Origin of the sequence: Actinokineospora xionganensis (assembly GCF_014323725.1) — a bacterium.
GTDB lineage: Bacteria > Actinomycetota > Actinomycetes > Mycobacteriales > Pseudonocardiaceae > Actinokineospora > Actinokineospora xionganensis.
On the sequence record NZ_JABVED010000021.1, the window covers coordinates 1 to 90,256 of the forward strand.

Sequence of the window (90,256 nt, forward strand, 5' to 3'; positions counted from 1 at the left end):
AACCGGCGCCACGAGGTGTTGTCGCCCTCACGCTCACCCGCCAACAGGAACGTGGTCTCCGACCACCCGTTCGCCGCAGCCGTGTCGATCGCCGACTTCGCTGACAGGTCCATCCCGCCGGGATTGCCCGGGCACCACTTCCAGTGCTTCGTCGCGTTCCCCGACGACAGCGAGCCCCCGCTCGCCCCAGGCTGGTTGTTCCACGTGGTGTTGCCGTCCACCCAGCCAGCCAGGTACAGGTGCGTCGGGGTCGCACCAGAGCAGTGGTACGAGTGGATCGTCTCCACGTGCAGCTGGGCGGACTTGATGACCTTGCCCGCCAGCGCTGCCGTGTGCATCCGCAGGTAGGTGCGGGAGATGAAGCAGNGCTGGGCGGACTTGATGACCTTGCCCGCCAGCGCTGCCGTGTGCATCCGCAGGTAGGTGCGGGAGATGAAGCAGTCGCCCTCGCAGACGTAGCCCGCTTTCAGGTCACCGAGGTCGCCGTCGGTCTTGTCGAAGTTGGCGGCGTTCGGCCAGTGTGACTGCACCACGACGTGGTGGGCCTTGGAGCACGAGTTGCACCTGTGCGACGGGTCGATGAAGACGGGGTAGGTGGTGGCCGCGTCGGCGAGGAAGGTCTGGTCGGGAGTCACGGTGATCGCCGCGTCCGAGACCTCCAGGCCGAGCGCCGCCAGGCTCGCGCCCTCGTTCGGGCCCGCCGCGCCGGGGATCGGGGTGCCCGCGGAGTCCCACATGGCCCGGGCATCCTGGGCGATCACCTCGTCGCCAGCGGCGTTCTTGGCCGCGCCGCGCCGATGGTTGCCGAACGTGATCCGCTTGAGCTTCGGGTTGCGCGCCGCCTCAGGGGTCTTCACGACCAGCAGTTGCTGGTACCCGAGAACGTCCGCGGTGACCGTCAGGTCGACACCGGGGAACACCTCGCGGTATGTCGCGGTCGGACCGTCCAGGACGGGTTCGGGGAGGTCGCCGAGCCAGTCCATGCCCGCCTCGGCGCCCTTGGCGCCCATGCGGACCAGCGGGGTCCGCTTGCCGCCGGAGAATGTCAGGTCGACGGTCGTCGCCCGTGGGCCCACAGTGCCGTCAGGACGGCGCTCGAGAGTCGTGTCGACGTCGACCCACTGGTTGGCGCGTTTCACCCGCACCGGTCGCACGTGCTGCTTCCACGTGAAGGTGCCGTCCGGGTTCGCCCGGACCTCGGTGTTCTCGTCCGTGCCGTCCAGCACCCGAATCGACTTCCCACCGGCACGGGCGGCCACGACGGCCTCGGCCTCGGTGCGCAGCTCGTCCTGGACGGCAGCGGGAGAGGCAGCGGCCATAGCGGGTGCCGGAACGAAGACGACGGAGAGAGCAAGACCGGTGACGACGACCGCCGCTCTCGCCCGTCCCACGGTTTTTCGGCATGCCAAATATAGCGACATCAGGCGGCCCCCAGGACACCTAACGCGGATTGAATATCCGCTGGTTGAGCAAACGGATCGAACAGTTCCCTACCAGCTGGCGGTAAGCAATGAACCAAATAGCCCAGTGACGGTCAGTGATCGAAATCCTGGAGAAACCCCAGGGGATGTGACGGTCAGTAGCTCGATGATCTAGGAGACACCTGTCACGTGCGTTGGCAGCGTGAGCAGAAGAAGGACGACCGGTTCATGAACGGCTCCCGCGCGATCGCCTTGCCGCAGCGGGGCAGGGCAGGCCCTCCTGGCCGTACGCGGCGAGGGAGGCAGATCTTCAGGTATTAGCCGACCTGCCAGGTGAAAGCACCGAGTGCGTTCATCGATGCCGACCTCGATGGTCACACCCGGGGGCCGTAGCTACTGGCCCCGCACCGGCCCGCACCGGCCGTCGTGTGTGGGTTCCTCGTGAAGGAACCCACACAGCACAGCAGATCACCTCGAGCTATTCGGCAAAACCTCGAGTGGGCTCGAACATGTGTTGATCGAATTCGGGCTCCGAAAGGATTTCTGAATGTAGAGGCTGCAACTCATCCCGGTGCGCGGTTCAACGGAATCAGTTCCGACGCCCCAGTTGAGCGCGAAGACATCTTCGAGCGCCATCGACTGGTGGGGAGAACGGCTCAACCAATTCTTCGGCGCACTGACCGACCCTGCGACGTTCACCGACACCAGCGGCGTATATGTCCCGGTCAAGCATATCCAGGGCATCACCAGCGCAGAACAAGTATTCAGACGAATCACCTCAATACAGGTCGCCCACCGTGACATCGCCCCGCGCAGAGCCCTGTTCTTCTCAGCGCTGGATGCCCTCGAACGTTTGACAGCGCGAAACATCGAGACACATTGCTCACTGGCTTTTGCCACGAAACCTTGGACCGACTCAGGTCCATAATCCCGCCCTCCGCCGCCGAAATCCTCCTTCCCGGCGCCGAACGGGCAGTCGCCGCCCTTCGGCAGGCGCAGAATGGGTTCTATCTCCTGCGCCAATCGGTATGATCGAGATAGAAAATCCTGGACGAGAGGGGTATCATCGACCGGCTAACCCCTGAAAGAGGCGTGACCGCCTATATCAAGATGTTGCGCAGACGCGACGCACGAATTCGGCTCGAACAAACAGGGTCGAGCTCCGCTCGTGAACACCCTCCTCGCGCACCACACGGGCGAACTGCCACATGACCTCGCGTTACTGGGATACCTCTACCTCCTCGACCGTCCTCACCCAGCCCGACATGGTGCGAGGTGCGCTCTACCGCCAGGGACGCGCCTGACCCACCCCCGACTTTCCGAGGCTCAGCCAACCGCGACAACAACATCAGCGCACTGCTCGACCAAGCACTCAACGATGGGCGCTCGAAGCCATACGACTTGAGCTTCCGTCTTGGAACACAGTCGACGCGTGGCTTCCGTACGACGGGGTCTCGCCGCCACTTCGAGCCGAGAGCTCCTGCCCGCCGTGTCATGATTCATGCCATGAGCACCACCGAAATGGGGGCTACGGCAGGCCGTTATGGAGACGACCAGTGAGACATCTGCGCTGGTAGAGGACCCATGTCTCCGGAGGCGGCGCAGGTTCGAATCCTGCCGGGGGCACCAGCCCTTAACAGCCAAGAAAGCCCTTGATCAGCTGATACACGGTCGAGGGGCTTTCTCGCGTGTCCAGCCGCGCCCCAGGTCCACGCGACGGCCGCCCAGGCCCACTCCACTGTGGACAGGGTCCGCTCAGGGCGTAGACGCAGCCGGGTGGTTCCATTCCGGCCTCGAAAGGACGACAACGGCCGGGTCCGTACTATCCTGCCCCCTGGTCGGGGGACCCACTTCTTTCGCAACGACATCACTGGGGGATAGCGTGCGCACTTTTCGTGGCGCAGCCTGCGCTACCGCACTTCTCATAGCGGCGACATCGCTGATCGGCGTGGCCCCGGCCGCCGCCGCTGGTGGGCCGCCCGCCGCACCGCACACGGCCCTCACCGTGCACTTCGAGGGCTGGGGCTACATCGACGGGAACTTCTCCTACGAGCCGTCGCGCAACACGGTCAACGTCCTTCAGCAGACTGCCAACGGGTACGCGTTCCAGATGCAGGCGTCCCGGGACAGCCACACCAACTGGCACAGCATCGACCTGTCGCCCGCGAAGGGCATCCGATTCACCGCGGGCGAGTCCTATTCCACGGTCACGCACTGGGAGCCGCAGGACTCGGTGACCGTGCTCAACATCCGCGGCGACGGACAGAGCTGTAGTGGAACGGGCACGCTCAAGGTCTTGGAGGCCGTCTACGACGACGCCACCGGCAACTTCACCGCGTTCGCCGCCACCTACTCGGCGAAGTGCTCAGGCGTGAACCAGGTCGCCACCGGCGAGATCAGGTTCCAGTCGTCCCTCGACTACCGCGCCGCGGACAGCTGGGACCCCTACCGGGTGCGGTTCGGTTCGCAGGCGGTGGGCCTGACCGGGTCGCCGCTGAAGGTCACCGTCGAGGCCAACGGCACCCTTCCCACCACCTTCGGCGCGGCCTCGCTCTCGGGCAGCAGCCCTGGATCCTTCGCGATCGCGTCGAACACCTGCTCGGGGAACGTCCTTTCCTACGGCCAGAAGTGCGAACTCACCTTCACGGCGACGGCTCCCGCGGTCGGGGACCACAACGCGCTGCTGACTCTGGTTGAGGACTCCGTCGGCGGCAAGATCACCCGCTTGCTCGACGTCACCGGCTACGTCGATGACCGAGGGACCTACTACCCCCTCTCGCCCCACCGTGTCCTGGACACCCGAAACGGCACCAACGCTCCGGTGGCGAGGGTGGCCGGGGGCCAGGAACTCCGCCTGCAGTTGCCGAGCCATGTGGCGGCCGCGGGGTCGACCGTCGTCATCAACGTGACGGTCGCCGACGCGCTCGCCTCCGGGCACATCTCCATCTACCCCACCGGCGTGCCGCGTCCGACCGTGTCGTCGCTCAACTACAAGCATGGGTGGACCGGCGCCAACTCGGTCACGGTGAAGCTCGGCGCGGACGGCGCGATCAACCTGTACAACAGCGGCGGGTCCGTCCATCTCATCGCCGATCTGAACGGGTACTACGCGAAGGACCGCACCTGCTGCAACAGCTACACGGGCGGTCAGTACCACCCGCTGGCCAATCCCGGTCGGCTTGTGGACACCCGTGAGTGGGGCGTGGGCCGGGTCCCGGCCGACTACTACATCAAGGCGATCGCGTCGTGGGGCGCCACGATCAACCCGAAGATCCGCGCGTTCGCGGTCAACATCACCGCCACCGACCCCGTCACCTCCGGCTATCTCAGCGCCTGGAGCGGATACAACGGCACCGCGCCGAGCACGTCCACGTTGAACTACACCCGGGGCGCCACGGTGTCGAACTTCGCGGTCGTGCCCACGATGCCGTGTGAAGACTGCGGCAGCCTCACGGGTGCGCCGTCGATCGCGGTGTACACCAACAACGACAGCCACATCATCGTGGACATCGTCGGCGTCTACGACGATGGTTCCCTGCCCGACGGGCTGCGGTTCGACCCCGTCGTGCCGACCCGGATCGCCGACACCCGGATCGGTCAGGGCTGGCCCGCGGCACTCGGCGCGGCCGCAACGGCGACAGTCGTCACGCCGGACACCATCGCCGGGCCGGACACCCGGGCGCTGGCCACGAACGTCACCGCGGTCCAGCCGACCGCCTCGACGTACCTGACGGTGTGGCCCGCGGGTGAGGACGGCGTGAGCAGGCCCGGCACGTCCAATCTGAACCCGGCCGCGGGATCGATCGTGCCCAACGCCGTGCAGACCATGGTCGGCCCCGGAAACGGGTTCCACGTCTACAACAACGCGGGATCGACCAACTTCCTGGTGGACGTCGTCGGCACCTTCTACCGGTACCCGCAGAGCAAGCCGGTGGGACCGTCGGTGCAGTCGGCGGAGTCCGCGCGTGACCTGGGGACCCCGAAGGCGGAACCGATGATCCGGTTCCACCGCGCCTGACGCACTGCCCCACGAAACGCCGCACACGCGATCTGCGTGTGCGGCGTCGCGTGCGGACGCCGATTCCGCGAAGTCAGTCGGCGATCAACACCCGGCGGGAGCGGAAGCCGGTGCCGCGTTCCTGTTGGCGGCGCACCAGCCAGCGTCCCGGGGCTATGCCGGTGCCGCCGTGTTCGGGGTGGATGAGGTAGGCCGGGGCGGTGTTCTCGACTATCGCGATGCCAAGGCCGAGGGGGTCGCGGACCTCGGCGGTGTAGCGGCACGCGCCCGGGTCGGCCGCGAGGGTGTGCGGGTTGTTGCCCGCGACGCCCCGAACCAGTTCCACACCGCCCGCGGGGACCGGGTTCCACCGCGCCCAGGTTTGGGCCGTGACTGTGGTGAGCAGATCCAGAGGGATGACGATCAGGTCGCCTTGGGCTTGGAGGCCGTCGATCACCGCGACGGTGATCTCCCGTTCCAAGTGGTCCAGGACGTCGAGGCTGGTGCGGTCGAGAAGTTCTGCGAGCTTCATGTGATCACCTATGGGGTTCAGGTCCGGCGCTGGAGCCGGGCGTACTGGGGGCCGGTGAGGCCGTAGGACCAGGCCGCGGCGTCGATGGGGTCGTCGAACCAGGGCGGCACGCGCAGGCCGTACTTGCGGCGGGTGCCGTCGCGCTCAAGGGATCCGTTGATGGCCAGGAGCAGGCGGGTCTGCGGGCCCCACTGGTAGGGCAGGTCGTAGAGGCGTAGTTCGCAGCCGGGGTTGCCGGGGTCGTCGGCCCGCCGCACAAGAGCCAGGCCCGCCTGTTCGATGAAGGTTCCCCAGCCGAGCCGTTCGATGGCGCAGCGGCGGACTTCGATGTTGGTCTCCACGGCGATGCGGTCCGCCGTGGGGGCTTCGATAACCCAGGCGGGCACTCGGGTTCCGTGCCAGGCATGGACTTTCTCGCCGTCCCGGAAGGTGACGGCGGCACCGTCCGGGCAGTGCAGCCGCAGCTCGGGTTCGGTGTGGACGGACGACGGGCGGTCCGCGATCACACAGACGTCCTCGCGAGGCCACCACCAGCCACAGGACCGGCCGAGGGTGGCCCAAAGCTCCAGTTGCGCGGTGTCCCGCCCGAAGTCCACACCCCCGACCCGGCGATGCGCTTCGTAGTGGGCGATCCAGTGGGCGTCGTGCTGGCCCCACCACAGCAGGCCCAGTCGCTCCGGCAGCGTCGCGCGGATCAGGCCCGAAACAGAGCCTCGGACCACACCGCGCAGGTTGTCGTGCACTTCCCTCGACAGGACGAGCCGCAAGGAGGTCCCGGGACGCAGCATCGCGACCGGGTCCTGCACGGGTGGTCGGAACCACTCCCGATTGTCGCCGACGCGCTGGTCCAGCCGTTTCCGCATCGACGCGACCAGTGTCGCCAACCTGTTCTCCAACGGCTGCGGACCGTCGAAGGCCAACGACTGCGCTGCTCTGGGGAGGAGCCGGGTCGCGGCGGCGGGTGAACCCACCCACACGAACTCTGGTGGTGCGTGGCCGAGCAGCGTGTACAGGCCGGAGATCGCGTGCTCAGCGGCGCCGCGATCCGCGGGGGCGGTGGACAGCGCGTGGTCGAGCCACTCGGTTCGGAGATCGACTATCCGCTGCCAGAGCTCGACGGCCCGGTCGGGATTGTCCGGAACACGGCGGTACCGCCGCCGTGTGCGGGCGCTCAAAGCGCCAGGGCGAACACGCCCTTTCGTTCAGTCATGCCGGCGATGGTCGCAGCCCGAGCCTCCGACGCGCAAGCCTCAAACCGCGCCGAAGCCGGGGGGACGACTCCGGCATCAGTCAGTCGGCGACCGGCGCAGGAGCAGGTAGCAACGGTTGCTGGCGTGTTCGTGACCGTGCGGCGCCCGGTCGAGCCGGGCGACGACGGTCAGCCCCGCCGCGGCGAGGGCATCGGTCTCCGCGGCGGGGTCGAGGAAGTGGAAGGTGAGGTCCACGTCATGGCCCCACCAGGCGTCGAGGTGTCGCGCGCCGCCGGTGGGCAGGTCGGCGTCGCTGGTGTGGAAGGCGATCAGGGCGTGGCCGCCTGGGCTCAGGACCCGCGCGAACTCGGCGTAGGCCGCGGCGCGGTGGTCGGTGTCGAGATGGATGACGGCGTAGAGGCAGATGAGGCCGTTCAGCGCGTGCGACCGGATGGGGAGCGCGATCAGGTCGGCGGCGGACGCCGGGATGCCCGACTTCGCGGCGGCGGCGCACATCGCGGGTGAGAGATCCATGCCGACGACGGGGACACCGCGGCCCGCGAGGTAGGCGGCGACATGCGCCGGGCCGCAGCCGAGGTCGGCGACAGGACCACCCGCCACCTCCGCGAAGGCGTCGAGCAGGGCGCGGTCGAGCGGCTTGTGCCGCAACTCGTCACCCAGTTCGGCGGCGTACCGCTCGGCGACGAGGTCGTAGCTGCGGCGGGTGCGCGCGGCATCACTCATGTGGACCAACCTAGGCGTTAGATTGGGCCGTTCCGGAACCCGCGTCTGGTGAGGTGTGGACACTGCCCAGCGAGTTGACCAGTTACATCGGCAGGCGGCGCGAAGGCGCGCGGGCCCGGCAGTTGTTGGCCGCGGGCAGGCTGCTCACGCTGACCGGCCCCGGCGGTGTCGGCAAGACCCGGTTGGCGAGCCGGGTCATGCGGGACTCGGCCCGCCACTTTCGCGACGGTGTGGTGTTCGTCGGGCTCGCTGAGCTGCGCGACCCCGCGCTGGTGGCGAACCTGGTCGCCGATCGGCTGGGGCTGGGTGACCGGTCCACCCGGCTGGTGCTGTCGACCGTCGTCGAGCACCTGCGGGAACGCTCGCTGCTGCTCGTGCTGGACAACTGCGAGCACTTGGTCGACGGCTGCGCGGACTTCGTCCGCGAGGTGCTGACCCAGTGCCCGGACGTCGCCGTGCTGACCACAAGCAGGCAGTCGCTGGGCATCGCGGGCGAGCGGCTGTTCACCGTGCCCCCGCTGCCCGTGCCCGACGACACCGGGCCGTGTGTGCCGGAGGAGTTGGCGCGCTACGACAGTGTGTCGCTTTTCGTCGACCGGGCCGTGGCGGTGTGGCCGACGTTCGCGTTGACGACGGAGAACTGCGCGGACGTGGTTTTGTTGTGCCGCAGGCTGGAGGGGCTGCCGCTGGCGATCGAGTTGGCGGCGGCGCGGATTCGGTCGCTGTCGCCGGGGCAGATCGCCGAGCGGCTGGGCAGGCGGCTGCCGCTGCTGACCGCCGGGCCGCGGACGGCGCCCCAGCGGCAGCAGACGTTGCGCGCCACAATCGACTGGAGCCACGAGCTCTGCACCGAGGACGAGCAGGCCCTGTGGGCCCGCGCGTCGGTGTTCGCCGGGTCGTTCGACGTGTCCGCGGCCGAGTCCGTCTGCGCGGGCGCGGGCGTGGACAGCGCCGACGTGCTCGATCTCGTCGACGCGCTGTTGGACAAGTCCGTGCTGGTGCGCGACGCGACGGACGCCGACGCGCGCTACCGGATGCTGGAGACCTTGCGCGAGTACGGCCAAGAGCGGCTGGCCGAGTCCGGCGAGCGGGCCCGGGTCGCGCGACTGCACCGCGACTGGTTCGACCGGCTGACCGCCACCGCCGACGACGAGTGGGCGAGCCCCAACCAGCTCACGTGGGTCGCGCGGTTGAAGGACGACCACGCCAACCTGCGGGCCGCCCTGGACTGGTGCCTCACCGAACCCGGCGAAGCCGACGTGGCGCTGCGCATGGCGGCGCGGCTCGACGAGTACTGGAGCCTGCGCGGGTTCATCACCGAGGCGCGGATGTGGCTGGACCGGGCCCTGGCGGCGACGCCCGAGGACCACCCCGACCGACCGTTCGCCCTGGGTGTGGCCGCGCTGCACGCGCTGTGGCAGTCCGATATGGACACTGCCGCCGGACGGCTGACCGAAGCCGAGAAGCTGTACGGCGAAGACAAGTTCCTGGTGACCTATCTGGGATACGTGCGCAGCCTGGAGGCGCTGATCTCGCTGGACTTGCGCACCGCCGAACTCGCCACCGCCGCCACCACCGGCTTCCGCGAACTGGGTGCGGTCCGCCGGGAACTGCACCCGCTGTTCATCCAAGGCGTCGCCGTCGCCTACGGCGGTGACATCGAAGGCGCCCGTGCCGCGCTCGACCGGATGATCGACCTCTGCGAGTCACACGGCGAGAAATACCATCGAGCCATGGCGATGTTCGGCGTGACCATGGTGGAAGTCGACTTCGGAGACGTGGACCGAGCGGCCGAAGCGGCACGGAGAGGGCTGTTGGCCGACGTGGCCATGGAAAACTCGTTCGGCGAGGCGTTCCACGTGGAGAGCATGGCCTGGGTCGCCGACCGCCAGGGCGACCACACCCGAGCCGCCACCCTCTTCGGCGCGGCGGCACCGCTGTGGACGGACATGGGAACGGCCCCGGAAGTCGCCGTGTCGATGCCCCACCTGGTGCATCGCAACAACTCCCGGAAAGCTTTGGGCGACGCGGCTTTCGAGCACGCCCACGCGACGGGCCGGGCGATGACCGCGGCCGAGCGACGGCAGTACGCCCTGGGCGGCGAGCCGATCGAGCCCAACGAACCGGACAATCCGTTGACGCAGCGGGAAGCGGAGATCGCGGAGCTGGTGGCGGAGGGGATGACAAATGCGGACATCGCGGCGCGACTCGTCATCGCCCGGCGGACGGCGGACACACATGTCGGGAACATTTTGACGAAGCTCGGGTTCTCGAGCCGGGCACAGATCGCCGCTTGGACCGTGCGCAGGCGGCGCTGATAGTTGCCGAGTTGTCGACAGGCAGTTGTGCGTAGACCTGTGCCTCAGGCCCGGAAGCCTGCAACGATGTCGCCCGGTGGACCGGCGGGGCCGTAGAGGCCGCCGATCGCGGTGTCCGCGCCCGCCTCGGTCCACCACTGGGCCTGTTCCGGGTCGCGGACGCCGACGACGGTGACAGCGGCGCCCGCCTGGTGGACCGCGCCCAGCAGGGTGCTGACGACCGTCGATCCGACCCCGGAGAGCCGGTCGGTGAGCCTGCGGGCCACCCGCACGCCGGTCACGGGCAGCGATTCGACGGCGGACAGGTCGTCCGGGCTCAGGCCGAAATCGTCGAGCGTCATGCCCAGGCCCATGTCCGCCAGCACCGTCAGGTTGTCGAGAGCCTCCGCGATCCCCACCGCGGCTATGGGCATGCCGAGGGTCAGCCGGTCCGGGGGCAGGCCGGTCTCCTCGAGCACCCGGACCACCCTGGACACCAGGTCCGCGTCGGTGGACTGGTGCGCCGTGAGGCCGAGGGTCAACGGCAGGTCGACCGCGTTCCCCTTGTGCCACCAGTACGCCTGGCCGCACGCCACGCGCAGCAGCCATTCGCCCAGGGGCAGGATGAAGCCGGTCTGCTCGGCCAGCTCGGCGCACCGGTCGTGGTGCAGCGGGGTCTGTCCCGGGCGGTCCCAGCGCAGGGTCGCGGTGACCGCGGCGGTCCGACCGTCGGCCAGGTGTGCCACCGGCTGGTACCGGACGCCGAACTGGCCCTGCTCCCACGCCCCCGGCATGGTGACCGCGAGGGCATGGGAGCCGCGGTCGGCGGCGTCCTGGTCGGGGTGGTAGAGCTCCCACTGGCCGCGCCGCCCGGCCTTGGCCCGGCGCAGCGCCAAGTCCGCGGCCCGTAGCGGTTCCGCGGGGTCGAGGTCGCGCGATGGGCGGTGCACGACGCCGATGCTCGCCGACAGCGCCAGGCCATGACCGTCCACAAAGGCCGGTTTGGTGAGTTCGGTGTTGATCCGCGACACGATCGCGGCGACATCCGAGGTGGTGGCCGAGTTCTCCAGCAGGATGCCGAACTCGTCGCCGTCGAAGCGGGCGACCATGGCGTTCTCCCCCGCCATGACGGCGTTGAGCCGCTGCCCGACGTGCACCAGCAGCTGTTCGCCCGCGGATCTGCCGAGCCCGCCGCAGACCATCGCGAAGCCGTCGAGGTCCAGGTGGAACAGGGTGATGCCGTGCGCCGGGTCGGCCCGTCGCAAGGCGCTTTCGACGCGGGTGCCGAAGAACTGGCGGTTGGGCAGGCCGGTGAGCGGGTCGTGCAGCGACTGCCGGTGCAGTTCGTGGCGCAGCAGCATCAGCTCGGTACCGTCCTCGACCACGGCGACGACCTGGCTGGTGCGGCCGTCGAGCCCGCGCAGCAGCGAGGCGGCCAGTGAGATCCGGGCGACGTCGCCGTCCTTGCGCAGCAGCCGCTGCGACTGGCGGACCCGTTCCCGCGTGCCGTCGAGCAGCGAGCGCATCCCCGCGCGCAGCGACCGGACGGAGTCCGGATGCACCAGGTCGTAGAGCCCGACACCGGTGAGCTGGGCCGGGGAGTAACCGAGGATCTCGGCCATCGCGGCATTGGCCCGGACAAGCCTGCCGTCCAGCCCGATGATCATGATTCCGCTCGCCGAGGACGTCGCCACCTCGTCGAACCGGGCCTCGCTCGCCCGCAGACTCCACTGGGCGTCCTGGATCGCCTTGAGCAGCGAACGCTGCATGCTCTCCTGCTGGTCGAGCACCGCGCGCTGGTTGGCCGAGACGAAACCGCAGGCCAGCGTGCCCAGCACGACGGTGATCCGCTCCGCGAACCGGTCGACGGGCTGGAACTCGGACAGCGCGAGCAGTCCCTTGCCGAGGACCTCGAGGGTGCAGCGCAGACCTTGCTCGCCGACGTTGCCGAGCGACACCAGGCGCTCGCCCAAGGCCTCGATCGGGGCGGCGACAAACGACTTGGCGTGCACCGAGGCGCAGAGCACGCCGAGTTGCTCGCCGAGTTCGGCGTCGAGCTCGTCGCCGGACAGCGGGACGAACACAGCGCTGCTGAGCAGGTAGGCCCACTTGCGCGCGAGCACCGTCCGACCACGGTCGGGAGAAGACGGCGCGATATCCGATCGCTGTCTTGGGTTCGACATTTCCGGCACCCTGCTGTCAGGTCAGATTCGCGGCAGTCTACTGAGGCATGCCGAGGTATGCATACGATTCCGGCTTCCCCGCGATCATGCGTACACGAACGGCGGAACCCGTTCCGCGCGATGACGCTCCGTGCGGCGACCCAGTATTCGTCGTAAACCTGCCAACCCGGACTTCCCCATCCATCCATTCTGCTTATGACTCCTTCTTATGTGTTCCCAAATGGATAGACACGTAATGTTCGATCGTGCCCGGAAGGAGAATTCCCACGATTCGGCGCGTCGCCGCCCTGGTGGGGCGGTCGGCGGAACTGGCCGAAGTCGCGCTCACCGTCCGGAGACCCCCCTCGGTCGTGCTTATCGAGGGCGAAGCAGGAGTGGGCAAGACCCGGCTGGTGCGGGAGTTGCTCAGGGGCATCGCCCCCGAGGGACGCGCGGTGCTTTTCGGCACCTGCCAACCGATGCGGGCGCCGCTGCCGTACGGACCCGTGGTCGACATCCTCCGTGACACCCGGACCCTCCTCGAAGGCGTCGCCGCGACGCTGAGCCCGTTGGCGGGCGCGCTGCGTCCGCTGCTGCCCGAGTTGGCGCCGCTGCTGCCGCCCGAGCCCTCACGCGGCGACGTGGCCACCGAGCGACACCAGGTCTTCCGCGCGGTCCGCGAGGTGCTGGCCGCCTTCGGGCCCACGCTGCTGGTCGTCGAGGACGTGCACTGGGCCGACGAGGGCACCCAGGACCTGCTCCGGTTCCTCACCTGCCCGCCGACGCCGAACCTCTCGGTGGTCCTCACCTACCGCCGGGAGAGCCACCCGACCCAGCACGGGACGCTGCTGCCCGGCGGGGCGCACGTGCTTCTGGCCGAGGGCCGAAACACCCTGGTGCGGCTGCGGCCGCTGCAACCCGGGCACGTCGGACAGCTCGCCGCCGACCTGCTGGGCACCGAACGGGTTCCCGACGACTTCGCCCGGGAACTGCACCGGCGGACCGCGGGTATCCCGTTCGTGGTCGAGGAACTGCTGCGCGAGGTCCGCGAGGGCGGGCTGGTGCCGCGGCCGAGGGCGCTCGACGAGGTCGACATCCCGATCCTGCTGCGCGACACCCTGGCCGACCGGCTCGCCCGCCTCGGGCCTGCCGTCACCACCGTCGTCCAAGCCGCCGCGGTGCTCGACACCGCCGCCACGGAAGCCGATCTGGCCGCGGTCGCGGGTCTCACCGACGACGGCGTCGAGGCCGCGCTGACCCACGCGCTGGACGGCGCCGTGCTGCACGAGGTCGGCGCCGAACGCTACGCCCTGCGCCATCCGCTGGCGACCCAGGCGGTGTACGTGTCGATCCCGGGCCCGCTGCGCCGCCGCATGCACGCGCGGGCCGCCGACCTGCTCGCCGCCGCCCCGGGATCGGGGGTCGTCCGGCTCGCCCACCACCACCGGCAGGCCGGTGACCTGGCCAACTGGGTGCGCCGGACCCTCGCCGCGGTCGACCACGCCACCCAGGTCGGCGACACCGCCCTCGCCCTGCAGGTGCTCGAGGCCGCGCTCGCCGACGACGCGCTGCCCGTGCGGGACCGCAACACCCTGGCGGTACGGCTGAGCCGGGTCGTGATCAACGGGATCGCGGGCAACAGCACGGTCGAGCGGCTGCGCAGCGTGCTGCGGGAGGAGACGCTCGGCCCCCGCGCGCGGGGGGAGGTCCGACTCAACCTGGGCTTGCTGCTGATGAACCAGGTCGGCCGGGTCGAGGACGCCCAGGGCGAGATCGAGATGGCCCTGCACGACCTGGACAGCCAACCCGCCCTGGCCGCCCGTGGTTACGCGGCGCTCACCCTGCCGTTCACGGGGACCAGGCCGGTGCGCGACCACCTGCGCTGGCTGGCCGAGGCACTGCGGATCGCGGACTCGACCCCGATCGACGACGAGCGGCTCATGGCCGTGCGGTCCAACGAGGTGACCGTGCTCGCGCAACTCGGCGATCCCGCCGCGTGGACCGCGGCCGGGCGACTGCCCCGGCCCGGCCGCTCGGTCAAGATCCGCAGGCAGCTCGCCCGCGCGCACATCAATCTCGCCGACGCCGCCGCGTGGCTCGGCCACCACGACCGCGCCCGGGAGTCGCTGGTCACCGGCCGCGAGTTGCTTTCCGAGACCGACGTGCCGTTCCTGTCGATGCTCGCCACCGGAACCGAGTTGCGGCTGGACTCGGCGGCAGGCCGGTGGACGAGCCTGGAGCAGGACGGAGCGCAACTCATCGACCAGGCCGGGGACATGGCCTATCTGGCCGCCGACGCCTGGCTGGCCCTGGGGTGGCTGGCCATCGCCCGCGGCGACCGCGACACCGCGATCCGACACCTCGACCACGCACATGCCGCCGCGCTCGAAAACGCGCCCATCTGCGCGGCGATCGCGGCGGGCCGGGTCACGTTGGCCCTGACCCGCGGCGACGTGGCCGCGGCGGCGGTAGGGGTGGAGCGGGCGCTGGCCGCCATCCGGCACAAGGGCAACTGGCTGTGGGCCGCGGACCTGCTCCCGCCCGCCACCCGCGCCCTGCTGCGGACTGGACGGGCAGGCGACGCCGCGGCCATCGTCACCGAGTTCGACCAAGGAATCGAGGGCCGCGACGCGCCACTGGCCTGCGCCGCGCTCGATCTGTGCCGGGGGCTGCTCGCCACCGGGGACGAGGCGGTGGACCGCTTCACCCGCGCCGCCAAGCAATACCACGCGCTGCCGCAGCCGCATACGGCCGCTGTGGCGTACGAACTCGCGGGCAACACGGCGGTCGACCTCGGCGACATCCAGGCCGCGCTGCCGCTGCTCGACGCCGCCGCGTCCGCCTTCACCGAGCTGGGCCTGACCAAGGACGCCGCCCGCTGCGTCCGGCTGAGCCGCCGGTTCCGCCAGGGCGCCCCGCGCGGGCGCAAGAGCTACGGCGGCAACCTCTCGCCCCGCGAACGCGAAGTCGTGGACCTGGTCGCGGCGGGCAAGACCAACCGCCAGGTCGCGGAAGCGCTTTTCCTTTCGACCCGGACGGTGGAGAAACACGTCGGCCAGGCGATGCGAAAGCTCGGTCTGAGTTCGCGGGCCGAGTTCACGGGAATGCCGCTCTCCGATCCCGAGGAATAGGAGAACGGCGGCGGGTGGGGCTCACGGAGGTCCCGTGAGCCCCACCCGCGGTCACGCCTCGACCAGCACCGGGTCGGCGGCCGCGCGCTTCGCCCCGCGCAGGGTGACCGCCGCGACCACAGCCCCGGCCAGCGCGACGACCGCGGCGCCGGTGAAGGCGGCCGAGTAGCCGTCGGTCAGCGCCGCGACGTCGCCGAGCGCGTCCGCGCCGTTGGAGTCCGCCACGGCCGTCATCGCGGCCAGGCCGAGCGCCGAGCCGATCTGGTAGGTCGTGTTGACCACGCCCGAGGCGAGGCCGCCCTCCTGCGGCGCCACACCGGTGATCGCGGAGATGGTCGCCGGGATGAAGACCAGCGCCATGCCGACCGCGGCGACCAATGAGCCGGGCAGGACGTCGGCGGCGAAGCTGCCGTCCGGGTCGGCGGTGGCGAGCATCCCGAGCCCCGCCGCCAGCACGGCCAGGCCGGTGACGATCAGCCGCTTGGTGCCGAACCGGCCGATCAGCCTGCCGGTGACCGTGGTCATCAGCAGCATCATGAGCGCGGTCATCGGGACCAGCGCGGCTCCGCTGGCGAAGGAGTCGAACCCGAGGACCTGCTGCACGTAGAGGTTGAGGAAGTACCACATCGGGATCCAGGCCGCGCCGAGCAGCAGCATCGAGAAGTTGGCCGCGGCGAGGTCGGGCGTGCGCCAGACCTTCAACGGCATCAACGGGTTGCGGACCGAGCGCTGGATCACGACGAAGCCGATCAGCAGCGCTGCCGCCGCGCCGAGCTGGGCCAGCGTGGCCGCCGAGGTCCAGCCGCGGGCCGGGGCCTGGACGATCGCGTAGACCGCCAGTGCCAATCCGCCGGTGACCGCGATGGCACCGCCCACGTCCAGACCGCCGCGGCGGCCGGGGACGGCCGGGAGCAGGCGCGGGATCAGGGCGAGGGTGAGCAGGCCGATCGGGATGTAGATGACGAACACCCACGGCCAGCTCAGCCACTCGGTGATGACGCCGCCGAGGAACACGCCCGCGGTGCCGCCCGCCGGAGCCGCGGCGCCGTAGAACGCCATGGCCTTGGGCAGTTCCCTGGGCTGCCCGGCGAACAGGACCATCAGCAGCGTCATCGCCGCGGGGGCGATGAGCGCCGCGCCGACGCCCTGGACGGCCCGACCGAGAACCTCCGTGCCCGCGTCGTTCGCCGCGGCGGCGACCACCGAGCCTGCGGTGAGGACGGCCCAACCCGCGGCGAAGACCCGCCGGGCGCCCCAGATATCGGATAGCCGGCCGCCGAGCAGGAGTAGACCGCCGAGGGCCACGGCGTAGGCGTTGAAGACCCATTGCAGGCCGGTGGCGCTGAAGCCGAGATCGCGCTGCATCTCGGGCAGGGCCACGGCGATGATCGAGGTATCCATGATGACCATGAACTGCGCGGTGGCGAGCACGGCCAGTGCCCACCAGCGGCGGGGGTCGGGACTCATTTCGGTTCCTTTCTCCTGATACCCCCAGGGGGTATCGACTGATCGGAACGTAGCATACGGGTGGAGGGTATGGAAGGGGGGTGAAAAAAGCGACACCGCACCCTTTGATGGGGTGCGGTGTCGCTCGGGGATCGCCGTTTGGACGCGGCTTTGACGTGCCGGACTTGCGAGTGAAGGCCGGTGGCGTCGGGGTGGGGGTTGGCGGATCGGGCAGACAGGGCTGGCAGGGGCGCCCGATCTGCCCGGCCCGCGTGAGCGGCCCGGCTACCCGACCTGTCGACCTGGCCCGGCTACCCGGGCCGCCCGACCTACCTCGTGCTCGACCGGAATCGGCGTAGCCGCAGGCTGTTCGCGACCACGAAGGCCGAGCTCACCGCCATCGCCGCGCCCGCCAGCATCGGGTTCAACAGTCCTGCCGCCGCCAGGGGCAGTGCCGCCACGTTGTAGGCGAAGGCCCAGAACAGGTTGCCCTTGATCGTCGCCAAAGTGCTGCGGGACAGGCGGATCGCGTCCGCCGCTGCCCGTAGGTCGCCTCGGACCAAGGTCAGGTCCGCGGCCTCGATGGCCACGTCCGTTCCCGTTCCCATGGCCAGGCCCAGGTCGGCTCTGGCCAGCGCCGCGGCGTCGTTCACGCCGTCGCCGACCATGGCGACGACCTTGCCTTCCTTCTGCAGCCGGGCGACCACGTCGACCTTGTCCTGCGGGAGGACCTCGGCGATGACCTCGTCGATGCCGACCTCGCGGGCGACGGACTCGGCCACGGCCGCGTTGTCGCCGGTCAGCAGCACCGGGGTCAGGCCCAGGCCACGCAGCATGCCGATGGCGTCCGCCGAGGTCGGCTTGACCGTGTCCGCCACCACGAGCACGGCCCGGGGCGCACCGTCCCAGGCGACCGCGACGGCGGTTCTGCCTTGCGCTTCGGCCGCCGCCTTCGCCTCGGCGAGGTCCGCGGGCAGCTCCAGGCTCCACGCCCGCAGCAGCTCGGTGCGGCCGACGAGGACGGCGTGGCCGTCGACGACGCCGTTCACGCCGAGGCCCTCGGTCGCGCTGAAGTCCTCGACCGCGGGCAGGTCGCCCAACTCCTGGGCGGCAACCGCGATGGCTTGCGCGATCGGGTGTTCCGACGCGTGCTCCACAGCGCCCGCCAGCCGCAGCGCCTCGTTCCGGTCGACGCCCTCGGCGGTATGGACGTCCACAAGGGACATCCGGCCGGTGGTCACCGTGCCCGTCTTGTCGAGCACGATCGTGTCGATCCGGCGCGTGGACTCCAGGACCTCGGGGCCCTTGATCAGGATCCCGAGCTGCGCTCCCCGGCCCGTGCCCACCAGCAGCGCGGTCGGCGTCGCCAGGCCCAAGGCGCACGGGCAGGCGATGATCAGCACGGCGACCGCGGCGGTGAAGGCCGCCGTGGCGCCCACCCCGGCGCCGAGCCAGAAGAACAGCGTGCCCAGCGCGAGGGCGATCACGATCGGGACGAACACGCCGGACACCCGGTCGGCGAGCCGCTGGACCGCGGCCTTGCCGGTCTGCGCGTCCTCGACGAGCTTCGCCATCTGCGCCAGCTGCGTGTCCGAGCCGACCCTGGTGGCCCGCACGAGCAGCCTGCCGCCCGCGTTCACCGTCGCCCCGACCACCGCGTCGCCCGGGCCGACCTCCACCGGCACGGATTCACCGGTGAGCATCGCGGCGTCCACAGCGGACTTGCCGTCCTCGATGACGCCGTCGGTGGCGATCTTCTCCCCCGGCCGCACGACGAACCGGTCGCCCACGGCCAGCTGCTCGATCGGGACCCGGACCTCCACACCCTCACGCAGGACGGCGACGTCCTTCGCGCCCAGTTCCAGCAGGGCGCGCAGAGCTGATCCCGCGCGGCGCTTGGCCCTGGCCTCGAAATAGCGACCGGCGAGGATGAACGTGGTGACGCCCGCCGCGACCTCGAGGTAGATGCTCGCTTCCCCGCCCATGCGGCGGATGGTGAGCTCGAACGGGTGGGTCATGCCTGGCACGCCCGCCGAGCCGAACAGCAACGCGTACAGCGACCAGCCGAACGCGGCAAGGGTGCCCATCGAGATCAGGGTGTCCATGGTCGCCGCGCCGTGCCGCAGGTTCGCCCACGCCGCCTGGTGGAAGGGCCACGCCGCCCACACCACGACCGGCGCGGCCAACATCAGCGAGATCCACTGCCAGTAGGTGAACTGCAGCGCCGGGACCATCGCCATCGCGATGACCGGCACCGACAGCCCGACCGCGCCGATCAGCCGCTGCCGCAACGGATCCGCCTGCGGCGGCGCGTCGGCCTCGGGTTCCGTCCGCGGCACGGTCGCGGTGTATCCCGCGGCCTCGACCTGGGCGACGAGCTCGGCCGGGTCGATCCCTTCCGGGTAGACGACCTTCGCCTTCTCCGTCGCGTAGTTGACCGTGGCGGTGACGCCGTCGAGCTTGTTGAGCCTGCGCTCGATCCGGTTGGCGCACGAGGCACACGTCATGCCGCCGATGGCGAGTTCGATCTCGGCCGGGCGGGCCGTGACGACGTTCGTGGTCATGCCTTCTCCTCCTCGCGCGTCAGTTGTGGCCATGACCGGGCGCTTCGTCCGAAGTGGACGGAGCGGCGGGCTCAGCGGGCTTGGTGGTCGGCGACTTGTCCGCAGTGGACACGGTGAACTCGGCCGTGCGCACCTTGCCCTCGTGCTGGAAGTCGAGGAACAGCCGGTACGTCGCCGTGGTCGGCACCTCGGCGAAGAACACGACCTCCGGTCCCGGCTGGGTCTTGCCGTCGCCGGGCGCGCCCTCCGGGTGCACGTGCAGGTACGCGAGGTCGCCTTCACGGAGCGCGACGAGGTGCCCGTACGCGCCGAGATACGGCCGCAGGTCGGTGACCGGCTTGCCGTCCCTGGACACCGACAGGGTCACCTTGGAGGACGAGCCCGCCACCAGGTCACCGGCGAGGCGCACCTCGTAACCATCCACTGTGGCCACCCGCGACTCCGAGTGCGTGACCGGCTCGACGGCGCCGGGCACCGCGAGGTCCACGCCGAGGGTCATCCCCTCACCGCCGGTCGGCGCGAAGTCGGCGAACGCCCGGTAGCTGCCCGGCTTGGCCAGGTTCAGCCGGACCGTCCACGTCCCGTCGGGCGCCATCTCCGGGTGGACGTGCTGGAAGCCCGAGGTGTCGCGGCGCACCACGATGAGGTGCAGGCGCTTCTCGTGCTCGAGGTCGAAGGCGGTGACCGGCTGTCCGCCGGTTTTGGTGATCCGGAAGGAGAACGGCTGGTCGGGGCCCGCGGGGAGCGTCGCTTGGGTGGGCGTGAAGGTGTATCCGCCCCTGGACGACGACAGGCCCTCGGGCAGGTCGTTCGGCGTGCTCTCCGGGACAGTGTCGCCGTGGGTCTCCCCGTGCGCGTCGGCCCGCGCGGCGGGCTCGGCGGAGAAGGGACCGACAGCCGTGCCGACCGCCCAGGCGCCGGTGGCGACCAGGACGAGCGCCACACCGTAGGCGGTGAGCTTCGCTGGAGTCTTCATGTCTCTGCTTTCTGACTTGCCGCCGATCTAGGCGGTCAGTTCGTAACCGGCTTCCTCGACTGCCGCGCGCACCTCGGCTTCGGCGAGGTCGCGGTCGCTCTCCACGGTGACCGCACCGGTCGGCAGGTCGACCTTGACCGACGTGACACCGTCGATGCGGCCGACTTCGTCCCGGACGGACTGGACACAGTGGCCACAGGTCATCCCGGTCACGGTGTAGGTGGTGGACTCGGACATCGGGGCACTCTCCTTCGGTTGAACTGGTCGCAACCATACCCCCAGGGGGTATCAAAAACAAGGTTGCCGTCTTCGAATCACGGTGTTAGGTTACCGATACCCCCCAAGGGTATGCACAACTAGCTCAGGAGGCACCAGGTGTCCAGCGAAGAACCTCAGCACGCGGGTACCCACGACCACAGCGCCATGGACCACGGCGCGATGGGCCACGACCACAGCACCATGGGCCACGGCCCCGTGTCCTGGCGGATGGCCGCGTCGGCCACGCTGCACTGCCTCACCGGCTGCGCCATCGGCGAGGTGCTCGGCATGGTCATCGGCACCGCTCTGGGCTGGGGAAACGTGGCCACCATTGTGCTGGCCGTCACGCTCGCCTTCTTCTTCGGCTACGCGCTGACCATGCGCGGCGTGCTCCGGGCGGGCGTCGACTTCAAGCAGGCCGTCAAGGTCGCGCTGGCCGCCGACACCCTGTCCATCGCCGTGATGGAGATCGTCGACAACGGCATCATGCTGGCCGTGCCGGGCGCCATGGAGGCAGGCCTGAGCAGCTTCCTGTTCTGGGGCGCGCTCGCGTTCGCCCTGGGCGTGGCGTTCGTCGTCACCTGGCCGATCAACCGGTGGATGATCGGCCGCGGCATGGGCCACGCTGTGGTCCACGCCTACCACTGAGCCCGCTCAGGTGACGGTGATGACCCCGGTGTACATCCCCATCGAGCACGAGTACTCGACGGTGCCGGGTTCGAGAACACCGAGGTCGATCCGGGTCTCACCGTTCACCGGCAGCGTCTCCTCGATGCCGCGCGAGGGCACCACCAGCGCCCGCACACACCCCTTGGCGTTGTGCGTGCGCACCAGCAGGGTTGTCGGCACACCCGCCCGCGCGGCGACGTTGGGCGGGCGGTACGCGCCCGTGACGGCGATGATCTCGACGACCTGGGCGCCGTCGCTGACAGTGGCCGCGGACTGGTCGACTTCGGCACTCATCAGCCTGCTCGCGGCCAGCGGTGAACCGGCCAGCTCCAGACCGCCGTTGACCGTGTAGAGGCCGGTCAGCAGCAGTACGACGCCGGTCGCGATGGCAAGCCTTCCACGCCAGGCAGTGGCGGCCTTGCGGGCGGCGTAGCCCAGGACGGCGAACAGCGGGCCGGTGCCGAGCACGAAGACCGCCATCGTCGCCGCGCCCGCCAGGGCCGAACCGGACGCCAGGGCCAGCGCCTCGACCGAGAGCGTCACCCCGCACGGGATGACCACGGTGGCGAACCCGAGGATGGCGGGCGCGAACGCCGCCTGTGAGCGCGACTGGTTGCGGACCATCCGCATCCACGGCAGCGGCGGCATGATCACGATCCGCCGGAACCCGGGCACCCCGAGTTGGGCGAGCCCGAACACGATGATCAACGCCCCGGCGACGAACTGCAACGCGGTCCGGGCGCCGAGGGAGAGCTGGACGGCGCCGCCGACCGCGCCGAGCAGCGCGCCGAGCAGGGTGTGGGAGAGCAGTTTGCCCGCCATGAAGCCGCCGACGGGGATGAGGTCGTCACCGAGACGGGCCAGCGCGGTCTGGCCGGCGGGTGCGGGTGTCCCACCGTCGGACCGCTGACGACCGGCCGAAGCCGCGCCGCCGGACCGTCGGCGGCCCGCCGGTACCGCGTCGTCGGGCCGCTGCCGGGCGACCAGGCCCGCGAGCAGGCCGCCCTGCACGGCGGCGCAGGAGATCCCGCCTGCCAGCAGGCCGGTGAGGAGTACAGCGAAAAGATCCACGGAATTGCCTTTCGGAGTGCGTGCGAAGTGGAGGTCGGTGGCCCGAAACGGCGTCTCGGACAGAACTCTCCTACGTACGCAGCACGCAGAGGCGGACCGGATCAGGACTCGGCCAAACCAGACTCGCGATCGAGGCGGGGAGCCTTTTCACCGGCGCACGAACCTCGACGGCACGAGGTTGCCCGAGCCGCACCAGCGCCAGCAGAACAGCCACCGCCACGCAGACACAGAGCGCGATGAGCCCACTCGACCCGGACTCCGCGGGTGAACCGGGGCGCGCGGCCTGATCAACCATTGGCTGGAACGCCATTCCGGCGGCGCCGCCGTGGTGACCGGTCTGATCGCCGGGCATTCGCATCGCCACCACAGCGGTGCCGCCGCGGTGGGTGATCTGATCGGCGACTGGCTGGTGTCCTGCGCGAGCATCGCTGCCGTGGTGCGTCCTGTGACCGTCGACGGCCGCCGTCGCGACGGGGCTGGTTGTCTCGGCGGCGGCGGTGCAGTGCGCGCCCAGGGTTGCCACCGCCGCGAAGAGGAGCGCGACCGCCAGCCCGGCGAGGGACGCTCGCCGGGGTCGGTTGATCCTCGCCTCGGACACCCCGCCAGGGTACGGGCGGCCGGGTCAGGGCGGTATCGCGCACCTTTCCCACTTGGTTCCCGAAGCGCGGGGAGTGGTGATCGGGGATGATTCGGGCAATCGTCGCTGACAGCACTGTCCGGAAAGCGGACATGAGCCAACTCGGGATGGTCCTCGCCGCGATCGCCCTCGCCACCGCCCTGCGGGGGGCACTCCGCACGAACCCGCGGGCCCCCACAGGGCGACCTCCGACTCGCGGAGCACGCACAACGAGCAGGACGTCGCCTTCGCCACCGACATGATCGCCCACCCCGGCCAGGCGATCGAGATGGCGAAGCTGGTGCCGTCGCGGTCGACCGAGCCGAAGATGCTGGATCCGGCGGGCAGCGTCGAGCAGGCGCAGGGTCCGGAGATCGAGAAGATGCGGGAGTGGTCGGACGAGCGGGGCGCGCCCACCGCCACATGGCCGAGGTGGAACCGGAGAGGGGCCGCAGCGACGCCGCCAGGGCGCCTGCCCAGCAGATCATCGACGGCCAGCGCGCCGAGATGACCCAGACGCGGGAACTGCTCCAGGCGTGATTGCGCCGCCGAGACGTGGGTAACCAAGACCGGTCACCTATGGAAGGACTCGGTCATGACAGTCGCGGCCCAGATGCTCCAGACCTATCCCAAGGACCTCGGCGGGCTCGACCCGGAGAAACTCGCCACCTGCGTCGAAGCGTGCTTCGAGTGCGCGGCGGCGTGCACGGCCTGCGCGGACGCCTGCCTCAGCGAGGACATGGTCGCGGAGCTGACGACCTGCGTGCGCGTCAACCAGGACTGCGCCGACCTGTGTGAGACCACCGGGCGTGTGCTGTCCCGGCACACCGGCTACGACCCCGACCTGACCCGCTGCGTCCTGCTCGCCTGCGCCGTCGCCTGCAAGGCCTGCGCCACCGAGTGCGAGTCGCACGCGCGGGCCCACGAACACTGCCGGGTCTGCGCGGAGGCGTGCAGGCGTTGCGAACAAGCCTGCCGGGCTCTGCTCGACGACCTCGGCGGCGTCTCCTAGGGCACCGCTCGACGCGCGCGGCCGAACCCCGTCACCCCTCGGGGCTTGAACACCGCGAGCACCGTGGCCACGAGCAGCACCAGCAGCGCCAGCACCGAGTGCAGCACGTGGGTGGGATCGCGCAGGGCTCCGACGTCGCGCGCGGTCGGCGCGAGGTCGGCGAAGTGGCCGATCGACCTGGTGTACAGCAGAAGCAGGGTGGTCGCGACCAGGTTGAGCACCAGTTTGAACAGCACCCAGTAGTGCCGCACCAGCCCCCACGGCCCGCCAAGGGCGGAGATCACGCCCGTGAGCAGCGAGCCCAGGCTCAGCGGCACCACGGCCGCCCACATCACCAGTTCCATCAGCGGGTACGCACCGCGCACCAGGGCGACGTCCTCGCTTCGAAGGGCCGCGGCGGCTAGCACCAGATACGCCCCGACCGCGCCCAGCCAGCCCACCGAGGCCACGACGTGCAGGGTGAGTGCGAACTTCCGCGTGCGCGGGCCCATCCCGACAGTCATGCGAGCACCGCCGCGGCGGAGAGGTGTCTGCCCGGTCCGTGGACGCCGCCGAGGGCGCCCGTCGCCATGAGGACCACCAGCAGGGCGATGAGAGCGCCCACCGCGATGAGCGAGATCTTCACCCAGCGCGGGACGCCAGGCCGAGAGTCGTGTGCCATGTCTCCAGTTTTACGAGACACTATGTCGCTGTCAAGTCATGTTGTATCCACTTCGGCGAAACGTATGCTGGCCAGGTGCCGAAACTGTGGAGCGACACGATCGAGGAGCACCGCCGCACGGTGCGCGACGCGACGCTGGACACCACGGCCGCGCTGGTGGCCCGACATGGCCTGGCGGGCGTGACGATGTCGCGGGTCGCCAAGGAGACCGGAATCGGTCGGGCCACGCTGTACAAGTACTTCCCGAGCGTCGAAGCGATCGTGCACGCCTGGCACGAGCGGCAGGTCGGCGATCACTTGGCACACCTTGCGGCCATCCGCGACCGGGCGGGCGACGACCCGGGCACAAAGCTCGCCGCGGTCCTCGACGCCTACGCCGTGATCAACCACCACCGGTCGCCGCACGGGCGTCAGCCCCACGGCGCCGAATTCGCCCAGGTCCTGCACGCGGGCGCGCGGGTCGCGGACGCCCACGCCCAGTTGCGCACCATGATCGCCGACCTGCTGCGCGCCGCCGCGGCGAGCGGGGACGTGCGCGACGACGTCTCCCCCGACGAACTGGCGGTTTTCTGCCTGCACGCCCTCGACGCCGCGACCGAGGCGCCCGCCCAGGCGGCGGTCCGCAGACTGGTCGGGATCACGCTCGACGCGCTGCGACCGCGCTGACCCCTATTCTCGGTATAGCGGGAATTGATACCCACGTCGCTATAGGGGCTGCCCCCGATCCCTCCAGCAGGATGGTCGTCGGGCGCGCGCGGCGCCGACTCCTCGACCTGCTTGGAGACGATGTGATCAGCAAGGTGTTGGCCGGGGCCGTCGTGATCGCGGCACTGGTGGCGGGCGCGCCCCTGGCGGCCGCGGAAGAACGACGTGACTGCTACGACCCGACCGTCCAGTTGACCGTCGAGGAGAACCGGCTGGCCCGCCCCGTCCCGCAGGACATCTTGCGCCGCAGCGGTTTCGACCGGTACGCGAGCACCTTCAGCGCCGCGCTGTGCGCGCTGCCGGGCGCGCGGGCGGCGACGACGCTGGCCTCGGCGACCGGCAAGACGCTGTGGGCCGCCGCCGTGGCCAGGGCGCAGTCCCCCGTGCCGACCGACGGCCTCTCTGTCACCGACGACCGCCCGCTCTACTGGGCGAGGCTGAGTTTCACCAGCCTGCTGCGCCAGTGGACACCGACCGACGGGCTGGACGCCCGGGAGCGGGCAGCGCTGATCCTGACGTTCGACCGCGCCTCCCGCGGGCAGGACTCGATGCGACTGCCCACGGGCGACGGGGTCCGCCGGATCGTGGTCAGCGGCTTCGACCCGTTCATCCTCGACGCCGACATCCGGCGCAGCAACCCGTCCGGCGCCGCCGCGCTGGCCATGGACGGCCTGATCGTGCGCACGCCGAACGGTCCCGCGCGGATCGAGACGGCGATCTTCCCGGTGCTGTGGCGGCCGTTCGAGCAGGGCACGGTGGAGGACACGTTCCTGCCGCACCTGCGGGAGGGCCGCGCCCGGGCGGACATGTTCGTGACCGTGAGCCAGGGCAGGCCGGGCCGGTTCGACGTGGAGGGCCACAACGGCCGTTGGCGGGGCGGGTTCCCGGACAACGACAACATCTCCTACACCGGTGTCGTCCCGATCCCCGCGCACGTCCCGACCGTGACGCCCGCGCCCGAGTTCGTGCCGAGCACGCTACCCGCCGCCGAGATGGTCGCGGCGCCGCCCGGGCGGTTCCCGGTGCACGCCAACCCGAGCGTGACCGAGATCCCGGCGGGCGCGACGGCCCCGGTGTTCCAGCCGAACGGCCCGACCCCGGGCTCGGTCGCGCGGGCGGGCGGCGGCGGCAACTACCTGTCCAACGAGATCGCGTACCGCACGACCCTGCTGCGCGACGCCTTGGGCGCGCCGATGCCGGGCGGGCACCTGCACACGCCGGTCCTGCTGTTCGGGCCCGGGAACACCACCGAGATCAGCGACCCGGTGTTCGAGCAGAACCGGCTGGACATCATCGACCAGACCCAAGCCCTCGTGATCGCCGCGGCGGGGACCCTCAGCTGAGGGTGGCCTTGGCGATCGCGCCCGGCTCGCGGTCCACAGCGGACACTAGGACGCCGTCTGGGCGCAGGATGCCGGATCGGCCCGCGGCGTGGTCGAAGCCGCCGCCGGTCGATCCGGCGAACGAGGCCACGGCCACCCAGACGCGGTGCTCGACAGCGATGGCTTCGGCGCGCGCGGCGACCTTCGCGGTGGCATCCACGGTTTCCAGGATGGAGGCCACGTAGCCGTCGATGCCCAGCGCGGCGGTGTCGACGGCGTGCCTCGGGGTGTTCAGGTCCTTGCAGATCGCGAGACCGAGCCGGTGGCCGTCGACCTCGACGACCGCGGGCTGGTCACCCGGCGCGAAGTAGGTGGGTTCCGCGCCGCCCAACCACATCTTGCGGTAGGCGACACGGACGCCGGTCTCGTCGACGGCCAGGGTGGCGATGTGCGCGGCGCCGCCGTCACCCTGGACTGGCGCTCCCACGAGGGCCAGCGAACCGGAGCGGGCGCAGGCTTCGACGATCGGTGCGAGCCGGGGGTCGTCGGCGGTGATCGCCGGGGCGTCCAACTCGTATCCGGTCAGGGAGAGTTCGGGGAAGACAACGACCCTCGCGCCCGCCGCGGCCACGGTGGCCGCGTGGATGGCGGCGTTGGCTTCGACGTCGTAGGGCACGCAGCGCGGTTGGGCCACGGCGATGGACAGCGACTTCGGCATGTGGTCTCCCCTACGGCTCGAACCGGAATGGCGCCTCGGCGCAACCCGCGCACACCCCACTCACCCTCTCATGATCGCTTGATTCACCGACGGAAAACGGGATACTGCCCGACATGGGCGGACGCGTGGCGCGACTCGTGGTGATCTCGGCTCTGCTCCTCGGGGGATGCTCGTCGCCCGCGAGGGCGAAGACTGTGGTGTTCACCAAGGTCGACCTGCCCGCCGCACCGGTCGTGCTCGCCGCGGACGGCGACGCGCTGGTCATCGGGGTGCGCCGGGATGGGCAGGCGACCAAACCCGGCCTGCTGCGCCGGGCGGCGGATGGCGCGGTCACCGAGATTCCCGTGCGCGGAGTCAGCCCGTACGGCCTGCTGGCGACCTGGAAGTCGATCGACGTCGACGCGGGCCGGATCGTGGCGGTCGGCGGCGAACGCGGTGGCGCGCACGGCAACGTGCGATGGAGCGTGTGGGACGGGTCCGCGTCCGGGGTCGTGGAGAAGCCCCAGGGTTTCAGCACGTTCGGCGGCTACGGCGCGGGTGACCTGACCGCGGCGGTGATCACGCCGGTCGGACCGGCGCTGGTCGGCTCGTGGAACAGCGAGCAAGTCGGGCTCGACGTCGCGACGTGGACCGCCGACGGCGACACCTGGACGCGGCGGAGTTCGGCCGGGACGGCACTGGAGAGCACCCAGGCCGCGCTCGGCTTCCCGATGGCGGCTTCCGCGCTGGACCAAGGTGTTCTGGTGGCGGGCTGGCAACTCGCCGACGACCGGCTGACGCCGGTGGTGTGGCGCTCGGCATCGGGTGTCGTTGGGTGGACGAAGACCGCGCTGCCCGACACCGGAACCACGGCGAGCGCGATCTCCTTGGCGTGTCAGGCAAGCACGTGCGCGGCTGCGGGCCAGGTCGACGGAAAGCTCGCGGTCTGGCGGTTCATCGATGGGACCTGGACCCGACTTCCGGGCGCACCGCCGATCCCGGTCAGCGACAAAGACCCACTGGCCGCGCCGGTGGAGATCGAACTACGGGTGGTTCAGGTGCTGTCCGAGGACGGTCAGGTCAAGATCGCCCGGGCGGACGGCCGGGACTGGACCCTGCTGGCCGCGGAAGGTCCGACCGGCACGGTGACCGCGGCGACGACCGTCGGCGACGCCCTGTTCGTGTTGGCGGGCCCCGACGCCGAGCACCAGAGCCTGTGGCGGGTAGACGGCGCGAAGATCACCGACTAACCGTCCGAATTTCGCCCATTGCCGCCGAATTCATTCCGACATTCGTCCTACGCTATTCGGTCCATCAGTGGATGCTATAGCCAATTGATATGACCGAAACGTCGGCACGTATTCAATTCGTGATAACCGACTCATGCGTTCTCGCCTACGTTGCGGCTTCAACCTATCCCCACCGAAGTCACCACAGGAGGACGCGTGCGTCGCAGAATGGTCGTCGCGATCGCGGCGGTCGCGGGAATCAGCTTCTTACCGGGGGTGTCGGCGAACGCGGCTCCCGCGCCCGCCGCCGCACCGCAGGGGGGCGTCGAGAACGCACCCGACGAGCTGGTCTCGCCCGCCGAGAACAAGCGCAGGCAGATGCGCCAGGACGGACTCTCCAAGGTCCTCAAGGGCGAAGCCAAGGCCGAGAAGCGCGGCGCCAGCACCGTCGTGAAGCTCAGCGACGGGTCCGGGGCGCGGACCGCCAACGCCACGCCCGCCCAGTACGTCGAGCTGGCCCGGGAGAAGACCGACAAGATCTTCGTCGTGCTCGCCGAATTCGGCGACGAGCGGCACCCCGATTTCCCCGACCGCGACACCGACCCGGCCACCCCGGGTCCCGCGCGGTTCGACGGTCCCCGGCACAACGAGATCGCCCAGCCCAACCGGGCCGTGGACAACAAGACGATCTGGCAGCCTAACTACGGCCGTGAGCACTACCAGGACCTGTACTTCTCCGACGCCCCCGGCGTCGAATCGGTGAAGACGTTCTACGAGCGGCAGTCCTCGGGCCGCTACTCGGTCGAGGGCACCGTCACCGACTGGGTCAAGGTCAAGTACAACGAGGCCCGCTACGGCCGGTCCAACGGATTCCCGTGCGGCGGCCGGATCTGCGGCAACAGCTGGAACCTGGTCTCCGACGCGGTGACCCAGTGGGTCGCCGACCGCCAGGCCGCGGGCGCGACCACCGAGCAGATCCGCACCGAGCTCGCCGAATTCGACACGTGGGACCGCTACGACCACGACCACGACGGCGACTTCAACGAGCGCGACGGCTACATCGACCACTTCCAGATCGTGCACGCGGGCGGCGATCAGTCCGACGCGGATCCCGCCCAGGGCGAGGACGCGATCTGGGCGCACCGCTGGTACGCCTTCTTCAGCACCACCGCCGGTCCCGCGGGCAACCCGCTGGGCGGCGCGCAGATCGGTGACACCGACCTGTGGGTCGGCGACTACACGATGCAGCCGGAGAACGGCGGCCTCGGCGTGTTCGCGCACGAGTACGGCCACGACCTCGGCCTGCCGGACCACTACGACACGGTCGGACCCGGTGGCGGCAAGGAGAACGGCATCAACTGGTGGTCACTGATGGGACAGAGCCGCGTCTCCGCGGGCGACGAGCCCATCGGCCTGCGCGCCAATGACCTCTCGGCGTGGGACAAGCTGCAGTTGGGCTGGCTCGACTACGAGACCGTCGTGGCGGGGCAGGACACCAAACTCAAGCTCGGCCCGCACGCGTACAACACCGCTGCCGCTCAGGGTCTGGTCGTCGTGCTGCCGGACAAGGAGAAGACCACCCTGCTGGGCACCCCCACCGATGGCGCCAACATGTGGTGGAGCGAGCGCGGCGACAACCTGTCGAACACGCTGACCCGCACGGTCGACCTGACCGGCAAGTCGGCCGCCGAGCTCAAGCTCAAGGCGCTCTACGACATCGAGGACTGCGACTGCGACTTCCTCTACGTCGAGGGATCGGTCGACGGCGGCGCCACCTGGACGGCCCTCGACGGCGTGGCCGACGGCAAGCCGTTCACCCGCAGCGCGGTGGGCCAGCCCGCCATCACCAACGTCACCGGCGGACGCTGGGTCGACGTGTCGGTGCCGCTGGACTCGCTGGCGGGCAAGACCGCGCAGCTGCGGTTCCGCTACCAGACCGACGGCGGCCTGATCATGGACGGCTTCCGCGCCGACCAGATCTCCATCACCGCGGACGGCGCGCCGATCTTCAACGACGGCGCGGAAGCAGGCGACAACGGGTGGACCGCGAAAGGTTTCCGGATCACCACCGGCAAGGAATCGAAGTTCTACGACAACTTCTACATCGCGAGCTACCGGGCGTACACCTCGTACGACCGCTACCTGCAGGTCGGCCCGTACGACTACGGCCACCCGGACAAGCCCGACTGGGCGACCCGGTTCCCGTACCAGAACGGTCTGCTCGTGTCCTACTGGGACACTTCGCAGGTGGACAACAACACCAGCGCCCACCCCGGTGAGGGCCTGATGTTGGTCGTCGACGCCAACCCCGACCCGATCTACAACCTGCAGGGCACCGCGTGGCGCCCGCGGGTGGCGGGGTACGACGCGCCGTTCTCGCTGCAGAAGTCGGACTCGTTCACCCTGTACGCGCAGGGCAAGCCGAGCTACGTGCGTGGCAAGTCGGCCCAGCCACTGTTCGACGACCGGCGCCCGTTCTGGTCGCCGCGGCAGCCGACGGCGGGCGTCAAGCTGCCCGCGGTGGGTGTGGGGATTCGGGTGCTTTCGCAGCAGGACAGCACGATGACTGTCCGCGTGTTCCCGACGAAGTAGGTTTGATTCTCTTCAGCCGGGGTCCGCTTTCGAGCGGACCCCGGTTTCGTTTGCGACCCTCGGGCTTATCCACAGCCTGGCCGGCTATCCACAGATCGCTCGGCGCACCCCTTCGTGGACCCATGCCCCGGTAGACTGGAAAAGGTCGGGCACATGGAACGCGTAGATCAACGACGCTGCTCAGCGACGAGGTCGCTCACCAGACCATCAGCTCGAACCGGGATCGGAGCCGAACGCTTCCGACGCTTCGCCTGCCGCACTCGCCGCTCGGCGACGAACTGCTCCGGCTTGGTCGGGGCACCGGCAGGCATGGCCCGGGCAACCTCCTGACCGCGTTTGGGTGTCAACGTGCCGCCGCTCCGCACCGCAGCCAGGTATCTACTCAGCCGGGCCGTCAACGACCTCACCCTCATACCCGCCTCCCGAAAGCCACACCCAAATCTAGTGGCCCGTCCAGGAGCCAACGAGCAGGATGTCGCTCGCCGGAACGCAAGTCAGTCGGGCAGCAGAGGCACCGAAATGCCCGGGTCGCGGCCCAGCAGGACCGCCCGCGTCACCGCCACCGAGCCGAAGCGGTCGCGTAACCCGTCGATGGTCACGTCCAGTTCCGAAGTGTCCGAGGCCTCGAACGAGAACGCGAGTTGCACCGCGCTGTCCTTGCTCAGGTTGGCCAGGGTCAGGCCGACCAGAGTGATGCCCTGGTCGTGGATCAAGGGCATCGCGGTACGCAGGAGGGTTCTCGCCGCCGCCATGATCTGGGCGGTGTCGTCCGTGGCCTGGGCGAGGGTGTGGGAGCGGGTGGCTCGGGTGTAGTCGTCGAATCTGAGGCGGAGGGTGACTGTTCGGCAGACGCGCCTGCCGTCGCGTAGGCGTTTGGCCAGGCGATCGGCTATGGCGACGACTGTGGCGTCGAGGTCTGCGTGGGTCCTCGGCTTTCGACCCAGCGCGCGTTGGGAACCGATGGAGCGGCGGCGGACGCCCACCCGGATGCGGCGGGGGTCGCGGTTGTGGGCCAGGGCGTGCAGGTGTCTGCCGGAGGCGCGGCCGAGCATGGACATCAGGGCCGACTCCGACAAATCGGCCACCTCGCCGACCGTGGTCAGGCCCAGTTCGTGCAGCTTGCGGGCGGTCACCTTGCCCACGCCCCACAGCCGCTCGACCGGCAGCGGGTGCAGGAACGCCAACTCACCCTCCGGCTCGACGACGAGCAGGCCGTCCGGCTTGGCCACCGCGCTCGCCACCTTCGCGAGGAACTTGGTTCGGGCGACGCCGACGGTGATCGGGAGGCCGACCCGGCGCATGACCTCGGCGCGCAGCCGGGTGGCTATCTCGGTGGGGGTGCCCGCGATGCGCCAGAGGCCTGCGACGTCGAGGAAGGCCTCGTCGATGGAGATGCCCTCGACCAGCGGCGTCGTGTCCCGGAAGACCTCGAACACCGCCTTGCTGGCCTCGGAGTACGCCGACATCCGGGGCGCGACGACCACCGCCCGAGGGCAGAGCCGACGCGCCTCCCCGCCGCCCATGGCGGTGCGGACGCCGAAGGCCTTCGCCTCGTAGCTGGCCGCCAGCACCACCCCGCCGCCGACGATCACCGGCCGCCCGCGCAGCCACGGCTTGTCACGCTGCTCGACCGACGCGTAGAACGCGTCCAGGTCGGCATGCAGGGTCGTCGCGCGGCTCGACACGAACATATGTTCGCATGCCGGGCCGACAATCTCGAATAGATCACAGTCCACACACACCTATTGCCGATAGGTTGGTGCGGTGTCATTCCCCGAATCCTCATCCGGGCGCCGGGCGACGCCGACGTTCCCGCCCCGCCCCCTCGATGACTCACGCACCCCTTCGCTGATCCTGAGCGCACTGCCCGACGTGCTGCCGGAGTCGCTGCGCCGCGAGGAGGAACCGCCGCCACCGCCCCGCCGCACCGGCCCGAGCCGCGCCACGCTCGTCAAGGCGGCTGCCGCCGTCGTCATCGTCGCGGCCCTGGTCGGCCTGGGTGTCTGGGCGCTGACCGACAGCGAGCCCGCACCGCCCGCACCGGTCGCCCAGCACGAGTTCACCTTCACCCGCGCCGCCCAGCCACCCGCCGCCGTCCTCGACAGCGACTGCGCGGACCACGCCTACGGGCAGACCAAGCGCTTCCTGGCCACGACCGTCTGCCAGCAGCTGACCCGCGCCCTGTTCACCACGACCCTGAGTGACGGTCGCGTGGCCTACAGCTCCGTCGCGGTCGTGCGCATGCGGTCCGAGGCCGACGCGGCGGCCCTGTTCGAGCTGGTGCGCAAGGACAACACCGGCAGCGTCGTCGACATCGTGCGCGACCGGGTCGCCACGGCCCCCGGGCTCGACCGCTTGAGCAGGGGCGGGTTCGCCGCGGCCAAGCACGAACGCGACGTGGTGATCGTCGAGACCGACACCGCGACGAAGGACCCGGACCCCGAGGCGCACCGCAACGAGATGAAGCGGGTCAGCAGGGACGCGCTGCGGCTTGGCCGCGATCTGAAGTAGACACTCGCCGATTCGGCATTCACGGAGAACTTCCTGCTCAGGCCCGGCGATACGGTTCGTTTCAGTGTGCCGTCGCAACGCTGAGAAGGAGGCTGTCGCAGCCATGAGCATCTCCGAAATCGCGCATCCGAGCGATCAGGCAGACCGGGTTCCGCTGTCGTTCAACCAAGAGTTCCTCTGCAACTTCGACGACGGCACCGACAACGGCCCGTTCGGCTCCGCCTACAACATCGTCACCGGCTGGCGGCTGACCGGCGCGGTGGACGTGGAGACACTGCGGGCGGCCCTGGGCGACCTGGTGGCCCGGCACGAGACGTTGCGGACGCTGATCGTCAACGAGGGCGAGGTGCGCTACCAGCGCATCGATCCGCCCAGCGTCCCGGATCTGACCGTGCTCGACCTCAGCGATGTCGCCCCCGAAGACCGCGAGCGGCGCGTCGAGCAAATGCTCTGCGACGGCGAGGCAGGCAAGCACACCGCGCGTGAGCTGCCGCTGATCCGTGCGGTCCTGGGCAAGTTCACCGAGACCGACTCGGCGCTGGTGTTCAGCGCCCACCACAGCGCGGTCGACGAGTGGTCGCTGCAGCTGATCATGCGCGACGTCGCCGCCTTCTACATCGCCCGCAAGACCGGCCAGGAGCCCGACCTGCCGGAGATGGCGCAGTACCGCGAGTTCTCGGCGAAGGAACTGGCCAAAGCGGACTCCCCCGCGGTCGACGCCGCCCGCGCTTACTGGCGCACGAAGCTAGCGGGCGCCCGGCTGACGCCCACGCCGCTGGACATCCCGCGGTCCGAGGGGCTGCCGAAGATCACCTCGTGGCACCGGTTCCTGATCGAGAAGGAGCTGACCGCGCCGGTGGCCACGCTCGCGCGGGAGCTGCGGTGCACGCCCTTCATGGTGCTGCTGGCGGCGTACAAGGTCATGCTGCACAAGGCTTCCGGGTCGACCGACATCACCGTGGCGACGTTCACGGCGGGCCGCAGCGACGCCCGGTTCCACCACACCGTGGGCTCGTTCTTCAACTTCGTGCCGCTGCGCACGGATCTCGCCGGCTGCGCGAACTTCCGTGAGGTGGTCAAGCGGACCCGCGCCACCTGCCTTGAGGCGTACAAGCACGACATCCCGTTCGGACAGATCATGGCCGAGGCACCGGAGCTGATGGCGTCGGTCATGACCAACACCGACGCGGGCACGGCGTTCCAGGTCATCGGCTCGCCCTTCGTCGCCGACACCACCACCGGTGAACTGCGGTACAGCGCTTTCCGGCGTCGGGTGATGTCGCAGGAGGTCGGCGGCGACATCCCGGACGGCGCCCTGCTGCAGCTCGGCGTGGCCCCCGAGGGCGACCTCGTCGGCACCCTCGGCTTCAACAGCAACCTGCTGCGCGAGAGCACCATGCTCGCGATGCTCGACGACCTGCGCACGGTGCTCGCCGACCACGTGGCGAAGCCGGACGCGGCGCTCTAGCGACAGACGAGATCGGGGGCGACTTCACTGAAGTCGCCCCCGATTTCCGTTGTCCGGTCAGTGTTCGTCGACCACGCCGAACTCCAGCTTGGTCAGCTCGCGCTTGGCGATCGTGGTCAGGAAGATCGAGATACCCGCGTGGCTGTGCTGCATCGACAGGTCACGCCACACCCGCTCGATCCGCTGGCCCTGGCGGACCGCGCTGGAACCCGCGGTGGGGAACAGGTACTTCTGCACCGCGTCCCAGCACAGGCGCACGACCTCGCGGCAGATCACCGCGATCCGCAGCTCCTGCTCGACGGTGAAGGCCTCCGGGCCCTGCTCGCACAGCTCGCGCCAGGTCTGGATCGACTGGTGGAAAGCGGCTTCCGCGGTGGCGATCATGCCGGTGGCCTCGCCGTACCAGAACTGGAAGTCCTCGTTCTCCGCGCGGCCGACGATCGGCGGGAACATGGTGGTGCGGCTGCGCATCAGGTCGCCGTACGCGTCGAGGGCGCCCTGCGCCATGCCGACGGCGAGCACCGCGTCCTCGAGCACCATGAAGCTCAGCGGACCGCCGCCGTACTCGGGGTTCGCGTGCAGCCTGCGGCCCGGCGTGCCCTCGGTGACGTTGACCTGACTCATGTGCGTGGCGATCGTCTGGTAGTCGGCGACGAACGCGTTCTCCATGACGATGCTGTGCGAGCCGCTGCCCTTGAGGCCGAGCTGGCCGCCCCAGTCGTCGAGCCGGGTCCACTGCGAGCTGTCGACGATGAACATCATCGGCTCCGGCGGCTCGCCCTCGGCGCGCGAAACCAAGGTGTGGCCGACGAAGTGGGAGGCGTACGGGATGCCCGAGCAGTAGCTCCACGTGCCGGTGAGCAGCCAGCCGCCTTCGGTGCGGACCGCGTCGCCGGACGGCATGACCGTGGCGGGAGCGATGAACTCGCCGCCCGCGAAAGCCTCCTCCTGCACGCGCTCCTCGAACAACGTCCCCACCACGTGCGCGTGCGCGGCGCCGAGGCAGTACATCCAGCCGGTCGACGGGCACGCGCGGGTGAGGATCTGCACGACCCGCATGAAGGTGTCGATGCCGAAGTCGTAGCCGCCGAAGCGGCGCGGCACCAGGATTCGGTAGAAACCGGCGTCCCGGAACGCTTCGTGGGTGTCCTCGGCGTAGAAGGTGCGCTGCTCGGTCTCCGCCTGCCGGTCGACGAGCGTCGCGGCGATGGCGTGTGCGCGCGCGATGACCTCGGCGGGGGTCAGGTCCGGCTCGGGTGGACCGGCGAAGATGGGCTCGGCAATGTTCGTGGTCAGTGTCATCGCTGCGCAGATCCTTTACCTCGGAGGGATGGCGCCGCTCGTCCGCCCCATATTTCGGCCGCCCAAGCAGCCTCACACAGGCCCGCGGGCGGTCGCCTCTCCCTCGATGCGAAGTTGCGGGCAGGACCGCATTTTGGAAGGTGCGCGCAAACGCTTGAACCACAAGGCTTTAGGCGGATGCGCCGACCCGCGGGCCCACCGTGGCGGCGCCCTCCACCATGCAGTCCGACCAGACCGAATGCATTCAGAAAGGACAGTTCGATGACTGATTCCTCGACGGGCGAACTGACCATCACCCGCCTGCTCGACGCCACCCCGGAGCAGGCCTTCGCGGCGTGGACCGAGGCCGAGCGCTTCTCCCAGTGGTGGGGTGGCCCTGGCTTCACCGCGCCCGTGGCCGACGTCGCGCTCGACCCGAAGGTCGGCGGCGAGTGGAAGGCCACCATCGTCGCCGACGAGGACGGCTCGAAGTACCCGTTCCAGGGCAACTACGAGGTCGTCGACGCGCCGAACAAGCTGGTGTTCACGCTGCTGGACAACAACCACCCGGACGCGGCGCCGGAGTCGATGACCGTCACCTTCACCCCGGCGGGCGAGAAGACCGAGATGGTCGTGCACCAGGACAGCAACCTGGACGCGGAGACCCTGGAGAAGGCCAAGGAGGGCTGGGGCGGGTTCTTCGACGGCCTGGCGACCTACTTGGCCAAGGCCTGAGTGGCTTAGGTCCCCACGCGGCCACGCGCGGGGACGTCGCGGGTGTGTCGGGTGATCTGCGGAGCCGCGGTCCCACTGTCCGTTGAGGACAGTTGGGACCGCGGCTCCACTGCTTTTCGGGAAAAGTTCCCGAGCCTGGGATGAAAGTGACGAAGACCGCACTCGCGAAGATGTCGCCCCGCACGGTCGGGCGAATCATTGTCCCGGTCGGACCAGTCGAGCCAGGTCAGAGGAGATCAACCGTGACACAGGAAATGGAAAGGATCGCTCCGGCGCTGCCGACGGACACGGCAGGCGAGCGACCGGGGCGGACGATTCCGCGTGCGCCGTGGATGATCCCGATGGCGTTGCTGGTCATCGGATTCCTCATCTACCAGTTACCTCCCTGGGCTGCGCTGGACCCGACGCGGTCGCGTATCCCGCTGCAGAACCCGGCGCACTACTGGCTGATCGTCGGGCACGTGTTCACCGGGACGATCTCGCTGGTGACAGGTGTCTTGCAGGTGTGGCCGCGGTTGCGGATCACCCGGCCGAAGGCACACCGGTGGATCGGGCGGGCGTACGTGTTCCTTGGGGCGGTGCCGTCCGGAATTCTCGCGCTCGTGATGCTGCCGGTGGCGTACCCGGTCGGGAAGATCGGCGTTGCCATGTCGGCATCGTTGTGGACCGGCGCGGCGATCTTGGGCTGGGTCAAGCTGCGGCAGCGGCGGTATGCGGCGCACCGGCAGCTGATGCTCTACAGCATCGCGATCATGTGGGGGCAGGTGATCTGGGGGTTCATGATCGGGATGCCGTTCGTGCTCGGGTGGATCCCTGGTCAGATCAACTTCGCGTTGGTGATCGAGGCGGCCCGATGGGTCGGGTGGACCGGCAACATCGTGCTTCTGGGTTGGTGGCTCAACCGGACTCGTGGGCGTCGGATCGGTGGACTCGCGGGCGTCAAGGCCTGATTGTCCGGAGTGGAGTCGCGCTCGGCATGGTCGCCGGGCGCGACTTCGTCGTCCACTCCTGAGCAGGTCGTGCGGAGCGCCTCAGACCGGCCTGCCCGCCTTGAGGTCCCAACCCGCTACCGCTGTCCCGTCGTCGTAGTTGATGACGATCTTCGAGAAGCTCAATTCGACTTGTTCCTTGGACGTGCCCGTGTCGCCGGCCTGATACGACGACACGATCACGTCGGACAGTGTGATGACCAGGAAGTCGCTCGTCTCGCCCTCGATCGTGCGCCGCGCGCTGAAAGTGACTTGCTTGATCACCTGTCCGCTCGCCGCGGCCTGCATCAACGGTGGGCCTGCCTTCCCAGTGCTCGCCGAGGCCAAGGCCAGATTGGCGAACACGGGTTTGCCCGCGGCCGAGCCGTTGGTGGCGCCGTTCGACACGCCCCACTTCATCGAGGAGAATTCGATCTCGTCCTCGTGCCCGTCTCGAACCGAGGAACCCTCGATGCCGTCCACCTTCAGGAAGAAATCCCCCGAGTCCTGGGTGGCGACCATCCCCGCGAGCGTCGCGAAATCGACACCGGTTGTCTGCTGTGTAGCGGGCGCCGCCGGCTCAAGCCCGACCGCGATCACGGCCATGATGGCGACAAGCGCGGCAACGGGCTTCGCCCTCAGCCGTGGTGTCGAGCGGAGCACACTCCCTGCGCTGGTCATGGTGGAGCCTTCCGTCAACGTTGCCCGAGGCGAGGTGCCTCGGCTATGGCGTCGACCGAACGGACCAGGTTGTTACGGCGGTTTCCCGCCGCGGTACCGGCAAATGGATGCGGTGTCGACATTCGTTTACCGAACGTGACCAGGACGCGCCGTTGCGTCAGAGAGGCACGTTCGGCTTCGTTGTCGACAAGGGCGACGGTGGCCTTGTACACGTTCGTCGCCTCCGTCAGCAGCAGATACGCGCGGCTTGCCGTCTCGCACTACTCGGCGGGCAACACGTAGTGCAGTTGATACCGATCCGCACTCAACACCATGTCGTTGACTTCAACCGGATATCCGCCGTCCGCGATCGCGACCCGGGTGATCGTCAGCACTGGAATGCCGGACGTCAGCTGGAGGCTTGAGCGCTCCTGCGGCGTGGGCTGACGAGCGCTCACCAACTCCTCGAAGTGTCCGAGCCGGTGACCGGCTTCTTCCAGCCGTGCATAGACCCCGCCCTCCCCGGTGTCCACTTCCTCGATGGCCGTCTGCCGCCTGCAGTGTTGACGAGTGCGGCGACGTCGCCGGCCAGTTTGCGGCGGTCGGACTCGCTGTTGCCGTAGTGGTCGCGCTTGTAGTCGAGATCGAACGATTCTTTGGTGCTTGAGGCGACCAGCGCCTCCAGGTGTTCGGCTACCAGTTGGTCCAGCGTGACGCCGAACAAGGTTTCCAAACGGCGTGATCGAAGGTTGACCATCACCCCATTGTGAGGCGCGGCGAGACTGGCCCTCGCCTGCTACACGGGTGAGATCTCCGGCCAGACCCATGAAACACACTCGACCCCCGGCGCTGCCGGGGGTCGAGGGACTAGCGCGGGTCGTCGCGCGTCCGTTGTGATCGCGCGGGACAGAATGCGATCAGGTCAGGTGGTCGAACTCGCCACCCTTCGCGCCGGAGAGCATGGCGGCAATCTCGTTCTCGGTGAACTGGAGGATCGCGCTGTGAGCGCCGAGTTTGCTGTCGCGGACGCCGATGACGCGGCCGACCTTGGTGAACTCGACGCAGCTCTGGTTGGGCTGACTCGCGGTGGCCTTCTGCCAGGTGGCTGCGGCGAACGCCTCGGCGGGCAGGTAGTCGTGTAGGGCCATGAGCGGTTCCTTCCGGTGGTGCTAGCTGTAGTGGTCCGCCACTTTCCCGATGAACTCAACGGAGTCCTGCGGGCCCAGTGCGGCGGCTTGGAGGTAGCCCCAGAGCTGTTCGTAAGCCTCGACGCGGTCGTGGTCGTCGAGGTAGCGCGCGTCGTCGTACTGCTCGACGTAGACGAAGTTGAGCGGGTTGGCGATACCCGGGCCGGGGACGTGGATGAGGCAGAAGTCGAGGGAGGCGTAGAGGATCGGGTCGTTGCCGCCGAATGGCAGGACCTGGATCTGGACGTTCGGATAGTCGGCGATCTCGATCAACCGGTGCATCTGGTCGCGCATTACCGCAGCGCCGCCATAACCGCGGCGCAGGTACGATTCGGACAAGGCGAAGCTGACGGTGGGTGGAGCGGGGGCCTCGCGGGTGAGAATCGACTGTCGGTAGCGCAGCGCCTGGATCTCGCCGTCGACATCGGTCTTGCCGTGGAACGGGGTGGGCGCGTCGTGCAGAGCCCGCCGGTATGCCTCGGTCTGGAGCAGGCCGGGAATGATCTCAGACTGCACCTGACGCAGGCGGCCGGCGTGGTGTTCGAGGTCGACCAGCAGCCGGAAGGATTCTCGGAACAGGTCCCGGTAGCTGGTCCAGTCGCCCTTCTGACCGAGGTTGCGGGCCAGGTCGAGCATGACCTCGATCAGCTCGGGGCTGGCGCCGTAGAGCTCGCCGAGCAGTTTCGTGTCACCGACGGAGATCTTCGACTGGCCGAGCATGATGCGGTTGATCTTCGAGGGCTGACAGCCGAGATGCCGCGCGGCCTCGGCGTCCTTGATGCCCGAGCTGGTCTTGAGTCGGGTGAGCTCGTTGAGCAGCATCAACAGCGGAACGGTGTGCGCGATCGCCATCGGCAGGCCGCCTCCATCAACAAGGCCTGGTCACACACGGTGAGACAGAAACTCACCCGTTAGAACCAAGCGGAAATAGGAACTCCTACGTTAGCTTCATCCTACGGAACGCAGAAGCCATTGTAGGAGCCACCATGTTGGGGTCAGAGGTTAGCGCAGCGTATCTCGGCTCAACCGGTCACGCGGACGGTTGGAGTCAGGCCGCCGGCCTGTTCGGGCTGACCCTCATCGGCGTACTCGTCCTGTGTGGCGTGGTGACCTGGGTTCTGCACCTGGTTGAGGAACGCCGCCTTGCCCGCTGCCGCCGCGCCGGCCTCGCGGTCGAGTGGGTGACGATCCGGGCCCGCCGCGCGGTGCTGGACTTCCAGCCCGCCACCCCGCACACGGTCGGCGCTTCTGCTCAATCCCCTGGTGATCCGATCTCGGCCCCCGACGCGGGTCGGGTCACCGGGCTCCATTCGCGCCGTCGTCGCACTGTCGCGGTACTGCGCGAGGACGCGGCGACTGCCCGCACAGCGTGATCTCGCGCTGTGTTCCCGATGCGCGCACATCCCCAGGTGGCCAGATCCGAAGCCGTCCATCGCGGCCGTGGCCACCGTGCGCGCCGCCCGCCCGCACGACCGAGGCGACTCCCAGTGCCGCCAGGTCGTGCGGGCCGGGCCGAACACCGAAGAGAGGACAGGGACAGATGGCCACGACGCAGGCCGCGTACCCCACCGACTACACCCCTGATCGGCACACCGCGCTGCACCTGGTCAACACCGGTCAGATCGTCGCGACCGAGGCGATCCTGCGCCGCCCCGACGGCCGCGACCTCGATCCGGGCGTGTTCGCCGCGCTGATGCGACTGGCCAGGGCCGGCTACGTCGAGGCCCGGCTGCCCCAGACCGGGAATCCCGCCGCCGTGCGGGACTGGCCGGCGCGGCTGACCGTGGCGGGCATCCAGATGCTCACCCGGTTCGCCAGGCCCACGGCCGGTTCCCGCAGTCGAGCGAGCCAAGCCGCGCGGTGGCGAGCACGGTGCCCCGTGCCTGACGAGGGGAGCGAGGATGGCCACCACTCCGGTGCTGCGGTGGGGCACCAACAGTCCCGGTGGTCTCTTCTACGCCGGTCGCGTCCACGCCGTGTCACCCCACGGTCCTCCGCAGGCGATCTGCGGGCTGCCGGTCGGCGAAGTGTGGTCGCACCGGCCGCCTGCTCCCGAACTCCTGTGCCCGGACTGCTGTGTCGCGGTGATCTCCGCGCTGTTTCCTACGTCCCCGCCACCGCCGCAGCCGATCGCCTGTCCTCCGGGGGCATGGCTGCCTCCCAGGCCGAGGTGACTGTTTTCCTTCCCGTCCAAGGATAACTCCCGATCGAGACGCCCACGGTTCCAGTTCCTCGCACCACTGCCGCTTTGCTGGTCCCCGGAGAGCCACCCACCACTCTGGTCAGCGACCCCGGCGATCCCGACTTCCTTCTGCGCGTTCTGCGCGGGCTGCGGAGCCTGTGATGATCGTGATCATCCTGGCTGCGGGTGGCGCTGCTGCGCCCGTCACGACTTCCGGCCCCGGTGTGCGCGCCGCGGGCCGGTTGGAAGAGATCGACGAGAACCGACGAAAGGACAATTGTGATCAACACGCTGGACGACTTCGACCTCGACGTCGCCATCTCCACCGACCTGGGCACCGGCGACCAGGCGGCTGCGGCGGCGGCGTGCAGGACCGACGACGGCTGCGCGGCGACGTGCGCGTCGTCGTGCGTCAGCAACGTCTGATCTGACCCTTGTCGCCGGGACCGGGTACGGCACCCGGTCCCGGCGGCCACTTCACGCTCAACCCGTTGACGGGAGAACCCTGTGCACACCGGAAGTTCGCCGCTCTATCGGCACGGCGGCGCGGCACTGCTGCGGGCGGCGGCGGCCCCGCTCGATGGGCTGGGCGGTGACTGGCCCGACCCGACTGAGCCCCTGTCCTGCCGTGCGTGGCTGGCCCGCGTGTGGCGGCGGCCGGAGTTCGTCGAGGCGGTGCGGGTGGCCAGCCCTGGGCTGGTCGAGCGGGTGAACGGCTTGGATTCGTTGTCCGACAAGCAGATCCTGCGGGCGTGCATGTCTGTGCTCCGGTACGCGCTGCGCGCCTCGAGCAGGCACACGCCGTTCGGGATGTTCGCCGGGGTCGCCCCGGCTGCCGTCGCCACCGGCGCCAAGGTGCGTTGGGGTGCGGGGCACCGGCCGGTCGCCCGGGTGGACGCCCAGTGGCTCGCCAAGGTGATCGACGGGTTGGAGCGCGACGCCGCGCTGCTGACACGGCTGGAAGTCGTGTTCGGCACTCTGGCGATGGTGCGTGGTCCGCGGATGGAAGCCCCGGCCGGGAACAGCACGGTCAGCGTCCGGCACACCCGCGCGGTCGCGGCTGTGCATGCGGCCGCCGCGACCCCGACCCGCTTCGCCGACCTGGCCACGGCGCTGGCCGAGACGTTCCCGGCGGCCGACCCGGCGGCGGTCGCCGCGATGCTCACCGAGTTGGTGCGCCAGCGGTTCCTGATCACCAGCCTGCGTGCTCCGCTGACCGTCACCGACCCGCTCGGGCACCTGCTCGATCGTCTTCACGAGGCCGGAGCGGCCGACCTCGCCGAGATCGCGCCCATCGTCGGGGAGCTGCGAGCGGTGGAGACGAACCTGTTCCGCCACAACCACCCCGCCACCAGCGCCCCGGAGCGCACCGGCATCCGCGCCGACTTGGCCGACCGGATGCGGGCACTGGCGGACGGTGCGCGGACCCCGCTGGCCGTGGACCTACGCCTGGACTGCGACGTGCGGGTCCCCGATCACGTCGCGCGGGAGATGGAGGCTGCGGCCACCGCGATGGCCCGGCTCAGCGGGCAACCGACCGGCGAGCCCGCCTGGCGGGACTTCCACAGCGCGTTCTACGACCGGTACGGCATGGGAACGCTTGTCCCGGTCGCCGACGTCGTCGACCCGGACACCGGGATCGGCTACCCGGCCGGGTATCCCGGCAGCGTGCTCCCGGCCCGCACCGGCACCGTTTCGGAGCGGGACCACGCGCTGCTGGCGTTGGCGTGGGCCGCGCTGGCCGACGGCAGTGATGAGGTCGTGCTGGACGACGACGTCATCACCTCGGTCGCCGTGGGCGACCGGGTTGCTGGTGAGCCGCGTTTCGCGCCGCACGTGGAGATCGCCGCCCGCATCCACGCCACCAGTGCCGACGCGCTCGATCGCGGCGACTGCCTGCTGACCGTGGCACCGGCGCGCGGGTTCGGCACGTTCACGTCGCGGTTCACGACGATCACCCCAGGATCCCGGCTGCACGAGGTGTACGCGGCCGTGCCCACCAGTGTGGACGGTGCGCTGCCAGTGCAGCTGTCGTTCCCACCCGCCTACCCACATGCCGAGAACATCTGCCGCGTCCCCGCCTACCTGCCGCACGTGCTTTCCCTCGGCGAACACCAGGGCCCCGACGAGTCGGTGATCCCGCTGGAGGACTTGGCGGTCACCGCGACCCGCGACGGGCTGCGCCTGGTCAGCCTGTCGCGGCAGCGGGTCGTGGAACCGCAGGCGTTCCACGGGCTGGCGTTGACCAAGCAGACACCGCCGCTGGCCCGGTTCCTGATCCACCTCGCGCGCGGCCTGGGCGCCTCCTGGCACCGGTTCGACTGGGGACCAGCCGCGCAGCGGCTGCCCTACCTGCCCCGGGTGCGCTACCGGCGCTCAATCCTGGCCCCGGCCCGCTGGCGACTCACCTCCGCCTATCTGCCCGCCGACGCTGATCTCGGCGAGTTCGCGGCGGCGCTGCAGAAATGGCGCGCACGCTCGCGCTGCCCGGCCGTGGTCGAGCTCGTCGACGCCGACCGCACCCTGCGCCTGGACCTCGATGTCCCCGCTCACGTCGCGATCCTGCGTGCCCACCTCGCGCGCAACGACGACGCCACCCTCACCGAGGCCGTCGCCGACCCAGCCGAGTACGGCTGGATCGGCGGGCACGCCCACGAGATCGTTCTCCCGCTGGTCAGCACCCAGGCGCCCGCGCCCGCTCCCGCTCCGTCGGCGGTGTCCCGGCCGCCGCTGACCAGTCACGGCCGACTGCCCGCTGCGCCAGGCACGAACTGGCTCAACGCGAAACTGCACACCCACCCGCAACGACTCGACGAACTCATCACCGAGCACGTGCCGCGCCTGCTGGCCGGGCTGGACAACCCGGCCTGGTGGTTCATCCGCTACCGCAGCGCCACCGAGACCGACCACCTGCGGCTACGACTGCCCACCCCTGACACCGAGACCTACGCGGCCACGCTGCTCGCCGTCGGCGCATGGGCCGACCAGCTCCGAACCGAGAAGGTGATCGGGCGGCTGGTGATCGACACCTACTACCCCGAGGTCGGCCGCTACGGGCACGGCCAGGCGCTGGCCGCGGCGGAGGCGGCGTTCGTCGCCGACTCGGCCGCCGTCACCACGCAGCTGCGGCGCCTGCCCGAACCGGTGCTGGCCCGCGATGCGCTGGTGGCGCTGAACATGGCCGCCACTGTCGCGGGCCTGCTCGGCGACACGGCCGCCGCGATGCGGTGGCTGACCGCTCGCCCCGCGCCGCCCGGCCCGGCTACCGACCGGGCGGTCCTGGCACAGCTCACCACCCTGCTCGACGACGCCACTACCGTGCCCGCCGGGTGGGATGGGGATCTCGCCGCGACCTGGCAGGCCAGGGCCGCCGCGCTGGACACGTGTCGCCACCACCTGGCCACCAGCACGGACCTCGATGTCGCGGCGGAGGCGTTGCTGCACATGCACCACAACCGGGCGATCGGTATCGACCGCGACCGGGAGAACAGGTGCAGACGGCTGGCTCGTCACGCCGCGCTTGCTTGGATCGCCCGCCACCGGGAGGAAGGATGACCGCCGCCGAGCCGAGCCCGCCGGGTGACTCACTCGGCGACGGCGCCGCCGGGATGGCGCTACTGCCCTTCGAGCGGGCCCGCACCGATGACCCGGCCGCCGTGGCGGTCGCCCACCAGTGGGCCAAGCGGATGACCACCGGCACCGTGGCCGCGCATCCTGACCTCGCCAGCCTGTTCCGGGGTGCACCGGCGGTCGCGTTCGCTTTGCACACCAGCGGGCAGCCCGCCTACGCCCGCGCCCTGGACTCGCTCGACGAGCACATCGTCACGCTGACCCGTTACCGCCTGCAGGCCGCGCACGACCGCATCGACGAGGGCCGGTTGCCCGCGGTGCGCGAGTTCGACCTGATCAGCGGTCTGACCGGGATCGGCGCCTACTTGCTGCACCGCGACCGCCACTCTCAACTGCTGCGCGAGGTGCTGGCCTACCTGGTGCGGCTCACCGAACCGGTCCAGGTGGACGGCGACACGCTGCCGGGCTGGTGGTCGGCCGCCCCACCCGCCGACCGGCCCGCCGAGGACTGGCCCGGCGGGCACGGCAACCTCGGACTCGCGCACGGCGCGGCCGGGCCGCTTGCCCTGTTGGCCACCGCGATGCGCCACGGCACCACCGTGCCCGGTCAGGAGGCGGCGATGGCCACGATCGGGCAATGGTTCGACCGCTGCCGGGTCGGTGCCGGGCGGGCCGCGTGGTGGCCGGGCAGGATCACCCTGGCCGAGCAGCGAACCGGCGTGATCACCCAGGACGGCCCGCAACGTCCGTCGTGGTGTTACGGCACGCCAGGGCAGGCCCGCGCACAGCAGCTCGCCGCCCTTGCGCTCGGCGACCTGCAACGACGACAGCAGGCGGAGGACGCGTTCGCCGGGTGCGTCACCGACGACCGGCAACTCGTGCTGCTGCGGGACAACTCGCTGTGCCACGGCTTCGCCGGGCTCGTCCTCGCCGCTTGGCGCGCCGCCGCCGACGCCGCCCCCGGAAATGAACTCGCCGTCGTCGTGCCGCGCCTGCGCACCCGCCTGGAGCAGCGGCTGCACATCGAGGGCTCGCCCGACAGCGGCGGGCTGCTCGAGGGCGAAGCCGGGACGCGCCTGGCCGGACACACCGTCGACACCGACCAGCCGGAGGCGACCCAGTGGGACCTGTGCCTGCTGCTGTCCGGCTGACCCGCTCCACCCCAGACCTGCACAATCACAATCACAACCGGAAGGAACCGATGAACACCACCACCGACAGCGCACCGGAGACGCTGCGGGACACCATGGTCGACACCGTCAAGAAGGGCGGGTACGCCCGCACCAGCGCGGTCGAGGCCGCGATGCGCGCCGTCCCGCGCCACCAGTTCGTGCCCGAGGCCACCCTCACCGATGCCTACGCCGACATCGCCGTCATCACCAAACGCGCTGCCGACGGCTCCGCCCTGAGCTGCGCGTCGGTGCCCACCGTCGTGGCGATGATGCTCGACCAACTCGACGTCCGCACCGGCCACAACATCCTGGAGATCGGCGCGGGCACCGGCTACAACGCCGCACTCCTCGCCGCCCTCACCGGACCGAATGGACAGGTCACCACCGTCGACATCGACCAGGAGGTCACCGCCGGAGCACGCCGCGGCCTCGACACCACAGGCAACCAGGACGTCGAGGTCATCACCCGGGACGGAGCGCTCGGCGCACCGGAGAACGGCCCCTACGACCGGATCATCGTCACCGTCGGCGCCTGGGACCTGCCCGCCGCCTGGCGCGAACAACTCGCCCCCGGCGGTCGACTCGTCGTGCCGCTGCGCTGGCGCGGACAGACCCGCAGCGTCGCGTTCGTCCGCGACGGCGACCGCCTCATCTCCGACCGCACCGACCTGTGCGGGTTCGTCCCCATGATCGGACAGGAAGGCGAACAGACCGGCACCATCGACACCGGCGGGCTGGTCAGCCTGTACTTCGATGTCGACCAAGGCATCGACCCCGCCGCCCTGCGCGGTGTGCTGGATCAGCCCAAGTCGACCGTCTGGTCCGACGTCACGGTCGGGCCCGCCGATTCGTTCGACGGGGTATGGCTGAACCTGACCGCCACCGACCCGGGGACCTGCCGCATCGCCGCCGAAGACGAGGCGATCAGCACCGGCTTGTGCACCCCGGTGTTCCAGTGGCGGACCGCGGCGATCACCGACGGCGCCAGCCTGGCCTACCTGACCTACCGCCGCGTCGACGGCCCCGACCGGCGTTCCGAACTCGGCGCGATCGGCCACGGCCCCGCCGGGCAGCAACTCGCCGAACGACTGTGTGCGCAGGTCACCGTGTGGGACCGCGACCGCGACCACCAGCCCCACATCGACGCCTACCCCGCCGGAGCCCCGGTCACAGTGCCGTCGGCCGGGGTGGTCATCGACAAGCAGGACACGCGCCTCGTCCTGTCGCTCTGAACTACTCGCCGCGCCGCTTCGTGACCCGGTCGGCCGCACGCCGGTGGACCGGGTCGCGGGCCCCTCTGCCCGGTCTCGCCGTGTCCTGCTCGACGTCCTCGGGTGGCAGGGCACTCCGACAGATCAAACCTATCTCTACATATCTGGAGATGGCTTCCATGCGAAGCCTGAGTCGAGTCACACCAGCGACGCTGGACGTGCTGACGGTGTGTTGGTGCAGGCCCCGCAAGACGCGCACGGTTTCTCGATCGCCAAGGAGACCAAGGGACCGACGGGCAGCGTGTATCCGATCCTTGCGCGCTTGGAGGCTGCCGGTTGGGTGGAAAGCCGTTGAGAGACCGAGCATCCCGCCGAAGGTCGGCCCCGGCGACGGATCTATCGCCTGACCCGCTCGGATGGGCTGCGTGCGGCCCGCACGCGATCCCACCCCGCATGTGGTGAGGTTTCGCGCCTTCACGGGTAGTCCACATCGGACCTCGCGCTTCCGCGCCGGGCCACGCCCGGCATCCGGCGGGTGTACGGCAGGCCATAGACCAGACCGTCAGCCGACGGTCAACTGACTTCCGCGAGGCGTTGGGTCAGGAAGGCGCGTTCGGCTTCGTTTTCCGCCAAGGCGATGGCGGCCTTGTACGCGTTCGCCGCCTCTTCCTTGCGGTCCAGTCTGCGGAGGAGGTCTGCCTTGGTTGCCGGGAGGTAGCGGTAGCCCTCCAGCCTGCCGTCGCTTTCCAGTTCCTCGATCTCGGTCAGTCCCGCTTCCGGGCCGAACACCATCGTCAGGGCGATCGCGCGGTTGAGGGCGACCACCGGGGATGGCCACACCCTCAGCAGCGCGTCGTACAGGGTGATGATTTGGGGCCAGTCGGTGTCTTCGTACTTCTTCGCCGTGGCGTGCAGGGCGGCGATTGCTGCCTGTAGGGCGAATCTACCCGGGTTGCCGCCTCGCAGGGCGTCGAGGACCAGGCGGTGGCCCTCCTCGATTGCTTCCTGGTCCCAGGCTGTGCGGTCCTGTTCCTCCAGCAGGAGCAGGCGGCCTTCCGCGTCCGTTCGGGTTTCGCGGCGGGCGTGGGTGACCAACAGCAGAGCCAGCAGGCCCCAGACCTCGCGTTCGTCGGGCATCAGGTCGCGCAGCATTCTGGTGAGGTCCAGAGCTCGTTGGACCAGGTCCGCGCGGACCAGTTGGTCGCCTGACGGCGCTGTGTATCCGGTGGTGAAGAGTAGGTGGATGACCGTCAGGACCGCGTCCAGCCGATCGGGGAGTTCCTCGGCGGCGGGGACGCGGTAGGCGATACGGGCGGCGGAGATCTTCTTCTTGGCCCTCGTGACCCGTGCGGCCATGGTGGCTTCGGAGACCAGGAAGGCCTGGGCGATGTCGGCCGTGCTCACACCGCACACCAGGCGCAGGGTGAGCGCGATCTGGGCCTCACCCGACAGCGCCGGGTGACAGCAGGTGAAGATCAACCGGAGACGGTCGTCGGGTATGACGTCTCCGGTCGACTCAGCGGAATAGTTCATGTCGGCCTCGTCCGGTTCCACGAGCAGGGGAAGCTTCGAGCGGAACACGTTCTGCCGGCGCAGCGCATCCAGGGCGGTGCGTTTGGCGACGGTGGTCAGCCAGGCGCCGGGGTTGTTGGGTATGCCGTCGCGCTCCCAGACCTGCAGTGCGGTGGCGTAGGCCTCCTGCACGCATTCCTCGGCCAGGTCCATGTCTCGGGCGACGCGCGCCGTCGCGGCGAGCACGAATGCCCACTCGCGACGGTGCGTGTCGGCCACCGCGCGCTCGATCGGGGTCATGCGGCGGAGATTACCGGCTTGGTCGCGGTGACGATTGGGCTCCGCTGACACGCTGACGCAGTCAGTCGTGGCAGTGGGGCCCAATCGTCACCTGAGAGCGACCGAGCCCGCGTCCCCGGAGGGGCGCCGACTATTCCGCGGGCGGCTCGAAGATCGGCCGAACCTCGACGCCGCCGCCGGGCGAGGTCGGGACCAGCTTGGCGATCTCCAGGGCCTCGTCCAAGTCCTTGGCCTCCAGCAGGAAGAAGCCGGCCAGCACCTCCTTGGACTCGATGAACGGGCCGTCGGTGATGGCGCCGCCGCGCAGCGAGGTGGCCGTGGTGCTCGGCTGCAGGGCCTGCGGGTAGAGGATCTGGGTGCCGCGCTTCTCGATCTCCTTGTTGAAGACCTCGTGCGCCGCCAGCTCGGCCTCGGTGATGTCCATCGGGTCGGCGGGTGCGGGCGAGTAGAGCAGGATCGCGTACTGAGCCATGTCGGGCTCCCCTTCTTGATTTCTTGTTCTCATACAGACGACGAACGGGCCGGGCGGAAATCGACAACTTCCCCACCCGAATTCATACCCGATTCGCATGGACGGCACGCGCGCCGATGGCCGGCTCCGCGAGCGGAGTCGGCCATCGGCGGGAACGTGCGATAGATCAGTGTGCTTCTTCCGCGACCGGCGCGAGGTCACCGTCGGCTGGGGCCTGAGCGGCCCCGAACGGCAACACGTGCTTGAGCTTGACCGCCACGACGACGGCCATGGTGGCCAGCAGCACCGCGCCGATGGTGGCCACGGTCTGCACACCGTCGGTGAAGGCGTCCCGCGCCGGTGAGAGCAGCGCGTCGGCCTCACCCGGGGACAGCTTGGCGGCCTCCACGGTGGCGCCTGCCAGGCTGTCCTTGGCGATGTCGGCGGTCTCCGCGTTCAGCCCGCCGGGCAGTGAGTCGGACACGTTGGCCCGGTAGACAGCCGTGCCGATGGTGCCCAGGACCGCCAGGCCCAGGGTGCCGCCGAACTCGTTGGCCATCTGCGCCAGCGAGCCCGCCGAGCCCATCTTCTCCGGCGGCGCGGAGGTGACGACCAGGTTGGTGCCCAGGCCCGCCATCGGAGCGCCGCAGAAGGCGATGATCGCGAAGCCCACGACCAGCGCGGTGGTGCCGGAGTCGGCGCTGATCTGGGTCATCCAGACCAGGGTGATGGCCGCGCCGAGCAGACCGGCCGAGATGACGTACGCCGGACGGAACTTGTTGGCCAGCTTCGGGCCGACCGCGAAGCCGATGGCGCCACCGGCCATGCCGGGGACCATCGCCAGACCGGCTTCGAGCGTCGACATGCCCTGCACCAGCTGGAAGTACAGCATCATCAGCAGCATGATCCCGCCGCCGGTCATGCTGTAGGACAGCTGCCCGGCCAGCGACGTGCCGATGGTGTTGTTCTTGAACAGGCTCAGGTCCAGCAGCGGGTCGCTGATGGTGCGCTGCCTGCGCAGGAACGCCCAGCCCGCGACCACACCGACGACGACCGCGACGACCGCGACGGCGGAGAAGCCGTCCCGGGCCAGCGACTTGATGCCGTAGATGATCGGGAAGAGCGCGGCCAGCGAGAGCGCGACGCTGATGAGGTCGGGCTTGCCGGGCTGGCCGTTGCGGAACTCGGGCAGGAACTTCGGCCCCAGGACCAGCGCGGCGATGACGAACGGCACGCCCAGCAGGAACACCGAGCCCCACCACCACTGCGTCAGCATGGCGCCGCCGATGACCGGGCCGAACAGCGCGCCCATGGTGAACACGCTGCCCCAGATGCCGAACGCGGCGGCCTGCTGCTTCGGGTCCTGGAACATGGTGCCGATGAGCGAGAGCGTCGATGGGCCGAGGGTGGCGCCCGCGATGCCCAGCAGCGCGCGGGCCGCGATCAGGACCTCGGGACTCCAGGCGTAGGCGCAGAGCAGCGAGGCCACGGCGAACGCGGAGCAGCCGATCATCAGCAGCTTGCGGCGGCCGATGCGGTCGCCCAGGGTGCCCATCGTGACCAGGAAGCCTGCAAGCATGAACCCGTAGACGTCCATGGTCCACAGCTGTTCCATGCCGGTCGCGCCGAGATCCGACGAGAGATTCGGCAGCGCCAGCATCAGGACGAACAGGTCGATGGCCATGACGAAGGTCGGCAGCGCGAGCACCGCCAGCCCCAACCACTCCCGTCGCCCCGCCTTGGCAGGGGCAGTGTTGGCAGTCACTGTCTTTTCCTCTCGTGTTGTCGTCCTACGCACCTACGACGAACGAGCCACCGCGAAATCGACAGCGCCTCGACCGAGCGTTTTCGCGACGTCGGTGTCACCTATGGCAGATACATTGTTTCGTCGGCGTCCTGCGTACAGCCAGTGCCTCGCGCACGGCTCTGACATGCGTTTCGCATACGCCCTCGCTGGTCAGCCCCGGCGTTCGGCGGTGAGGAAGACGAACGTCCCCTCGTCCGACGACTCCTCCACTATGGACAGACCGGCCTCGGCGAACCACGTGTGCAGCTCGTCGAGTTCGAAGAGCAGGTGGCCCTCCGGACGGCTCGGGAAGTACTGGCACTCCTGGAAGTGCCGGGCGACCTTATCGTCGGACCACTTGAAGGTCATCATCGTCAGGCTTCCGCCCGGCTTGAGCACGCGGCCCATCTCGAGGATCGCCTCGCGCGCGTCGTCGGGGAACGCCTGCAGCGCGTTCCAGCAGTTGACCGCGCCGAGGCTGCCGTCACTGAACGGGAGGTTCAACGCGGACGCCTTCACCGCGGGCACCTCCGGCAGCGCGCCGCGCAGCACGTTGAGCATCGGCAGCGCCATGTCCAGGGCGATGAGCCGGTCGGCGCCGACGGCCTTGGCGACGATCTTGGTCCAGCGGCCCGCGCCCGCGGCGAGGTCGAGGACCGGGCCGTCGACCGGGCGCACGTGCGAGGCGATGTAGGAGTCCTCGTCGGTCGGGCTGATCTGGTCGCCCCAGTTGGAGCCCGCGATGCGCAGGTACGCCGGGCGCAGGACCGCCTCGTAGTACAGGCCCATGCTCGGCATCTCGGCGAGCTTCTGCAGCAGGTCGTTGGTGGCGTCGTCGGCTTCCTGGTCCTCCCGCACACCGGCGGAGAGGTCGAGGATGCCGTTGGCGATGGCGAAACCGGTGGCGCACTTGGGGCAGCGCACACCGTTGTCGGAGAACTCCAGGCCGCCGTGGCAGGTCGGGCAGCGCAGCGACTCGACGTGCTTGGCGAAGACCGCGGTTGACTGGCCGGTCGGCTCGGGCAGGATCGCGTCCTCCGGCGACATCGCGGTCGCGAGGGTGGACGCGGGCTTGTTGTTCGCCACCGACCAGTACGCGCGGGCCCCGGTGTAGCCGAGCACGGTGAGCGTGTCGTTGTTCCAATTGGACTCGATCTGTTCCGCGGTCAGGCTCTTGATCCAGCCCGCGGTGAAGTCCTTCTCGTTCTCGTCGAGCACCCACACCGACGGCGACGGCCACACACGGCCGAGGTCGGGTTTCGCCGGGTCGAGCTGGGCGAGCGCCCGCTCGAGCCGGGTCTGGTCGTCGGCGTCGAGGTTCAGCGGCGCGACGGCGGCGAGGACGGCCTCGCGGTCGGCCGGGAAGTGCGAGAGCAGGTACAGGAAGGCCAGCGTCAGCGGCTCGCCCTTCGCCCCGGTGCCGGCCAGGTCGAGGTAGCGGCCCAGGCCCGCGTGCACGGCGGTGAAGACGTCGGCGTCGCCGGTCTCGGCCAGCAGTCCCAGCAGAATCGCGAGGTAGCCCTGACGGTCGGTGTCGACCAGGTCGAGGTGCTCGACCAGCACGGGCGTACCCTGCCGGGCCAGATCCGTTGCCGCGCCGCCGTTCCACAACCCGCCGACCAGTCGCCGGTACTCCGACTCCAGACGATCAGGTGCGGCGTTCGCGAAAGACTTGACCAGTTCCGCGACGGTCGAATGGATCGTGGAGTCACTCATCTTCGCGTGTCCTTTCACCCAGTGTGTCGCCGTAAACGATGCTCGCAGCGACAGCCCGCCGCGGTCGTCCTCTCACGTGCGAAGTGGTGTGTCTGCCGACCTTGACCCGCTCTCGACCGGCCTATACCGGGTCAATGCCGACAGACACACCACTACCCCCGGTACGACTTGCGCGCGGAGACGATGACGTAGCCGATCTGGTCCTTGCGCGGGGCGTAGAAACCGGTGTTCTTCTTGGAGAACTCGGTGATCGCGCCCTCGCCGAACTTCGCCGCGACCTCGGTGCGCCGGGTCATCGCCGCTTCGAGGTACTTGGTCTTCATGCCGAAAACCCTTGGGCCGCACTGGGTGTACTCCTCGACGGCGAAACCGGCGGCGGTGCTCAGCGCCAGCCACTCGTCGAGGGTCGGCAGCGTGCCGAGCTTCAGCGTGGTCATGAACTTCGCCAGCCGCTCGGGGTCCTCGTGCGAGCGGAGGCTGAAGTCGGAGAAGGTGACGCGCCCGCCGGGGCGCAGGACACGGTGGAACTCGCGCAGCACGACCTCCAGGTCGGGCGCGTTCTGCAGCGACTCCAACGCGAGGATGGCGTCGAACGTGTTATCCGGATAGGACAGTGACATGAAGTCGCCGTACTCGAACTTGACCGCGTCCGCCACGCCCGCCGCCGCGGCGCGCTCGTTGGCCTTGTCGACCTCGAACCCGCTGACCGTGACCCCGGTGACCCGCGCGCCGTACTCTTTGTTGACGAAGATCGCCGTCTCGCCGGGCCCGCAGCCCGCGTCCAGCACGTGCTCGCCGGGGCGCAAGCCCAAAGTGGCCGTGACCTTCTGGCTGATCCGGTGCAGGGCCTCGGTCAGCGGCGCGTTGTCTTCCCGGTCGTACCAGTACCACATGTGCAGCTGCCCCTCGCGGATCTCGTCCTCGATGGGCGCGCGTTCGTCGTAGTGCCGTCCGATGTCGGCCGAGTCGATGATGCTCATGCTGTCCGGGGCTCCGTTCGGGTCACGCGGTAGCTGAGATGGGTCACGCCGTCACCCGGCACCACCCGGCTGATCTCCAGTCCGACCTGCTCGGGCGCGTCACCGAAGAGCCGCACACCGCCGCCGAGCACCACCGGGACCATGTGCAGACGGACCTCGTCGAGCAGGCCCGCGGCGAGGTACTGCCTGCCGACGTCGGCGCCGCCCATGACGTAGACGTCCTTGTCCCCCGCCACCGCCCGCGCCTGGGCGAGCGCGCTCTCGATCCCGTCGGTGACGAACGTGAAGACGCCCGGATCCTCGCGCTCAGGAGCCTTATGGGTCAGCACGAACACGGGCACCTCGCCCAGCGGGCCGGTCCCCCACCCGTTCGGGCCTTCGGAGTTGTCGTAGGTGCGCCTGCCCGCGATCACCGCGCCGGTCTCGGTGAACAGCGCGCCGAGCACCGCGTCGCCGCGCGGACCGGAGGCGGAAACCCAGTCGTGCAGGCACTCCCCGTCCGGACCCAGCGGGAACTCCTGGTCGTCGCCGGGCGCGGTGATGTATCCGTCCAAGGACACCGTGATGTCGAAGACGACGATTCCCATGCCACACATCGTGTTCGCCCGACGGACGAGCCCACATCTCCGCGCGTGCTCAGTAGCCCGGCCGACGGCAACCGGGAAGATGCGACGGCGGTGACCTGCGGGGAACGATGGATCGCGACGTGACCCGCGTTATCCGGCGTGCGGTCCCACGAGGAGGAGACCGAATGACGAGCAAGATCGACATCGACGTCTGGGTAGCCGACCTGAACTTCCCCGGGTGGATGGACCGCTGGCACGCGCAGGCCGCCGAGTTCAGCCGGATCCATCCCGAGTACCGGGTCAACGTCCGGGGCATGAACTTCTTCTCCTTCCCCGAAGACGTGGCCAAGGAGGTCGCGGAAGGTCGCAGGCCCGCGCTCGCCGAGTACTACTTCTACGCCAACCAGGTGGCCCGCGACGCCGTGGCGCCCGACGGAAGTCCACTGTGGACGTCGGTCACGAAGGCGGTCGGCGACCGCACCGAGTTCCTCGGCGAGCCGGTCATGCTCGACGACCTGCACCCGGCGTTCCGCGACTACTACACCGTCGGCGGCGACATGGACTCGCTGCCGTCGGTCGGCACGACGAGCCTGCTGTTCGCCAACCGCGAGCTGCTTGAGAAGGCCGGGGTGTCGGAGCTGCCGAGGACCTGGGACGACGTGACCTCGGTGTGCGAGGCGGTCTCCCGCGTCCAGGACGGCCCGTCGCACGCGATCACGTGGTCGAACCACGGCACGTTCGTGCAGCAGGCGCTGGCCACTCAGGGCGGCTTCCTCACCGACAACCGCAACGGCCGCGACGCCCGCGCCACCACGATGGACCTGGCGTCGAAGGAGATGATGACCTGGGTCGAGTGGTGGAACGGCCTGCACAAGGCGGGCCACTACCTCTACACCGGCGGGTACCCGGACTGGGCGGGCACGCTGCAGGCCTACCGCGACGCGCACGTGGCGATCCGGATCTCCTCGTCCAACGACGTCAACTACATGGCGCACGCGGCCAAGCTCGGCGGCTTCACCATGGACGTCGATGTGTTCCCGCACAACGACAACTCCCCCTACGTCGGCAACGCAGTCGCGGGCACGTCGATGTGGCTGGGCAACAACCTCGACGAGGACGTCCAGGAGGGCGCGCTCGCGTTCCTGATGTGGATGCACAACCCGGTCAACGTCGCCCAGCGGCACAAGGACAACAGCTTCGCCCCGATCACCAAGGCGTCCTACGACCTGCTCAAGGACGAGGGCTGGTTCGAGCAGCACCCGTACCACGCGCTGACCTACGACCACCTGCTCGCCTTCCCGGCCTCCACCGGCAAGTCGGGCATCCCGCTCTCGGAGGGCGCGGTGTTCGGCGACTTCGCCGGCGTGCAGGACGTGATGGTGCACGCGATGGGCGACGTCCTCGCCCGCGGCGCGGACCCGTTCGACCGGTTCACCCAGGCCACTGGCGAGGCGCAGAAGCTGCTCGACGCCTACAACCACTGGGCGCTGAACACCCCGCGCAAGGCCGCTGACATCCCGGGCAGCAGCCACCGCGTCGAGTTCTGGAACGACGTCGCCCCCTACACCGCTCAGGACATGGAGAACGTGGTCCCGCTGAACGGCTGATCCACCCGGTTCACCGCACCCTCAAGCAGAGACGAACGTCAAGGAGATATCCGTGAGCGACGCTACAAAAACTCGCGCGGTGGTATTGGGCGGAAGTATCGCCGGCCTGTTCGCGGCCAGGGTCCTGGCCGACGCCTACGACGAGGTCCAGATCGTCGACCGGGACACGCTGATCGATGTCGCGGGCCCGCGCCGCAGCTGCCCGCAGGGCAAGCACATCAACGGCCTGCTCGCCCGCGGCCAGCAGGTCATGGAGGAGTTCTACCCGGGCATCACCAACGAGATCTTCGCCGACGGCGTGCCGACCGGCGACCTCTGCGGCAACGTGCGCTGGTACTTCAACGGCGTCCGCATCCAGCAGCAGGAAGCGGGCCTGACCTGCGTCTCGGCCAGCAGGCCGATGCTGGAGAAGCACATCCGCCGGCGCACCGCGGCGCTGCCGAACGTCGTTTTCGTGGAGCAGCACGACATCCTCGGCCTGGCCACCACGCCGGACAAGAGCAAGGTGACCGGCGCGCGCGTGCAGGCCCGCGGCCAGAAGCGCGAGAAGGTCATCGACGCCGACCTGGTGATCGACGCGACCGGCCGCGGCTCCCGCACGCCGATCTGGTTGCAGGAACTCGGTTATGGGCTGGTCGAGGAGGAGAGCAAGAAGGTCGGCCTGGGCTACGTCACCCAGCACTACCGCCTCAAGTCCGACCCGTACCACGGCGACCTGTCGATCAACCCGGTCGCCAACGCCACCCTTCCCCGCGGCGCCATCTTCACCAAGACCGACGGCGGACGGGTCGAGCTGACCGCGTACGGCATTCTCGGCGACCACCCGCCCACCGACCAGCAGGGCTTCTACGACTTCGTCAAGACGCTCGCCGCGCCGGAGATCCACGAGGCGCTCATGCACGCCGAGCCGCTCGACGAGCCGGTGGCCTTCCGGTTCCCGACCACGCTGCGCCGCCACTACGAGAAGCTCGACCGCTTCCCGGACGGCCTGCTGGTCGTCGGCGACGCGGTGACCTGCTTCAACCCGGTGTACGCGCAGGGCATGACGGTCTCGGCGCTCTCGGCCCTGACCATCCGCAACCACCTGCACAGCGGCGCCGCGCCGCAGCCGATGCAGTACTTCCAGGACCTGTCGAAGAACGTGATCGACCCGCCGTGGGAGATGACCAACACCGTCGACCTCAGCTTCCCCGGGGTCGAGGGCGAGCGGCCGCTGCAGATGCGGTTCGCGCAGAAGTTCCTCAAGCTCGTGCAGTACGCGGCGACGAAGGACAAGGCCATCGCCGCGCAGTACATGCGGGCCGCGGGCCTGATCGACGGACCCGAGAAGATGCAGCGCCCCGGCTTCATGCTCAAGGTGCTGCTGAAGGGGATCTTCGGCCCGGCGAAGAAGACCCCGGCGCCGCCGCTGGTGCCGATCGCGGGCGGCCACGTCGAGACCTGGTCGGAATACCGCAACGCCGCGTAAGCACTGGGCTGTTTGGGAATCGCCTCTTCTCGGTTCGCCGGGAAGGGGCGATTTTCCTTTGCCGGACAAGGAAATCCTGCGCACTACACGAGATGCGACCCGGTGTGACCGGGCCGGACGATAGAGCGGTGAGTCCACCCGCGTCCGATGTGCCCAGCCCCCACGGTTTCGACAAAGCCACGAGTTCCGCGGTCCAGAACGGTTTATGGTTCCTGGAGAAGGTGGATTCGGAATCGGCGGCGTCGACCGTGTGTCTGGCATACCAGGTGACGGGGGAACTGGATCTGGACGCGTTGCGGGCCGCGTGGCAGGCCGTCCTCGCCCGACACCCGATGCTGCGCACCACGTTCACCGAGCGCGCGGGCGTGCCGGTGCCGGTGGTGGCCGCCGAGGGCGCGCCGCTGGTGCTCGCCGATTTCGTCGACGAGCCCGAGGCCGTGGCGGACTGGGCGCGCGAGCAGGCCGCCGCGCCGCTGCGGATGTCCGAGGGACTCGCCCGGCTGGCGGTGGCGAAGTTCGGCGAGTGGGACCACGCGGTCGTCCTGTGTCTGCACCGGGCCGCGGCCGACGACGAGTCGGTGTCGATCGTGCTGACCGACCTGTCGGAGGCGTACACCGGCGCCAAGCTGGGCACCCCGCCCGACACGCAAGCGCTTTCGCCCAGCTACGCGGAGTTCGCTCGGGACGAGGACGAGCGCGCCGAGGACCCCGCGTTCGCCGAACGCCTGCGCTGGTGGACCGCGACCGTCACCCCGGCCCCGACCGCCGCCACGCTGCCGGTCGACCGGGCACGTCCGGCCGGGCGGTCCACGGCGGGCGACGTCCTGCGGTTCGAATGGGGCCCGGAGGTGACCCGGCCGCTGGGCGAGCTGGCCCGCGCGGCGGGCACGACACCGTTCGCCGTGCTGCTGGCCGCTTTCCAGGCCCTGCTCGGCCGCTACGGCAACGACGAGCGGATCGCCGTGGGCTGCCCGGTGTCGGTGCGCCCGCGCCCGGAGTTCGACGGCGTGGTCGGCGCGTTCGAGCACCCCTTGGTGTTCACCGCCGACCTGTCGGGGCGACCGACGCTGCGGACCGTGGTCGAGCGGGTGGCGCGGCTGAGCGCCGAGGCGCTGCAGCGCGCCGACGTGCCGTTCGCCGACGTGGTGGCGGCCACCAAGGCCGAGCGCGCCCCGCGGCGGATCCCCCTGTGCGACACCATGTTCGTCTTCCACGACCAGGCCAGGGCGGATCTGGTATTCGACGGCGCGACGGTGGCCCCGCGCGTCGTGGAGAACGGCTCGGCCGTCACCGACGTGACCCTGGACCTGCGGCTGGTGAACGCGAACCTGCTGGGAGCGATGGAGTTCCGGTCGTCCATGTTCGACCGCGCGGGCGCCGAGCGACTGCTCAGCCAGTTCCAGATGCTGCTCACCGCCGGGCTGCGCGACCCCGACCGGCCCATCGCCGACCTGGCCCTCGACGGCGCGGACCGGATCGCGAACGCCGTGCGCGACGCCGACCAGATCACCGCCGCCGCGCCGGCCGCGCGCACCGCGAACGAGCTGTTCCACTCCCAGGCGCAGCTGCGCCCCGAGCAGATCGCGCTGTCGGCCGGAAACCAGGTCACCACCTACCGCGAACTCGAACGGCTCGCCGCGGTCATCACGGCGGCACTGGTGTCCGACGAGCTCATCGGGGGCAGGCCGGTGGTCGTGCGGATGCCCGCGGGCAGGCTCCAGGTGGCCGCCGTGATCGCCGTGCTCGACGCGGGCGCGCACGTGGCGTGCCTCGGCGAGGGGGACACGGGTGAGCGCGGGAAGTCCGTCCTGACCGAACTGCAGCCCGCGTGCCTGATCGTCGACGGCGACCCGGCGCAGGACGAGCTGGCCCAGTGGTACCTCAACGAACTGGGCGGCACGGTGCTCGACGCGGCGCTGCTCGAACCGGACTCGGCCCCGCGGCCGCACGTGCCGAGTGTGCGCAACGCGCGGGCCTACGTCACCTACACGTCGGGGTCGACCGGGCAGCCCAAGGGCATCCCGCAGACCCACGCCACCCTCGCCCAGTTCGTCACCTGGTTCTCCGGTGAGTTCGCCGTCCGGCCGGGGTCGCGGATGGCGCAGTGGGCCGCGCCCGGCTACGACGCGGCGCTGATGGAGATCTTCGCCGGGCTGGTCGCCGGGGCGACGCTGTGCCTGGTGCCCGACCGGATCCGGGCCAACCCGGAGAAAATCGTCGACTGGCTCATCGAGCAGCGGGTCACCCTGTTCCAGACCGTGCCCAGCTTCGCCCGGCAGGTGCTCGGCGTGGTGAACACCCGTGGAGTGGCGGCACAGCTGGCCGCGCTGGACCACGTGCTGCTGGCGGGCGAGGCGCTGCCCGCGGACCTGGCGAACGGCCTGCGCGCCGCCCTGCCGTCGACCCGGCTGGTCAACCTGTACGGGCCGACGGAGTCGATCCTGGCCACCTGGCACGAGGTCGCGGGCGAGCTGAACGGCACGTCGCCGATCGGGCGGTCCATCCCCGGCAGGCAGGTCCTCGTGCTCGACGACGAAGGCAGGCCGTGCCCCGACGGGGTCACCGGGAACCTCGTCATCCGCAGCCCGTACCTGACCGAGGGTTACCTGGGCGCCGAGGACCGCTCGGCGTTCGAGCCGGTGACCGACCTCGCCGCGTACGGCATCGACGGCTCCCACTGCTACCGGACCGGCGACATGGGCGCCCGGCGCCGCGACGGCGTCCTGGAGTTCCGCGGTCGCAAGGACTTCCAGATCAAGTTCAACGGAATGCGGATCGAGCTCAGCGACATCGAGTCGGCGCTCTCGGCGCACGAGTCGGTGGCAGACTGCGCGGTCATCGCGGTCACGACGTCGGACGGGCTGGTGAGCAGGCTGGTCGGCTACGTCGTGCCGCGCCGCACCGAGTCCGGCGACGCGGTCGGGTCGGCGAGCGTCTGGCGCGCGGCGCTGCGCACCCGGTTCGGCAAGGCCATGCCGCCGGTGTCGTTCCAGACGATGATCGGCCTGCCGCGCGGCATCGGCGGCAAGGTGGACCGGCGCAGGCTGCCCGATCCCGCCGCCGCGCCTAGCCGGGCCGCCGCCACCCCCAAGACGCCCGTGGAGACCGCTGTCGCCGAGCTGTGGGCCGGGCTTCCCGGTGTCCGGCCGCCCGGCGCCGACGAGTCGTTCTTCGCCGCGGGCGGCCGGTCATTGCAAGTCCTCGTGCTGCTCGACCAGGTCCGCGAGCGGTTCGACGTCGAGGTATCGCTACACGATTTCCTAGCCGCACCAACGGTGACCGGACTATCCACAGTGGTCGAATCGCACACAGTTTCCCTGACAGCCGCAACTGGAACCAGACGGGGTGAAGAACGTGACTCTGCTTGACACCAACCTGTCCGTTGACTTCGACGGCGAGAACGTCGAGATCCTGGACATCCGCCGCATCGCCGAGGACGGTGCTCCGTGCAAGGTCGCCCCGGCCGCGCTGACCCGGGCCGCGGCCAGCAGGCAGCAGTTCGAGGAGACCGTCCGGGCAGGCGTCCCCGTCTACGGTGTCACGACCGGTTACGGCGAGATGATCTACATGCTCGTCGGCACGGCCAAGGAAGTCGAGCTGCAGACCAACCTGGTGCGCAGCCACAGCGCGGGCGTCGGCCCGATCTTCGCCGAGGACGAGGCGCGGGCGATCGTGGCCGCCCGCCTCAACGCGCTGTCCAAGGGCTACTCCGCTGTCCGCCCCGAACTGCTGGAGCGGCTGGCGCTGTACTTGAACCTGGGCATCACCCCGGCCATCCCGGAGATCGGCTCGCTGGGCGCCAGCGGCGACCTCGGGCCGCTGGCCCACATCGCCTCCACGATCATCGGTGAGGGCTACGTCCTGAAGAACGGCCGCCGCACCGAGACCGCCACCGTGCTGCGCGAGCACGGCATCGAGCCGCTGGAGCTGCGGTTCAAGGAAGGCCTCGCGCTGATCAACGGCACATCGGCCATGACCGGCCTTGGCTGCCTGGTCGTGAGCCGGGCCATGGAGCAGGTCAAGCAGGCCGAGATCGTCACCGCGCTGGTCGTGGAGACCCTGCTCGGCTCGACCAGCCCGTTCCAGGCCGAGGGCCACGACATCGCCCGCCCGCACCAGGGGCAGATCGACACCGCGTTCAACATGCGCAACCTGCTCGACGGCAGCGCGCTGGCGGTCTCGCACCACGAGCTGCGCACCCAGGCCGCGGCCCAGTCCAGCGGCGACGTGTCCCGGACCGACGTCTACATCCAGAAGGCCTACACCCTGCGCGCGATCCCGCAGGTCGTCGGCGCGGTCCGCGACACCCTGTACTACGCGACCAAGACGATCGACATCGAGCTCAACTCGTCGAACGACAACCCGCTGTTCTTCGAGGGCAAGGAGGTGTTCCACGGCGCGAACTTCCACGGCCAGCCGGTCGCGTTCGCCATGGACTACGCCACCATCGCCCTCACCCAGCTGGGCGTGTTCTCCGAGCGGCGCACCAACCGGCTGCTCAACCGCTACCTGTCGGGGCTGCCGGAGTTCCTGGTCTCCACCGGCGAGCCGGGCCTCAACAGCGGCTTCGCGGGCGCGCAGTACCCGGCCACCGCGCTGGTCGCCGAGAACCGGACCATCGGCCCGGCCAGCATCCAGAGTGTCCCGTCCAACGGTGACAACCAGGACGTCGTGTCGATGGGCCTGATCGCGGCCCGCAACGCGCGCCGGGTGCTGTCGAACAACAACTACATCCTGGCCGTCGAGTTCCTCGCCGCCGCCCAGGCCGTGGACGTCTCGGGCCGCTACGACGGCCTCAGCCCCGCGGGCAAGGCGGCGTACAACCAGATCCGGTCGCTGGTGCCGACCCTGGAGCACGACCGCTACATGTCCGACGACATCGAGGCGGTCGCCGGAGCCCTGTCCCGCGGCGAGTTCCTCGAAGCCGCCCGCGATGTCGAACTGCGCTAGGAGGTACTCGATGAGCACTATCTGTCAACAGGTCGAAGCGATCTGGAACGACGTGCTGAATGTCCGAAGTGGACAGGAAGAGGCGACGTTCTTCGAACTGGGCGGCGAGTCGATCTCGGCGGTCCGCCTGGTCTCGCGGATCGAGGACGAGCTGGAAATCCTGATCGACGTCGGTGACATCTTCGAGGACGACCCGACCCTGTCCGCGCTCATCAGCACGGTCACGGCCAAGGCCGCGGAGACGTCGGCGGCCTGAGTTTGAGGGTGGCCCGCGGGCTGTTCGCCTGCGGGCCACCCTCATGCGGGTTGGAACAGTTCGATCAGGTTGCCCGCGGGGTCGGTGAGCAGGATCTGGCGCCCACCCGGCCCGGAGACCACGTCGCTCAGGAAGGACAGCCCAGCCTCGCGGAGGCGCGCGATCTCGGCGTCCAGGTCGTCGACGATGAGGTGGATGCGGTTGCGGCCCGGGCTGGCGGCGATGTCCGCGGGAGTGGCGCGGGCCCCGGAACTGGCGGCGCCGGAGAGCAGCAGCCGCAGCGGACCGCGGGTCACGTCGGCGAAGGCGGGCGCGGCACTGGTGTTCACAGTGAAGCCGAGGTGGGTGGTGTAGAAGTCGATGGCCGCCTGCACGTCGTCGACGAGGTAGCGAACACTCGCGAACGGTCGGACTCGGTCGTACCGCCAAGCGTAGATTCCCGCACCACCTCGCGCGACCCACGGCCCCGGCGGCGCTGACCAGCGATTTAGAGTCCACACGGCCAACTGGAAGCCGGAGATCGATGCGCATTAGGCAGTCGGTTCGGCCGGTGGTCCGACTGCCCGTTGATAGCGAATCCGCTATCATCGACCTCATGGTCGCGAGCGGACAAGAAAGTCGACCCGCGCCCCGGGCCACGGCCGCGGAACTCGTGGCCACGGCGCGCGGCAGGCGCGGGATGTCTCAGCGGGAGCTCGCGCAGGCCGCGGGCGTTCCGCAGTCGACCGTGTCGAAGATCGAATCCGGTCAGCGGCAACCGTCGGTCGCGATGCTGGAACGGCTCCTGGAGGCAACGGGCTTCAGCCTCCAGACCCGGCTCACGAACACAATTCGGCCCTCGCTCTTGCTGAACAGGTACAGCGACGAGGTCACGAAGGTCTTCACCCGCTTCCCGCTCGCCCAAGTCTGGGTTTTCGGATCGGTCGCCCGCGGTGATGACCGCCCCGACTCCGATCTCGACTTGTTGGTCGAACTCAAACCGGGAGCCTCCTTCGTCGACATCATCGGCCTCGACGAGGAACTGGCGGCGGTGTTGGGTTGCGCCGTCGACATCGTGACCACTGCGGAGCTGGAATCCAACGACCTGTTCCGCCGAGGCGTGAACCGTCATCGACGCCAACTCATCGGCGCCGCGTGAGATGAACGAGCGCACAGCGGAACAGCTGTTGTACCTCGACGCGACGTTGGCCGAGATGACCCAACTGGCCTCCCGCGGCCGTCCCGCCTACGACGCCGACATCGCCGTCGCACGGGCCTGCCAATACAACGTCGTCCGCTTGGCCGCCGACCTCGAGCGTCTCGGCGACGCATGGCTCACGTCGCACCCGGCAGTGCCGTGGCGGCTGATCAAAGGCATGCGCAACCGCATCGCCCACAACTACTGGACGGTCGACGACGACATCGTCTGGGCCGTCGTCAGCGAGCACGCGACACAACTCCACCAAGTGCTCGCCTCGGAGATAACCACCGCACGGTCCGCACTCCAGGTCGGAGGCGACCCAGCCTGAATGGTCCGGGTCCGTGCGGGAGCAAGGCCCGGTTATGGCACCCACGGTAAGCCTGTATCCAGGTACTGGATGCGACCATCAACCCATGCCACCACTCCTCGACCCCGTAGTCGCGCCCGGCAGCATGGGCAGGCTGACCCAGCCGGTCCTGCGAGCCGACGACCTCACCCTCCGCCCGTGGCAGCCCGCCGACGCGCCTGCCGTCGCCGCCGCCTACGCCGAGCCCGGTATCCAGCGGTGGCACACCCGGTCCATGACTGGCGACGAGGCCCTCACCTGGATCCACCACTGGCCAGACCGTTGGAAGCAGGAGACCGGCGCGGGCTGGGCGGTGACCGAAGGCGCCGGGCTGATCGGGCAGATGAGCCTGCGCAAGCTGAACTTCACCGACGGCCTGGTGGAGGTCTCCTACTGGGTGCTGCCGCAGGCCCGCGGCCGACAGGTGGCCGCCAGGGCACTGACCGCGCTGACCAACTGGGTCTTCGACGACGCCGGCTTCCACCGGGTCGAGGTGCGCCACTCCGCCGCCAACCCGCCGTCATGCAGGGTCGCGGAGAAAGCGGGTTTCCCGTTGGAGGGCGTGCTGCGCAGGCAGGCACTGCACACCGACGGCTGGCACGACATGCACCTGCACGCCCGCGTCAAAGAGTGAACTCAATGAACGCAACCTCCACGGCAGCCCAGGGGCGTGTCTAGCGTCACACCGAGCGCGACGCCGCGCACCGAGGAGGACTTCATGTACGCAACCTCGCTGGTCACCGCCCTCCTCATGGGGTTGACGCCTATCCCGGCAGGGCTGCCGACGGTCGCCTGCCCGGCCGAGTTACCGGCGAACACCACTTGCCACGGCGGCCAAGACGACAACGGCGCGTTCTACTCCATGGCCATCCCCCAGAACTGGAACGGGACGCTGGTCCTGCACGCCCACGGTGGGCCGGACCTGGGCGCACCCACGCAGGGCCGCAGCGTCGGCGACCTCACCCGCTGGTCGGTGATGGTGAGCGAGGGCTACGCCTGGGCGGGCTCGTCCTACCGCCGCGGGGGCTACGGGACCCGGATGGCGGTGCGGGACACCGAAAACGTGCGGCAGCTGTTCACCCGCGCGTTCGGTGAGCCGGACGTGACGATCCTGCACGGGCAGTCCTGGGGCGGCAACATCGCCGCCAAGGCGGCCGAGCTGCACGACTACGACGGTGTCCTGCTCACCAACGGCGTGCTGGCGGGCGGCTCCCGCGGCTACGACTACCGGGTCGACCTCCGAGTCGTCTACCAGCACTACTGCGCCAACCATCCCCGGCCGAGCGAGCCGCAGTATCCACTGTGGACCGGTCTGCGCAAGGACTCGACGATGACCGGCAGCGGCCTGCGGGCCCGTCTGCAGGAGTGCACCGGCATCGAGTCGCCGCCCGAGCAGCGCTCACCGCTGCAGCAGCGCAACTTGTCGGACATCCTGGCCGTGACCAAGTTGCCGCAGCGGACGCTGTCGTCCCACCTCAGCTTCGCGACGTTCACCTTCCGCGACATCGTGCACAACCGCCTGGGCGGCCGAAACCCCTTCACCAACCTGGGCGTCCAGTACTCCGGCTCGCACGACGACGCGGCCCTCAACCGAGGAGTCGAGCGCTTCCACGCCGACCCGTCCGCTCTCCGGGATCTGTCCTACGACAGTGACCTGACCGGCCGGGTCACCGAACCGGTGCTGACCATGCACGCGGCCAACGACCCGACAGCGTTCGTGGAACACGAATCGGCGTACCGGGCGAGCGTCGCCGGAAACAACCTGGTGCAGACCGTCACCACGGAAAGCGAACACAGCGCCCTGAGCGATTCCGGGTACGCGAGCGCGATCTCCGCACTGTCCACTTGGGTGCGCACCGGGCAGAAGCCGACTCCTGCGAGCATCGCCGAGTCCTGCCCGGCCTTCGACCGCACCTACGGCACCGGCTGCTTCTTCGACCCGACATTCACGCCAGGCAGCTACGACTCCCGGGTCAACCCGCGCCCGGGCGGCACGCGCTGGCCCGCCCTGACCTGGTCCCAGGCCGAGGCGTGGAGCCGCGTCCCAGGTGTCGGCATCCGGCCATGACAGCCGGCTGAGCCCCAACCCGGGCGAACGGGTTGGGGCTCAGCCGAAAGCTCAGATCAGGCGGCCTTCTGCGTCTTCACGCCTTCGACCGCGTCGCGCGGGCTGTTCTGGTACGCCGCGAGCTTCCACTGGCCGTCCTGCTTGACGACGATCCAGGCCGCCCGAATGGCCGCCTTGTCGGCGACCTCCGACTCGCCCGGGTCCAGCACGCCACCGGCGGACAGCAGGATCGCCGCGTCCCGGCCCAGCGGACGCATGTCGATCGGCTTGCCCGTGACCTGGGTTCCCTTGTACACGTCGGCGAACGCGACGGTCATGTACTTCTGGATCTCCTCGCGGCCCTTCTTGTACAGGCCCGGCAGCACCATGGTTCCGTCGTCGGTGAACACGCTCGCGAACGCCTCCGCATCGGCGTAAGCCCACGACGCGATGACCTTCTGGGTCAGCGACGCGATGGCGACCTTGTCGGCGTCGGTCAGATCAGTGCTCATGCTCTTTCCCTTTCCGGCAAGCGCTAGATGTAGAGGGTGTTGGGCTCAAGACCGCACAGCACCCGGCCGTACAGCTCGAAGTTGGTGTTCGGGTGCATCAGGGCGTGCAGGTTGACCGCCTGGATGTCCCGGGAGATCCGCTGGATCGGGACGTCGGTGTAGATCGACGAGCCGCCGCTCGCGGTGGCCAGGATGTCGACGGCCTCCTTGGTCAGCTTGATGACCGCACCCATGTCCGCCCGCGCCTGGGCGCGCTCCTCGAGCTTCCACTCGACCCCGGTGGACGTCTTCGAGTCGACCAGGCCCGCCAGGCGGTGGGCGTGGAACTCGGCCTGGTCGATCTTCAGCGTGGCCTCGGCGACCTGGTGGTGCGTGATCGGCGCCTCGCGCTGGCTCTCGTAGGCGGTGTAGGTGATCTTGCGGTTGGGCAGGCGGTGCAGGAACGCGTCCCGCGCGGCCCGGCCCAGGCCGACGATGGTGCCGACCGACGACGCGGCGGCGACCGGCATCAGCGGCGAACGGTAGATCGAGCCCTCGCCGTTCTGCTGCGACGCGCCCGCGCCCTGCAGGACGGCGGGCAGCGGCAGGACCCGGTCCTGCGGGATGAACAGGTCCTTGGCGACCGTGCTGACGCTGCCGGTCCCCTTGAGCCCGAAGGTGTTCCAGTCGTCGACGATCAGCAGGTCGGTGATCGGGACCAGGGCCATCACCGGGTACGGCTCGCCCTCGGCGGGCACGTAGATCGCGATGACCTCCTGCCACTGCGCGTGGTGGGCGCCGGAGATGAACTGCCACTTGCCGTTGACGACGATGCCGCCCTCGGCCGGGGCCGCCATCGCCGACGGGCTCAGGGTGCCGCAGATGCGCACGTCCGGGTCGCTGAAGACCTCGTCCTGCACGTGGTCCGGGAAGTGGCACGCCATCCAGCCGGGAATCCAGTACACCGACGCCACCCACGACGCCGACCCGTCGCCGCGGCCGAGTTCGGCGGCCACGTCGACCAGGGTGCGGGTGTCGACCTCGTAGCCCCCGTAGCGCTTGGGGCGGCGCAGCTTGCCGAAGCCCGCGTCGGTCAGGGCCTGAACCACCTCGTCGTGCAGGCGCCGGTTCTCCTCCGACCACGCCGCGTGCTTGCGCAGCAGCGGAGCCAGGTCGGACGCGCGCTGGACGAGTTCCTCCCTGGTCGGGATTTCGGTCGTCATCGCCAATTCCTCCTACCGTTCACCAAGAGTGCAGCCGCGAGACGCGACCGAGCCGAGCCGTCCAGCAGCAACCGTCTCACTCCCGGTCGCGCGCGGGCACCTTCCGATATGCGGCCTTTCCCTTGTCCGGCAAGGGCAACTCCGCACGCGCAGAGAAGGGTTGACCCGGCATCGCTGACACGATCGAGGAGCGAACAGGCACCCCGCTGCGGCTGCGAAAAGAGGGACTAGTCCGGTGACCGACCAACAGGCTGCTGGCGGCGGCTCGACCGAGCCGCGGCCCAAGACACGTCCACTGACCGGCGACGAGTACATCGAGAGTCTGCGCGACGACCGGGAGATCTACATCTACGGCGAGCGCGTCAAGGACGTCACCGCGCACCCGGCGTTCCACAACCCGATCCGGATGACGGCCCGGCTCTACGACGCGCTGCACGACCCGGCCAAGCGCGACGTCCTCACCTGCCCGACCGACACCGGCAGCGACGGGTACACGCACAAGTTCTTCACCACGCCCAAGAGCGCCGAGGACCTGGTAGCGCACCAGGGCGCGATCGACGCCTGGTCGCGGATGAGCTATGGCTGGATGGGCCGCACCCCGGACTACAAGGCCTCCTTCCTCGGCACCCTGGGCGCGAACGCGGAGTTCTACGAGCCGTTCGCCGACAACGCCCGGCGCTGGTACAAGGAGTCGCAGGAAAAGGTCCTCTACTGGAACCACGCGATCGTGCACCCGCCGGTGGACCGCAACCTGCCCCCGGACCAGGTCGCCGACGTGTTCGTGCACGTGGAGAAGGAGACCGACGCCGGTCTGGTCGTCAGCGGCGCCAAGGTGGTCGCCACCGGTTCCGCGCTGACGCACTACAACTTCATCGCGCACTACGGACTTCCCATCAAGGACAAGAAGTTCGCGCTCGTGGCGACCATCCCGATGGGCGCGGCCGGGATGAAGCTGATCTGCCGCCCGTCGTACTCCGCGCAGGCCGCGGTGATGGGCAGCCCGTTCGACTACCCGCTGTCCTCACGGATGGACGAGAACGACACCATCCTGGTGCTGGACAAGGTGTTGATCCCCTGGGAGAACGTCTTCATCTACGGCCACCTCGGCAAGGTGCAGCTGTTCTCCGGCCGCTCCGGCTTCCCCGAGCGGTTCACCTTCCACGGCTGCACCCGGCTCGCGGTCAAGCTGGAGTTCATCGCGGGCCTGCTGGCCAAGGCGGTGGACATCACCGGCACCAAGGACTTCCGCGGCGTGCAGAGCCGCATGGGCGAGGTGTTGGCCTGGCGCAACCTGTTCCTCGCGCTGTCCGACGCCGCCGCGCGCAACCCGGTGGAGTGGGTGAACGGCGCGGTCCTGCCGAATCCCCAGTACGGCCTGGCGTACCGGTGGTTCATGCAGATCGGGTACCCGCGGGTCAAGGAGATCATCGAGCAGGACATCGCCAGCGGCCTGATCTACCTCAACTCCAGTGCGGACGACTTCAAGAACCCGGAGATCCGGCCGTACCTCGACAAGTACGTCCGCGGGTCCAACGGGATCGAGGCCGTCGACCGGGTGAAGGTGATGAAGCTGCTGTGGGACGCCGTGGGCACCGAGTTCGGTGGCCGCCACGAGCTCTACGAGCGCAACTACGCGGGCAACCACGAGCAGACCCGGGTGGAGCTGCTCAACTCGCAGCTGGCCAACGGGCAGGTCGACGGCTACAAGGCGTTCGTGGACCAGTGCCTCTCCGAGTACGACCTCGACGGCTGGACAGTGCCGGATCTGTCGAACTTCGACGAGCTTCGCCAGTTCCGCGACGGCCTCAACGGCTGACCCGGCACCACTAGAGGGCGAGTACCCCCGGTACTCGCCCTCTTTCGCGCGCGCTAACCGGCGAGCCGGTCTACCGCACCCGGTCCCGGATTCTCAGCCTTGTCGACAGCGGTGGGGAGCTTGATGACGCGGGCGAGCTTCGCGCGGCGAGAGGAGCCGAAGCGGCTCATGATCGGGCGTTCCACACCGAAGTACAGCGCGGAGGACAGCGCGACGGTGGTCAGGCACAGCAGCGCAAGCACCGCGAGCGCGGCGGGCGTGCTCCAGGTCGTCCCCAGGAGGCGGTGGCCGTAGTCGAGGACCAGCCAGTGCAGCAGGTAGAAGGCGAAGGTGATCTCGCCGAGGAAGACCATGGTCCGGCCGGAGAACACGCTCGGGCGCGCGGCCACGTCGGCGGTGGCGAGGGTGAACAGGATCAGGCCGATCGGGGCGACCATGGTCGCGGCGATCCGGTACGGGCCCGGGAACAGCGGGGTCAGCGCGTACATGGCGATCGCGATGGCGGTGGCGCCGCCGATGCTGAGCGGCAAGGTCCGGCCGGTGCGCACGATCTGCGCGAGCACCATGCCCAGCACGAACTCGATCATCCGCACGGGCGGGAACACCGAGACGAACCAGTGCTGCCACATCGTGAGGTCGAGCCCCGGCGTCACCGCAGCACTCGCCAGCGCCGATGAAGGCGGGATCAGGTTGGCCAGCACCGGCATCAGCCACACACCCGCGACCAGTCCGCCCGCCAGCAGCCACAGCCGGTTCTCCGGCACTCGTTTGATGAGCATGAACAGGAACGGGAAGGCCAGGTAGAACAACAGCTCGCAGGACAGCGACCAGCTGATCAGGTTGCCGCGGAAGGCGATCGCGAGGTCGGGAACCCAGGAGTGCAGCAGCGCGAAGTTGATGACAGAGCTGAAGTCGACCGCGGTGCCGACGACGACGGCGCCGAGGATGAACGCCGCGGCGGTGGTCACCAGGTGGTTGGGGAAGATCTTCGCGACCCGACGTCGCCAGAACCCGGGGATGGAGTCCGTCTCGCGGACCGACCAGGACAGCACGAAACCGCTGAGGACAAAGAAGAAGACGACACTGGCGAACCCGCCGGAGGCGATGACCGTCCCGAGCAGCCCTTGCGCGGGCGCGGAGGAGAAAAAGCCGCCGTAGAGGATCGCGTGGTACAGGAACACGGTCATGACCGCGAGAAAACGGGTGCCGGTCAACGAGGTCAGTCTGGATCTGGACTCACCGGCTTGGAGCCGCTCGGACATTGGTGCCTCCTGTGGAGAGGTCCCGGGCGGCCCAGGCGGTTCCCATGCGCACTTTCCGCGAGTCCCACCCAGAGATTGATACGCCGACCTTGGCGCAGCGGGTCCGCGCGTGCGTCCTCCCGATTGCGAATTGCACGAACTATCCGAAAGTGCGCTTTGCCTTGGCAGCAAAGGAGAATACGGGCCACACCGGCGATACTCGTTAGCCTTGGGCCAAGTCGCTTAATCCCTTCGTCCATCGACGTATTAGGAGCAATCCGATGGAGAAACGCTGTCCCGCATTGGATACCACCGGACGGAATATCCACGCCGAGGCAGCGGCGCTGCGTGCGCTCGGTCCGGCGACCCAGGTCGAGCTGCCGGGCGGGGTTGTCGTCTGGTCGGTCACCAGCCACTCGGTGATCAAGAGCATGCTGTCCAACCCGAAGGTCACCAAGAGCGCGCGCAACCACTGGCCCGCGTTCTACAACGGTGAGCTGAACCCGAGCTGGGAGATGATCAGCTGGGTCGCCATGGACAACGTCTCGACGTCCTACGGCAAAGACCACCTGCGGCTGCGCAGGCTCATCGGCAAGGCGTTCACCCCGCGTCGCACCGAGGCGATCCGCCCGCTCGTGGTCGGCCTGACGAACATGCTGCTCGACGGACTGGCCGCGGCCGAGCCAGGCGAGGTCGTCGACCTCAAGGAGCGCTTCGCCTACCCGCTGCCCGGCATGCTCGTCGCGGAGCTGATCGGCATGGGCGAGCAGCAGCGCGCGGCGACCGCGAAGGTCATCGACATGATGGTCGACACCACGGTGTCGCCGGAGACCGCGCAGAACATCCTGTTGGGCTGGCGCGGCGCCATGGCCGACCTGATCGCCGAGAAGCGCGCCAACCCGGGCGAGGACATCACCAGCGACCTCATCGCGGCCCGCGACGAGGACGGCTCGCGGCTCACCGAACAGGAGCTGGCGGACACCATCTTCGCCATCCTGGGCGCCGGGTCGGAGACCACGATCAACTTCTTCGACAACGCGATCACCGAGCTGGTCACCCACCCGGAACAGCTCGAACTGGTCCTCGCGGGCAAGGCCACGTGGGACGACGTCATCGACGAGATCCTGCGCGTGCAGTCCCCGCTGGCCAGCCTCCCGCTGCGCTACGCCGCCGAGGACATCGAGCTCGACGGTGTGACCATCCCCAAGGGCGACCCCATCCTGATCAACTACGCCGCGGTGGGGCGGGACCCGGAGCTGCACGCGGACAGCCCGGAGGAGTTCGACATCCAGCGGGAGGACAAGGCCCACCTGTCCTTCGGCCACGGCCCGCACTACTGCCTCGGCGCGGGCATCGCCCGACTCGTGGCGACAGTCGGGCTCTCAACCCTGTTCGAACGGTTCCCGGACCTGACCCTGGCCGTCACCCGCGACGAGTTGGTGCCGATGCCGACGTTCATCATGAACGGGCACCGGCAGCTCCCGGTCTATCTGACCGCTCAGGAAGCGCGCGCGGAGAAGGTGGCCTGACCGCGGAAGGTCCGGCAGGCTCCCGCGCCTGCCGGACCTTTCGCGTATGTCGAACTCTGTTGCCTGGGGGGGCGACTCGGTTGCAGGGGGTGGCTCGCGGTTATTCGGCCAGGACCGCGGCAAGCCGGTCGAAGCTTTCCGCCCAACCTGCCTCGGACTGCTCCCGGATCTCCGCCGACGTCCGCATCTCGATGTCCAGGCCGAGTTCCGTGCCGCCGTCGAAGTCGGTGAAGGTCACCAGGCCGTCGACCGACTGCATCTGGGGCAGGCACGGCTTGGGCTCGGTGAAGCGGATGAGTTCCTTCTCGGCGAACTCGACGAAGCGGGAGTCCATGGGCACTTCCATGCCGAACTCGGCGACCACCATGGTCAACTTGAACGTGCCGCCCACCCGCGGGTCCAGCTCGATCGATGACTCCGGCACGCTCACCCCGTGCGGGCCCCACCACCGGCTCACCAACTCCGGCCGGGTCCACGCCTCCCAGACGCGTTCGCGCGGGGCGTCGAAGACGCGCGATATCGCCACCCGCTGCTCGGGCATCGCCTGGTCCACGACACTGCTCCTCGGCTCGCTGACGAAAGTGCCGCCAGCGTAAGCCTCAGAGCGCGGAAGTGCTGGTCATGACGTCGCCACGAAAGAGTCCTCGTGGGTCGATCCGACTACGCACCGCGTCGACCCGTTCGATGTCGGCCGCGGACAGGTGACCCTGGGGCTGGACGGCGCTTTCGACGAACGTCGGGGCCGTCTGCCCAGTGTCCCATCGCGACAGCGCGGACCGGGCGAGCGCGAGGTGCTCGGCGATCGTGGCCGCGACCTCGGGGTCCATCGGGATTCCCGCGCCGGAGTAGACGTACGCCGCGTCGAGGTGGGTCAGCGCGCCGCCCTCGGGGTCGGGCACGGCCATCGCGCCGCCGAGCTGACGCAGCCCGGCCATCACCAGCGGTGAACCGGAGCCCTCGCCCAGAACCCTGAGGAACTCGGCGATTCCTTCTTCACCCAATTCGGTGATCAGGAAGTGGTCGCCCTGCGCCGGAACCGGCTCGTCGGGGTCCATGTGCGTCTCCAGCACCGCGTGCGTGGTCGTGGCGTGCCAGGTGTCCATGACCGGCTCGGCCACCGCGCGCAGGGGGGCGAGCAGGTCGTCGGCGTAGCGCTGGGCCACCGCGTCCGCACCGAGGATGACGCCGTCGACGCACACCATCGTGCCGCCGGTCAGCTCCGGCGGGATGTCGGGGAACGGCGGCAGGTTCAGCAGCCGGAACGACGTCGACACCGCGGTCGGCGCGTCCCGGCACCACTTCTCCCACAGGGAAAGCAGCGTCCGCGCGTGCACGGCGGGCCAGAACGCGGTGCCGGTGACGACCGACGTCGTGGCGAACAAGTCGACCTCGATCGCCGTGACCACACCGAATCCGCCACCACCGCCGCGTAGCGCCCAGAACAGCTCGGGGTCGTTGTCCGCGTCCACCCGACGCAGATCGCCATCCGCGGTGACCAGCTCGATCGCGCGCACGCTGTTGACCGCGAGGCCGTGCTCGCGGCCGTAGAAGCTGATGCCGCCGCGCAGCAGGTAGCCGACGACGCCGACGGTCCCAGCCGAGCCGTGCGGGGCGGTGAGGCCATGCGGGGCGGTCGCCTCGACGACGGCTTTCCATTGCGTCCCAGCGGGAATCCGGGCGATCCGGCGCTCGGTGTCGACATGGACCTCGCCGTCGAGTTCCGTGCGCACGAGGATCGCGTCGTCCATCGGCTTGGCGCTTCCGGCCGAGTGCCCGGTGGTCTGCACGCGGACCTTCAGGCCCGCGGACTTGGCGTAGGTGATCGCCGCGCGGATCTGCTCGACGGTCCGCGCGGTGACCGCGGCGGCCGGGGCCACGGGCGCGGCGAGGTTGAACACCTGGGTCGCGGCGACGTAAGCCGGGTCTTCGGGCAGCGCGATGCCTGCGTCCTGCTCGTCGAACGTGGTCATGCCAGCCAGCATCACAGCGGCCCGCTCGGCGGGGCATCTTCACCGGTGCGCAGTTCGGCGCAATCCCAGAGATGCACCGCACGCTGGGCAAATGTGACCCTGACCGCATGAGCGAATTCGAAGGCAAGAGCGTCCTCATCACTGGCGGCGGCAGCGGCATCGGCCTGGCCACCGCCCGCCTGCTGCTCGACGCGGGCGCCCGCGTCGCCATCGCGGGCCGCGACGCCGAACGGCTCGAGACCGCGGCCAAGGAACTCGACGGCGGCGCCAACGTCCTCGCCGTGGCCGCCGACGTGTCGAGCACCGCCGACCTCGACCGGCTCATCGCCGCGGTCAAGGACGGCTTCGGCACCATCGACGGCGTGTTCGCCAACGCGGGCGTCGGCCTGAACGCGCGGACCGCCGACGTCACCGAGGCCGAGTTCGACCAGGTCGTCGACACCAACTTCAAGGGCGCGTTCTTCACCGTGCAGAAGGCCCTGCCGATCCTCGCCGACGGCGGCTCGATCGTCTTCAACGCCTCGTGGCTGGTCCACCGCGGCATGGGCATGGGCTCGGTGTACGCCGCGAGCAAGGCCGCCGTGCTCAACCTGGCCCGCACCCTGGCGCCGGACCTGGCCGAGCGCGGCATCCGGGTCAACACGGTCACCCCGGGCCACATCAAGACCGAGATGTTCGACGCGGTCACCGGCAACGACCAGATCCGCGAGTTCTTCCGCGGCCAGGTGGCCATCGGCAGGCTGGGCAACCCGACGGACATCGCCGACGCGGTCCTGTTCCTGCTTTCCCCGCGCTCGTCGTACATCACCGGCCAGGAACTCGTCGTCGACGGCGGCATGGTCGGATCGGTCCCCAGCTAGGGGTTCAATAGACGGCATGAGCGATGCCGTCGACTCGATAAGCCGGATGGCCACCGGACCGACGCTGTACGTCGCGGGCCAGGTTTCGTCCACGGAAGACGGTTCGGTGCCCGACTCGGCGGTCGTGAAGCTCACGTACTTCCTGCGCGACCTCGGCGATCTCGCCGAGGTCCGCGAGGTCGTGCGTGCAGTCGTCCCGCACCCGCGCCCGGCAACAGTTCCGCCTCCCCGACGTTCCGGTCCCCTTAGGTGCGGCTGGGAGCCTGGTGGGTGGGAATAACTAGCTAGAGCTCTCCAGGCTGGTGGTCAGGGCCTGCCAGTCCAGGACGGGGGCGGCGAGGTCGCGGATCGAGGCGAGCAGGCCGAGGCGGGCCGCACGCACGGCCGGGTCCTCCGCCATCACCAGGATGTCGTCGAAGAACGTGTTGACCGGGGCGGTCAGCACCGACGCGGCCTCCACGAATCCCGCCAGGTCCGAACCCGCCGAGCTCGCCTTGACGAACGCCTCGTGCAGCGCCAGTTCCGCCGGTTCCGACAGTGCGGCCTGGTCGTAGGACGCCGCCGTGTCGGCCGGGACGATCCGGCGCACCCGCTGCAGAGCGGCGGCGAGCGCGGCGAAGTCCGGGTCGGTGACGCGGGCCGACAGCTCGGTCAGCGTCTCGTCGGCGGCGGCCGGGGCATGGGCCAGCGGCAGCACCGCGGACACGAGGTCGTGGGCGTTGCCCGCGTCGAGGAGGTGCTGCTCGTAGCGCTTCACCACGAACTCGGCGACATCGGCCAGCACCGCGTCGGACACCTCGATGCCCTGGGCACGAACACGGTCCGCGGCGGCAGCGAGGCCCACGGGAATGGTGATCGGCCGGAGCACCGGGTGCGCACGCAGGATCGCGACCACACCCGCCGCGGCGCGGCGCAGGCCGAACGGGTCGGAGCTGCCGGTCGGCTTGGCGCCGATGGCGAACAGGCCTGCCAGCAGGTCGAACCGGTCGGCCAAGGCCAGCAGCGCACCCGGCACGGTCGTCGGGAGGGCGCCGCCACCGCCGCGCGGGAGTTCCATGTCGAACAGGGCCTGCGCGACGGCCTCGGTCTCACCGGAGCGGCGGGCGTACTCGCGGGCCATGGTGCCCGCCAGGCTCGTCAGCTCGATGACCATCTGCGATCCGAGGTCGAACTTCGCCAGTGCGGCCGCACGGGCCAGCGCCTCAGTGTCCTTTTCGGACAGGTCGACACCGCGGGCGAGTTCCCGCGCCACGGCGCCGATGCGATCGGCGCGCTGGGCGACGGAGCCGAGCTTCTCCTCGAAGGCGAGCTTGGCGATACCGTCCTTCATCTTGTCGAGCGGGGTCTCCAGGTCGGCACGCCAGAAGAAGCTCGCGTCCTCGTAGCGGGCCCGCAGAACCGCCTCGTTGCCCGCGCGCACCTTGTCGTAATCGCAGGAACCGTTGGCCACGGCCACGAAGTGCGGCAGCAGCTCACCGGAGGCGGCCCGCACCGGCAGGTAGCGCTGGTGCTTGCGCATGACCGTTGTGAGGATCTCGGCGGGCAGGTCGAGGTAGCGCTGCTCGAAGGAGCCGAGCAACGCGTTGGGCTCCTCGACCAGGTTGGTGATCTCGTCCAGCAGCGCGGACTCGCCCTCGACGTCGATGGAGCCGCCGACAGTCGCGGCGAGTTCCTGCGCGGCGGCGATGATCAGGGCGCGACGCTCCGCCTGGTCGACCACGATGCCATGGGAGGCAAGGAAAGCCGGGTAGTCCGCGGCGGACGCCACGGCGACCTCGGACCGCGCGGCTGTGCGGTGCACCCGGGTGGTGGAACCGGCGACGAGCGACGACGCGACCACCGGGACTGGGGTATCGCCGAGAAGGGCGACCAGCCAGCGCACGGGGCGGGTGAACGACAGCTTCGGGTCGCTCCAGCGCATGTTCTTGTCCGAGCGCAGCTCGGAGACGACCTCGCCCAGGATGCCGCTGAGCACCTCGACCGCACCGCGGCCGGTGTCGGTCTTGGTGATGCCCACGTAGGTCACGCCGTCGACCTCGACTCGCTGCAGCGTGGCCGGGTCGACACCCTGGCCGCGGGCGAACCCGGCGGCGGCCTTGGTCGGGTTGCCGTCGGCGTCGAACGCCGCCGACTCACGCGGGCCGCGCACGGTGCGCTCGGCGTCCGGCTCACGGTCGGACACGCCGTCGACGATCGCGACGACGCGGCGCGGGGTGGCGTAAGTGGTGATGTCGCCGTGCGCGAGCCGGGTCGCGGCCAGCTTCTCGGTCAGCGCGCGGCGCACCGACTCGGCGGTGCGGGTGACCTCGTGCGGGGGCAGTTCCTCGGTGCCGATCTCGAACAGCAGCGTGTTGTCGCCGCTGACCTCGGCGAACTCGGTCGGCGCCGGCGCGAGGGCGGGCACCTGCGCGATGCCGAGCGGGTGCTCCAGCTCCGTGCGGCGATCGGCCCACAGGGCGGCGACCTCACGGGCCAGACCCCGCATCCGGGCGAACGCCTTGGCGCGTTCGGTGGTGCTGACCGCGCCACGCGAGTCCAGGATGTTGAACGTGTGCGAGCACTTGAGGATGTGCACGTAGGCGGGCACCGGCAGGCGGGCGTCGAGCAGCCTGCGGGCCTCGGCGGCGTACTCCTCGAAGAGCCTGCGCTGGCTGTCGACGTCGGCGTCGTCGAGGTAGAACCGGCTCATCTCGTACTCGGCCTGGCCGAACGCCTCGCCGTAGGAGATGCCGGGGGCGTACGCGATGTTCGCGAAGTGGTCGACACCCTGCAGCGCCATCATGATCCGCTCGATGCCGTAGGTGATCTCCACCGACACCGGGTCCAGCGTCATGCCACCCGCCTGCTGGAAGTACGTGTACTGGGTGATCTCCAGGCCGTCCAGCCAGACCTCCCAGCCCAGTCCCCAGGAGCCGGTGGCCGGGTTGGCCCAGTTGTCCTCGACGAAGCGGATGTCGTGCCCGGCGACGTCGACGCCGAGCGCCTCCAGGCTGCCCAGGTAGAGCTCCTGGGGGTTGCCCGGGTCGGGCTTGAGGATGACCTGGAACTGGGTGTGGGTCTGCAGGCGGTTCGGGTTCTCCCCGTAGCGCGCGTCGTCGGGCCGCACACTGGGCTCGACGTAGGCCACCCGCCACGGCTCCGGGCCGAGAACTCGCAGCAGCGTCGCCGGGTTCAGCGTCCCCGCACCGACCTCGGTGTTGAACGGCTGCACCACCATGGCGCCGCGCTCGGTCCAGTACTTGGTCAAGGCGATCAACGCGTCCTGCATGGTCAGCACAGTGGTACCTCATCTACAAGCCTGGCGGGGATGCGGGCAGTCTAGTTGGTATGCCGTTACCGACTGACGACCTATGGGTCCGCCGATTCCATCCGGCCCCCGCCGCGGCCCACCAGCTGGTATGCCTGCCGCACGCGGGCGGGTCCGCGAGCTACTACTTCCCGATGTCCAAAGCCCTCTCCCCGGACGTCGACGTGCTGGCCGTGCAGTACCCGGGAAGGCAGGACCGAGTCGCGGAACCCCTGGTCGACTCGGTGCACGAACTGGCCGACCGGCTCGCCGACGTGATCGCGCCCCGGGCGGACCGGCCGCTGACGCTGTTCGGGCACAGCATGGGGGCGGCGGTGGCCTTCGAGCTGGCGTCGAGACTTCAGGCGCGCGGAATCACCGCGCACCGGCTGCTCGTCTCGGGCAGGCGCGCCGCCTCCTTGGTGCGGGAGGGCGAGCGGGTCCATGAGGCCGATGACGCGGGTGTGATCGCGGCGATGAAACGGCTTGGCGGCGTCGATACCGCTTTGCTGGCCGAGCCGGGATTGGTGGAGTTGATCCTGCCTTCGGTGCGCAATGACTTCCGGGCGGTGGAGACTTATCGGCCTCGTTCCGCTCCGGTGCTCGATGCGCCGATTGTGGCGTTTTGTGGGGATGATGATCCGACTACTTCGGTTGAGGAGGCTCAGGGCTGGGCTTCGCATACTGGTGGGGGATTTTCTTTGGAGGTTTATTCTGGGGGGCACTTCTTTCTCAACGAGCATATGGGGGCTGTTGTGGAGCGGGTTCGGGTTGAGCTGGGGGTTTGATCGCGCTCATGCGGTTCGCCGGCGGCTTCGCCGGGGCGCCCGCTTGGATGGTTCGCCTTGGTTTGAGGACCCCGAAAATTGGCCTGCGCGGGTAAAGCGGGCAGGATAGGGAGACTGCCCCGGTGCGAAAATTTGGGTCCATTTCACCCAAATCAAGGCACACCACCCAAGTAGGTAGCGAGTATTGGACATTTGTGATTCAGGGTGGCCTTTGCGGAAGCTTGTTCTCTACTGCATCTGTTTTGCGAACCTCTAGCGGTCGTCCTGGGTTTGCAGTTGCCTGGGTAGGCCTGCGGGCAGATCCGTCCTGCGGGTGACCTTCAGTTTCTTGTAGACCCTGGTCAAGTGCTGTTCCACGGTGCTCACCGTGATGTAGAGCTTGCCGCCGATTTCTCGGTTGGTGTGTCCCAGCGCGGCCAGGATCGCGACTCGACGCTCGGCTTCGCTCAGGACGTCCAGGCTGGGGCGGTCCGGCTCCGGCATTCGGTGTGGTTCGTCGTTCGCGCGGCCTGACAGCAGGGTGCGGCTCAGGGGTTCCGCCTGGCAGCGCTTGGCCAGCTGCAGTGCGCGGCGGGCGACTGCCCTGGCTTTCTCGGCCGCCCCGACCTCGCTGTGGGCGTGGCTCAGGTCGGTGAGTGCCTTCGCCAGTTCGAATCGGTCGCCGCCGAGGTGGAGGGAGTCGACGGCTTCGGCCAGCACCGACACGCGGCGGGTGGGGTCGACCGTGCCGGCCAGCACGCGCAGCCCGATGCCCCTGGTGCGAGGGCCGCGGCAGCCCGGGAGGGCCAGGTGTTCGGTCATGAGGCCGCGCGCCGCCTCCCGGTTGCCGAGGGCGACCAGGGCCTGGGCCGCGCCCGCGCGCCACGGGACGAGGGTGGGGAGGTCGATCGACCAGGCTCGCAACAGTTCGCCTGCCCGCTGGAACTCACCCAGGGCGGCGTGGGGACGGTCGGTGGCCAGGTAGTGCAGCCCCCGCGCGTAGAGGTACTGGACGCCGAACTGGGTTTCGAAGACTGGGTTGGGGACCGGCTGCCGCAGGAGGTCCGCGGCGTGTTGGTGGTCGCCCATGGCGGTCGCGGCGCTGACCCGGGTCGCGAGGAGCGAGGCGATGGCGACGCCCCAGCTCTGTGCCGACAGGCCCTCGGTGGCGATCCGGCCGTACCTCGCCGCCGCCGGGAGGTCGCCTTGACGCAACGCGATCTCGCCTCGGATGCCGTTGAGGACCGCCTGCCAGGTGACCGACCGGCGCTTGGTGGCCTCGGTCAGCAGCGACGCGCACCAGGTGGCGGCGCGGTCGACTCGGTCGGCGTGGATCAGGGCGGCCAGGGCCGACACCTGGGCGCCGAAGGCCTGCTCGCCGAGGCGGCAGCTGCGCAGGATGTGCTCGGCGTCGGTGGCCGTGCGCGCGTCGGACTCGCCTGCCCGGATCCGGTCGAGGAGGACACCCGCGCGGCTCCAGGGGTCGTCTCGTCCGGACGGCTTCGGCAGCGCCTTGATCCGGGCGCGCGCCACCGGGTTGACGAAGGACAGCCAGCCGACGACCAGGCCGATGTGGCCGGACTTGGGCTTCTCACCCGTCGCCACCGACGCGGCCAGACCCGCCAGGGTGCCGGCGAGGTCCTCCGTGTGGCCGGACCAGAACAGGTGCTTGGCCAGGTGCACGGCGTTGTGGTCGGCCAGCGTGCCCCGGGCCCGGGCGTCGAGCAGCGGGGTGAGGTGGCGCAGGGCGGCGGTCGGGTTGGACCGCCACTCGATCCGCAGCAGCTGGGTGACGATGTCGGCGTGCTCGGTCGCGTCGACGCAGCACTTGGCGGCGAGGTCGAGCCGGGCGACAGCCAGGTCGAGTCGGTCGGCGACGATGGCCTCGCGGGCGGCGTGGCGCAGGATGGCGACCGCCCAGGCGCCGTCGGGCTGGTCGGCGGCGACGAGGTGGTCGGCCACCTGGGTCTCCGAGGCGCCTTCGCGGTGCAGCAGCCGGGCCACCCGCAGGTGGCGGGCGGCGCGGTCGGTGGGCGCGAGCCCACGCAGGACGGCCGCGCGGGCCACCGGGTGGCGGAACCGGCCGCCGTCGAGCAGGCCCGCGGTCTCCAGGACCTCAAGGACCTGGGCCGCGGCGTCCGCGCTCAGGTCGAGCAGCTTCCCGACCATGGCGGGCGTTCCGGCGTCACCGAGCAGGGCGAGTCCGCGCGCCACTTCGAGCATCGCCGGTTCCCAGCGGTGCAGGCAGGCGATGACGGCTTGGTCGTAGGCCTGGCCGACGGCCATCTCCTTCTCCCGGCTCGCACCAGACCGGACTTCCGCGCGGTAGTCCTCGATCAGCGCGTGCGCGAGCAGCGGGTTGCCGCCGCTCAGCGCGTGGTGCACGGGGGCCAGCGCCCGGGCGGCGACCGGGTCGAGCTCGGCGCGGATCAGTTCCTCGACACCGCGTTTCGACAGCGCCGCGAGCCGCAGGTGCGTGGTGTTGGGCTGGCGGGTCACCTCGGCGCGGAACACCGCGCGGGTGGGCCGGGGCAGCGCCCACTCGGTCAGGACGATCATGACCCGGGCGAAGCGCATGCGGCGCAGTACATACAGCAGGGACTGCAGGGAGGGGGCATCGGCGAACTGGACGTCGTCGACGGCGACGACGACCGGCTGCCGCCTGCCCGCCTCCGTCAACGCGGCGCACAGGCCCTCCAGGACCACCGCGCGTGACCGGCCGATCGAGACCGGGTCGGACTTCGCCGCACAGGACTCAGCCGTGGCCTGCCCGATGTCGTCGCCCGCGAGCAGGCAGGCGACGGTCTCGGCCACGGCTTCGGGTAAGACGGGGCCGCTGAACAACTGCTTCAGGACACCGAACGGCAGGCTGTGCTCGGCTCGCGAACCGGTGGCGGTCAGCACGGTCGCGCCCTTGCCTCTGGCGTGTTCCGCGAAGGTGTGCAGGAGTTCGGTTTTGCCGCTGGCGACCCCGCCGCTGATAAGCGCGACCTGCCCACGGTCGCGTGCGCACTCGGCAAACAGCCGATTCAGCGTTTTCAGTTCCTCATTGCGTTCGACCAGCGCCATCCGTCGCCCTTCCCCTGCGAGGGACGCGGCCGGGCAGCCCGCGCAAGAGCCCAGTCGCGTCACTCATCGTGACCATATTTGCCGTTGCCCCACGGTCGACCCTGAATCTAACGGCATTTCCGTGCAATGTGGAAGGTTCGCCAAGTGAAGGGTGGAACAATGCGAGGTCCAGCGCCCGCGCTTGGTTGAGGGTGACCCATTCGGCCCATCGGACTGCCTCCTCGGCGGGCCGACACCTGGCCAGGTTCACGGGTTCGCCAAGGGCTTTCAGCGATAGATCGACACCGCCGAAGGCGCCAGACGACGGGCTGCTCCACATGAGAGCGGCCGTTGGCCAGTTTCCAACAGCAAACCTCAAGACGAGATCAAGTCCGGTGTGGACAGCCGTTGCTACATCCGGCCCAATCGGACACCGAGTGGCCTATCACCCACTGCGGATGACGCCTCCGCGACGGCGCGTCGCTTACTTTGCGTGACTGCTCCGGATGAACGACTCGTCAATTCGGGGGCCACACCCGAGGCCATCGAAGTTACGCGACTGACTACGTTGACGACTAACAGTGCGGGAGGTTCGTCATGCTGCATTCGGAGCGGGAGCAGCTCGTCCGACTGCTCACCATGCGTGCGCACACCGACGTGATCTCGCTGCTGCGCTCCCGGCCACCGCTCGGTTGGTGGGCGAACCGGCAGGCCAAGCGGCTACGCAAGGGCATCGCCGACGCCATCGCCCGGCAGATCCCGCCCCGCTTGATCGCGGCGGCGATGCTCCAGGACCACAACCCGGACATCGTCCTCGCCGCGATGACACCGCTGATCGCCGACAACCCCGCCCCGGAGATCGCCGCGAGCGTCCTGCTCGAGATCCTGCTTCAGGAACCTGACGTGGGAACTCCGCGTCGCCGAATCTGGCGGCTGCCGCCGACCCCGACGCCACCAAGCCCGCCCAACGCGCCGATCGGTCGGCGAGAACCGAGGCCGGATTACGGATCGCAGCGCCCTGTCCAGGATCGCACCCCCGGGGACATTGGCGGCTGGGGAACCGGCGTGTGGCGGCCACCGTGGCTCAACCGGCCCTCGGACCCCGCCCCCGTCGGAACGGTCACGCCCGGCGAACCGCCCGACGACTTCGAACCGTTCGAGGACTTCTCCACGGACCCGCCGAGCGTCCGCGAGGTGTGGCCCACGCTGGAGTGCCCGGCGTCGGTCGACATCGATGAGCAGTTCGACCTCACCGTCGGTATCGGCCCGAAACAGGACATGGCGCTGCTCGGCACCGGCTCCATCATCTTGCCGGACCAGCGGGTGCGGCTGGAGATCGTGCTGATGTACGACCCGACCGCGTTCGCCCCGGTCGGCTGGTCGAACCCGGTCATCCTGACGGTCGGGCCCGCGAACCCGTATCCCGTGACCACGCTGCGGATGACCGCGTTGCGGGGGGAGAGCCTGCGCTCCCGCCGCGACATCGGCGCGTCGTTCTACGTCGACGGCGCGCTGCGCGGATACGCGTCACGCGCCATCGAGGTCACCGGGACGCCGTCGGGCACCGTCGCACTCTTCGGCGGCGCGCTGCTTGACATCGGCCCCCTGCTCGAACACGAGGCCCCGGACCTGGTCGTCGTGGTGGAGCGCGGCGAGGACCTGCGCGGCCAGACCCTGCTGTGGAGCACCAGAAGCTCGGTTTCCGGGGTGGCCTCCGCGCCGGGTCCGTACCGCAGCGAGATCGGCGAGGACCCGGCCGCGTTCGCCCGCCGGGTGCGGCTCGACGTCGGCGCGTACGGCGGCGACGCGCGCGGCAGCACCCTCAAGCTGATCGGCGTCGGCCGGGCCATCGCCGACCACATCCCCGACGAGGTCTGCGCGGCGCTGACCGCGGCGAGCGCCGCCCGCTACCCGGACCCCGCCACCGTTCTGCTGCTCAGCTCCGAGCCGCATGTGCCGTGGGAACTGGCGGTTCTCGACCCGCCGCCCGCGGTCGGCAGCCCGTTCCTCGGCGCGCGCATGGCGATCGGGCGCTGGGTGCTGGCTCGGAAGCGGCCGCGGCCGACCCCGCCGACGGAGGTCCGCGCCGACCGGCACATCGTGGTCACCGCCCGGTACGAGGGCGTGCCCGGCTGGGCGCGGCTGCCGCACGCCGAAGCCGAGGCCGAGCGGCTGCGTCTGACCTACCCGCCCGCCGTGGAGGTCCAGCCGCTGCACTCGGCGGTGCTCGACTGCCTGGAGGCGGGGCCGGACGGCGGCGTCCTGCATTTCGCGCTGCACGGCAAGTACGACCCCGAGAACGCCCAGGACGGCCTGGTGCTGCTGGCGCCGTCGGAGGCCAACCCGGAGCGCCTGGTCCCCCGGTTCCTGCAGCCGGACCAGGTCTCCGCGATGGCGTTCAGCGCCGCGCCCTTCGTCTTCCTCAACGCCTGCCAGGTCGGCGCCGCGGGCGAGGTGCTCGGCGACTATTCCGGGCTGGCCAAGGCGTTCCTGGCGGCGGGCGCGGCGGGCGTCGTCGCTCCACTGTGGAATGTCAACGACGAGGCGGCCAGCGCGCTGGCCGACGCGTTCTACCGGGACGCCTATGGTCCGCAGGCGTTGGCGCCCGCGGAGATCCTGCGCCGGGCCCGCGCCGAGGTCTCCCGTGACCACTACCCGACCTGGCCCGCCACCACGCTGGCCTACCAGTTCTTCGGACATCCGCGGCTGCGGCTGCGGCGCGATCAAGGGGCATGACCATGGCTGAACCGCTGCGGCCGGACGGTACCGAGGTGCGGGTGGGCGACGTCGTCGTCGTCTCGCCGGGACTCACCGGGCAGGTCGAGGTGCTGCTCCCGGGCACCGACGGCATGCGCGGCGCGGAGGACGCGCGGCTGGCGCTGCTGCGCGCGTTGGCGCGCTGCGATTTCACAGAGCAGCTGTCCGTGCGGGTGATCGATCCGGTGGAGGTCCCGGAGCTGGCCTCGGGCGTGAGCCGGTCGACCAGCCTCGGCGAGCCCGCGATCAGCGTCGAGGTCCCCGGGCCAGGGTCCGGCCTCGGCCAAGTCGTGCTCGCCGCGGACGAGGAAGGCGCGCTGAGCTGGCACTTTCCCGACGACGTGCCGCCCGACGAGGTGCCCAGCCGCGGTGGCGACCGACGCACGTACACCTTCCGCCGGGCCGTCGCCCCGCCCGCGGAGCCCGGTGGCTCCCGCGGGCTGATCGGCGCGGTCGGCTCGAAGCTGTTGAAGGTCTTGGTTTTCCCGCTCATCGACCCGGTGCTGGGCAAGATCGGCGACCACTTCGCCGGGCGGTGGGAGCAGAAGAACCGGGGTGTGCGGCTGCGTGACTTCGTCGACCACCGGGTCGCGGAGGCGGGTCCGGTCGACTGGCAGGCCCTCGGCGCCGGTCCGGCGCTGCTGTTCGTGCACGGGACGGCGAGCCAGAGCCACACCGGATTCCACGGCGTGGCACCGGAAACGCTGGGCGCGATCTCCGCGCGGTATGGCGGGCGCGTGTTCGCCTTCGACCACCACACGCTCTCGGTCGACCCGGTGGCGAACGCGCGCTGGCTGGTCGAGCACATCCCGGCGGGGGCCGGGCTGACCGTCGACATCGTGGCCCACTCCCGCGGCGGGCTGGTCGCGCGCGCACTGTGCGAACTGCCCGACGAGGTGGGCCTGACCGCGGACCGGATGACCGTGCGCACGCTCGTCATGGTCGCCACGCCCAACGCGGGCACCCCGCTGTGCTCGCCCGCCAACATCACGGCATGGCTTGACCGGATGACCAACCTGCTGCAATGGGTGCCGGACAACGGCCTCACCGACGCGCTGGACATCGTCCTGACGGTCGCCAAGCAGGTCGCTGTCGGCGCGTTGCGCGGTCTGGACGGGCTGATGGCGATGGACCCGAAGGGGCAGTTCCTGGTGGAACGCCTCAACAAGCCCGCCGAGCACACGGTCACTTACCGGGCGGTGGCGTCGAACTACGAGCCGACCGAGGGCTCCGGGCTGCTGCGCAGCGCCCGCAACGCCTCGACCGACGTGGTGTTCGGGATGGTGCCCAACGACTTGGTGGTGCCCACGGAAGGCGTGTACGCGGCGAACGGCGCGAGCGCGTTCCCGATCGCGGAGCCACAGGTGTTCGAGGCGGCCGACGGCATCGACCACAGTGGTTTCTGGCCGGACCCGCGCCTCGTCGCCGCCTTCGACCGCTGGCTCGTCGGCTAGGTCCTGGCCGGACTTACAGGACAGGGCCTGGTTTGTCCGCCTTCCCGAATTCACCGGGGCATCTTTCGCCATACGGCGCGCGGCAGGACACGCATCAGCGCGAAGATCGGACGCAGGATCGCAGGGACCCACACCTCGCCGCGCTCGCCGGCGAGCGCGCGCACGGTGGCGGCGGCGACCTGGTCCGGTGTGCTGGAGAACGGAGCGGGCGCCATGCCCTCCGTCATCCGACCCACGACGAAACCTGGACGGACCAAGAGCAGCCGCACCCCGCTGCCGTGCAGCGCGTCGGCGAGCCCGGAGGCGAATCCGTCCAGGCCCGCTTTCGCCGAGCCATAGACGTAATTGGCCCGTCGGACCCGCACGCCCGCCACCGAGGAGAACACCACGACAGTGCCGCTCCCCTGTTGTCGCAAAAGGTTTGCGATATGGGTGAGGACACTGACGTGCGCCACATAGTCGGTGTGCACCACACGGACCGCGTGCGCGGAATCCTGTTCGGCGACCTTCTGATCACCGAGGATCCCGAACGCCACGACAACCGTGTCGATCGGTCCGTGCGCGCGGGCGATCTCCGCGAGCAGCGGCTCATGCGAGGCGAGGTCGTCGGCGTCGAACTCCACCCGGTCGACGGTCGTCGCACCCGCCGCACGCAGGGCCGACTCCTCGATGTCGAGGTCGTCGCTGCGGCGCGCGGCCAGCACGACCGTGCGCGCGCCGCCCTCGACCAGCCGACGAGCGACGGCCACCCCGATCTCACTGCGGCCGCCCAAGATCACCAACGGTCCCATCCCGCCAGTCTGCCGGTGTGCCCGCGGGCGCGACACGCCGGGCGGAACGGACGCGCCGACATGATCGAGTGAAAGATCGACTCGCGACTACACAAAGTCGATAACGAATACCGCATCGAGTGGACTTTATCGGGTTATCACCATCCCATTCGGGACTGTCGGGTGACTACGCACCGATGCTAACTTCGAAAACGTCGGCAGCCCGACAATTCAGGCCGACGCCCCCTATCAACCCCTTCATTTCCCATGCCCTGAACCAGGATTGGCGGTACCAGTCGTGACCGAGACAGTGCATCCCCTCAACCCTGCCCGGCCGGAGGCCGCACAGCAGAGCTTGAGCACTGCGGCGGCGCGAAACCTTGCGACCACAACGAAATCCGCCCCTCAGATGCAGGAGATCACCTCGCGGTGGCTGCTGCGCAAACTGCCGTGGGTGCAGGTCACGGGTGGTACGTACCGCGTCAACCAACGGCGCAGCTACACCGTGGGCGACGGCCGCATCGCGGTCGACCGGTCGGGCGCCGCGGCCCGCGTCGTCGCGGGCGACCTGCGGGAACTGGCCTGTCTGCGCGACTTCGAGGACGAGGACGTGCTCGGCGCGCTCGCGGGCCTGTTCACACAGGAGGAGTACGCCGCGGGCGACACGATCGTGGAGTGGGGGCACGCCGAAGACCGGTTCCTCGTCCTCGCGCACGGGCGCGCCGAACAACGGGCCGCGGGCGAGTACGACGACGAAGCCGTGGTGGGCGTCCTCGCCGACGGCGAGTACTTCGACCAGTGGGGCCTGGTCGAAGAGCGGATCTGGGATTACAGCGTCCGCGCGGTCACCACCTGCACCGTGCTGGCCCTGCGCCGGTCCGACTTCCAGGCGCTGGCCGACCGGGCGCCCGCGCTGCGCGCGCACCTCGACGCCTTCGCGGCCGACGACGCGCAGGGCCGCGACGGCGAGGTGCCGATCAATCTCGCGGCGGGCCACACCGGCGAGGTCGAACTGCCCGGCACCTACGTCGACTACCAGGACGCCCCGCGCGAATACGAACTGAGCGTCGCGCAGACCGTCCTCAGGGTGCACACCCGTGTCGCCGATCTCTACAACCAGCCGATGGACCAGGTCGGCGAACAGCTCCGCCTGACCATCGAGGCGCTACGCGAGCGCCAGGAACACGAGCTGATCAACAACTCCGAGTTCGGCCTGCTGCACAACGCCGACGCCAAGCAGCGCATCCACTCCCGCACCGGGGCGCCCACGCCCGACGACCTGGACGAGTTGCTCGCCAAGGTGTGGAAGGACCCGGAGTTCATCCTCGCCCACCCGCGCGCGATCGCCGCCTTCGGGCGCGAGTGCAGCAAGCGCGGGATCTACCCGGCCGGCGTCGACATGAACGGCCACCAGGTGCCGTCCTGGCGCGGCATCCCGGTGCTGCCCTGCAACAAGATCCCGATCAGTGACACCCGCACCACGTCGATCCTGCTGATGCGCACCGGCGAGCAGAACCAGGGCGTCGTCGGCCTGCACCAGACCGGCATCCCCGACGAGTACGAGCCGAGCCTGTCAGTCCGCTTCATGGGCATCGACGAGAAGGCGATCATCTCCTACCTCGTCAGCGCCTACTACTCCGCC

At 69.7% G+C, this 90,256-nt stretch carries 73 protein-coding genes and 2 pseudogenes; 37 read left to right on the forward strand and 38 right to left on the reverse strand.

The window, feature by feature from the left end:
- Positions 1–1,606: 1,606 nt before the first annotated feature.
- A pseudogene (locus GPZ80_RS27255) lies at positions 1,607–1,722 on the reverse strand (zinc finger domain-containing protein); the annotation flags it as partial.
- 306 nt (positions 1,723–2,028) lie between these two features.
- Here GPZ80_RS27255 and GPZ80_RS27260 point away from each other — a divergent pair.
- Together GPZ80_RS27260 and GPZ80_RS27265 are read left to right on the forward strand one after the other, a co-directional pair.
- Entirely contained in the window at positions 2,029–2,349 is a 321-nt protein-coding gene (locus GPZ80_RS27260; RefSeq protein ID WP_187223955.1) for a hypothetical protein, read from the forward strand.
- A gap of 1,020 nt (positions 2,350–3,369) precedes the next feature.
- Positions 3,370–5,439 carry a choice-of-anchor D domain-containing protein gene (locus tag GPZ80_RS27265; RefSeq protein ID WP_187223956.1) on the forward strand — a complete coding sequence of 690 codons (2,070 nt, stop codon included), beginning with the start codon at positions 3,370–3,372 and terminating at the stop codon, positions 5,437–5,439.
- A gap of 73 nt (positions 5,440–5,512) precedes the next feature.
- Here GPZ80_RS27265 and GPZ80_RS27270 read toward each other — a convergent pair whose 3' ends face one another.
- The 3 genes from GPZ80_RS27270 to GPZ80_RS27280 all read right to left on the reverse strand — a co-directional run bounded on the left by GPZ80_RS27270 (position 5,513) and on the right by GPZ80_RS27280 (position 7,884).
- The gene (locus GPZ80_RS27270) at positions 5,513–5,950 is read right to left on the reverse strand and encodes a DUF8820 family protein (protein WP_187223957.1); all 438 of its coding nucleotides are present in this window, start codon (positions 5,948–5,950) and stop codon (positions 5,513–5,515) included.
- Between the two features lie 17 nt (positions 5,951–5,967).
- Complete coding sequence (locus GPZ80_RS27275) at positions 5,968–7,125, reverse strand: DUF6745 domain-containing protein (protein WP_222719948.1); 1,158 nt, start codon at positions 7,123–7,125, stop codon at positions 5,968–5,970.
- A gap of 111 nt (positions 7,126–7,236) precedes the next feature.
- Positions 7,237–7,884, reverse strand: coding sequence for a class I SAM-dependent DNA methyltransferase (locus GPZ80_RS27280; RefSeq protein WP_187223958.1), 648 nt, complete (start codon positions 7,882–7,884; stop codon positions 7,237–7,239).
- A gap of 74 nt (positions 7,885–7,958) precedes the next feature.
- On the opposite strand from GPZ80_RS27280, the gene GPZ80_RS27285 reads away from it, so the two are divergent.
- Entirely contained in the window at positions 7,959–10,202 is a 2,244-nt protein-coding gene (locus GPZ80_RS27285; protein WP_246477540.1) for an ATP-binding protein, read from the forward strand.
- Between the two features lie 44 nt (positions 10,203–10,246).
- Here GPZ80_RS27285 and GPZ80_RS27290 read toward each other — a convergent pair whose 3' ends face one another.
- Positions 10,247–12,304, reverse strand: coding sequence for a putative bifunctional diguanylate cyclase/phosphodiesterase (locus GPZ80_RS27290; protein ID WP_312880609.1), 2,058 nt, complete (start codon positions 12,302–12,304; stop codon positions 10,247–10,249).
- Positions 12,305–12,609: 305 nt separating this feature from the next.
- Here GPZ80_RS27290 and GPZ80_RS27295 point away from each other — a divergent pair, with 305 nt between their 5' ends.
- The gene (locus GPZ80_RS27295; RefSeq protein WP_187223961.1) at positions 12,610–15,474 is read left to right on the forward strand and encodes a LuxR family transcriptional regulator; all 2,865 of its coding nucleotides are present in this window, start codon (positions 12,610–12,612) and stop codon (positions 15,472–15,474) included.
- Between the two features lie 51 nt (positions 15,475–15,525).
- Here GPZ80_RS27295 and GPZ80_RS27300 read toward each other — a convergent pair whose 3' ends face one another.
- The 4 genes from GPZ80_RS27300 to GPZ80_RS27315 all read right to left on the reverse strand — a co-directional run bounded on the left by GPZ80_RS27300 (position 15,526) and on the right by GPZ80_RS27315 (position 20,697).
- Positions 15,526–16,941: an MFS transporter gene (locus tag GPZ80_RS27300; protein ID WP_187223962.1), complete on the reverse strand. Its 1,416-nt coding sequence runs from the start codon at positions 16,939–16,941 to the stop codon at positions 15,526–15,528.
- Between the two features lie 308 nt (positions 16,942–17,249).
- On the reverse strand, positions 17,250–19,484 hold the full coding sequence (locus GPZ80_RS27305) for a heavy metal translocating P-type ATPase (protein WP_187223963.1): 2,235 nt from the start codon (positions 19,482–19,484) through the stop codon (positions 17,250–17,252).
- Between the two features lie 19 nt (positions 19,485–19,503).
- Entirely contained in the window at positions 19,504–20,460 is a 957-nt protein-coding gene (locus GPZ80_RS27310) for a DUF8832 domain-containing protein (protein WP_187223964.1), read from the reverse strand.
- A gap of 27 nt (positions 20,461–20,487) precedes the next feature.
- The gene (locus GPZ80_RS27315) at positions 20,488–20,697 is read right to left on the reverse strand and encodes a heavy-metal-associated domain-containing protein (protein WP_187223965.1); all 210 of its coding nucleotides are present in this window, start codon (positions 20,695–20,697) and stop codon (positions 20,488–20,490) included.
- A gap of 186 nt (positions 20,698–20,883) precedes the next feature.
- Here GPZ80_RS27315 and GPZ80_RS27320 point away from each other — a divergent pair, with 186 nt between their 5' ends.
- A complete protein-coding gene (locus GPZ80_RS27320) occupies positions 20,884–21,366 on the forward strand; it encodes a DUF4396 domain-containing protein (protein ID WP_376771750.1) in 483 nt (160 codons plus the stop codon).
- Positions 21,367–21,372: 6 nt separating this feature from the next.
- On the opposite strand, the gene GPZ80_RS27325 is transcribed toward GPZ80_RS27320, so the two are convergent.
- Together GPZ80_RS27325 and GPZ80_RS27330 are read right to left on the reverse strand one after the other, a co-directional pair.
- Positions 21,373–22,458 (reverse strand): sulfite exporter TauE/SafE family protein, encoded by a 1,086-nt coding sequence (locus GPZ80_RS27325; RefSeq protein WP_187223966.1) that lies wholly within the window; start codon positions 22,456–22,458, stop codon positions 21,373–21,375.
- A 70-nt stretch (positions 22,459–22,528) separates the two neighbouring features.
- Positions 22,529–23,056, reverse strand: coding sequence for a hypothetical protein (locus tag GPZ80_RS27330; RefSeq protein WP_187223967.1), 528 nt, complete (start codon positions 23,054–23,056; stop codon positions 22,529–22,531).
- Positions 23,057–23,363: 307 nt separating this feature from the next.
- On the opposite strand from GPZ80_RS27330, the pseudogene GPZ80_RS34265 reads away from it, so the two are divergent.
- A pseudogene (locus tag GPZ80_RS34265) lies at positions 23,364–23,468 on the forward strand (DUF305 domain-containing protein); the annotation flags it as partial.
- A 201-nt stretch (positions 23,469–23,669) separates the two neighbouring features.
- The gene (locus tag GPZ80_RS27340) at positions 23,670–24,086 is read left to right on the forward strand and encodes a four-helix bundle copper-binding protein (RefSeq protein ID WP_187223969.1); all 417 of its coding nucleotides are present in this window, start codon (positions 23,670–23,672) and stop codon (positions 24,084–24,086) included.
- Here the strand turns inward: GPZ80_RS27340 and GPZ80_RS27345 are convergent.
- Both GPZ80_RS27345 and GPZ80_RS27350 read right to left on the reverse strand, forming a co-directional pair.
- Entirely contained in the window at positions 24,083–24,589 is a 507-nt protein-coding gene (locus tag GPZ80_RS27345; protein ID WP_246477541.1) for a DUF2269 domain-containing protein, read from the reverse strand. The genes GPZ80_RS27340 and GPZ80_RS27345 overlap by 4 nt on opposite strands.
- The gene (locus tag GPZ80_RS27350; RefSeq protein WP_187223970.1) at positions 24,586–24,747 is read right to left on the reverse strand and encodes a hypothetical protein; all 162 of its coding nucleotides are present in this window, start codon (positions 24,745–24,747) and stop codon (positions 24,586–24,588) included. Before GPZ80_RS27350 ends, GPZ80_RS27345 begins: the two co-directional genes overlap by 4 nt.
- A gap of 75 nt (positions 24,748–24,822) precedes the next feature.
- Between GPZ80_RS27350 and GPZ80_RS27355 the strand changes: the two genes are divergently transcribed.
- Together GPZ80_RS27355 and GPZ80_RS27360 are read left to right on the forward strand one after the other, a co-directional pair.
- Positions 24,823–25,413 carry a TetR/AcrR family transcriptional regulator gene (locus GPZ80_RS27355; protein ID WP_187223971.1) on the forward strand — a complete coding sequence of 197 codons (591 nt, stop codon included), beginning with the start codon at positions 24,823–24,825 and terminating at the stop codon, positions 25,411–25,413.
- 122 nt (positions 25,414–25,535) lie between these two features.
- A complete protein-coding gene (locus tag GPZ80_RS27360) occupies positions 25,536–26,795 on the forward strand; it encodes a PA0049 C-terminal domain-containing protein (protein ID WP_222719949.1) in 1,260 nt (419 codons plus the stop codon).
- On the opposite strand, the gene GPZ80_RS27365 is transcribed toward GPZ80_RS27360, so the two are convergent.
- Positions 26,788–27,492 carry a carbon-nitrogen hydrolase family protein gene (locus GPZ80_RS27365; protein WP_187223972.1) on the reverse strand — a complete coding sequence of 235 codons (705 nt, stop codon included), beginning with the start codon at positions 27,490–27,492 and terminating at the stop codon, positions 26,788–26,790. The two genes, GPZ80_RS27360 and GPZ80_RS27365, sit on opposite strands and share 8 nt — an antisense overlap.
- Positions 27,493–27,605: 113 nt before the next feature.
- Between GPZ80_RS27365 and GPZ80_RS27370 the strand changes: the two genes are divergently transcribed.
- Together GPZ80_RS27370 and GPZ80_RS27375 are read left to right on the forward strand one after the other, a co-directional pair.
- Positions 27,606–28,721 carry a hypothetical protein gene (locus tag GPZ80_RS27370; protein WP_187223973.1) on the forward strand — a complete coding sequence of 372 codons (1,116 nt, stop codon included), beginning with the start codon at positions 27,606–27,608 and terminating at the stop codon, positions 28,719–28,721.
- A 195-nt stretch (positions 28,722–28,916) separates the two neighbouring features.
- Complete coding sequence (locus GPZ80_RS27375; RefSeq protein ID WP_312880611.1) at positions 28,917–31,292, forward strand: immune inhibitor A domain-containing protein; 2,376 nt, start codon at positions 28,917–28,919, stop codon at positions 31,290–31,292.
- A gap of 494 nt (positions 31,293–31,786) precedes the next feature.
- On the opposite strand, the gene dinB is transcribed toward GPZ80_RS27375, so the two are convergent.
- Positions 31,787–32,983, reverse strand: a complete 1,197-nt coding sequence (dinB, locus tag GPZ80_RS27380; protein ID WP_187223974.1) for a DNA polymerase IV — start codon at positions 32,981–32,983, stop codon at positions 31,787–31,789.
- Between the two features lie 73 nt (positions 32,984–33,056).
- Here dinB and GPZ80_RS27385 point away from each other — a divergent pair, with 73 nt between their 5' ends.
- Positions 33,057–33,803 carry a hypothetical protein gene (locus GPZ80_RS27385; protein ID WP_187223975.1) on the forward strand — a complete coding sequence of 249 codons (747 nt, stop codon included), beginning with the start codon at positions 33,057–33,059 and terminating at the stop codon, positions 33,801–33,803.
- 103 nt (positions 33,804–33,906) lie between these two features.
- On the forward strand, positions 33,907–35,271 hold the full coding sequence (locus tag GPZ80_RS27390; protein ID WP_187223976.1) for a condensation domain-containing protein: 1,365 nt from the start codon (positions 33,907–33,909) through the stop codon (positions 35,269–35,271).
- 57 nt (positions 35,272–35,328) lie between these two features.
- On the opposite strand, the gene GPZ80_RS27395 is transcribed toward GPZ80_RS27390, so the two are convergent.
- Entirely contained in the window at positions 35,329–36,573 is a 1,245-nt protein-coding gene (locus GPZ80_RS27395; protein ID WP_187223977.1) for an acyl-CoA dehydrogenase family protein, read from the reverse strand.
- A gap of 261 nt (positions 36,574–36,834) precedes the next feature.
- Here GPZ80_RS27395 and GPZ80_RS27400 point away from each other — a divergent pair, with 261 nt between their 5' ends.
- Both GPZ80_RS27400 and GPZ80_RS27405 read left to right on the forward strand, forming a co-directional pair.
- On the forward strand, positions 36,835–37,287 hold the full coding sequence (locus GPZ80_RS27400; RefSeq protein ID WP_187223978.1) for an SRPBCC family protein: 453 nt from the start codon (positions 36,835–36,837) through the stop codon (positions 37,285–37,287).
- Between the two features lie 242 nt (positions 37,288–37,529).
- The gene (locus tag GPZ80_RS27405) at positions 37,530–38,237 is read left to right on the forward strand and encodes a DUF2306 domain-containing protein (protein ID WP_187223979.1); all 708 of its coding nucleotides are present in this window, start codon (positions 37,530–37,532) and stop codon (positions 38,235–38,237) included.
- Positions 38,238–38,318: 81 nt separating this feature from the next.
- On the opposite strand, the gene GPZ80_RS27410 is transcribed toward GPZ80_RS27405, so the two are convergent.
- The 7 genes from GPZ80_RS27410 to GPZ80_RS32210 form a co-directional block, all read right to left on the reverse strand.
- Positions 38,319–38,936 (reverse strand): Hcp family type VI secretion system effector, encoded by a 618-nt coding sequence (locus GPZ80_RS27410; RefSeq protein WP_187223980.1) that lies wholly within the window; start codon positions 38,934–38,936, stop codon positions 38,319–38,321.
- Positions 38,937–38,950: 14 nt separating this feature from the next.
- Complete coding sequence (locus tag GPZ80_RS27415) at positions 38,951–39,148, reverse strand: hypothetical protein (RefSeq protein ID WP_187223981.1); 198 nt, start codon at positions 39,146–39,148, stop codon at positions 38,951–38,953.
- Between the two features lie 48 nt (positions 39,149–39,196).
- Positions 39,197–39,448 carry a UTRA domain-containing protein gene (locus GPZ80_RS33015; RefSeq protein ID WP_312880612.1) on the reverse strand — a complete coding sequence of 84 codons (252 nt, stop codon included), beginning with the start codon at positions 39,446–39,448 and terminating at the stop codon, positions 39,197–39,199.
- The gene (locus GPZ80_RS33020; RefSeq protein WP_246477551.1) at positions 39,370–39,672 is read right to left on the reverse strand and encodes a hypothetical protein; all 303 of its coding nucleotides are present in this window, start codon (positions 39,670–39,672) and stop codon (positions 39,370–39,372) included. Before GPZ80_RS33020 ends, GPZ80_RS33015 begins: the two co-directional genes overlap by 79 nt.
- Positions 39,673–39,832: 160 nt before the next feature.
- Positions 39,833–40,063 carry a DUF397 domain-containing protein gene (locus GPZ80_RS27425; RefSeq protein WP_187223983.1) on the reverse strand — a complete coding sequence of 77 codons (231 nt, stop codon included), beginning with the start codon at positions 40,061–40,063 and terminating at the stop codon, positions 39,833–39,835.
- Positions 40,064–40,084: 21 nt separating this feature from the next.
- Positions 40,085–40,954 carry a helix-turn-helix domain-containing protein gene (locus GPZ80_RS27430; RefSeq protein ID WP_187223984.1) on the reverse strand — a complete coding sequence of 290 codons (870 nt, stop codon included), beginning with the start codon at positions 40,952–40,954 and terminating at the stop codon, positions 40,085–40,087.
- A gap of 170 nt (positions 40,955–41,124) precedes the next feature.
- The gene (locus GPZ80_RS32210) at positions 41,125–41,358 is read right to left on the reverse strand and encodes a hypothetical protein (RefSeq protein ID WP_222719950.1); all 234 of its coding nucleotides are present in this window, start codon (positions 41,356–41,358) and stop codon (positions 41,125–41,127) included.
- Positions 41,359–41,642: 284 nt separating this feature from the next.
- Here GPZ80_RS32210 and GPZ80_RS27440 point away from each other — a divergent pair, with 284 nt between their 5' ends.
- The 5 genes from GPZ80_RS27440 to fxlM all read left to right on the forward strand — a co-directional run bounded on the left by GPZ80_RS27440 (position 41,643) and on the right by fxlM (position 48,258).
- Positions 41,643–42,302, forward strand: coding sequence for a hypothetical protein (locus tag GPZ80_RS27440; RefSeq protein ID WP_187223986.1), 660 nt, complete (start codon positions 41,643–41,645; stop codon positions 42,300–42,302).
- A gap of 261 nt (positions 42,303–42,563) precedes the next feature.
- Positions 42,564–42,710 carry a hypothetical protein gene (locus GPZ80_RS27445; protein WP_222719951.1) on the forward strand — a complete coding sequence of 49 codons (147 nt, stop codon included), beginning with the start codon at positions 42,564–42,566 and terminating at the stop codon, positions 42,708–42,710.
- Positions 42,711–42,791: 81 nt separating this feature from the next.
- Positions 42,792–45,839 (forward strand): lantibiotic dehydratase, encoded by a 3,048-nt coding sequence (locus GPZ80_RS27450; protein WP_187223987.1) that lies wholly within the window; start codon positions 42,792–42,794, stop codon positions 45,837–45,839.
- Positions 45,836–47,005, forward strand: a complete 1,170-nt coding sequence (locus GPZ80_RS27455) for a lanthionine synthetase C family protein (RefSeq protein WP_187223988.1) — start codon at positions 45,836–45,838, stop codon at positions 47,003–47,005. Before GPZ80_RS27450 ends, GPZ80_RS27455 begins: the two co-directional genes overlap by 4 nt.
- Positions 47,006–47,055: 50 nt before the next feature.
- A complete protein-coding gene (gene fxlM / locus GPZ80_RS27460; RefSeq protein ID WP_187223989.1) occupies positions 47,056–48,258 on the forward strand; it encodes a methyltransferase, FxLD system in 1,203 nt (400 codons plus the stop codon).
- 552 nt (positions 48,259–48,810) lie between these two features.
- Here the strand turns inward: fxlM and GPZ80_RS27465 are convergent.
- The 6 genes from GPZ80_RS27465 to GPZ80_RS27490 form a co-directional block, all read right to left on the reverse strand.
- A complete protein-coding gene (locus GPZ80_RS27465; RefSeq protein WP_187223990.1) occupies positions 48,811–50,049 on the reverse strand; it encodes an RNA polymerase sigma factor in 1,239 nt (412 codons plus the stop codon).
- Between the two features lie 130 nt (positions 50,050–50,179).
- A complete protein-coding gene (locus GPZ80_RS27470; RefSeq protein WP_187223991.1) occupies positions 50,180–50,521 on the reverse strand; it encodes a YciI family protein in 342 nt (113 codons plus the stop codon).
- A 166-nt stretch (positions 50,522–50,687) separates the two neighbouring features.
- Positions 50,688–52,265 (reverse strand): MFS transporter, encoded by a 1,578-nt coding sequence (locus tag GPZ80_RS27475; RefSeq protein WP_312880613.1) that lies wholly within the window; start codon positions 52,263–52,265, stop codon positions 50,688–50,690.
- Between the two features lie 192 nt (positions 52,266–52,457).
- Complete coding sequence (locus GPZ80_RS27480; protein WP_187223992.1) at positions 52,458–54,002, reverse strand: class I SAM-dependent methyltransferase; 1,545 nt, start codon at positions 54,000–54,002, stop codon at positions 52,458–52,460.
- A gap of 152 nt (positions 54,003–54,154) precedes the next feature.
- Positions 54,155–54,982 (reverse strand): class I SAM-dependent methyltransferase, encoded by an 828-nt coding sequence (locus GPZ80_RS27485; RefSeq protein ID WP_187223993.1) that lies wholly within the window; start codon positions 54,980–54,982, stop codon positions 54,155–54,157.
- A complete protein-coding gene (locus GPZ80_RS27490; protein ID WP_187223994.1) occupies positions 54,979–55,569 on the reverse strand; it encodes a dihydrofolate reductase family protein in 591 nt (196 codons plus the stop codon). The genes GPZ80_RS27485 and GPZ80_RS27490 overlap by 4 nt, the downstream gene beginning before the upstream one ends.
- Before the next feature lie 164 nt (positions 55,570–55,733).
- On the opposite strand from GPZ80_RS27490, the gene GPZ80_RS27495 reads away from it, so the two are divergent.
- From GPZ80_RS27495 to GPZ80_RS27515, 5 genes are all read left to right on the forward strand, one after another.
- Positions 55,734–57,155, forward strand: coding sequence for an ABC transporter substrate-binding protein (locus tag GPZ80_RS27495; protein ID WP_187223995.1), 1,422 nt, complete (start codon positions 55,734–55,736; stop codon positions 57,153–57,155).
- 52 nt (positions 57,156–57,207) lie between these two features.
- The gene (locus GPZ80_RS27500; RefSeq protein ID WP_312880614.1) at positions 57,208–58,623 is read left to right on the forward strand and encodes an FAD-dependent oxidoreductase; all 1,416 of its coding nucleotides are present in this window, start codon (positions 57,208–57,210) and stop codon (positions 58,621–58,623) included.
- Positions 58,624–58,751: 128 nt separating this feature from the next.
- On the forward strand, positions 58,752–61,991 hold the full coding sequence (locus GPZ80_RS27505) for a non-ribosomal peptide synthetase (RefSeq protein ID WP_187223996.1): 3,240 nt from the start codon (positions 58,752–58,754) through the stop codon (positions 61,989–61,991).
- Positions 61,978–63,573 (forward strand): tyrosine 2,3-aminomutase, encoded by a 1,596-nt coding sequence (cmdF, locus tag GPZ80_RS27510; RefSeq protein WP_187223997.1) that lies wholly within the window; start codon positions 61,978–61,980, stop codon positions 63,571–63,573. Before GPZ80_RS27505 ends, cmdF begins: the two co-directional genes overlap by 14 nt.
- Positions 63,574–63,583: 10 nt before the next feature.
- Entirely contained in the window at positions 63,584–63,829 is a 246-nt protein-coding gene (locus GPZ80_RS27515) for a phosphopantetheine-binding protein (protein WP_222719952.1), read from the forward strand.
- Positions 63,830–63,870: 41 nt separating this feature from the next.
- Here GPZ80_RS27515 and GPZ80_RS27520 read toward each other — a convergent pair whose 3' ends face one another.
- Positions 63,871–64,266 (reverse strand): VOC family protein, encoded by a 396-nt coding sequence (locus tag GPZ80_RS27520; RefSeq protein WP_187224026.1) that lies wholly within the window; start codon positions 64,264–64,266, stop codon positions 63,871–63,873.
- 158 nt (positions 64,267–64,424) lie between these two features.
- On the opposite strand from GPZ80_RS27520, the gene GPZ80_RS27525 reads away from it, so the two are divergent.
- The 4 genes from GPZ80_RS27525 to GPZ80_RS27540 all read left to right on the forward strand — a co-directional run bounded on the left by GPZ80_RS27525 (position 64,425) and on the right by GPZ80_RS27540 (position 67,423).
- Entirely contained in the window at positions 64,425–64,967 is a 543-nt protein-coding gene (locus GPZ80_RS27525; RefSeq protein WP_187223999.1) for a helix-turn-helix domain-containing protein, read from the forward strand.
- Between the two features lies 1 nt (position 64,968).
- Positions 64,969–65,337, forward strand: a complete 369-nt coding sequence (locus tag GPZ80_RS27530) for a HepT-like ribonuclease domain-containing protein (RefSeq protein ID WP_187224000.1) — start codon at positions 64,969–64,971, stop codon at positions 65,335–65,337.
- Positions 65,338–65,422: 85 nt separating this feature from the next.
- The gene (locus tag GPZ80_RS27535) at positions 65,423–65,989 is read left to right on the forward strand and encodes a GNAT family N-acetyltransferase (RefSeq protein WP_187224001.1); all 567 of its coding nucleotides are present in this window, start codon (positions 65,423–65,425) and stop codon (positions 65,987–65,989) included.
- An 84-nt stretch (positions 65,990–66,073) separates the two neighbouring features.
- Positions 66,074–67,423, forward strand: coding sequence for an alpha/beta hydrolase family protein (locus GPZ80_RS27540; protein ID WP_187224002.1), 1,350 nt, complete (start codon positions 66,074–66,076; stop codon positions 67,421–67,423).
- A gap of 56 nt (positions 67,424–67,479) precedes the next feature.
- Here the strand turns inward: GPZ80_RS27540 and GPZ80_RS27545 are convergent, their stop codons facing one another.
- Entirely contained in the window at positions 67,480–67,914 is a 435-nt protein-coding gene (locus GPZ80_RS27545) for an SgcJ/EcaC family oxidoreductase (protein WP_187224003.1), read from the reverse strand.
- A 23-nt stretch (positions 67,915–67,937) separates the two neighbouring features.
- Positions 67,938–69,116 (reverse strand): acyl-CoA dehydrogenase family protein, encoded by a 1,179-nt coding sequence (locus GPZ80_RS27550; RefSeq protein WP_187224004.1) that lies wholly within the window; start codon positions 69,114–69,116, stop codon positions 67,938–67,940.
- Positions 69,117–69,351: 235 nt separating this feature from the next.
- On the opposite strand from GPZ80_RS27550, the gene GPZ80_RS27555 reads away from it, so the two are divergent.
- Entirely contained in the window at positions 69,352–70,932 is a 1,581-nt protein-coding gene (locus GPZ80_RS27555) for a 4-hydroxyphenylacetate 3-hydroxylase N-terminal domain-containing protein (RefSeq protein WP_187224005.1), read from the forward strand.
- 53 nt (positions 70,933–70,985) lie between these two features.
- On the opposite strand, the gene GPZ80_RS27560 is transcribed toward GPZ80_RS27555, so the two are convergent.
- Positions 70,986–72,194, reverse strand: a complete 1,209-nt coding sequence (locus tag GPZ80_RS27560; protein ID WP_187224006.1) for an acyltransferase family protein — start codon at positions 72,192–72,194, stop codon at positions 70,986–70,988.
- Between the two features lie 260 nt (positions 72,195–72,454).
- On the opposite strand from GPZ80_RS27560, the gene GPZ80_RS27565 reads away from it, so the two are divergent.
- The gene (locus tag GPZ80_RS27565; protein WP_187224007.1) at positions 72,455–73,702 is read left to right on the forward strand and encodes a cytochrome P450 family protein; all 1,248 of its coding nucleotides are present in this window, start codon (positions 72,455–72,457) and stop codon (positions 73,700–73,702) included.
- Between the two features lie 100 nt (positions 73,703–73,802).
- Here the strand turns inward: GPZ80_RS27565 and GPZ80_RS27570 are convergent, their stop codons facing one another.
- Together GPZ80_RS27570 and GPZ80_RS27575 are read right to left on the reverse strand one after the other, a co-directional pair.
- Complete coding sequence (locus GPZ80_RS27570) at positions 73,803–74,255, reverse strand: SRPBCC family protein (RefSeq protein WP_187224008.1); 453 nt, start codon at positions 74,253–74,255, stop codon at positions 73,803–73,805.
- A gap of 46 nt (positions 74,256–74,301) precedes the next feature.
- Positions 74,302–75,672, reverse strand: a complete 1,371-nt coding sequence (locus GPZ80_RS27575) for an FAD-binding oxidoreductase (protein WP_187224009.1) — start codon at positions 75,670–75,672, stop codon at positions 74,302–74,304.
- Positions 75,673–75,779: 107 nt separating this feature from the next.
- On the opposite strand from GPZ80_RS27575, the gene GPZ80_RS27580 reads away from it, so the two are divergent.
- Positions 75,780–76,532: an SDR family NAD(P)-dependent oxidoreductase gene (locus tag GPZ80_RS27580; RefSeq protein WP_187224010.1), complete on the forward strand. Its 753-nt coding sequence runs from the start codon at positions 75,780–75,782 to the stop codon at positions 76,530–76,532.
- A gap of 16 nt (positions 76,533–76,548) precedes the next feature.
- Complete coding sequence (locus tag GPZ80_RS27585) at positions 76,549–76,812, forward strand: RidA family protein (RefSeq protein WP_187224011.1); 264 nt, start codon at positions 76,549–76,551, stop codon at positions 76,810–76,812.
- On the opposite strand, the gene GPZ80_RS27590 is transcribed toward GPZ80_RS27585, so the two are convergent.
- Positions 76,813–79,800 (reverse strand): glycine--tRNA ligase, encoded by a 2,988-nt coding sequence (locus GPZ80_RS27590; RefSeq protein WP_187224027.1) that lies wholly within the window; start codon positions 79,798–79,800, stop codon positions 76,813–76,815.
- Positions 79,801–79,859: 59 nt separating this feature from the next.
- Here GPZ80_RS27590 and GPZ80_RS27595 point away from each other — a divergent pair, with 59 nt between their 5' ends.
- Positions 79,860–80,606, forward strand: a complete 747-nt coding sequence (locus GPZ80_RS27595; protein ID WP_187224012.1) for a thioesterase II family protein — start codon at positions 79,860–79,862, stop codon at positions 80,604–80,606.
- Positions 80,607–80,858: 252 nt separating this feature from the next.
- Here the strand turns inward: GPZ80_RS27595 and GPZ80_RS27600 are convergent, their stop codons facing one another.
- The gene (locus GPZ80_RS27600; protein WP_187224013.1) at positions 80,859–83,654 is read right to left on the reverse strand and encodes a helix-turn-helix transcriptional regulator; all 2,796 of its coding nucleotides are present in this window, start codon (positions 83,652–83,654) and stop codon (positions 80,859–80,861) included.
- A 576-nt stretch (positions 83,655–84,230) separates the two neighbouring features.
- Here GPZ80_RS27600 and GPZ80_RS27605 point away from each other — a divergent pair.
- A complete protein-coding gene (locus GPZ80_RS27605) occupies positions 84,231–86,369 on the forward strand; it encodes a CHAT domain-containing protein (protein WP_187224014.1) in 2,139 nt (712 codons plus the stop codon).
- 2 nt (positions 86,370–86,371) lie between these two features.
- Complete coding sequence (locus GPZ80_RS27610) at positions 86,372–87,844, forward strand: alpha/beta hydrolase (RefSeq protein ID WP_187224015.1); 1,473 nt, start codon at positions 86,372–86,374, stop codon at positions 87,842–87,844.
- Between the two features lie 50 nt (positions 87,845–87,894).
- Here GPZ80_RS27610 and dprE2 read toward each other — a convergent pair whose 3' ends face one another.
- A complete protein-coding gene (gene dprE2 / locus GPZ80_RS27615; protein WP_187224016.1) occupies positions 87,895–88,635 on the reverse strand; it encodes a decaprenylphospho-beta-D-erythro-pentofuranosid-2-ulose 2-reductase in 741 nt (246 codons plus the stop codon).
- A gap of 277 nt (positions 88,636–88,912) precedes the next feature.
- Between dprE2 and GPZ80_RS27620 the strand changes: the two genes are divergently transcribed.
- The coding region (locus GPZ80_RS27620) for a family 2B encapsulin nanocompartment shell protein (protein WP_187224017.1) at positions 88,913–90,256 on the forward strand (1,344 nt) is incomplete at its 3' end.

Excerpts from the sequence above, each read along its gene's own strand:
- GPZ80_RS27270 (WP_187223957.1), bottom strand. The coding sequence starts at position 5,950 with ATGAAGCTCGCAGAACTTCTCGACCGCACCAGCCTCGACGTCCTGGAC.
- GPZ80_RS27390 (WP_187223976.1), top strand. The coding sequence starts at position 33,907 with ATGAGCATCTCCGAAATCGCGCATCCGAGCGATCAGGCAGACCGGGTT.
- GPZ80_RS27315 (WP_187223965.1), bottom strand. The coding sequence starts at position 20,697 with ATGTCCGAGTCCACCACCTACACCGTGACCGGGATGACCTGTGGCCAC.
- GPZ80_RS27425 (WP_187223983.1), bottom strand. The coding sequence starts at position 40,063 with ATGGCCCTACACGACTACCTGCCCGCCGAGGCGTTCGCCGCAGCCACC.
- GPZ80_RS27300 (WP_187223962.1), bottom strand. The coding sequence starts at position 16,941 with ATGAGTCCCGACCCCCGCCGCTGGTGGGCACTGGCCGTGCTCGCCACC.
- GPZ80_RS27590 (WP_187224027.1), bottom strand. The coding sequence starts at position 79,800 with ATGCAGGACGCGTTGATCGCCTTGACCAAGTACTGGACCGAGCGCGGC.
- GPZ80_RS27565 (WP_187224007.1), top strand. The coding sequence starts at position 72,455 with ATGGAGAAACGCTGTCCCGCATTGGATACCACCGGACGGAATATCCAC.
- GPZ80_RS27280 (WP_187223958.1), bottom strand. The coding sequence starts at position 7,884 with ATGAGTGATGCCGCGCGCACCCGCCGCAGCTACGACCTCGTCGCCGAG.
- fxlM (WP_187223989.1), top strand. The coding sequence starts at position 47,056 with ATGAACACCACCACCGACAGCGCACCGGAGACGCTGCGGGACACCATG.
- GPZ80_RS27480 (WP_187223992.1), bottom strand. The coding sequence starts at position 54,002 with ATGAGTGACTCCACGATCCATTCGACCGTCGCGGAACTGGTCAAGTCT.
- GPZ80_RS27540 (WP_187224002.1), top strand. The coding sequence starts at position 66,074 with ATGTACGCAACCTCGCTGGTCACCGCCCTCCTCATGGGGTTGACGCCT.
- GPZ80_RS27350 (WP_187223970.1), bottom strand. The coding sequence starts at position 24,747 with ATGGCACACGACTCTCGGCCTGGCGTCCCGCGCTGGGTGAAGATCTCG.
- GPZ80_RS27490 (WP_187223994.1), bottom strand. The coding sequence starts at position 55,569 with ATGGGAATCGTCGTCTTCGACATCACGGTGTCCTTGGACGGATACATC.
- GPZ80_RS27495 (WP_187223995.1), top strand. The coding sequence starts at position 55,734 with ATGACGAGCAAGATCGACATCGACGTCTGGGTAGCCGACCTGAACTTC.
- dprE2 (WP_187224016.1), bottom strand. The coding sequence starts at position 88,635 with ATGGGACCGTTGGTGATCTTGGGCGGCCGCAGTGAGATCGGGGTGGCC.
- GPZ80_RS27560 (WP_187224006.1), bottom strand. The coding sequence starts at position 72,194 with ATGTCCGAGCGGCTCCAAGCCGGTGAGTCCAGATCCAGACTGACCTCG.
- GPZ80_RS27340 (WP_187223969.1), top strand. The coding sequence starts at position 23,670 with ATGACAGTCGCGGCCCAGATGCTCCAGACCTATCCCAAGGACCTCGGC.
- GPZ80_RS27310 (WP_187223964.1), bottom strand. The coding sequence starts at position 20,460 with ATGAAGACTCCAGCGAAGCTCACCGCCTACGGTGTGGCGCTCGTCCTG.
- GPZ80_RS27365 (WP_187223972.1), bottom strand. The coding sequence starts at position 27,492 with ATGCCGAAGTCGCTGTCCATCGCCGTGGCCCAACCGCGCTGCGTGCCC.
- GPZ80_RS27530 (WP_187224000.1), top strand. The coding sequence starts at position 64,969 with ATGAACGAGCGCACAGCGGAACAGCTGTTGTACCTCGACGCGACGTTG.
- GPZ80_RS27545 (WP_187224003.1), bottom strand. The coding sequence starts at position 67,914 with ATGAGCACTGATCTGACCGACGCCGACAAGGTCGCCATCGCGTCGCTG.
- GPZ80_RS27605 (WP_187224014.1), top strand. The coding sequence starts at position 84,231 with ATGCTGCATTCGGAGCGGGAGCAGCTCGTCCGACTGCTCACCATGCGT.
- GPZ80_RS27440 (WP_187223986.1), top strand. The coding sequence starts at position 41,643 with ATGGCCACGACGCAGGCCGCGTACCCCACCGACTACACCCCTGATCGG.
- GPZ80_RS27525 (WP_187223999.1), top strand. The coding sequence starts at position 64,425 with ATGGTCGCGAGCGGACAAGAAAGTCGACCCGCGCCCCGGGCCACGGCC.
- GPZ80_RS27595 (WP_187224012.1), top strand. The coding sequence starts at position 79,860 with ATGCCGTTACCGACTGACGACCTATGGGTCCGCCGATTCCATCCGGCC.
- GPZ80_RS27305 (WP_187223963.1), bottom strand. The coding sequence starts at position 19,484 with ATGACCACGAACGTCGTCACGGCCCGCCCGGCCGAGATCGAACTCGCC.
- GPZ80_RS27320 (WP_376771750.1), top strand. The coding sequence starts at position 20,884 with ATGGACCACGGCGCGATGGGCCACGACCACAGCACCATGGGCCACGGC.
- GPZ80_RS27580 (WP_187224010.1), top strand. The coding sequence starts at position 75,780 with ATGAGCGAATTCGAAGGCAAGAGCGTCCTCATCACTGGCGGCGGCAGC.
- GPZ80_RS27395 (WP_187223977.1), bottom strand. The coding sequence starts at position 36,573 with ATGACACTGACCACGAACATTGCCGAGCCCATCTTCGCCGGTCCACCC.
- GPZ80_RS27485 (WP_187223993.1), bottom strand. The coding sequence starts at position 54,982 with ATGAGCATCATCGACTCGGCCGACATCGGACGGCACTACGACGAACGC.
- dinB (WP_187223974.1), bottom strand. The coding sequence starts at position 32,983 with ATGTTCGTGTCGAGCCGCGCGACGACCCTGCATGCCGACCTGGACGCG.
- GPZ80_RS27470 (WP_187223991.1), bottom strand. The coding sequence starts at position 50,521 with ATGGCTCAGTACGCGATCCTGCTCTACTCGCCCGCACCCGCCGACCCG.
- GPZ80_RS27515 (WP_222719952.1), top strand. The coding sequence starts at position 63,584 with ATGAGCACTATCTGTCAACAGGTCGAAGCGATCTGGAACGACGTGCTG.
- GPZ80_RS27370 (WP_187223973.1), top strand. The coding sequence starts at position 27,606 with ATGGGCGGACGCGTGGCGCGACTCGTGGTGATCTCGGCTCTGCTCCTC.
- GPZ80_RS27610 (WP_187224015.1), top strand. The coding sequence starts at position 86,372 with ATGGCTGAACCGCTGCGGCCGGACGGTACCGAGGTGCGGGTGGGCGAC.
- GPZ80_RS27400 (WP_187223978.1), top strand. The coding sequence starts at position 36,835 with ATGACTGATTCCTCGACGGGCGAACTGACCATCACCCGCCTGCTCGAC.
- GPZ80_RS33020 (WP_246477551.1), bottom strand. The coding sequence starts at position 39,672 with ATGGTCAACCTTCGATCACGCCGTTTGGAAACCTTGTTCGGCGTCACG.
- GPZ80_RS27345 (WP_246477541.1), bottom strand. The coding sequence starts at position 24,589 with ATGACTGTCGGGATGGGCCCGCGCACGCGGAAGTTCGCACTCACCCTG.
- GPZ80_RS27410 (WP_187223980.1), bottom strand. The coding sequence starts at position 38,936 with ATGACCAGCGCAGGGAGTGTGCTCCGCTCGACACCACGGCTGAGGGCG.
- GPZ80_RS27585 (WP_187224011.1), top strand. The coding sequence starts at position 76,549 with ATGAGCGATGCCGTCGACTCGATAAGCCGGATGGCCACCGGACCGACG.
- GPZ80_RS27465 (WP_187223990.1), bottom strand. The coding sequence starts at position 50,049 with ATGACCCCGATCGAGCGCGCGGTGGCCGACACGCACCGTCGCGAGTGG.
- GPZ80_RS27535 (WP_187224001.1), top strand. The coding sequence starts at position 65,423 with ATGCCACCACTCCTCGACCCCGTAGTCGCGCCCGGCAGCATGGGCAGG.
- GPZ80_RS27600 (WP_187224013.1), bottom strand. The coding sequence starts at position 83,654 with ATGGCGCTGGTCGAACGCAATGAGGAACTGAAAACGCTGAATCGGCTG.
- GPZ80_RS27455 (WP_187223988.1), top strand. The coding sequence starts at position 45,836 with ATGACCGCCGCCGAGCCGAGCCCGCCGGGTGACTCACTCGGCGACGGC.
- GPZ80_RS27430 (WP_187223984.1), bottom strand. The coding sequence starts at position 40,954 with ATGGCGATCGCGCACACCGTTCCGCTGTTGATGCTGCTCAACGAGCTC.
- GPZ80_RS27575 (WP_187224009.1), bottom strand. The coding sequence starts at position 75,672 with ATGACCACGTTCGACGAGCAGGACGCAGGCATCGCGCTGCCCGAAGAC.
- GPZ80_RS27550 (WP_187224004.1), bottom strand. The coding sequence starts at position 69,116 with ATGACGACCGAAATCCCGACCAGGGAGGAACTCGTCCAGCGCGCGTCC.